Genomic DNA, 115,343 nt, shown 5'->3' with positions numbered 1-115,343 from the left:
CCGATCACCGGCACCAGCCCCAGCCGGAACGAGAAGACCTGGATCAGCAGGATGCCCAGCCAGAACGCGGGCACCGAGACGAACAGCGACGGCACCGACAGCAGCGCCCCGCGCAGCCAGGAGGTCGTGCTGTAACTCGCCGCGAACGCGATCACCACAGCGATCAGCACCGCCAGCAGGAACGCGGCCGACGCCAGCCGGGCGGTCTCGGGCAGCGCCTCCGCCAGCCGTTCGGCCACGGGGGCGCCGGTGTCGATGGAGTAGCCGAGGCTGCCGGTCAGGAAGCCGAGCAGGGTCTGGACGTAGTCGGCGACGGGCGAGCCGCCGGCGTAGTAGGCGCGGATCTCGGCGATCTGCTGGGGTGACAGGCCGAGCTCCGGGTTCTGGAACTTGATCAGGATCGAGTCGCCGGGCAGCAGTTGCAGGAGCACGTAGCTCGCCGTGAAGGCGGCCCAGAGCACGAGCGCCGCCTGCCCGGCCCGCGACAGCAGGTACCTGGTCACGGCTGCGACTTCCACACCGAGTAGAACCACGGCCGGGCGACCGCCTCGAAGGCCACGCCGTGCACGTGCGGCGCGGCGCCGTACACCTGGGGCTCCTCGAACAGCGGGATCGCGTAGCCCTGCTCGATCACGTACCGCTGGATCTCGGCGACCTTGGCGTTGCGCGCGGCCGTGTCGGGCTCGGCGGACTCCTCCTCCAGCAGCCGGTCCAGCTTCTCGTCGTCGGAGAGGATGACGTCGCGGTTCTCGCTGTGGAAGTGGCTCTTGATCACGTCCTGGTCGGCGCGGCCGACCATGCCGTGCTGGATGGCGGTCTTCTCGGCGTCCTTGATGTCCACGGCCTGGGTGCCGGCGTCGGCGGGGCGGATCTCCAGCTTGACGCCGATCTTCGTCCACTGCTGGGCGACGAGTTCGAGGGTCTGCTTCGACAGCGGCTGGGGGCCGGAGACGAACACGCCCAGTTCGAGCCGCCTGCCGTCCTTGGCGCGGATGCCGTCGGCGCCGCGCGTCCAGCCTGCCGCGTCGAGCAGCGCGTCGGCCCTGGCCGGATCGTAGGTGAGCTCCTTGGACAGGTCCACGTACCCCTGGGCGAGGTGGCTGAGCACGGAGGTGGCGACCGGGTAGCTCTCGGTGAACAGGGTGTCGACGACCTCCTTGGCGTTCGTGCCGAGCCGCAGCGCGGTGCGTACGTCGGGGTCCTTGAGCAGGCTGTTGCCCGGCCGCAGGTACAGGCCGTTGTTCACGCCGCGGGTGGGCTCGGCGTGGATCCGGAAGCCGGCGTCCTTGACGGTCTGCTCGTCGTAGGCCTGCACGTAACGCACCATGTCGGCCTGGCCCGAGGTGAGCGCGCCGACGCGCACGTTGTCCTCCGGCGTGACGATGATCTTTATTTCGTCGAGGTACGCACGGCCCTGGTGCTGCGACGACGGCGGCGCCCAGTCGTAGTCCTTGCGGGCGACGAGGTCGACCTCCTTGTCGAGGATCTGCTTCTTGAGCGTGAAGGGGCCGGAGCCGATGATGTTCTTCAGCTGGCACTGCTGCTCGTACGGCAGGGAGATCGTCTTCTTCGACACCAGGCCGGCGCCGATCACCGAGGTGCCCTGCAGGAAGCCGGGCGACGGCCGGTCGAAGTGGAAGCGCACGGTGAGCGGGTCGATCACCTCGCTGCGCTCGTAGTTGTTGACGAACTCGGCGACGGGCAGCTTGAGCTTCTCGTCGCCGAGGCCGTACACGTCGAAGTTGGCCGCGACGGCGTCGGCGTCCAGCGGGCTGCCGTCGCTGAACGTCACGCCGTCGCGCAGGTGGAAGGTGTACTCGGTGGCGTCCTCGTTGATCTCCCACTTGGTGGCGATCCACGGCTCGATCTCGAGCGTCTGCGGGTTCTGCCAGGTCAGCTTGTCGGTGATCTGGTTGAGGATGCCGCCGTTGGGATAGAAGCCGGCGGCGGGCAGGTAGAGGCAGGTCGGCGGCTGATGCTCCAGGTAGGTCAGCGTGCCGCCCAGCACGGGCTTGCCGTCGCCGGGCGCCGGCCCGGCAGCGCCCCCGCCGCCACAGGCGCCGAGGAGGCTCACGAGAGTGAGCGTGACGACGGTGCGCAGCGGTCTGGATGGAGACATGGGGGTACTGCCTTTCATGAACACGTGGAAGCTAAACCAGCATAACCTACCTAAATAGTAGAAAATCAAGTCGCGGGAGCGGAGTGGCGGCTGCAGGCGGGACCTAGGCGCTCAGCACCTTGCGGAGCAGCTCGCCGAACTCGGCGGGGTGCGTGGTGAGGCCCACGTGCCCGCCCGGGAAGTGCACGAGCTCCGTGCCGAACCGCTCGGCCAGGAACGCGGCGGGGCGATAGGGCAGCTCGCCGCGCGACTCCTCGCCCGCCGCGAGCACGAGCCGGTCCGACAGGGCCCGCAGCCGAGCCACGTCGGGGGTGTAGGCCATGAAGCTCGGGACGATCCGCCCGAGGAAGTACGACATGTCCGCCATGGTGCGCTCGGCCCGGGCCGCTGCCTGCGGCGGCAGCTCGGTGGCGGCGGGGGCGCCGACGGTGTCGGTGACACCGCGCGCCTTGCCCGCGTCAGGGGCTTCGGCGCCGTCGCGAAGCTTGGCCGCATCGGGGGCTTCGGCACCGGGCCGCTCGAGGCCCGCCGCGAACACGGCCGCAGCGGGCATCAGCCCCTCCCTGCGGAAGGTGTCCTCGACGCGGGCGAGCAGCGCGCGGTGCTCGGCGGCGTCCGGCAGCACCTCGACCACCGGCGGCTCGTGCGCCACGACGCGCTCGACCCGCCCCGGGTGGGTGACGAGCAGGTGCAGCGCCACGATGGCGCCCGAGCTGCACCCGGCCACGCGGGCGGGCGCGCCCGGCGACAGCAGTTCCAGCAGCCGGAACGCGTCGTCGGCGTGCTGCTCGACCGACTGCCGGGCCTCGGGGTCGTCCAGCGGGCTGCGGGACAGGCCGCGCGGGTCGTAGGAGACGACCGTGTACTCGTCTGCCATGCCGGCCGCGACGCCGTCGAACGCGGCGGCGCCGCCCGTGCCGCCGGGGATCAGCAGCAGGAACGGGCCGCTGCCGCGCACCTCGTAGCGCAGTTTCGCGCCGGCCACGCGCAGGTGGCCGATGGTGGGGGTGGTCATGCCGGATCTCCTTCGTGTTCGTGTTCTGGCCAGTGCTCCAGGAGGGTGTGCAGGGCGTCGAGGCAGCGCAGCCAGGTGGCCTGCGCCGGGCGCGAGTGCGCGAAACCGCCCGCGGCCTCGAGGCTGACGAAGCCGTGCAGCGTGCTGCGCATCAGCCGGACCGCGTCGGTCAGGTCGGGCTCGTCCAGCCGGTAGGCGCGCAGCATGCTGTACGTCAGCTCGATCGCGCGCCGCGGTCCCGCCGCCCGGGCCGCGAGCTCGGGATCGATCTCCATCGGGGTCTGCGTGGCGGTGTAGCGGCCCGGGTGGTCGTGGGCGTAGCCGCGCCACGCGTTCGCGTACGCCACCAGCGCCTCCCTGCCCGACCGGCCGGCGGTGGCCTCCGCGATGCGGATGGTCTTCTCGTCCGCCGCCAGCAGCGCGATCCGTCCTCGCAGGTCGTCGAGGTTGCGGACGTGCGCGTACAGGCTGGCGTCCTTCACCCCGAGCCGGCGGGCCACCGCCGACATGGTCACGTGCTCCAGCCCGACCTCGTCCGCCAGCTCAGCCCCGACGAGCGTCACCCGCTCCGCCGTCAGCCCCATCCGTGCCATGCACACCACCCTCCCTAGGGTTATTAGGCTATACCTAATGCCCCTAGTTTTCACAATGAGCCAGTAAGGCCGTCTGCTGGGACGACAAGTTTCGAAATGTAGCTGAAATTTTCAAACGAATCGGTCAGGAGTTCACGGGCACACTGACCAGGCCAGTTTGTGCATCCCGCCCTTTTCCGGCAGGGGCGCACCCTCACAGTCTGACCGGAGTCATTGACAACTCCGCACAACGCGGCCGATACTTTCGCCACCGTTCCGATAGTTTCGTTGATGCCCGCCTTCACGAGAAGGAAGCATGCAGATGAACGACGCACCCCACCCCCCGCACAGCCGCAGACGCGGCCGCATCCTGCGGTTCGCAGGCCGGGCCTGCGCCGTGGTCGCGGCGCTGGCCGTGGCGATGCTGCCCAGCGTCGCGCACGCCGCCATCACCACCAACCAGACCGGCACCAACAACGGCTACTTCTACTCGTTCTGGACCGACAGCCAGGGCACGGTCTCCATGGAGCTGGGATCCGGCGGCAATTACAGCACCTCGTGGCGCAACACCGGGAACTTCGTGGCCGGCAAGGGCTGGAACCCCGGCGGGCGCAGGACGGTGACCTACTCGGGCAGCTTCAACCCCTCGGGCAACGCCTACCTGACCCTGTACGGGTGGACCAGGAACCCGCTCGTCGAGTACTACATCGTCGACAACTGGGGCACCTACCGGCCGACCGGCACGTACAAGGGCACGGTGACCAGCGACGGCGGCACGTACGACATCTACCAGACGACGCGCTACAACGCCCCGTCCATCGAGGGCACCCGGACCTTCAACCAGTACTGGAGCGTGCGCCAGTCGAAGAAGACCGGCGGCACCATCACGGCCGGCAACCACTTCGACGCCTGGGCCCGCAACGGCATGAGCCTGGGCAGCCATGACTACCAGATCCTCGCCACCGAGGGTTACCAGAGCAGCGGCAGCTCCAACATCACGGTCGGCGGCTCCTCCGGCGGAGGCGGCGGCGGGGGTGGCGGCGGGGGTGGCGGTGGCGGCGGCGGGGGTTGCACCGCCACGCTCTCCGCGGGCCAGCAGTGGAGCGACCGCTACAACCTCAACGTGTCGGTCAGCGGCTCCAGCAACTGGACCGTCACGATGAACGTGCCCTCCCCCGCGCAGATCATCGCCACCTGGAACGTCACCGCCAGCTATCCCAGCGCCCAGGTGCTGACCGCCAGACCCAACGGCAACGGCAACAACTGGGGCGTGACAGTCCAGCACAACGGCAACTACACCTGGCCGACGGTCTCCTGCAGCGCGAGCTGACCTTCGGGCACCCTGGCGCGGCGGCACCTCCCCTGCCGCCGCGCCACACCGCGTGAGCGATCAGAATGGCAGGCGCGGTCCGGCCGTGGCCGAGCGGGTGGTCGAAGGGTGATGAGCATGATCCGGTGGCGACGGTTACGGGCTCTGCCCGTGCTCCTCGGCCTGGCGGTGCAGATCGCCGCGTGCGGCGTGCCGCTGGGCGATCCTGCCCCCAGGCCGGTGGGGATCGGCCGGACAGCCGATGGGCAGGTCCGGTTCGTCGTCCCGCTCTGCGACGGGGAGACCGTCTCCGCCTTCGAGGTTCTCGAGCATCAGACGCTGCGTCCCGTGTGGAGGGTGTCCCAGCCGACGCGGCCGGAGACGCGGCCCCGGCAGCAGGCGACCGGCGAACACTGCTGAACCTTACGAGGCGGGCTTCCGCCAGACCGAGACGTGGCTCCTGCTCTCGCCGGTGAACGGCTCGCGCCCCAGCCCGCCCAGCGCTCGTGCAACGCCATCCCGGCCAGGCGCGCCATGAGGTCCAGCTCGGCCGGCCACACGTAACGGTGGGTCGAGGAGTAGATCTCGACCTGCCCGCCCGCCGTCCAGTAGTGGTGGGAGACGGCGAGCTGCGCGGCGACGTCGTACTCCTCGAACCCCAGGTGCGCCGGTGTCACCGCGAACGGGTGGACGGTCTGGCCGGGCGGCAGCCGCCGCAGCTCCGGGACGTACACCTCGATGACGAAGCAGCCGCCCGGGCCGAGGTGCGCCGCCGCGTTGCGGAAGCACTCGACCTGCTCGTCCTGCGTGGTCAGGTTGGTGATCGTGTTGCGTACCAGGTAGGCGAGGGCGAACGTGCCGTCCACCCGCGTGGTGGCGAAGTCGCCGACGGTCACGCCGACGCGCTCCGCGCCGGGCTTGGCCCGGAGCTGCGCGATCATGGCGGTGGACAGGTCGATGCCGTGCACGCGTACGCCCCGCCGGCTGAGCGGCAGAGCGAGGCGGCCGGTGCCGACGCCGAACTCCAGCGCGGCGCCCGAGCCCGACGACGCTGGCCCCGGGCCCGACGGCGCTGGCCCCGGGCCCGACGACGCTGCGTCCGAGCCCGAAGGCCCGGCGTCCGAGCCCGCCAGCCCGGCGAGGAAGTCGACCGCCGGGTCGACGACCGCGGGCTCGAACAGCTCGGGCCATTTCTCCTCGTAGGTCTCGGCGATTCGCGCGTCGAAGGTGTTCTGCGCCATACCGCCACTGTGGGCACGCGCACGCCGGGACCGCCACCCCTTTATCGGACTCCCGAGCGCACGCCGTCAAGAGATTGCGCACGCTACTCCACTATGCGTACAGTGTTCTCCACATCAGAACGCCGTGCACCTCATGGAGGCCACTCGACATGGTCGAAACCCACCGGCCGCTGGCAGAGCTCCCCCTCACCCGCACCCCCGGCTGCCCCTTCGACCCGCCGCCGGAGCTGGCCGGGGTGCGGGAGCAGGCGCCGATCAGGCGGCTGACCTTCCCCGACGGGCACGCGGGATGGCTGGTCACCGGTCACGCCCTGGCCCGCGCGGTGCTGGGAGACCCCCGCTTCAGCTCCCGGCCCGAGCTCATGCACTACCCACTGCCGGGGGTGATCTTCGGCGAGACGCCTCCGGCCCCGATCGGCGACCTCACCGGGCTCGACGCTCCCGAGCACACCCGCTACCGCAAGCTGCTGATCGGCAAGTTCACCGTGCGCCGCATGAGCCTGCTCACCGAGCGCGTCCAGGAGATCACCGCCACACAGCTCGACGTCATGGCCGAGCACGGCCCGCCCGCGGACCTGGTGCGGCTCTTCGCCCAGCCGGTGCCCGCGCTGATGATCTGCGAGCTGCTCGGGGTCCCGTACGCCGACCGCGAGACGTTCCAGCGGCACGCCGCGGTGCTGGCCGGCGGCGACCACAGCCCGGAGGAGCAGTACGCGGCCTTCGGCGAGCTGGGCGAGTACCTGCACGGGCTGGTGCGGGCCAAGCGCGCGCACCCCACCGACGACCTGCTCAGCGACCTGACCGGCACCGACCTCGACGACGAGGAGCTGGCGGGCATCGGCGCCTTCCTGCTCGGCGCCGGGCTCGACACCACCGCGAACATGATCGCGCTGGGCACGTTCGCCCTGCTGAGCCACCCCGGCCAGCTCGCGGCCCTGCGCGACGAGCCGGAGCTCGCCGACCGGGCCGTCGAGGAGCTGCTGCGTTACCTGAGCATCGCCCACACCGGCCAGCGGGCCGCGCTGGAGGACGTCGAGCTGGGCGGCCGGCTCGTCAGGGCCGGGGAGACGGTCGTCGTCTCGGTCCAGGCGGCCAACCGCGACCCGGCCAGGTTCGCCGACCCGGACAGGCTCGACCTGCGCCGGGAGGCCGTGGGGCACCTGTCCTTCGGACACGGCGCGCACCAGTGCCTGGGCCAGCAGCTCGCCCGGGTCGAGCTGCGCGTCGCGCTGCCCGCGCTGATCGGCCGCTTCCCGGCGCTGCGCCTGGCCGTGCCCGCCGTCGAGGTGCCGCTGCGCGGCGGCCTGGACATCTACGGCGCGCTGCGGCTCCCGGTCACCTGGTGAGCCTGGTCCCGGCTCGACCTGAGATAGGCGATGCCCAGGTCGAGGGCGGACTCCAGGTGGGTGGTCTGCCCGGTGGACATCTGGATCAGCACGCCGCCCTGGATTCCGGCGAGGATGGCGGCGGCCGCCCGTTCCGGGTCGAGGCCGGGGTCGATCTCGCCGGCGGCCTGCATGTGCCGCACGCCGGCGGCGATCTCGGCCTGCCAGCGCCCCATCAGCTCGGTGACCACCGCCTGGGCCCCTGGCGTGCGGTCGCCCAGGTGCGAGGTGACGGCGTTGAGCGGGCACAGGCGGCCCTGCCGCCGGTAGCGGTCGACGACCTTGTCGCGCCAGGCGTCCCAGGCCGGCCAGGAGGTGAGCTCGTCGAGCTGCGGCCGCTGGTCCTCCAGCACCCTGCCGGCCTCGAACCGGGCCACGGCCAGCAGCAGCTCCTCCCGCCCGCCGGGGAAGTAGTGGAAGAGCTGGCTCTTGCTGGCCGAGGTCGCCGACAGCACGTCGTCGAGGGTCGTGGCGGCCACGCCGTGCTCGCGGATGAGCTCGGCCGCGCCTTCGAGGATGCGCTGCCGCGTGGCGGCTCCCTTGCGGGTCAGCGTCCGCATGATCGACCTCCACCCGATCGGACTACGTCATCCACCCTACCAATTCTGGACTTGCGGGTCCATTTTCTCCGGCGCAAGCTGGCCGCATGTCCATGGATCAGTACTTCCTGCTCGGCCGCTCCGGCCTGCGCGTCAGCCGCCTCGCCCTCGGCACGATGAACTTCGGCATCGGCGGCTTCCACGCCGCGTACGGCAAGACCGAGGACGAGGCCCGCCCCATCTTCCGCCGCTACCTCGAAGCCGGCGGCAACTTCATCGACACCGCCGACTTCTACACCGCCGGGGAGAGCGAGACCATCCTCGGCAACCTCGTCGCCGAGGCCGGGGTGCGCGACCGGGTGGTGCTCACCACCAAGTTCACCAACAGCGTGGACCCCGGCGACCCGAACGCCGGCGGCAACGGCCGCAAGCACATGATCAGGGCGCTCGAGGCGTCCCTCCGCCGCCTGCGCACCGACCACGTCGACCTGTTCCTGCTGCACACCTGGGACCGGATCACCCCGGTCGAGGAGGTCATGCGCACGTTCGACGACCTCACCAGGGCCGGCAAGATCCGGTACGCGGGCCTGTCGGACGTGCCGAGCTGGTACGCGGCCCGCGCCCAGACGCTGGCCGAGGCGCACGCGCTCGCCCCGCTGGTCAGCCTGCAACTCCCCTACTCCCTGGTGGACCGGGCGATCGAGCGCGAGCACGTCCCCATGGGGCAGACCCTGGGCCTCGGCATCACCGCGTGGAGCCCGCTCGGCAGCGGCTTCCTCACCGGCAAGTACCGCCAGGCCGACCAGGGCCTGACCGGCGAGGGCCGGCTGAGCGGCGCGGGCGGCGCGGGACGCACGTGGACGGACAGGGAATGGCGGCTCCTGGCGACCCTGGAGAACGTCGCCGCCGAGGTCGGCAGGCCGATGGCCCAGGTCGCGCTCAACTGGGTCGCCACCCGGCCCGGCGTGGCCTCGGCGATCATCGGGGCGAGCAGCGTCGGGCAGCTCGACGCCAACCTGTCCGCCCTCGACTTCGAGCTGCCCGCCGAGCTGCGCGCCCGGCTCGACGAGGCGAGCGACGTGCCCGCGGAGTCGGTGTACCGGATGTTCACCCCGGGCTACCAGGGCTGGCTGGTCAATCCGGGAGCCAAGGTCGCCGACAAGCCCGCCGGGTACGTCCCCGCCGTGCGGAACTGGGCGGCCTGACCCGCGCCCTGCGTCATTACTGGAGTGCTCTTTGTGACGTTCTGAGCTATGGTCGCCCGTATGACGGGACCGTGGAGAACACCACGAGGGTCCATCGCGTTCACCGGCGTGATGGGCCTGGTCCTGCTGTCCCTGCTGCTCGTCGGCGCCTCATGGGGCTCCGGCAGCGGGGGCTCCGGCCTGCGGGCCGGCGTGCCGTACGGGCCGGCGTGGATCCTGGGCGACCCGGGCGCCGAGCTCTCCAGCCTGCCGCCACAGGCCACCAGTGTGCGCGAGCACCACGTGCTGTCGCTGTGGCCGCCGCTGCGGGGCGAGCGGCAGGCCGAAGCCGGCCATCTGGCGCTGCTGCCGTCGCCCGGCCACGACGAGGCCGCGATCCGCGATCCGCAGCAGTTCGCCCACCTCGCCACGGGGTCACGCAGCCCGCCGCTGATCTAGCCGCCGCCTTTCACCACCTCCGGAGCTCTACGGCCGTTCGTGTGCCGTAGGGCCTCGCCGCGCGTGTCCGCCTCCTCGGCGAGGCGGCCGCGCGCGCTCCCGGGCGGCCAGCCATGACGACCGGTCCGGTGTGTGCCGGTCGTCCCGTCAGCGTGCGCATCCCCGAAAAGGACATTTCTCATCATGACCGACACCCACGGAGCCTCACACCTCAGCACCGTCCAGCTCCAGACCCTCCGCCAGGACCTGCAGGAGCAGCTCGAACGGCGCAGCCGCCACCTGCTCGGCCTGCAGGACGAGGCGCGGCAGAGCACCGGCGCGGACGACACGTGGCAGGAGCTGCTCGTCTCCCTGTCCACCGCCGACCGCGCGATCGCCGAGCTCAGCCAGGCCCTCGACCGGCTGGACACCGGCGCCTACGGCCGCTGCGGGCACTGCGAGGCCGGCATCCCGTTCGAACGGCTCAAGATCCGCCCGCTGGCCCGCTACTGCATCGGCTGCCAGCGCCGGTTCGAGGCGGCCTAGCCGTCAGATCACGCATCCGTCCTCGCGCAGGTCCCGCAGGGCGGCGGCGCCCTCGATGATGCGCCGGTAGGACGGGCACTGCGTGAAGTCCTCGGCGGTGCACTCCATGAGGTGCTCGATCAGCCGCTTGGACGCCGCGATCTCCTCGAGCCGCCGCTCGAGGTCCGCGTGATGGTGTTCGAGGAGTGCTCGGCGCTCGGCCCGGCCGGCCGCGCCGAGCACCTCCCTGATCTGCTCGAGGCTCATCCCGCCGCCCTTGGCCCGGATGATCGTCATGACCCGTACGACGTGGTCGCGGGTGTAGCGGCGGCGGCCGTTCACCCGGGCGGCGGGGGTCAGCAGGCCCATGGCCTCCCAGTGGCGCAGCACGTGCGGCGCCAGGTCGAACCGTTCGGCCAGCTCGCCGATGCGCATCGAGTCGGTTGACTTCATGTTGACATTAACTTGCAGCCACATCCCGGCCGTCAAGGCGGCGCGACCGGGCAGCGGCTACGTCGTCACCGCGTACACGCGGGTGGTGCCGAACACGCCGGTGTCCCTGCGCCGCCAGGGCGTCACCGTGCGCAGGTGGCGGAAGCGGCCGGTGCGCAGCAGGTGCGCCTCCTCGACGGGGTTGAAGTAGATCAGGGTGATGGGGCGCGGGTTCCTGTCGGCCGAGCCGAGCAGCCGGTCCATGGCGGCGGCGAACGTCCGGCCCCTGAACGGGTTGTTGAGGAACACCACGCTGACGTCGTCGGGGATGTCGTAGTCGAGCACGTCCGACTGCACGAACTCCACCGCACGCGCGCGCAGCCGCAGCCTCGTGGCGGCCAGGTTGGCCCTGGCCACCTCGGTCAGCTCGGGAGACAGCTCGACGCCGATCGCCTGCTTGAACGGGTACCGGCCCGCCGCCTCCAGCACCATTCTGCCCTTGCCCGCGCCCAGGTCGAGGAAGACGTCCTGGTGTCCGACGTCCCTGACGGGCAGGGCCCGGCGCAGCGTGCCCCAGTGGGCGGGCGAGTAGTAGACGCGTTCGGGGTGGTCGAGGCCGAACTCCGCGAGGTCGGCGAAGTCCGCGGTGCTCACGCCGTACCGCTGGTCGTAGAGCAGCCTGGCCAGCCGGCGGCGCACGGAGCGCAGCCGTACGGGCAGGCCGCCCATCATGAGGACCTCTTCCGCCTGCAGCACCGCCTCGCAGCCCAGGGCGATCGGCGTGCCCGTCAGGAGGGCGCCGAGCAGCAGCGGCATCCTCTCCCGTACGGCCGCGAGCGGGCTGCCGGGCGGCGGGGCGGCCAGGTCGTCGATGACAGTCACAGGCGTCTCCTCGAAGGTGGCCGGCGCTGACGGTGGCCGGCTACGGCCCGAGTGTGACAAGTCACGGCGGGGCAGGACACCCCTTGACAAGCCGCCCTGCTGTCAAAGATGGGCAGTGGGCCGGGCGGGCCGGGCGCTCCTGGAGGAGCAGGGCGTGCAGCTGTGGAGCCGGTGCGCGGCGGGCCCGACCCGTCACGCTGCAGCTTCGAGGTCACCGTCGGCGAGAACGCGATGGACTTCACCCCCGAGGAGGTGGCCGCCCTCATCCGCGACGTGCTGACCCGCGCCGCGGAGCCCCGTGCCGCCGCCCGGGCGCACGGTGCCTAGGATGCCCGGAATGGAGCTGAGTTCTCGCCTGGAGCACGAGTGGGAGCTGCACCGGCCGGCCGTGTTCGGCGCGGCCTACCGGCTGCTCGGCAGCGTGGCCGAGGCCGAGGACGTGGTGCAGGAGGTCTGGCTGCGGGCGGCGGGCGCCGAGGACCTGTCGCAGGTGGTGGACCTGCGGGCGTGGCTGATCACGGTGGCGGCGCGCACGTCGTACAACGTGCTGAAGTCGGCCAGGGTGCGGCGCGAGGACTATGTCGGGCCGTGGCTGCCCGAGCCGCTGCTGACCGGGCCCGACGCGGCCGGGCCCGTCCTGGTGGACGAGTCGGTGGGCACGGCGATGATGGTGGTGATGCGGGAGCTGGCGCCGCCCGAGCGGGTGGCGTTCGTGCTGCACGACGTGTTCGGGCTGCCGTTCGAGCGGATCGCCGAGGTGCTCGGCAGGTCCGTGCCGGCCGCGCGCAAGCTGGCCTCCCGGGCGCGCGGGCGGGTGGCGGCCGCCCGCGACAGGGAGCCGGATGCCGCGCGCGGCGAGCGCGAGCGGGTGGTGGCCGCCTTCCGCGCCGCCTCGCAGGCGGGTGACCTGGCCCGGCTGGTGGAGGTGCTGGATCCGGACGTGGTGTACGTCGCCGACGGCGGCGGCAGGGCCAAGGCCGCCCGCGTGCCGGTCCGCGGCCGCGACCGGCTGGCGCCGATGCTGGCGTGGATCGAGGGGCGGCACCCGGCCGAGCGGATCGAGCACCTCGAGGTGGCCGGCCGGCCGGCGCTGATCACCTACCGGGACGGCGTGCCGGCGTGGGTGGACACGTTCGAGATCCGCGAGGGCCGGATCGTCACCATCTGGCGGGTGGTGAATCCGGAAAAGCTCCGGCATCTCGGTCACCTTTGAGCGGGCTGTGTTGTCTGCCTGGCGTACGGGAGCACGTCACAGACTGAGGAGACGCACATGCCGCACATCGTGATCGTCGGTGGGGGTTTCGCCGGGGTGTGGGCGGCGGCCGCGGCCGCGCGCGTGCGCGACGGCGCCGACCTGGACATCACGCTGATCGCGCCGGACGAGGACCTCGTGCTGCGCCCGCGGATGTACGAGGCCGAGCCGGAACGCGCGACCGTCCCGCTGCCCGGCCTGCTCGGGCCCATCGGCGTCCGCCACCTTCGCGCCTGGGCGGAGCACATCGACGTGGCCGCCCGCCGGGTGCACGCCGGCGGGGACGTGATCGGCTACGACCGGCTGGTGCTGGCGACGGGCAGCCGGCTGGTGCGGCCCGACCTGCCGGGTGCCGGCCTGCTGTTCGACGTGGACACCCTGGCGGGCGCGCGGCGGCTGGCCGACCACCTGCGGGGCAGGGAGGGTTTCACGGCCGTGGTGGTCGGGGCCGGGTTCACCGGCCTGGAGGTGGCCACCGAGCTGGCCGGGCGCGGGCGGGTGGTGCTCGTGGACCAGGCGGACGTCGTGGGGCCGGACCTCGGGCCCGCGCCGCGGCCGTACATCGAGGACGCCCTCGACCGGCTGGGCGTCGAGCTGCGCCTGGGCGCCGGCCTGCGCGCCGTCGAGCCCGGCGGGGCGGTGCTGTCCGGCGGGGAGCGTGTCGCCGCCGACGCGGTCGTCTGGACGGCCGGGGTCCGGGCCGACGCGCTCACCGAGCAGATCCCCGCGCGCCGCGACCGGCTCGGCCGGCTGGCCGTCGACCGGTGGATGCGGGTCGAGGAGCCGTCCGGAGCCGTGTTCGCCGCCGGGGACGTGGCGGCGGCCCGCTTCGACGACGACCACGACGTCATGCAGGCCTGCCAGCACGCGACCCCGATGGGCAAGACGGCCGGGCACAACGCCGCCGCCGACCTGCTCGGGCTGCCGCCGCTCGACTTCACGCCCGCGCCGTACGTGACCTGCCTGGACCTGGGGGCCGCCGGCGGGCTCTACACGAAGGGCTGGGAGCGGGAGGTCGCGCTCAGCGGGGAGCAGGGCAAGGAGGTCAAGCAGTGGATCATGCGACGGATCCAGCCGCCGGTCGACGACGCCGAGCAGCTCCTCACCCTGGCGGGGATGGTGCGCCTGCCGCTCCCCTTCTGACCTGACCGCGGGCAGGCAGTCCAGCCCGGGCTCGGGGTCCTGGTGGCGCCGGGGATCACGTTCGGCGCCCTTCGGCCGTCAGGCGACCGGGGCGACGTGGATGGAGGCGGGGCGGGTGGCGGCGTCGTAGGCGGCACGGGCTCCCGTGGCGCCCATGCCGCTGTCGCCCGCCGGCTCGTAGAGCCGTTCGGGCCCGCCGCCCTGCCACTGGTTCACCCACACGACGCCGACGGGGATGCGGCGCGCCGCGGCGACGTGGTCAGGGTCGGTGGTGTAGACGGTGGCGGCCAGGCCGTACCGGGAGGCGCCCGCCCGCTCCAGGCCCTCCTCGAAGGAGGAGACGACGGCGACGGGCGCGACCGGGCCGAACGTCTCCTCCGTCATGATCAGCATGGACTCGTCCACGCCGGTGAGCACGGTGGCGGGGTAGTAGAAGCCCTTGCCCTCGGGCACCACCCCGCCGGCGCGGACGGTCGCGCCGCGCTCGACGGCGTCGGTGACGTGCCGTACGACGACGTCCCGCTGCCGCCGGTCCACCAGCGGCCCGAGCACGTCACCGGCCGGATAGGCGCCGGCGGCCTCGACGAGCGCGTCGATGAACGGCTCGGCGACGTCCCGGTGCACGTAGATGCGCTCCATGGAGGTGCAGATCTGCCCGGTGTTGGCGAACGCGCCGAACGCGACAGCGGCGGCCGTCGCCACCGGGTCCACGCCCGCGTCCACGACGACGGGGTCCTTGCCGCCGAGTTCGAGGATCGAGCGGTGCAGCAGCCCTCCGCTCTGCGCGCCGACCTCGCGTCCCGCCTCGACGGAGCCGGTGAAGTGCACGAGGCCGATCCGCTCGTCGGCGGTCAGCGGCGCGCCTGCCCGCGAGTCGCCGAGGAGCAGGTTGACCACGCCGGGCGGCAGGTCCATGAGCTCCAGCAGCCGCACCGCCGACAGCGGCGAGCGCTCGGACGGCTTGAGCACGACGGTGTTCCCGGCGGCGAGCAGCGGGCCGAGCGCGCCGAGGGTCATGGGCACGGGGAAGTTCCACGGCACGATGACGGCGGTGGCGCCGAGCGGGTTGCGCACGATCGTGGTGCTGCCGCCGTCCGGGCTCGCGATCGTCTCCTCGAACGCGTAGTCCAGGGCCTCGGCCACCGCGACCTTGAACGCCTGCGCGGCGCCGCCGATGAACGCGGTGCCGAGGGCGACCGGCTTGCCCATCTCGCGGCACTCGGTCTCGGCCAGCTCCCCGGCGTGCGCGGCGACCGTGTCCGCCCAGCGGGTCAGGCGGGCCACGCGGTCGGCGACGGGGAGCGCGGCCCAGGCCGGCTGCGCCGCCACGGCGGCGTCCACGGCCAGGCGCGCGTCCTCGGGCGAACCGCTGGGGCAGCGGGCGACGACCTCCTCGGTCGCCGGGTTCACCACGTCGTGGAAGCCGGCGCCGCGGGCGTCCTGCCACACGCCGCCGATCAGGTTCTGCAGGGTCTTCATGTGAGGGTGCTCCCTAGAGGCGGTCGGCCATGAGCTCGCCGGCCATGATCGCTGTCAGGTTCGTGTTGGCCCGCGGCACGGACGGGAAGATCGAGGCGTCCACCACGCGCAGCCCGTCGAGCCCCAGGACACGGCACGACGGGTCGACCACGGTGGCGGCGTCGCCGGGGTCGCCCATGCGGCAGGTGCTGGTGCCGTGCTGGGCGTCCATGGCGGTGGCCAGGATGTGCTGGTCGAGCGCGGCGTCGTCGTCCAGCACCTCGAACAGCCGCGCGTTCGCGGCCTCGGCGGAGGCGGCCAGGATGGGCGCGACCTCGGGCATGCGGGCGAGCTCGGCCAGGGCGCGGACGCCCTGGCGCATGCGCTCCAGGTCGCGCGCGTCCGACAGCATGCGCTCGCGCACCTCGGGCTGTGCCTCGGGGTCGGCGGAGGTCAGCGTCAGCACGCCGCGCGAGTGGTTCTGGTTGAGCCACACGCCCACGCCGCCGGCGGGGAGCCGCTTGTCGGCGGCCTCCATGGACAGCACGTTCTGGTTCAGCGAGACGACCATCATGTCCAGCGGCAGGCCGCCGGGGCCGCTGGTGTAGCGGACGCAGACGTTGGTGTGGCGGTCGTCCGCGGTGCGGATGGCGGCGTGTTCCGCCAGGAGCAGGCTGATGACGATCATCGGGTGGTCCTGCATGCCGCGGCCGACGGGGAGATCCTGCCGGACCTCGATGCCGAGCCTTTCGAGGTCGGCCGCCGGGCCTACGCCGGAGCGCAGCAGGATGGCCGGGGAGTGGATGACGCCGGCGCTGATCACGATCTCGCCGGCGTACTCGGTCGTGACCGTGCCTTCCTGGACGACCCGTACGCCGACGGCCCGGTTCCCGGCGAACAGCACCCGGTCGACCAGGGCTCCGCCGCGTACGGTGAGGCCGGGCAGGGACCGGGCGGGCTCCAGGTAGCCGTCGTTGACCGACACCCTGCGCCCGGCGCGGGAGTTGATCGGGTACGGCGAGACCCCGATCGCGCCCGGCGCGTTGACGTCGGGCGCCCAGGGGTGCCCGGCGGCCAGCGCGGCGTCGCACAGGGCGGAGTCCACCGAGCCCCATCGCTCGCGCGGCATGCGGAAGATCGGGGCGGGGCCGCCGCGCCCGTGGTACGGCTCGTCGCCGAACTCCTCGTCGTCCTCCAGCTTGGCGAAGTACGGCAGCACGTCCTGCCATGACCAGCCGGCACAGCCCGCCGCGGCCCAGTCCTCGAAGTCCTCGACCGGCGGGCGGATCGCGATCTGCCCGTTGATCGAGGAGCTGCCGCCCACTCCCCGCCCGCGCCAGTACGGGGCCTGCGGCTGCTGGTCGGTGCGCGAGGAGTTGACCCCCGCCCAGACCATGCCCTCGACGGCGGTGGGGTCGAGCAGGGCGCGGACCGGGTTCGGCGACCGCCACGCCTCGTGCATCCGCGCCGATCGGTAGTCGGGCCCCGCCTCCAGGAGGAGGACGCGCCTGCCTCGTCCGGCGGCGCGGGCGGCGAGCGCCGCGCCGGCGGAGCCCGCGCCCACGACGATGATGTCCCAGCCCGTGTCTGTCACGGCGAACCTCCTGCTCAGGGCGGCCGGAAAAGTCCGGACCGCGGCTAGCCGGTAGACTGCCGTGAGCAAAAAGTTCAGTCAAGAGTGAAAGTTCATTTTTTTCTGACCGTTGGGAGACGGGTGGTGTCCAGCCTGGCGGGCGACCTGAGCCCCTTGATCGACGACTTCGGCCTGCGCATCGGCCGCGCCATGGGCTGGCCGCCCATGGCGGGGCGCGCCGCCGGCGTGCTGATGCTCAGCCCCGAGCCCATGACGACGGCGGAGCTGCAGAGCGCGCTCGACGCGAGCAAGGGCTCGGTCTCCGAGATCACCCGCCTCCTGGTCGACAGCGGCACCGTGCGACGATTCAAGCAGCCCGGCTCGCGCCAGTACGGCTACGAGTGGCGCGCCGACGCCTGGATCGGCTGCCTGCAGCACGTGCTGGAGCAGACGAAGGAGCTGCTGGTCCTCGCCGAGCACGCGCGGGCACGCGGCGACGAGCTCCCCGAGCCGCAGCGCGGGCGGCTGCACGAGATGCACGAGTACTACACGTTCATGGTCCGGCACATCGAGGTGATCTTCGAGGAGTACAGGACCCTCAAGTCCTAGCCCGGCGCCCCCCACTGCGCGCCGCTGCCGCGCGCCTCGTCGAACACCAGCCACGTGCGCGTGGACAGCACGCCCGGCACGTCCTGGATGCGCTCCAGCACCACGTGCCGCAGCGTCTCGTTGTCCGGCGTCCTGACCAGGACCAGGATGTCGTAGTCGCCGCCGACCATGGCGAAGTGATCGACGAACGGGATCTCCTTGAGCTGGGCCAGCACCGCGCGCCAGGAGTTCTGCTCGATGGTCACCGACACGTACGCACTGGTGCCCAGGCCGGCCTTGTGCGGCGCGAGCTCGACCGTGAAGCCCGTGATCACGCCGTCGTCCACCAGCCGGGTCAGGCGGGCGTAGGCGTTGGCGCGCGAGATGTGCACCCGCTCGGCGAGCGTGCGTACCGACATCCGGCCGTCACGCAGGAGCTCAGCGATGATCGCCCGGTCCACCGCGTCCAGCCCGGTGGCCGAACGTCCCGGCCAGCCGTTCCCCTGGGTCACTTCAGACGACATTTGGCCCCCCAAGAGCCGGTTCCGAACCATTTGTCGCTCATTATCCGTCCTCTCTTGAACGGATGGCCAGCTGGACGGACGCTTTCTGTGACAAATGTCCGCAGGGAGGATCGCCGATGGTGCACGTCCGTTCGTCGCTGGCCGGGCTCCGGTCGTATGTGCCGGGCAGGAAGGTGCCCGGGGCCGCGATCCTGGCCAGCAACGAGTCCCCGTACGGGCTGCTGCCCGGCGTGGCCGACCGGCTGGCCGAGCTCGCCGGCGGTCTGGCCCGCTACCCGGACATGGGCGCCGGCCGGCTCGTGGACGCGCTCGCCGCCCACCACGGCGTGGCCGCCGAACGGATCGCGGTGGGCGCGGGCTCCTCGGAGGTCTGCGCGCAGCTCCTGCACACGGTGGTCGATCCGGGGTCGGAGGTGGTCTTCGGGTGGCGCTCGTTCGAGGCGTACCCGATCCTCACCGCCGTCGCGGGCGGCGTCGCCGTACGGGTGCCGCTGCGCGACCACGCGCAGGACCTGCCCGCGATGGCGGCGGCGGTCACCGGCAGGACCCGCCTGATCTTCGTCTGCAACCCCAGCAACCCGACCTCGACGGCCGTCGGGGCGGGCGCCCTGCGCGACTTCGTCGACCGGGTGCCCGAGAACGTGCTGATCGTCATCGACGAGGCCTACCGCGAGTACGCCGACCCGGCCGCGGACGCGCTGGACCTGTTCGGCGACCGGCCCAACGTGGCGGTCGTGCGGACGTTCTCCAAGGCGTACGCGCTGGCCGGGCTGCGCGTCGGCTACTGCGTCGGCCCCGCGGACGTCATCGCCCAGGCCCGCAAGACGCAGATCCCGTTCAGCGTCACCGCCCTCGCCCAGGAGGCCGCCGTCGCCGCGCTCCTGGACCAGCCCGAGGTGGCCAGGCGCTGCGCCCTCACCGTCGCCGAGCGCGAGCGGGTGACCCGCGAGCTGCGCGCGCTCGGCTACGGCCTGCCCGACTCGCAGGCCAACTTCGTCTGGCTCCCCCTCGGCCAGGACAGCGCCGCCTTCGCCGCCCACTGCCTCGACAAGGGCGTGGTGGTGCGCGCGTTCCCCGGCGAGGGCGTGCGCGTGACCATCGGCCTGCCGGAGGAGAACTCCGCCTTCCTCGCCCTGGCCGAAGCCTGGGCGAGCGCTCCGACCAGCAGAAAGTGAGTGTCTTCATGTCCACGAAGACGTCGGCGAAAGCCGTGCGGGAGCTGCTGCCCTCGCAGGCGCCCATCCGGTTCGTCGATGAGAGCGGCTCCGCCGTGAAGGCGCCCGCGGGGTACGACGTGCCGCCGGACGACCTGCTGCGCGCGGCGTACCGGTGGATGGTCGTGGGACGGCGCTTCGACACCCAGGCGACGGCGCTGACCAAGCAGGGCCGGCTCGCCGTCTACCCGTCCAGCCGCGGCCAGGAGGCCTGCCAGGTCGCGGGCGTGCTGGCGCTGCGCGAGCGGGACTGGCTGTTCCCCACCTACCGCGACTCGGTGGCGCTCGTGGCGCGCGGCCTCGACCCGGTCGAGGTGCTGACGCTGCTGCGCGGCGACTGGCACTGCGGCTACGACCCGGTCGCGACCCGGGTGGCGCCCCAGTGCACGCCGCTGGCCACTCAGGTGCTGCACGCCACCGGCATGGCGGAGGCGCTGCGCCGCAAGGGCGAGGACGGCGTGGTGATGGCCTTCATCGGGGACGGCGGGACGAGCGAGGGCGACTTCCACGAGGCGCTCAACTTCGCCGCCGTGCTCAAGGCGCCGGTCGTCTTCTTCGTGCAGAACAACAAGTACGCCATCTCCGTGCCGCTGGCCAAGCAGAGCGCGGCGCCGGCGCTGGCGTACAAGGGCGTCGGGTACGGCGTGCCCGCCGAGCAGGTGGACGGCAACGACCTCGTGGCGGTGCTGTCCGTGCTGAGCGCGGCCGTCGAGCACGCGCGCTCCGGGCGGGGCCCCTTCCTCGTCGAGGCGCACACGTACCGGATGGACGCGCACACCAACGCCGACGACGCCACCCGCTACCGGGACGACGACGAGGTGCGGCGCTGGCGCGCGGCCGACCCGCTGCCGCGGCTGGAGACGTACCTGCGTGGGCGCGGCCTGCTCACCGACGAGGACGCCGAGTCCGCCCGTACGCAGGGCGAGTCGTTCGCCGCGGACCTGCGGGCGCGGATGAACGCCGACACCGAGCCCGACCTCCTCGAGATCTTCGACCACGTCTACGCCGAGCCCACCCCCCAGCTCCTCGAACAGCGCGAGCAGCTGCGGGCCGAGCTGAACGCACAGGAGAGCTGACATGCCCACCGTCTCGATGGCGCAGGCCCTGAACACGGCCCTGCGCGACGCGCTGCGCGACGACGAGCGCGTGCTGGTCTTCGGCGAGGACGTCGGGCCGCTCGGCGGCGTCTTCCGCATCACCGACGGGCTGACCAGGGACTTCGGCGAGGAACGGTGCTTCGACACGCCGCTGGCCGAGTCGGGCATCGTCGGCCTCGCGGTCGGCATGGCGATGGGCGGTTTCCGGCCGGTGGTGGAGATGCAGTTCGACGCCTTCGCCTACCCGGCGTTCGAGCAGATCGCCTCGCACGTCGCCAAGCTGCGCAACCGCACCCGGGGACGGCTGTCGCTGCCGATGGTGATCCGGGTCCCGTACGCGGGCGGCATCGGCGGCGTCGAGCACCACTGCGACTCCAGCGAGGCGTACTACGCCCACACGCCCGGGCTGAAGGTCGTCACCCCGGCCACCGTCGAGGACGCCTACTGGCTGCTGCGGGACGCCGTCGCCGATCCCGATCCGGTGGTGTTCCTGGAGCCGAAGAAGCTGTACTGGGCCAAGGCGGAGGCCGCGCTGGAGCGGCGCGCGGCGGCGCCGTTCGGGCGGGCGGCGATCCGGCGGCCCGGGCGTGACGCCACCCTGGTCGCCTACGGGCCCTCGGTGCCCGTCGCGCTGGAGGCAGCCTCCGCCGCCGCCGAGGACGGTCTGGACCTGGAGGTCGTGGACCTGCGGACGATCGTGCCGTTCGACGACGAGACCGTGGTCGAGTCGGTGCGGCGTACCGGGCGGTGCGTGGTCGTGCAGGAGGCGCAGGGGTTCGCGGGGGTGGGGGCCGAGATCGCGGCGCGGGTGCAGGAGCGGTGCTTCCACTCGCTGGCCGCGCCCGTGCTGCGGGTGGCCGGGTTCGACATCCCCTACCCGCCGCCGATGCTGGAGCACGCGCATCTGCCCGGGGTGGACCGGGTGCTGGACGCCGTGGACCGGCTGCAGTTCGACGACCGGCCCGACGTTCGGCATCTGACCAGGGGGGCGGCGTGAACACTCTTGAGGCACAGCTCTTCCGGCTGCCCGACCTCGGCGAGGGGCTGACCGAGGCGGAGGTGGTGGTCTGGAAGGTCGCCGTCGGGGACACCGTGGAGATCGACCAGATCGTGGTGGAGGTGGAGACGGCCAAGGCGGCCGTGGAGGTGCCCGTCCCCTACGCGGGCACCGTGCTGGAGCTGCACGCCGAGGCGGGGACGACCCTCTCGGTGGGCGATCCGCTCATCTCGGTCGGCGCGCCCGCCCCCGCCCCCGGCACGGGTGTCGGCTCGGAAGCGGGGGCCGGCGCGGCGGCGGAGCGCTACCGGGAGGAGGAGCGGGCCGGGTCCGGCAACGTGCTGATCGGCTACGGCACCGGCCACCTTCCGGGGCAGCGACGCCGGCGCAGAGGCCGCACCGGCTCGGCCCCGTCGCCCGCCGCCACCCGCGCAGAGGCGGCCCCAGCCGCGAGCCGGCCCGCCGGGACCGCCCGCCTCGGCGTGGCCGTTCCGCCCGGCGCCGTGCCACCCACCACCGCGCCGCCCACCACCGGGTCGCCCGGCGCCGTTCCGCGCACCGCCACGCCGGCCGCTGCCCCATCTGCCGGGACAGGCCGCGGGGAGGCGCCTCGCGTGATCTCTCCGCTGGTCCGCAGGCTGGCGCAGGAGAACGGCATCGACCTGGCCGGGATCACACCCAGCGGCCCCAACCGGGTCATCCTGCGCCGGGACGTCGAGCGTGCCATCGCGCAGGCCCGCGAGCCGGCCGCGGTGTCGCGCCACGGCCTGCCCGCCGCCGTCGCCCTCTCCGCGCCGCAGCAGGCCGCGCGGCCGGGCACCACCACCGCCCACGCGCCGCAGCACGACGCGCCCGCCACACCGCGGCACGACGCGCCCGCCGCCCTCTCCGCCCCGCGGTCCGACACGCTCGCCGCCGCCTCCTCCTCGGCTCAGGAACCGGAGCGGATCCCGCTGCGCGGCCTGCGCCGGGCGGTGGCCGAGAAGCTGTCCCGGAGCAGGAGCGAGATCCCCGACGCCACGACCTGGGTGGACGTGGACGCCACCGGCCTGCTGGAGACCAAGGACGCGCTGCGCGCCGCCGTCCCCGACCGGCGCATCGGCCTGCTGGCGCTGCTGGCCCGCATCTGCGTCGCCGGCCTGCGCCGCTACCCGGAGCTGAACTCCACGGTCGACCTCGAACGGGCCGAGATCGTCCGCTACCCGCAGATCCACCTGGGCTTCGCCGCCCAGACGGAGCGCGGCCTGGTCGTCCCGGTCATCCGCGACGCCCACCGCATGACGCTGACGGAGCTGGCGGCCGAGCTGGCCCGCCTGACCACCCTGGCCCGCGAGGGCACCCTGCCCCCGCAGGCGCTGACAGGAGGCACGTTCACGCTCAACAACTACGGCGTGTTCGGCGTGGACGGCTCCACCCCGATCATCAACCACCCCGAGGCCGCCCTCCTGGGCATCGGCCGCATCATCGACAGGCCATGGGCGGTGGACGGCACCCTCGCCGTCCGCAAGGTCGCCCAGCTCTCGTTCACGTTCGACCACCGCGTCTGCGACGGCGGCGTCGCCGGAGGCTTCCTCCGTTACGTCGCCGACTGCGTGGAACGCCCGGCGACCCTGCTGGCCGACCTCTGAGAGACGGCCGGTCAGCCGAGTGGCGACCCGACGCGGTGCAGGGTCCCGTCGGGGTCGACGTAGGCGAACTCGCGCAGCCCGTACTCGGTGTCCTGGGGTCGCCCGAGCCGCCCCGGGACGCCGGCGGCCGCCCACTCGGCGTGCACCGCGCCCGCGTCGGAGACGTACAGGTAGACGACCGCGCCGGTGCGGCCGGGATCGTGCTCGGCCCACTCGTTCAGGTGCAGCGACACGCCGCCGCGTGCGACGAAGGCGTAACGCGCGCCGCCTTCGTAGGCGCGGACGTCGAAGCCGAGCCGGCGATACCGCTCCATCGCCGCGTCCAGGTCCAGCACCGGCACCACCGGCGCCACGCTCTCGAACACCACTCCGTCCGCCACCGCGAACCTCCTCATCCGGCCCTGCCCCCATCATGCCCCCGGTAGGCCCGGTTTCCGGATAAACTGGGCCCGTGCATCTGTACTTCCTGTGAGGACGACCGCCTCGCCCGCCCGTCAGGGGCGCGGCCGGGCACGTTCGCCGTCGTCTCTCACCCTCAGGTTCCCCGCCCCCACGCCCGGGGCGCGCGTGAGCCTGTCTTCGACAGGAAGTACATGTCTGCCATCGTCATGCCATCCGCTCGTTCGCGAGCGCATCTCAACGCCACCGACCTGCGCCTGTCGCGCGGTGGCCGGCCGGTCCTGACCGGCGTGGACCTCACCGTCTCCCCCGGCGACCGCCTCGGCGTGGTCGGCGAGAACGGCCGCGGGAAGACCACCCTGCTGCAGGTGCTCGCCGGCACGCTGACCCCCGACTCGGGAACCGTGCACCGGGCCGGCACGCTGGGCGTCGCCGACCAGGAGATGCCGGTCGCCGGTGACGGCACGGTCGGCGATCTCATCGACGTCGAACTGGCGCAGGTGCGCGCGGTGTTGCGCGCGTTCGAGTCGGCCGCTCTCGACCTGGTCGAGGAGCGTCCCGGCGCCGAGGAGGCGTACGCCGAGGCGCTCGCGGCCGCCGACTCCATCGGCGCCTGGGAAGCCGACCACCGGGTCGACGTCTCGCTCGCCGCGCTCAGCGCGGTCAGCGACCGTTCCGTGCCGCTGGCGGAGCTGTCCGTCGGGCAGCGGTACCGGATCCGGCTGGCCTGCCTGCTGGGCGCCGGGCACGACCTGCTGCTGCTCGACGAGCCGACCAACCATCTCGACTCCGGCGGCCTGGACCACCTGACCGCCGCGCTGCGCGCGCATCCCGGCGGCGTGGTGCTGGTCAGCCACGACCGGGCGCTGCTGTCGGACGTGGTCACCGTGGTGCTGGACCTCGACCCGACCAGCGACGGGCGTCCCCGCACGTACGGGGGCGGGTACGCGGGCTACCACGAGGGCCGGCGGGCCGAGCGCGAGCGCTGGGAGACCGCCTACCGGGACCAGCAGCTCGAACACCGGCGCCTCGCCCAGGACCTCTCCGCGGCCCAGAACCGGCTGTCCACCGGCTGGCGGCCGGACAAGGGCACCGGCAAGCACACCCGCGCCACCCGCGCGCCGGCCCTGGTGCGGGCGGTGCACCGGCGGCAGGAGGAGCTGGAGGCGCACCTCGTGGACGTGCCGGAGCCGCCGCTGCGGTTCCAGCCGCCGCACCTGGACGCGCCCGCCGGGGTCACGCTGCTGCGCGCCGACGGCGTGACCGTCCGGGGCCGCTTGGACGCGCCGCAGTCGGTGCTGCTGCGCGCGGGCGACCGCCTGGTGGTGACCGGCCCGAACGGCTCGGGCAAGTCGAGCCTCCTGCACGTGCTCGCGGGCCGGCTCGCCCCGGACTCGGGCGCCGTGCAGGGCAGGCGGGGCGCGCGCGTCGGCCTGCTCGCCCAGGAGTCGCCGCCGCCGTCGCGGCGCCGGGCCTTCGAGGTGTACGAGGCCGCCGTGGGCAGGCTCGTCGGCTCGGGCGAGCTCGACGAGGGGGCCACGATCGGGCTCGGCCGGCTCGGCCTGCTCCCGTCGGAGGCCCTGCACCGGCCGGTCGCCGAGCTGTCGGTGGGGCAGCGGCGCCGGCTAGACCTGGCGCTCCTGCTGGCCTCCCGGCCGCAGGTGGTGCTGCTCGACGAGCCGACCAACCACCTGTCCATGGTGCTGATGGAGGAGCTGACCGAGGCGCTGGCCACGATGGGCGCCGCGGTGGTGCTGGCCAGCCACGACCGCCGGCTCCTGCGCGACACGGAGTCATGGCCCCGGCTTCGGCTCTGAGACCGGACAGCCGCACCGCCCGCACGGTGCGGCCCTGAGGCCGCCCGGACAATCGCAAAGGCTGGGGCGTGCACCGCACGGCACACTAGGGGATTCCCTAAGCCCGTCCCTGAGGCAGTGTGTTGGGCGCGCGGTTACGATCCTGACGATTCGAGGCGCTGCGGCCGTTCGCGCTCACGCGTCCGAGGAGCTCGTGGTCACCACCGCAAAGGGACGAGGCCGCCGTGGCAGACAGCAGCCGGGCGCGTCTGTCTGAGGACGAGTCCCAGCAGATGCGGGCCGGGATCCGCGCGCGGATCGCCAGGGACGCCCGGTGGTTGCGGCGCCTGACGCCGACCGCCTTCGTGGCGGTTCTCTCGGCGTCGGCCTTGGCCCCCGTAGCCGGTGCGGCGGCCGGCGGTATGGCGGCGGAAGGCCTGTCAGTCCTCGGCTCGGTCGGTGCGAACGTCCTGACCGAAGTGGTCATGGGCGCGATCGCCCGCCTGCGCGGCGGCGACGGCGCCCCTCCGGACACGGCGCCGCCCGCGCCGGAGCTGATCGAGCGAGAGCTGGCCGAGCGGCTGATGAACGCACTGACGGACGAGGGCGTGCGGGCTCAGGCCCTGCGCGCCGAGCTCGCCGTCATCCTGGAGGAGATCGGCGCGGTCAGGACCGCCATGGAAGCAGCGGTGGCGACCGGCGACCCGGAGTACCAGGCGCGCGTGGCCGATCTGCTCGCCGATCTCAGCGGCGGCTTCGACGAGTTCGCCTTCGTGCTGTCGGCCCTGCTCGGCAGCGCGGCATCGATCCAGCAGATGTTGCGCCGTCAGGACGCGGAACATCGCGCGGACCGTGACTGGTTGCGCAACCAGTCGATCAGCCTGCGGCTGATCGAGGAGAAGATCTCCCTCGTCGAGCGGCGCACTCGCATCGGTCTCCCCCGCGGCGCAGAGGACGGCGACTGGGCCGGTGCATGCCCCTACCGGGGGCTGTGGCCCTTCGAGCCCGAGCACGCCGACGTCTTCCACGGCCGCGAGCGCATGACTGCGGATCTCGTCGGCAAGGTGGCCGAAACGCTGGAGATCGGCGGCATGGTGGTGGTCACCGGAGCTTCCGGCGCGGGCAAGTCCTCGCTCCTGCGCGCAGGCCTCGTCCCCGCCCTGGCCAGAGGGGCGTTGCTGCCTGGCTCGCAAAACTGGCCGCGGGTGCTGATCACTCCAGGGCGCACGCCTCTGGACGAGCTGGCCGCCCACGTGGCCGCGCTGGGCCGGATGGACACCATATCCGTGCGAGACGGGTTGAGCCGCAGGCCCGAGCTTGCGCACCTGCTCGTCCGGCAGGCGTTGCTCTCCCACGAGGAGGCCGCCTTCCCCAGCTTGTCCAGCCAGCGGCTGATCCTGATGATCGACCAGTTCGAGGAGGTCTTCACGGCTGGTGACGGCACGCAGACGGAGGCGTTCATCGGGTCGCTGGCGGCGATGAGCGGCCTGCCCGAGCCGGCCGCGCTGGTCATCCTGGGCGTGCGAGGTGACTACTGGGCTCGTTGCGCCGCCCATCCTCAGCTCGCCCCTGCGCTGCGGGAGGGGCAGTTCCTGGTCGGCCCGATGTCGCGATCCGAACTGCGCCGCGCCATCTCGGGCCCCGCCGAACACGCCGGTCTCGTACTTGAACCGGGGCTCGCCGACGCCGTGCTCGGTGACCTGCGCCCGGACGGCGACGGCACCCTGGACGAGACAGGCGTTCTGCCCCTGCTGTCCCAGGCCATGCTGATCACCTGGGAGAACCGGGATGGTCACCGCCTGACCAGCCGGGGATACGGACGCTCTGGCGGTGTCGCCCGGGCGGTGCAGCACAGCGCGGAGTCCGCCTTCCGCTCGCTCGCCCCGCAGGCACGCGAGCTCGCCCAGCACGTGATCCTTCATCTGACGGCCGTGACCGCCGGCGGACGGACGGTTCGCCGCCGGGTCAGGCGGGCGGATTTACCGGCCGCTGTGGCGGGCGCCGCCGAGGACGTGGCCGCCGTGCTCGACGTGTTCGCCGCCGCGCGACTGGTCGTCCTGAGTGAGAATGCGGCGGAGCTGGCCCATGACGTGCTGTTCGACACCTGGCCCCGGTTGCGCGGCTGGCTGCGCGAGGAGGAAGGCGAACGCCTCCTGTACAGCCAGCTGCTCGACGACGCCGGTGAGTGGCGCAGGAACGGAGACGATCCTTCGTTCCTCTACCGGGGGACCCAGCTTGCGAGCGTGCTGGCCGCCGCATCGCGGTGGACCGCCGACTCTCGACGGTACCCCGCCATGAGCGGCGGGCTCGTCCAGGAGTTCCTCGGCGCGGCCAGCACGGCGGAGGACGGCCGCAGGCGGGGCCGGCGCCGCTCCCGCGGTGTGCTGGCCACGCTCCTGGCCACCGCCCTGGCCGCGAGCGGGTTCGCCACCGAGCGGGCGATGTCGGCCGGCCGGCAGAGCGAGCTGCGCCTCGCCCGAGAGACCGCGGACCGCGCCGACTCTCTGCGTACGTCGTCGCCGGCCGAGGCCCTGCTGCTGAGTGTGGCCGCCTGGCGGATGGCCCCTGACGACCTGGACGCCGCGGTGGCACTCTACGGTGCGCTGGCGCAGCGCGAGCTGCACGTGCTGCGGCCGTCAGCCGGTGCCGGCGCCACTCGCGCCGCCCTCAGCCACGACGGCGCCACCCTGGCCGAGGTCCGCGACGGCAAGCTGTCGCTCCGGGACGTGGCCGGCGGGCAGGCGCCGGCCCGCGCCGGCCTCGACCTCGGCGGCGAGGTCACCGCCATCGCGCTGAGCCCCGACGATGCCGTCCTCGCGGTCGGCTCGTCCAGCGCCGTCCAGCTCTGGGACCTACGGACGGGGAAACCGGACGGCGCCCCGTTCGGGCTGGCCGGCGCGGACGAGCTTGCCTTCAACGGTGACGGCAGCGTTCTCACCATGCTCAAGATCGGCGGCGGTGGTCAGGCCTGGGCCGTGACCCGTCTGCGCGAGCGCGTGTGGCACAGCGCCGCCTCCGATCTGGAGGGTATCGAGGTGTCCGCCGATGGCAGCACGGTGCTCACGATCTCCGACGGCAAGGGCTACGAGCTGTTCGACCGGCGGCACCGGCCGATCCCGGCGCCCGGTCCGGTCGATCCTAGCAGCGGAGGGGCCGCCGGCTTCGCGCCGGACGGCCGGACACTGGCCGTGACCACCGAGGCCGGTGTCCGGTTCTGGGACCTGGCGGCGCGCCGCTGGGCCGACGGCCTCCTGCGGGACGCCGTCCCCTACGATCTCGCCTTCGATGCCAACGGCACCCATGTGGCCACCTACGACGCCTCCGGCATTGCTCTGTGGCAGCGTGACGGAACCAGAGTGCTGTCCAGATCAGCGGATGAGATCACCGGCAAACCACGGCTGGACGCCACGGCCGCGACCCTCTCCTACCTGCGAACCGACGGGCAGGTCACCCGCTTCGACGTGGCCACGCTCACCTCCCGCACCGAGCTCGTCCCGCACGCCACCTACGCGGCGATCGACCCGCAGGCGCGGGCCGTGGCCGTGCAGGGCGACACGATGGTGCTCGCGGGGCCAGGCAGGACGCCGCTGGCCATCGGTGCGTCCACCGAGCAACCCGTCCGCGCCGCGTTCAGCCCCGATGGCCACATCCTGGCGACGAGCAGCGGCGCCGCCCCCGAGGTGACGCTCTGGGACGCCGCCACGGGGAACGTACGAGGCGTCATCAAGGTGGACGACACCGACTGGGTCAGCGGCCTGGCGTTCACCCCCGACGGGCAGGAGCTGGCCGTCGCCCCGCGCCGCGACAACGCCTGGCAGGACGTGCGGCTGGTGAACACGGAACGCCCGGACGCGCCCGCGCGGACGATCGGCTCGCCGGGTGGCCCCCGGATGGCCTTCAGCGCGGACGGCCGGCTGCTGGCCGTCAACGGCGCCGAGGCCAACGGCGTCGTGGAGCTGGCTACGGGCCGGCCGCATCCGCAGCTGTTCGGCAGCGGAGGCAGCGGCGGGCGTCCGCTGGCCATCGACCCGGCCGGTACGCTCATCGCCGCCGGCGGGACAGGCATGGACGTCGATCTCTGGGATGCCGTCACGCTCCGCAAGACCAGGACCTTGCGCGGGCCGGCGGACGAGCTCCGGCAACTGTCCGTGACCGCGTTCTCCCCGGACGGCCTGCTGCTGGCCGCCGGCGACACCTCGGGCGGGATCTGGTTGTGGAACGTCCGCGACAACAGGTTGCTCGGCAGCCCGGTGGCCCAGCACGCGGGTGGTGTGCTCGCGCTCGCCTTCACCGCGGACGGGGCCGCCCTCACCAGCGTGGGCGCCGACGGAGCGCTGCGCGACCTGCCGATCGCCCCCGCCCGCGCCGCGGCCGAGGTGTGCCGCCGGGCGCACGCCGCCCTGGACGAGGCCGCCTGGAGGCGGCTCACCAGTCAACAGGAGTACCGACAGGTCTGCTGACCTGCGAAGAGGAGACCGCGATGATCGAGCCCACTGACATCACCTTCGAGATCGAGGACATCGACGTCCCCGACACACTGGTCCTGACCGCCACTCCCCAGGTCGTCACCTTCGCCGTGCAGATCAGGCAGAAGGGACCGACCGTGACGGGACATCTCACGGCTCCCGACGGCTCCCCGGCCGGACCGGAGCTCGCCTTCGGAAGCGACGACGGCAGGAAATGGACGGCGAAGCGCACGTTCTCATCCCAGGATCCGCCCGGGGCATGGGCACTTCACCTGCGCATCGAGGAGTTCGAGGACGCCGAGGAATTCGACGTCATCCTGGACGAGTTCGACGGGGCGGTCAGCATCCAGGCGGCCGTGTCGGACAACGACCTCGGTCCCACCGGGAAGACCAAGATGACGGGGGCCGTGCATGTCGAAGGCAGGAGTGTCCACGGTCAGCTCATCTCCGTCGTCTTCGAGACGCCGAACAAGGTGACACGTTACGAGATCGCCCGCACCGTCACGGACGGCGAGGGCAGGTTCCGCACGGATATCGTCCTTGACCAAAGTGGCTCAGTGTGGGCCGAACTACGTATCGCGGCAGAACCTCCGGCGGGGGCCACCAGCGATCTGATCCCCATCACCGTCCAGCCGGGCCCGCCGGCGCCTGCGACCGTCGTGTACAACAATCCCGCCACCAACAGCTACGGCAAACTCGTACACACTGCGAGGATCACCATCGGTGACAGGAATGCCGCCGACGACATCTCGATCAGGCGTCACAAATCCACCAAATCACCCGGCAACACCGTCGAAGGAACGCCGACCGGCCCACAGGGGGGCTCGCCGAGCGGCGGCGACGGCGACGGCATCTACGTCGTGTGGACCAGCCGCAAGAAGGGTTACTGGTGGCGGGTCAAGTACCACGGCACGCCGAAAGGCAAGAGCGCGTGGAGACAAGGGCCCACAAGCTGAGGAAAACGAGATGACTACATCAGGGCCGCATTCTTGCCCTTCGCACGGCGACGACATTCCGGTCGGCACCGTCAACGAGGCCGTTCTCCTGGACGGCAGGCCGCTGCGGCACACCGAGACGGAGCTCCCCGCCTGCGCACGGTCCCATCAGGAGGCCGGGAAGAAGGTCACCGGCGATGACTCCCCGCGCCCGTCCGGCTCGCCGCCCGAGAAGCATCCGGGCCAGAAGACGCATCCCCTCCTGCAGCGCTGGCTCGCCGAACGGGATCCGGAGGACCGGGTCGTCCTGGTCATCACCTTCAGGGACGGCCTGGGGGTCCCCCGCTTCCCCGACCCCGCCCCAGGCGGGCGGGACAGTGAGGAGAACCGCCACCGGCTCGCCGCGGCCGACGAGTTGGCCCGCTTCACGCAGGCTGCCAGGGCCGACGACTATGAGGAACTGGGCGACCGGATGAGCAGACAGCACGGGGCCGAGGTACTGGAGAGGTTCTGGCTGGTCCGCGCGCTGCGAGTGCTGATGCCGCTTAAGGAGGTCCGGCGCCTGATCGAGGACGCCGAGGTGCTGTACGTCCAGCCGGACGAGGGCGGCGAGCAGCCCCCGCAGAGCCCTCCGGAGGCCAGGGTCTCCGACGGCAGGAAACTCATCGGCTCCGGCTCCCTCGCCGGTACCCACCACGCCTCCGGGTTCATCGGCCTGCTCGACACCGGCGTCCGGAGCACGCACGTGCTGTTCAACGAGCCATCACACCTCGGCGACCTGTGCGACTGCGTCAACGGCGGCCAGGATTGCCGATCCGGTCCCGGCATCGACCCGGACGACTGCCAGAACCACGGCACGGCCAGCGCGGCGATCATCACAGGGAACCATCGCCTGGGCGACGACTATCTCGGCGTCACCGGCCTCACGCTGGACAGCTGGAAGGTCTACTCCTCCGAACGGGCTCCCGACGGGAGCTGCATCGGCGGTCTCGTGGCCGGCGCCACGATCCGGGCCTTCGAGAACGCGCTCCGCCGCCTCGACCGTGTCATCGTGGCCGAGACGCAGGGTGACGGCACCGCCTGGAGTGGCATCTCCATGGCGGCCGACAACGCGTTCGACGCCGGGGCCGTCGTCATCGCGGCGAACGGCAACTACGGCCCCTGGGAACGGTCCGTCAAGGAGCCCGCCGTGGCGCACAAGGTGATCGGCGTGGGCTGCTTCGACGCGTTGACGGGCGACGACATCGACGAGCAGAGCCGCGGGCCCACCGAGGACGGCAGGTACAAACCCGACATCCAGGCGCCGACGAACACGGTGACGGCCAGCGCCACCGCAGACAGCGCCACCGCGAGGTTCGATGGCACGAGCGGCGCGACCCCCTACGCCGCCGGGGCCGCCGCGATCCTGCGCGAGTGGCTGTCCCTGAGCCCAGGAACGGTCGACCCCGGCCAGGTGTATGCGTTCCTGATCCTGTCCGGGCAGAACCCGCACGCGCTCGACAACGCCCACGGCGCAGGACGCATCCGCCTCCCGGCGGCCGGCCGTCTCTGGTGGGGCAGGCTGGACATGTCACAAGGCCAGCACGTTGACATCCCCATCTCTGTGTCCCAGGGCATGGCGCTCGACGCCGCACTGTGGTGGCCGGAGGGCGGAGCCAAGGTCTTCGGTTACGTCGACGAATGGCACAACGACTTCGACCTGCACATCGTGGGCCCGGGCGGCGTCAAGGGCGCGTCCAGCGTCTCGACCTTGAGCGTGTTCGAGCGCGCCCAGGCCACCGGCCCGCTCCACCCTGGTGAGTGGAAGGTGGGCGTTCACGCTCACAGCGTCCAGATGACTCCTGCGGTCGTCTACTGGGCGGTCCACCTGCGGGAGTGACGTCCCTGCCGGTGGCGACCGGAGTAACCATGCCGCCGATGGCGCTGACGCCGGTGATCACCTCGCCGCTGCGATCGCCGCCACTCAACCGGGACGGGCGGCTTGTCCGAGTACGCGACAATACCGGGTGTGATTGTGGATCAGGCGATTTACTGCGGCGGCGTGCGTGAGACCATCACGGGAGACATCAGCGACGCGTTCAACGCGGCGCGGGCCAGGGGCGACTGCTTCCTGTGGATCGGCCTGCACGACCCCTCGCAGGAGGAGTTCGACCTGATCACCCGCGAGGTGGAGCTGCATCCGCTGGCGGTCGAGGACGCCATCCACGCCCACCAGCGGGCCAAGCTCGAACGTTACGACGACACCCTGTTCGTGGTGCTCAAGCCGCTGCTGTACGCGGAGGACACCTCCGACATCGAGGTCGGCGAGATCAACCTGTTCCTCAGCCCGGACTTCGTCATCAGCGTCCGGCACGGCCAGGCGGCGCCGCTCGGCGCGGTGCGCCGCCGCCTCGAGTCCGATCCCGGGCTGCTCGCCGCGGGCCCGTCGGGGGTGCTGTACGCGATCTGCGACCAGGTCGTGGACGACTACGGCCGCATCACGCACGAGATCGAGAGCGACCTCATCGCGCTGGAGCGCCGGGTGTTCAGCGGCGAGTACGCCGACGCCACCGAGGACATCTACTCGCTCAAGCGCGAGGTCCTGGAGTTCCGCACCGCCCAGGACCCGCTGATCCCGGTGCTGGAGGAGATCGTGAAGGGCCGGGTCGAGCTGTGCTCGGCCACCCGGGAGCAGTTCCGCGACGTGCTCGACCACCTGCTGCGCGTGGACGCGGCGGTCGACGAGCACAACGAGCTGCTCACCAGCGCCCTGACCGCCCACCTGGCGCTGACGGGGCGGGAGCAGAACAAGGCGGCCATGCAGCAGAACGCCGACATGCGCAAGATCTCGTCGTGGGCGGCGCTCATCGCCGTCCCGACCATGATCGCCGGCATCTACGGCATGAACTTCGACTACATGCCCGAGCTGCACTGGGCGTTCGGCTATCCCCTCACCCTGGGCGTCATGGTCGTCGCCGTGATCATCGTCTTCCGGCTGCTGCGCAGGAGCGGATGGCTCTGACGAGCCGCGCTCACCAGGTCCGCGGCAGCGGGAAACGGGCGCGCACCGCGAAGCCGCCGTCCGGCTCCGGGCCGGTCTGCAGGCTGCCCTGCACCATCGCCAGCCGCTCGCGCATGCCGACCAGCCCGTGGCCGGGCCGCCTGCCAGCCTCGGCCGCGCCTGCCACGGCCACGCCGGTCGTGGCGGGCGGCCTGCCGGCCGTCGCGGGCGCGTTGCGCACCTCCAGCGTGAGCGCCTGCTCGGTGTAGCCGATGGCGACCGCCGTCGGGGCGGCGCCGGCGTGCCGCAGCACGTTCGTCAGGGCCTCCTGCAACACCCGGTACGCGGTGACGTCCAGCACGGGCGGCAGCGGGGGCAGGACGGCGGGGGCGTCCAGCGTCACGGCCAGGCCGGCCGCGCGCACGTCCGCGATCAGCTCGTCCAGCCGCACCAGCGACGACATCGGCGCCACCTGCTCGCCCTCGACGGGCTCGCGCAGGAGGCTGACCAGGCCGCGCATCTCCTCCACGGTCTGGCGCCCCAGCCGCTCCAGCCCGGCCACGACCTCCCGCTCGGCCGGACGGTCACCGAGCATCCGGCGCAGCGCGCCCAGTTGCAGCGTCATCACGCTGACCGAGTGCGCCACCGCGTCGTGCACCTCCCTGGCGATGCGCGTGCGCTCCTGCGCGACCGCCGCCTGGGCGCCGGCCTCACGCTCGGCGTCGAGGGCGGCGGCCAGCTCCGCGTACTGTGTCGCCCGCTCCTCGCTGCGCCGCGCCAGCAGGCCCATGGACCAGCACGGCAGCAGGACCGCCGGGACGAACAGCAGCTCCCACGCGGGCGCCCCGGACGGCGCCGTGGCGGCGAACGACACGGCGGCCAGGCCCAGCGCCAGGGCGGAGCGGCGGGGTGGCTCGCGCCAGCCGGCCCAGCTGACCGCTCCGATCATGCCGATCACCGCCGCGCCGGAGATCCCGGGCGCGCCGGAGAGCAGCATGCCCGCGGGCAGGCAGAGCGCCGCGATCAGGGTGCCGGCGAGCGGGTGCCGGGCCGCCAGCATCAGGCCGGCGCCCATCACGACCCCCGACACCCAGGTGGCCGTGGCGGCGGCGCCGAAGAAGTCGTCGAGCCGCGTCTCGGCCACGGCCAGCACGGCGACCAGAGGTCCGAACACCATGGGTATGAGGCGTACGTCCCTCAGCCGCGTCCACGTCATGGCCACCGATCGTAGGCGTGGCCCACGCTCGCGCGACTCCGCCCGACGGGGGATCCTGACAGCTCACCGTCTCCCCCTGACAGCGGACCCGGTGCGCGCGCGTCCAGGGCGGTGAACCGTTCGGCGGCCAGGACGCGGGCAGGCTCGACCTGCTCCGCGTCAGGGGCGGCCGGACCGCCGCCGTACCGGGCTGACCCCGGGGCGGGTCAGCTCGTGACGGTCACGTCCCGCAGCAGGAAGTAGCTCATGGCGTCGGCCTGCAGGTACAGGTGGAACTTGTCCGCCCTGGGCCTGGCCGTCTTGTCGGCGGTGACGATCGTGGCGATCACGTAGTTCTTGGCGACGTTGGCGCGGATCTGCCCGTACGCGAACGTGTCCAGGGTCATGTCGCTGCGGATGTTCACGGCGTTCGAGCCGAGCTTGGCCAGGCGCGTGGCGGCGGCCTTGGCCGCCTTGTCCGTCGGGAACGCCATCGCCACCTGCACCGCCCTGAGGTGACCCCGGTACGCCGAGTAGGCGACCTGGATGGCGCGTTCGCACTTGTTCGTGGCCAGCACGCCCTCGCCGTCCACCGGGGCGCACGTGTCGTACGACCAGCCGCCGACCTTGTTCGCCGAGAACTTGACCGCCTCGAAGCGGAAGTTCCAGTCGCCGAACTCGCTGTGCGCGATCGGCGAGCCCGGGGCGGCCCGCGACGAGCCGGGGGTGGTGTCCGAGGGCTCGCCGGCCGATCCCGTCGGCTCCTCCGCCGGCTCTTCCGCCGGTTCCTGCGATGGCTCGTCCGACGGGGAGTCGGATTCCAAGGGTGCCGTGGTGGGGCCGGACGTGCCGGTGCCGGACACGCCGGCGGCGGGTTCGGTGCGGGAGGCGTTGAAGTAGGCGACCGTGCCGGCCGTGCCGCCCAGGAGCAGGATGACGCCCAGGCCGGCGGACAGGCCGATGATCAGGGTGTTGTGGCGTTTGGGGGGCAGGCCGCCGTAGTCGTACTGGTTCTGAGGGAGGGCGTAGGGGTCGCCCTGGTTCGCGTAGGTGGTCTGGAGCTCCGGGCGGGACGCGTAGGGGCCTGAGGACAGGCCGTAGTCGGGCCGGCGCCCCTGGTCGGGTGTCGGGTCGTGCTCAGGCCAGCGCCCCTGGGCGGGGGGCGGGCCGTACTCGGGGTGGCGGCCGTGGTCGGGGGGCGGGCCTCCCTGGCGGGGCTGCGGGCCGGGATCCGGGCGGCCGGAGCCCTGGTCGTGGCCGGCGCCGCCCCACGCGCCGTACCCAGGAGGCGGGGTGGCCGGGCCGTAGCCGGGCCGGCCGTTGGCGTGCGGTGCCTGCCGGCCCCATGGATCATCGGGGTGGGGCTGGGAAGGGTAGGTCATTGGCCCATTGTGGGGCGGCTCGTGCCGCTCGCCCGGGGCACACCGCCAAGGGGCATGAGAGTGAACCGGGGCCGCGCGCCCGTACGTACAAGACGAAGGCCGCCGGTTCGATCGGGATCATCAAGGGCGTCGAGCCGCGCGGCACGAGGTGCTCAGGCGAACTCTTCGACGTACTCCTCCGCCGGTCCGAGCTCCGGCCGGTCGCGCAGCTCCAGGACGTCGCCGAGCCGTTCCAGCTCCAGTACGGTCACGGTGTTCCCGCCCGCGCGCAGCAGCGGCGCCGGGCAGTACAGCGTGACCTGGGGGCCGATCTCCCAGTGGCGGCCGAGCAGGAACCCGTTGACCCAGACGAGGCCGCGGCCGGATCCGGGCAGGGCGAGGAAGGTGTCCGCGGGCGTCTCGACATGCAGGGTCGCGACAGCGAAGCCAGCAGGTGAGGGAGCCGACGCGGAGCCGGGAACTGGGGTTGGGGCGAGGGCGGGGGCGGTCGCGAGGGTCAGTTCGGTCGCCGTCCACTCCTGCAGCGCGATCGGCGTGCTCTCCCAGCCCTGCACCATGCGCCGATCGACCAGGACGGGACCGAGCAGGCCCTTGTGCCCGCCCACGCCGGGCCCGTAGTTGACCCGGCCGAGGCTCTCGACCAGGACCTCCAGGCGGACGACCGCGCCGGTCCCGCGCACCGTGAGCTCCGGGTGGCCGGGGCCGGCGACGCCGAGGAACGTGCCGTCGGCGAAGACGAGCGCCCGGTCGCGTACGTCGGTGAGGACGAGCCGGTGCTCGCCCGCCGGGACGCGCGGGTGCGCGGTGTGCAGCACCATGCCCGCGTCGAGCCCGAGCCGCTCGAACGAGGCCGGGCGCGGCCCCGTCGAGGTGGGCGCGGGCACGGCGCGGAGGCCGGCGAGCAGGCCCGCGCGGGGGACGAGCGGCACGCGCGCGGGCGGCAGCACCGGCGGACGTTCCGGCACCCGTACGGGCCCGCGCGCCCCGAGCACCTTGCGCATGGCGTGGAACTTGGCGGTCAGCGTGCCGTCCTCGGCGACGGGCGCGTCGGAGTCGTAGCTGGTCACGGTGGGCTGCAGACGCCCGTCCGCCTCGTTGGCGCCCGCCCAGAGGCCGAAGTTGGTGCCGCCGTGCGCCATGTAGAGGCTGACGCTGCCGCCGTCGGCGATGATCCCCTCCAGGGTGCGCACCGCGCTGTCCACCCCGCGGACGTGGTGCCGCTCGCCCCAGTGGTCGAACCAGCCGTTCCAGAACTCGGCGACCACGAACGGCTCGTCCGGCCGGCGCGAGGCGAGCAGCCGCCGGGCGGCGCCGGGCTTGGAGCCGAGGGTGACGGCCGTCAGGGTGCCGGGCACGGTGCCGCCGTCCAGCATCAGCTCGGTGGGGCCGTCGGCGGTGAACAGCAGCTCGGTGATGCCGCGGGCGGTCAGCGCGTCGCGGTTCCAGCGCAGGTAGGCGTGGTCGTCGCCGAAGCTGCCGAACTCGTTCTCCACCTGCGCCGCGACGATCGGCCCGCCGCGGGCGGCCTGGAGCGCGGCCAGGCGGGGGACGAGCTCGTCGAACCAGCGGCCGACCGGGCCGGTGAAGGCGGGATCGGAGCTGCGGACGGCGACGTCACGGCCGGTGAGCCAGCTCGGCAGGCCGCCGTTCGACCATTCGGCGCAGATGTACGGCCCCGGCCTGACGATGACGTCGAGGCCCTCCTCGCCCACCATGCGGATGAACCGCTCGACGTCACGCCAGCCGTCGAAGCGGGGCGCCTCGTCCTCGCGGGGCTGGTGGAAGTTCCAGGCGATGTAGGTGTCGATCGTGTTGAGCCCGAGGTCGGCGAGCCTGCGGATCCGGTCCCGCCACAGGTCGGGGTGGACGCGGAAGTAGTGCAGCGCGCCGGACAGGATCTGGTGGGGGACGCCGCGCCGGTACAGGCGGCGGCCACCCCACGTGAGCGCGGGGGACTCGCTGGGCTGTGCCGGGGACGCGTCCGGCGCGGGGAGCTCGATCACGGGGCGAGAGCCTATGTTATCGATGCCATGTGTAACAAGCGCGCTATGATCCAGCTCAGAACGAGAGGAGCGCCATGACCAAAGCCACCGAGCGGCCCGCGAGGCAGCCCAGCATGGCTGACGTGGCCAGGACCGCCGGGGTCTCGGCGCAGACCGTCTCGCGCGCGCTGCGCGACTCGCCCAACGTCAACCCTGAGACGAAAAAGCGCGTGCTCGCCGCGGTGGAGCAGCTCGGCTACCGCTTCAACGCCGCCGCCAAGATGCTCTCCTCGGGCCGCAGCCACACCATCGGCCTCGTGCTGCTGCAGTCGGGCGGCTACTACTCGCGCTCGGCGGTGACCGCCGGCGTCGAGGCGGCCGCCGGCGAGGCCGGGTACGCGGTGAGCATCGCGACCATCGCCGGGCTCGACACGGGCCTGATGGAGCGGTCCCTGTCCAAGCTCGCCGACCAGGGCGTGGACGGCATCGTCATCGCGGTGCCGCTGATCTCCGTCACCCAGAAGATGGAGGACATCACCAGGGACATCCCCACCGTCACGCTCGACGGCTCGCGCACCGCCAGCGCCCGCGTGCTGGGGATCGACCAGAAGGAGGCCGGCCGGATCGCCACGCAGCACCTGCTCGACCTCGGTCACCGCCAGGTGTGGCACGTCTCGGGCCCCGACGAGTGGATCGAGGCCCGCCAGCGCCGCCAGGGCTGGCAGGAGTGCCTGGCCGCGGCCGGCGTCCAGGCGCCGCCGCCGCTGGAGGGCGACTGGTCGCCCGACTCCGGGTACCGGCAGGGTCAGGTCCTCGCGATGATCCCCGACGTCACCGCGGTCTTCGCCGCCAGCGACGAGATGGCCTTCGGGGTGATCCGGGCGCTGCGCGAGCGCGGCAGGTCGGTGCCCGACGACGTGTCCATCGTGAGCGTCGACGACATCGCGCTGGCCGCCTACTGCAGCCCGCCGCTGACCACCGTCCGCCAGGACTTCTACCGCTCCGGCGCGGCGGCGGTCGCGCTGCTGCTCGACGGGGCCGGCGACGGGGAGTCCCTGGTCACGGCGTCGCTGTCGGTGCGCGCCTCCACCGCGCCGCCGCGCGCCTCCTGAGCCCTGATGAGACGGCTGTTCGTGAAGTGCCACTTGCGCCGCTCATGTTATCGATGCCATCGTAACAACGCCCGCATCCAGGTGGGCAGTCGTCGGAAGGACCCATAACCATGAGGAGATCGCTCATCCTCGCGAGCGCCGTCACGGCGCTCGGACTGCTCACCGCCTGTGGGGCCGACGGGGGCGGCTCGGACGCCGGCTCCGGCAAGACGACCCTGAGCGTCGCCGCCCTCGAAGGCGGCTACGGCCGGGACATGTACACGCAGGTCATCCAGGCGTACGAGGCCAAGCACCCGGACGTCGACGTGCAGCTGCAGATCTCCAAGAGCATCGAGGACGAGATCACGCCGAACATGAAGGCCGGGCGCTTCCCGGACGTCGTGGTGCTCGGCCAGGGCCGCAAGGCCGCGCTCACCGAGACGCTGATCAAGGACAAGGCCCTCGAGGACCTCACGCCGGTGCTGCAGGCGAAGGTGCCGGGCGAGGACAAGACCGTGGGCGACAAGCTCATCGACGGCATCGTGGGCAACCTCAACACCAACCCGTACGGCGACGGCAAGACGTACACGATGCCGATGTACTACGCGCCGACCGGGCTGTTCTACAACAAGGGCCTGTTCGACCAGAAGGGCTGGAAGGTCCCGGCGACCTGGGACGAGCTGTTCGAGCTGGGCGAGACGGCCAAGAAGGACGGGATCTCGCTGTTCACGTACCCGACGGCCGGGTACCTCGACTCGTACTTCTTCGCGCTGCTGGCCGACGTCGGCGGCGAGCAGTTCTACACCGACGTCATGACGTACAAGCAGGGCGTGTGGCAGACGCCGCAGGCGCGGCAGGCGCTCGACCTCACCACCAAGCTGCTCAAGTACGCCGCGCCGACCACGGTCGGCTACGCCAACGAGCAGGACTTCACCAAGAACCAGCAGTCGATCCTCGACAACAAGACGCTGTTCATGCCGAACGGCACCTGGATCGTCGGCGAGATGAAGGACGCCCCGCGCGCCGACGGCTTCACGTGGGGCCTGACGCCGCTGCCGGCGGTCACGGCGGGCGGCAAGCGTTACATCACGACGTCGGTGGAGTCGGTCTGGGTGCCGAGCGGCGCCAAGAACAAGGACGCCGCCAAGGAGTTCGTCGCCTACCTGTACTCCGACGAGGCGGCGAAGATCTTCGCCAAGGCCAACGCGATCCAGCCGATCCAGGGCATCGCGAGCAGCCTGTCCGAGGAGAACGCCGAGTTCTACCAGGTCTACGAGGACCCGTCGGTGACCGCGCTGGTCGGCGGGTTCGCCAGCACCGCACCGGTCGAGGGCGTGGACATCAAGGCCGCGCTCTTCGACACCGCCAACAGCATCATCAGCGGCGACAAGACCGAGGACCAGTGGCAGGCCGCGCTCAACGACGCCAGCGAGAAGCTGCGCCAGGCGGGGAGCTGAGCCGTGGCAAGACCCGCGGAGCGGGGCAGGCGCGGCAACGGCCTGTTCGTGCTCGCCTGCCTCCTGCCCGCGCTCGTGCTGTTCGTCGTGTTCATGATCGTCCCGACCGTGAACGTGTTCCGGATGTCGTTCTACACCTGGAGCGGGTTCTCCCCGGACATGCGGTTCGTGGGGCTGGACAACTTCACCCGGCTCCTCGACGACGAGCAGTTCGTGCGCGCGTTCCAGAACACGGTGGCGCTCCTCGTCGTCGTGACGGTCGTGACGATGGGCATGGCCCTGTTCCTGGCCGCGATCATGACGCGGCAGAAGCTGCGGGGCCGGCCGCTGTACCGGTTCATCCTGTACGTGCCGAGCGTGCTGTCCGTGGTCGTGATCGCGGCGGTCTTCTCAGCCCTCTACGACCAGGAGAACGGCCTGATCAACGGCACGCTGCAGGCGCTGTCGCTGGACGGCCTGCGGCAGGTCTGGCTGGGCGACCAGCAGCTCGTGCTCTGGTCCGTCGCGATCGCGATGGTCTGGCAGTCGCTCGGCTACTACATGGTCCTCTACATGTCCGGCATGTCGAGCATCCCGGAGTCGCTCTACGAGGCCTCCGCGCTCGACGGCGCCTCCGCCGGGCGGCAGTTCTTCGCCATCACGCTGCCGCTCATCTGGCAGAACCTGCGCACGACGCTGACGTTCTTCGTGATGAGCGCGGTCAACCTCAGTTTCGTCCTCGTCCGCGCGATGACCGGCGGCGGTCCCGACGGCTCCTCCGAGGTGCTGCTGAGCTACATGTACAAGCAGGCGTACACGAACTCGTCGTACGGCTACGGCATGGCCATCGGCGTCGTCATCTTCGCGTTCTCGTTCCTCGTGTCGCTGCTGGTCAGCCGCGCGACGCGGCGCGAGCCACTCCAGTTCTGAAGGCACTGCCATGACCAAGACACTGCGCGCCGGCCGGGCGCTGACCTACGTCCTCGTCACCGCGATCGCGCTGGCCATCGCGGTGCCGGTCGGCTGGGTGCTGCTGGCCTCGCTGAAGCGGAAGGGCGAGTTCTACGGCAGCCCGTGGACGCTGCCCGAGGGCCTGCACCTGCAGAACTACGTGGACGCCTTCGTCACCGCGCGCATGGGGCAGTACTTCTTCACCTCGGTGCTGGTGACCGTGCTCGGGCTGGTGTTCGTCATCGCGGTGTCCGTGCCCGCGGCGTACGTCATCGCCCGGTACGAGTTCCGCGGGCGCGGCCTGGTGGAGGTCGCGCTGCTGGCGGGGCTGTTCGTCAACGTCAACTACATCGTCGTGCCGATCTTCCTCATGCTGGTGGACTGGGACCGCGCGCTCGTGGACGTCTTCCCCGGCGGGTTCTTCATCGACAACCCCGGCGTGCTGTCGCTGGTGTACGCGGCCACGTCGATCCCGTTCACGATCTACCTGCTGGCCGCGTACTTCCGGTCGATCCCCGCCGACTACGAGGAGGCGGCGGCGCTGGACGGCGCGTCCCGCTTCCAGGTGATGACCAGGGTCATGCTGCCGATGGCGCGGCCCGCGCTGACCACCGTGATCCTGTTCAACTTCCTGGCCTACTGGAACGACTTCATCATCGCGCTCACCCTGCTCCCCGGGGAGGGCAAGACGCTGCAGGTGGGCCTGCTCAACCTGATGACCGCGCAGAAGGCTGCGGCCGACTACGGGCGGCTGTACGCAGGCATGGTCATCGTCATCGTTCCCGTCCTCATCTTCTACGCGTTCATCCAGCGCCGGCTCATCGAAGGCATGGCGTCCGGCGGCGTGAAGGGCTGATGCACAGTGAAGGATTCGACACGCGGTGCGCTGGTCGTCACCGCCCGGACGCTGGTCGCGGCCGGCTGCGTGGCCGTCGTCGTGGCCGCCCGCACCCCGGTCGGGTGGGGGAACCTCGCGCTCATGCTCGCCGGCCTGGCCGGGCTGCTGGCCGTGCTGGCCTCCTACAACCGGAGGTGGCGATGAACGGGAAGGCTCTGGCGAGGGTCCGGCCGAGCGGGCGGCAGCTCGCGTGGCAGGCGATGGAGTTCTACGGGTTCATCCACTTCGGCATGAACACGATGACCGACAGGGAGTGGGGCGAGGGGCACGACGACCCCGCCCTGTTCGATCCGGCCGCGCTGGACGCCGACCAGTGGGTGCGGGCGCTGAAGTCGGCCGGGATGACCGGGGTCATCCTCACCTGCAAGCATCACGACGGGTTCTGCCTGTGGCCGAGCGAGGTGACCTCGTACACGGTGGCGGCCTCGCCGTGGCGCGGCGGCCGGGGTGACGTGGTGGCGGAGGTCGCGCAGGCGGCGCGGCGGCACGGGCTGAAGTTCGGCGTCTACCTGTCGCCGTGGGACCGCACCGAGGCGTCGTACGGCGGCGGCGCCACGTACGACGACTTCTACGTCGCGCAGCTCACCGAGCTGCTCACCAGGTACGGGCCGGTGTTCTCCGTCTGGCTGGACGGCGCGAACGGCGAGGGCCCGAACGGCAGGCGGCAGACCTACGACTGGGAGCGGTACTACGCGGTGGTCCGCGAGCTGCAGCCGGACGCGGTCATCAGCGTGTGCGGGCCCGACGTGCGGTGGTGCGGCAACGAGGCCGGCGACACGCGGCCCGACGAGTGGAGCGTGGTGCCGCGGGCGCTGCAGGACGCCGAGCGGATCGCGGACCGGTCGCAGCAGGCGGACGACGGCGCCTTCGCGCGGCAGGCGATCCGCAGCGACGAGCGCGACCTCGGCAGCCGGGCCGCGCTGGCCGGGCACGAGGACGACCTGGTCTGGTATCCGGCCGAGGTGAACACCTCGATCCGGCCCGGCTGGTTCCACCATCCCGCCGAGGACGGGGCGGTGCGGCCGGTGGAGGAGCTGTTCACCATCTACCTGCGTTCCGTCGGCGGCAACTCGTGTTTCCTGCTCAACGTGCCGCCGGCCCGTGACGGGCGGCTGCGGGAGGCGGACGTGGCGGTGCTGGAGGGGCTGGGGCGGCGGATCGCGGACTTCCGGGCGCGGCGGGTGAAGGCGGTCGTGACGGTGTCGTCGGGGTTCGCCGGCGACGTCGCCGCCGCCTGGCCGGGCGAGGCCGGCGAGGGAGCGGTGGCGCCCGCCCTGCCGGATGCGGCCCGGCGGCCGTGGCGGCCGGACGCGGCAGACCCCCTGCCCCGGGCGACGCTCGAGTTCGACCGGCCGCGCCGGATCGAGGCGGTCTGCGTCGGCGAGGACATCACGCAGGGGCAGCGCATCGAGCACGTCGTCGTGCGCGGGCGCCTCGGGGACGGCCGGTGGACGGCGCTCGGCGAGGCGAACGCGGTGGGTTACCGGCGCATCCTGACGTTCGCGCCGGTGGAGGTGGACGCCGTGCGGGTCGAGGTGCCCGGGACCCGGGACACGCCGGTCATCGCCCGCGTGGCGGCGATCGAGGCGGCCTCGTGAAGGGCACCGCGGGCACCGCGCCGAAGAGCCCCGCGCGCAAGCGCGTTGAGCGAAGCGACGCCAGGCGCGGCGACGCTCGACACAACGGCGCTCGACACAACGGCGCTCGGCGAAACGGAACGGGACGGAACGGCTCTCGGCGAAACGGAACGGGACGGAACGGCTCTCGGCGAAACGGAGCGGGACGGAACGGAGCGGGGCGCAGGCCGGTGCGGCGGGCCGTCGTCCTGATCGCCGGCGTCGTGACCGCCCTGGCCGCCGTCCTGGTGGGCACCGGTGTGGTGCTCAGCCGGCACCCCGACCGGGTCGCCGCCATCGACGGCCACCCCGTCACCCGCGACGAGCTGCTCTTCCACCTGCACCGGCTCGCCCCCGCCGTCCAGAACGAGTTACGCAACCGGTACCACCTCCAGGGCGCGATCGACTGGACCGCGAAGGCCGGCGACCGGACCGCGTTCCAGCGGCTCACCCAGCGCGCCCTCGACGAGATCCACCGGGACAAGGCCACCCTCCTCCTCGCCCAGGAGCACGGCCTGATCGGCTCCCCCGACCATGAGGACTTCCTCGCGGACCTGGACGCCGAGAACGCCCGCCGCGCCGACGCCATCGCCAGGGGCGAGGTCGTCTACGGCCTGGCCGAGTTCTCCCCCGAGGAGTACTACTCGCACCGCCTCACCGAGATCACCACGGCGCTGAAGCAACGCCTCGAACCCCAGCTCGACGTCACCGGCGCCGAGGTGCGGCAGGCGTTCGACGCCGACAGGGAGGCGTGGAGCGCGAACGCCACCACGTACACGTACTCGAAGCTCGTCGTGCCGGTCCCCGACGGCGCGCCGGCCGCCTACGCCGAGGGCCTGCAACGGCGGGTGGCCGAGGCGGACGGGCTGGCGGAGGTCGCCGAGCGCGAGCCGGGCGCCACGCTCACGACCGCCACCCACCAGGGCGGCGGCCCGGCCGCCCACGACCGGGACCTGGCGGCGGTGCTCGGCGGGCTCGGCCGGGGCCAGATCTCCGCCCCGGTGCCGGGCACAGGACAGATCACCTACTACGAGCTCGACGGCAAGACCGTCGACGAGGAGGCCGCGTTCGCCGGGTACGCGCGGCGGATCCGGCAGTCGCTCATCGAGGAGAAGTTCACCCAGTTCCTCCAGCGCCGCGTGGACAGCAGCCACATCGAGGTCGACGCGGCGGCGGTGGAGACCATCAACGCAGAGGATGCACGACTTTGACACGTTCCGCACCCCCCGTCGCGCGGGCGCTGCGGCTGGGCCTGACGGCCCTGCTCGCCGCGCTGCTCGCGGGATCGCTCGCGCCGGCCGCCACGGCCGAAGCGCACTCCCCCGCCGTCGTGAAGAAGGACCTGCCGGGCAACTCGCCGAACAGGACGGGCGGCAAGGACTACTACATCGACGCCACGAACGGCCGCGACGACGCGGCGGGCACCTCTCCGAGGACGGCCTGGCGCACCCTGGCCAAGGCGAACGCGACCACGTTCGCGCCGGGCGACCGCATCCTGCTCAAGGCCGGCGAGCAGTGGCACGACGAGCAGCTCTGGCCGAAGGGCTCGGGCAGCGCGGGCCGGCCGATCACGATCTCGGCGTACGGCGACGCGCGCGCCCGCCGCCCGTACATCGCGACGAACGGCAAGGTGCCGAGCCCGTTCAAGGCGGACGGCACGAAGAACCCCGACACGGTGGGCCTGACCGGCGCGATCGTGCTGCGCAACCAGCAGTACTTCGAGATCGACAACGTCGAGCTGTCCAACGACGACGACTTCGCCACGGACATCACCACGGGCTCGTACGTCCGCGACGGCATCGCGGTCTCGATCAACGCCGACCTGCTGGAGCCCGGCGCGGACAGCGTCATGGACCACTTCCGCATCACCGACGTGCACGTGCACGACCTCGACGGCCCGAGCACCTGGCAGAAGATCCACTACGGCGGCGTCAACTTCCAGGTCTTCGGCAGCAAGAGCTACAAGGAGTACGGCACCGGCGGCCACCACTTCCAGGACGTCAGGATCGAGGACAACACGTTCGTGAACGTCGAGCTGCACGCCGTGCAGTTCGCGTTCAACTGGTTCGCCGCCGACGGCCGGGACGCCGGCGAGTACGACGAGAGCGGCAAGTTCCACGAGGGCTGGGAGCAGCTCTGGGTGCGCACCCGCGACCTGTACAGCCGGGACGTCTACATCGGCCACAACTACGCCGAGAGCATCGGCCAGGGCGCGTTCCAGTTCGCCAACAGCAGGCACATGACGGCCGAGTACAACGAGGTCAACGGCTTCCTGGAGCGGTACGACGCGGTGTCGTGCGGGCTCTACCTGTGGGCCGGCGCCGACTCGGTCATGCAGTACAACGAGGTGTACGGCGGCCCTGACAACGAGTACGACGGCACCCCGTGGGACCTGGAGTACACCAACTTCAACGTCACCTACCAGTTCAACTACTCGCACGACAACGCGGCGGGCTGGATGGCCTACATGGGCAACAGCTCCAACTCCGTCGCCCGCTACAACCTGAGCGTCAACGACAACGGCGTGCTGGTGAAGAACATGTTGTCGACGAACTACTCGCCGACGTACTTCGTGAACAACACGTTCGTCTACGACGGCGCGGACCTCGACTACGTGCACGACGAGACGTTCCTGAGCCGGGTCTACTTCCTGAACAACATCTTCTACAACACCTCGAAGACCGAGCCGACGCCGTGGTACCGCCGGACCGGGGCGCTGCGGCAGGCGGTCTTCTCCAACAACGACTACTTCGAGGCGGGCGGCACCCACTCGGGCCAGGAGCCGGCCGACAAGGCGGGGCTGCGCGTGGACCCGCGGTTCGCCGGCGACCCGGCGCAGTACGTCACCGGCGCGGGCGTGGACCGGATCAGGAAGTCGGCGGCGCACTTCGCCCTGCGCGAGGACTCGCCGCTGATCGACGCCGGCCGCTACAACCCGCACCTGGGCACCGAGGACTTCCTCGGCACCCACATCTACCACGGCAAGGCGCCGGACATCGGCATGGCGGAGAGCCGGGCCGGCAAGAAGGTCAGGAACCCGGTGGACACCGATCCCATCGAGGAGGAGGGCGAGGGGCGGGTCAACCTGGCCCTCGGCAAGCCGGCCACGGCGAGCTCGACCCACCCGGGCGCGAACGGCACGCTCGGCGCGGTGAACCTGACCGACGGCGACCCGGCGACCCGCTGGGCGGCGGCGGACGACGCGGCGTACCCGATCACGCTGGACGTCGACTTCGGCGCGGACACCACGTTCGACGAGGTGTACCTGGACGAGTACACGGACTCGGGCACCAACCCGCGGGTGAGGACGTTCGAGCTGCAGCGGTGGGACGCCGGGACCGGGGCGTGGGTGACGTTCGCCGGCGGCGGCGACGGCATCGGGCATGACCTGTCGGTGACCGGCTTCGGCACCGTGACGACCGCCAAGCTCCGGGTGGCTCTCACGAGCCAGCAGCCGGCGGAGGTGTACACGCCGACGCTGACCGAGGTCGCCGTCTACCGCGGCGACGCGTGACGACCGGCTGCGCGTACGACTGACGCTGTGACGAGCGGCGACGCGTACGTCTCGTTGAGGGGCGGGTGGGCGCCTGGGCGCCCGCCCGCCCTTCCGGCTTCCCCGCACGCGGTTCAGCAGGGCGGTGGGCCAGGACGTGCCGGCGGACCGGTTCGCCCCGCAGGCCGAGGTCAGGCGGACAAGCCGGTGTCCTCGCGGTAGAGGGCCACGAGCAGCGGGCGGGTCAGGGCGGCCATCTCGGCGGGCGGGCAGGGGCAGCCGCGCCGGAGCCAGTCGGTGGCGACGCTGAGCAGGGCGCCCGCCGTGAAGGCGGCCGGGACGTCGTGCGGGGTGTCCGCGGCGCGGTCGAGGAGGCCGGCGCCGGTGCGGTTGGCGTACACGGTCACGGTGGCGCGGTGGCGGAGGTGGTCCATGACGCGGGCGCTGCCCTGCGGGCCCAGCACGCTGCGGTAGAGGCCGGCGTGCTCGGCGAGGTGCGCGAAGAAGGTCAGCAGCGTGTCGGGCCGCGCCTCGGCCGAGCCCGTCCCGTCATGGCCGGGGATGGCGTCGATGAGCTCGTCGATCATGGCCGTGCAGGCGGCCGCGGCCAGCTCGTGCACGTCGCGGTAGTGGTCGTAGAACGTGGAGCGGCTCACCCCGGCCCGCTCGGCGACGTCGGCCACGCTGATCCTCGACAGGTCCCGGTGCTGGACGAGCTCGATCAGGGTGGCCCGCAGCGCCGCCTTGGTGCGACGCACCCTCGGATCGGCGTGATCCTCGCCGCGGTCTCTGGTGCTCGTCGTCACGCACGTCAGTGTAGTCTCCCGGACAATTGAAGGTTAGGCTACAGGTGTAGGGAAGTTGTGCTGTAGGACACCATGGTGATGGGAGAGCCTTGACCACCGACTCCACCACGACGCTCCAGACCGCCCGCAGTTGCCCGTTCGCCCCGCCGGAGCAGCACCTGCGGTTCCTGCGCGAGCAGCCCGTCGCCAAGGTCGCGCTGGCCACGGGGCAGGAGGCCTGGGCGGCCACGCGCTACGAGGACATCAGGAAGATCCTGAGCGACCCGCGTTTCAGCGCCGACCGCCGCCACCCCAACGCGCCGCGGCTGAGCAGCGCCGACGGGCAGATGGCAGAATCGCCGCTGCCGAAGATGTTGCTGGAGATGGACCCGCCCGAGCACACCCAGGCCCGCCGCATGGTGATCGGCGAGTTCACCGTCCGCCGCATGGCCGCGCTGCGGCCGCGCATCCAGCAGATCGTGGACGAGCACCTCGACGCCATGCTCGACGGCCCGCGCCCCGCCGACCTGGTGACGGCGCTGGCGCTGCCGGTGCCGTCGCTGGTGATCTGCGAGCTGCTCGGCGTGCCGTACGCCGACCACGACTTTTTCCAGGTCCACTCGGCGCAGCTGCTCAACCGCGCGGCCACCGAGCAGGAGCGGCAGCACGCCGTGCTGGAGCTGGTCGTCTACCTCGACAAGCTGATCACGGCCAAGGAGCAGGAGCCCACCGACGATCTGCTCGGGCGCCAGATCGTCAAGCAGCGCGAGAACGGCGAGGCCGACCACCTGGCACTGCTCAGCCTGGCGTTCCTGCTGCTGATCGCCGGGCACGAGACCACGGCGAACATGATCTCGCTGGGCACGTACATGCTGCTGCAGCACCCCGAGTCGCTCGACGCGCTGCGCGCCGACCCCGGCAAGGTCGGGAACGCGGTGGAGGAGCTGCTGCGGTACTTCACCATCGCCGAGCTGGCGATGGCGCGGGTGGCGCTGGAGGACGTCGAGCTCGGCGGCACCGTGATCCCCGCCGGGTCCGGCGTGCTCATGCTGGCCAACGCCGGCGACCGCGACCCCGAGGCGTTCGAGGACCCCGAGCGGTTCGACATCGACCGTGACGCCCGCAGCCACCTCGCCTTCGGCTTCGGCCCGCACCAGTGCCTGGGGCAGAGCCTGGCCCGGGTGGAGCTGGAGATCGTCTTCACCACGCTGTTCCGGCGCGTGCCCGGGCTGCGGCTGGCGGTGCCCGCCGAGGAGCTCTCGTTCAAGGACGACTCCACCGTGTACGGCATGCACGAGCTGCCCGTCACCTGGTAGCGGCCGTCTCCCCCGAGCCCGCCCGCCGTGCCTGACGGCGGGCGGGCTCCGGCCTTTCCGGGGCCGGTGGGCGAAGCGGCGTGAAGAAGGATGCGGGGGTCGGGCAATCAGTGCCGATGACCCCCATGGAAAGGCTGCCGGTGCATGCCCCTGATCCCTGTCCCTCCGTACGCACGGCGGAGGAGACGACCGACGCGTCGATCATCGAGCGGTCCCGCCACGAGCCCGAGTGGTTCTCGGTGATCTTCGACCGATACTTCACGGCGATCCACCGGTACGTGGCCGCCCGGCTGGGCGCGGGCGCCGCCGACGACGTCGCCTCCGAGACGTTCCTGGCCGCGTTCGACCAGCGGGACCACTACGACCTGGCGTATCCGAGCGCGCGGGCCTGGCTCTACGGCATCGCGACGAACCTGATCGGCCGGCACCGCCGCGCCGAGATCCGCCTCTACCGCGCCCTCGGCCGGGCCGCCGGACCCGGCGACGTGGAGAACCACGCCGACCGGGTGGCCGACCGGGTGAGCGCGCAACAGCTCAACCCGGCGCTGGCCAAGGGCCTGGCCGGGCTGTCCGAGGGAGACCGCGACGCGCTGCTGCTCGTCGCCTGCGCCGAGCTCAGCTACACGGAGGTGGCGCGGGCCCTGGCCATCCCGACCGGCACGGTCGGCTCCCGCGTCACCCGGGCCCGGCGCAGGCTCCGCTCGGCACTCGGCCTGCCGTCACAGGAGGTGGACGACCGTGGATGAACTGCGGCAGCTCAAGGACCGCCATGACGCGCTGCCCGGCGCGGACGATCAGGTCGTCGCGCAGGCGCGGGCCCGCCTGCTCGCCCACATGAGCACGCCCCGGCACCGCCCTCGTTTCGCGTGGGCGCTGGGGCTGGGCGCGGCGGCGGTCGCGGCGGTGCTGGTCGCGGCGATCGTGATCGCGACCCCGGCCCGCGAGGGCTCCGGCCCCGTCCAGGCGCACCCGCCGTCCGGCTCCCGCCCGCCGGCCACCCCGCTGCGGCTGGGCCCGGTGGCCAGCGCCGAGGACCTGGCAGGCAACGCGGCAGCGCTGGCCGCCGCCGCCCCGGACCCCGTGCCCGAGCCCGGCCAGTGGGCGTACGTCAAGAGCCGGAACCTCCTCCGGCAGCCCAAGAACGGGACGAAGAACCGGACGAGGACGCACGAGCTGTGGCGGCGCGCGGACGAGAAGCAGTTCGCCTACCTGGAGGACGGCGAGCTGAAGGTGGTGGACGGCTCCGAGTTCGAGGTGACCTACCCGTACCTGCTCTCGCTGCCGACCGACCCGGCCGCCCTGCTCGCCCGCACGTACGCGGAGGTGGACGCCGAGCACGCCAGGCACCAGGCGGCACGGCGCGGCGGCCGCGCCACGGTGCCGCCGCTGACGCAGGAGCAGCGTCACACGTACGCCTTCCAGCACATCGTGCAGGGCATGCGGGACGCCGTGCTGCCGCGCGCGCTCCGGGCGGCCATGTACGGGGCCCTGGCCGGGATCCCCGGCGTCCGGTACGAGGCCCGGGCCACGGACCTGGCCGGACGGCCGGGGGTGACGCTGTACCGGGTGCACGAGGGCTACCTGCGGGACGAGATCTTCGTGGATCCGGAGACGTACGAGTACCTGGGATACCGCACGATCGCGGTCCGGGACTTCGAGCAGCCCCGCGCGTACCACTCGGTCGAGAAGGGCCAGCTCCTCGGCTGGGGCAGCGTCATCGCGAGCGGCGTCGTGGAACGTCCGGGCCTGCGCCCGTGACAACCTCGCCACCGTGACCACCTCGCCACCGTGGCGGCCGCCACGGTGGCGAGGCCGGCCGGCAGGACGGCGGCGCGCAGGGTCAGCAGGTCAGGGCCGGTGAGGGGCTGGGCGCGGCAGGCCTGCCAGGTGACCGGGTGATCACACGTTGCCCAGGACGCGGGTCACCTGGATCTCGATGACCACGCGGGCGGGGTTCGCGCGGGGCGGCTTGTACCGGGCCGTGTAGCGGCGCTCGGCGTCGGCCACCTCGTCCGGCGAGGCGCGCACGACGGCCCGCCCCTCCAGCGTGGACCAGCGCCGGCCGTCCACCTGGCAGAGCGCGACGAGGGCGCCGCCGGACGCGGCGATGAGCCTGGCCTTCGCCGAGGTCCCGGACGTGATCACCCGGGCGATGCCGGTCTCCAGATCCAGCGTCGCGCCCACCGGCACCACGTGCGGCGGGCCGCCGGGGCGCGCGGTGGACAGCGTGCACAGGTGCCGCTCCTGCCAGAAGGCGGCGAAGGCGCTGCCCTGCTCGACCAGGTTCACGATCCTCCTCGGGTGATTCGCCAGGTAATCGTATATCGCGCCCCTTTCCTGCGGCGGGGCGCGGTGGCGCGGCGGCCGTCCCCCCGGTGGGCAGGTGACCCGCCGCACGCCCCGCCGGGTGGTTGCGCCGCCGGCCGCGAGCTGATCTCCTGGAGTGACGCCATGACCGCCGAACCGATCTTCCGCAGCGCCGCTCGCCCGCCCGACGCGGCTCCGAACGTCCTGGCCATCGTCCTGGACGACACCGGCTTCGCCCAGCTCGGCTGTTTCGGCTCCGACATCGCCACGCCCGGCATCGACCGGCTGGCCGCCGGCGGGCTGCGTTACAACCGCTTCCACGTCACCGCCCTGTGCTCCCCGTCGCGGGCGTCGTTCCTCACCGGCCGCAACCACCACGCCGTCGGCATGGGCTTCCTCGCCGACATCCCCCTCGACCACCACGGGTACACCGCCCGCATCCCGCGCTCGGCCGCCACCCTGCCGCGGATCCTGCGCGACCACGGCTACTCCACCCTGGCCGTGGGCAAGTGGCACCTCACACCGCGCTTCGAACGCTCGGCGGCGGGCCCGTTCAGCCACTGGCCACTCGGCCTCGGCTTCGAGCGCTTCTACGGCTTCCTCCAGGGCGACGCCAACCACTACGCGCCCAACCTCGTCGAGGACAACCACTACGTCGACCCGCCCGCCACCCCGGAGGAGGGCTACCACCTCACCGAGGACCTGACCGACCGCGCCATCCGCTACCTGGACGACCAGCGTCACGCCGCTCCGGGCAAGCCCTTCTTCCTGTACGTCGGCCTCGGCGCCACGCACTCGCCGCACCACGTGACACCCGAGTGGGCCGAGCCCTACCGCGGCCACTTCGACCACGGCTGGGACGCCTGGCGGGAGGAGATCTTCCAGCGCCAGCTCGACGCCGGCGTCGTCCCGCCCGGCACCACCCTCACGCCGCGCCCCGGCTGGGTGCGCGCCTGGGACGGCCTCACCGCCGGCGAGCGCCGCCTGTACGCCCGCCAGCAGGAGGTCTTCGCCGGCTTCCTCACCCACGCCGACGCCCAGATCGGCCGCCTGCTCGACCACCTGGAGGAGACGGGCCGGCTCGACGACACGATCGTCGTGCTGTTCTCCGACAACGGGGCCAGCGCCGAGGGCGGCGTGCACGGCAGCGTCAACGAGCACCGCTTCTCCTCAGCCATCCCCGAGTCCCTGGAGGACAACCTCGCCCGCTACGACGACTGGGGCGGCCCCGCCACCTACAACCACTACGCGTGGGGCTGGGCGTGGGCCGGCAACACGCCGTTCCGCCTGTGGAAGCGCTACACGTGGCTCGGCGGCACGCGTACCCCGCTGATCGTGCACTGGCCCGCCGGGATCCGCGCGCGCGGTGCGGTCCGCGACCCCGTCCTGCACGTCAACGACCTGTTCCCCACGCTGCTGGACACGATCGGCATCGACGCGCCGGACGTCGTGGACGGGATCCAGCAGCAGCGGATCGACGGGGCCAGCTTCCGCGCCACCTTCGACGACGCCGGGGCGCCCGCACCGCGCGAGACCCAGTACTTCGAGATGCTGGGCTCCCGCTCCCTCGTCCACGGGCGCTGGAAGACCACCACCGATCACGTCTCCACCGGCATCCTCGACGAGCAGGAGCTCCTCACCGGGAGCCGCGGCTTCGACGACGACCACTGGGCGCTGTTCGACCTGTCCGCCGACTTCTCCGAGGCCACCGACGTGGCGGCCGAGCATCCGGAGGTCGTCGCGGAGCTGCGGCGGCTGTGGGACGGGGAGGCCGAGCGCAACCACGTCCTGCCGCTCTACGACAACCTGGTGGACCGCATCGGCGCTCTCATCGGGCCGGCCTGGCCGCCGGGCGACGACCGCACCTACCGGCCCGGAGCCTCGCCGATCTGCGACGAGTCCCTGCCCATGCTCTTCGGCGGTTTCCGGATCACGGCCGAGGTGGAGGCCGGCGACGCGCCGGACGGGGTGCTGCTCGCCCTGGGCGACCTGCACGGCGGCCTGGCGCTCCACGTCTCGGCGGGCCGGCTGGTCTTCACCTTCTCGCGTGCCGGGGAGATCCTGGAGGTGGTGGCGGACCGCCCGGTCCCGCCCGGCCGCCAGGCCCTGGGTGTCGCCCACCTCACCGGGCCGGACGGCTCCGCCTTCCAGCTCCTGCACGGCGGCACCGTGGTGGGCTCCCTGACCTTCGACGGCATCCTGCCCGTCGCCCTCCAGCACGGCGGCGCCGGCCTGCGGCTGGGTCACGACGCCGGGCTGCCCGTGTCGGACCGCTACCGCGTCCCTGCCGCCTGGAACGGCCGGCTGATCTGCGTCCGCGTCCGGACGCCGGGCCCGGCCAGGCCCGACCCGCTCGCCGACCTCAGGATCGCCCTGCACGCCGATTGACCGGACGGCCGTCAACGGCCTGGTCACGCAGCCGTCACCGGCCAGACCAGCCAGACCGCCCAGCCGTAAGCGGCCTGGCCGCGCGGCCGTCAGCGGCAGAAGGGGGCCATGCCGAGCACGGACTTGACGCCTCCCAGCAGGTGCTGGACGAAGTACTGGTCGCCTTCCACGGGCTCGTCGGTCCAGGCCCTGACGTCGTGGCCGAGGGTGGTCAGCCAGGCCTTGCCGCCGTCGTAGTACTGGCACCAGCTCACCGGGTGGTGCTCGCCGTGGCCGGGGTGACCGAGGCTGCCGCGCACGCCCTGGGGCAGGGTGCTCTCGTCCACCTCGGCCAGCACGCGGACGCGGGTGGGCGCGGGGATGAGGTTGTACCACTCGTCGGAGAAGGCCCAGGTCCTGGGCAGGCCCTGGGTGGAGGCGTCGCGGCGGTTGACGGTGACGACGGTGCCGGGCTGGTTGGCGCCGTGGTCGTAGAAGTTGGCGTTGCCGAGCAGTCCTTCGTACCAGGGCCAGTTGTACTCGGTGCCGAAGGCGTTGTGCACGCCGATGAAGCCGCCGCCGGCGCGGACGTACTGGCGCAGCGCGGTCTGCGCGGCGTCGTCGAGGGTGTCGCGGGTGGTGCTGAGGAACATCACGGCGTTGTAGTTCAGCAGCCGGCCCGCCGAGGAGAGCTGGGTGACGTCCTCGGTGTAGTCGACCGTGAAGCCGTTCTCCTGGCCCAGCTTGAGCACCGCCTTGACGGCGACGTTGTTGTCGTTGAGCGGCGGGTTGAGCCCGGGGCCGAGCGGGGTGCCGAGGTGGGCGTGGCGGGGGCCGGCGGTGCGGCTGTAGACGAGCAGCTTGTAGCCCTCGGCGGGGTCGAAGTTGCCCCAGTCGTGGTAGCAGCGGGGGTCGGTGCCCCGGCAGACGCCGTAGTCGGGATCGCCGAGGTTCCTGGCCGGTTCCGGGGAGGCGGCCGAGCCGGGTGCGGTGGCGGTGAGCAACAGGATGGCTGCTCCGGTGGCGGCGGCGATGGAGAGTTTGCTGCGCATGGGCACCTCGCAAGCGGATCCACTAGGTGGATCAATCGGTCCACTCAGGGGCTTGAGCGTAACTGCGGATCTTGGCGGCGACAAGCTCCTGCCTTCACTCGCCGTCCGCCGGGAGCGGAGCCCCGCCGTCCGGCGGGGCTCCGCTCACAGCCAGGTCGGCAGGATGGACGGCGGGATCGGGCCCTTGTTGCGCCGGCCCTGCCCGCTCTCCTCCCAGGCGTGGGCCAGGATGCCGACGGACCGGCTGAGCACGAACAGCCCTCGCGCGAGCGGCGCGGGGAAGCCCAGCTCGGCGTAGACCACGGCGGTCGCCCCGTCGATGTTCATGGGCACCGGGGCGATCAGCCGCTCGACCTCGAGCGCGGCCCGCAGGTGCGCGCCCGCCACCACCCCCTCGTCCGCCGCCCGCGCCACGAGGGCGAGCAGCGGGTCGCGGCGCGGATCGCGGGTGTGGAAGCGGTGCCCGAAGCCGGGCAGGTACTTGTCGCGGGCGCGCCAGCGGGCCACCACGGCCGGGGCGTCCCCGTCGCCGGCCACCTCCTCCAGCAGCCTGACGCACTGCTCGCCCGCGCCCCCGTGCACGTCGCCGAGCAGGTTGACCCCGGTGGCCACGGCGTTGTTGAGGCCGACGCCGCAGGTGACGGCCATGCGGGCGACGGCGATGGACGGCGCGTGCGGCCCGTGATCGACGGAGGAGACCAGCGCCGCCTCCAGCAGCGCGGCCCGGCGCGGGTCGGGGCGCTCGCCGCGGAGCATCAGCCAGATCATCTCGGCGAAGCCGATCCGCCCGATGAGCTCCTGGACCGGCTGCCCGCGCAGCTCGATGACGTCGGGCTCGATCCTCGAGACGGCCGTGGCCCACCAGTCGGCCGCGGCCTCGCGCTCGCTCATGACGCCGCCTCGAACTTGGTGTTGTGCTCCCCGAGCAGCGGTGCGGGCCCGCGCGGGCGCAGCGCGACGCCGTCCACCAGCACGCCGTTCCCTGTCACGGCGATCTGCCGCTCTCCCGCTCCCGGGAGCGGCACCTCGGTCAGGAAGCCGCGATGGCGTACCTGGTCGAGGGCGAGCGCCTGCGGGACGGTGAGGATGCGGGCGGCGGGCACGCCTCCGGCGGAGAGGATCTCCTCCCACTCCAGCGCGGTCTTGGCCCGCAGCGCCTGGTTGAGCTCCTGGTTGAGCTGCCGCCGGTGGGCCTTGCGCGACTCGCGCTCGGCGAAGCGTGGGTCGGCGGGCAGGTCGGGCCGCCCGACGAGCCGGCACAGCGTCTCGAACTGGGCCTGCTGGTTGGCGGCGATGTTGAGCGGCCCGTCGGCGGTCTCGAAGGTGCCGGACGGGGCGGCGGTGGCGTTCTGGTCCCCCATCGGCTCCGGCTCGACCCCGCTGACCAGGTAGTTGGAGACGGTCCAGCCCATCGCGGAGATCGACGCCTCCAGCATGGACAGGTCCAGGAAGCAGCCGCGGCCGGTGCGGTGCCGTCCGGCCAGCGCGGCGGCGATCGCCAGGGCGGCCATCAGCCCGCCGACGGTGTCGCAGATGGGGAAGCCGACCCGCAGCGGGGCGGTGTCGGGGGTGCCGGTGACGCTCATCATGCCGGACAGCCCCTGGATGATCTGGTCGTAGGCGGGCGCGCCGCTCATCGGGCCGCTCTGCCCGAAGCCGGAGATGGCGCAGTAGACGAGGCCGGGGTTGAGCTCGCGCAGGCGGTCCCAGCCGTAGCCGAGCCTGGCCAGCACCCCGGCCCTGAAGTTCTCCAGCAGGACGTCGGCGCCGGCGAGCATCGACTCGAACGCGGCCCGCCCTTCCGGGCTCTTCAGGTCGAGCTCGACCGACTTCTTGCCGGCGTTCTGGGCCAGGAAGGAGGCGCCCATCCGGGCCCGGTTGAGCTCGGGGTCGGGGCCGAGCCGCCGGGCGAGATCCCCGGTGCCGGGCAGCTCCACCTTGACCACCTCCGCGCCGAACAACATCAGCTGGTAACTGCAGTACGGCCCGGCCAGCACGTTGGTCAGGTCCACGACCTTGACGCCGTCCAGTGGCAACTGCTGCATGCACGCTCCATTGAGTCAAGTCAGAGGATGGTCGAACCCGCGCTCCGACATCCGCTCGGCCGCCTCGCGCAGATCCGCGGCGAACTTCCGGACCCGGTCCTCGGTGAACCGGACGGTGGGGCCGCTCAGCGTCAGCGCCGCCGCGCTCGCCCGCGTGCCGCCGTTGACGGGGACGGCCACGGCGGACAGGCCGGGCTCGCGCTCGCCGTGGCTGGCCGCGTAACCGTCGCGCGCCGCCTGGCCGATCCAGGCCCGCAGCGTCGCCACGTGGGCCTCGCCGTACGGGGAGGAGCGGGCCACCCTGACGAGCAGCCGCTCCGGCGCCTGGATCAGCAGGACCTTCGAGGAGGCGCCGGCCCACAGGGGCAGCTCGTCACCGACGCGCACCACGTGGCGCAGCGGCTGCGGGCTCTCCTGCTGGGCGATGCAGATGCGGCGCACGTCGCGCGGCACGTAGAGGTTGACGGTCTCCCGGTGCCGCGCCCCCAGCTCGCGCATGAGCTGGACGGTCTCCGGCGGCAGCTCCCACGCCGAGCGGGCCAGGTGCGCCCAGCGCCACAGCGCCGGACCGGCCGTGAACCCCGTGGGCGTGGCCCACAGCAGCCCCATGCGCTCCAGGGTCTGCAGCAGGCGCAGCGCCGTGGTCTTGGCCAGGCCGGTCTCGTCGACGACCTCGCGGATCGTCAGCGTCCGACGGTCCTCGGTGAGCAGCGAGAGGATGCCGAACGCGCGCTGGACGCTGCGTACGCCCCCGCCCTCCCCCGACGCCGCGGGAATGTTCGAAGGCATGGCCGTACGCTAACACCGAGTCCGCTAAGCGGTCCATACGCTCCACCAAGCGGATTGGCTGGCACTCTTGCCATAACCTTCGCCGGGCTCATACCGTGAGGCAATCCACACTGCGGATTATCAGAACCGCTGAGCGGATCCAGTGGGAGTCATCATGAACACCATCCACGAAGCCGGATGCCTGGTCGCCGGGCAGTGGCTGACCGGAGGCCCGCATGCCGACCGCATCGGCCCCTACCTGCGCGAGCCCGTCAGCCGGGCCCGCACCGCCCAGGACGAGGACGTCACCGCCGCGCTGGCCTACGCCCGGCGGTCCGCCAGGCGGATCGCCCGCCTGGCGCCGGCCACCAGGGCCGACGTCCTGGAGCGGGCCGCCGCCGCGGTGACCGCGCAGGGCGAGCGGCTGGCCCGGCTGCTGGCGCTGGAGCTGGGCAAGCCGCTCAAGGACGGGCGCGGTGAGGTGTTACGGGTCGCCGACACCCTGGCCGTCGCCGCCGCCGAGGCGCGGATGATCGGCGGCGAGGTGCTGCCGGTGGCGGGCTGGGGCCGCGGGGTCGGCAACACCGCGATCACGCAGCGGGCCCCGGCCGGTCCGGTGCTGGCGATCACGCCGTTCAACGCCCCGGCGAACCTGCTCGCCCACAAGCTCGCCGCCTCCTTCGCGGCCGGCAACACCACGATCGTCAAGCCGCCGCCGCAGGCGCCCGCGGTCTCCACCGCGCTGGTGGAGCTGCTGCTGGAGGCCGGGATGCCGGTGGAGGCGGTGCAGGTCCTGCACGGGGGCGGCGACGTGGGCGCGCGGCTGTGCGCCGCGCCGGAGATCGCCGTCGTCAGCTTCACCGGCGGCGTCCCGGCCGGACGCGCCGTCGCCCACGCCGCCGGGCCGAAGCGGGTCATGCTGGAGCTCGGCGGCAACGCCGCGACCATCGTCTGCGAGGACGCCGACATCGCGCAGGCGGCACTGGCGTGCGCCCGCACCGGCTACAGCAACTCCGGGCAGAGCTGCATCTCCGTCCAGCGGGTCTACGTGCACCGCAGCCTCTTCGAGGAGTTCGCGCAGGAGCTGACCGCGCAGGTGAAGGGCCTGGTCGTGGGCGACCCCCTGGATCCGGCGACGGACGTGGGCTCCATGGTGGACGACGACGCGGCCGAGCGGGTGGTCCGCTGGACGGCCGAGGCCGCCGGCCAGGGCGCCCGGGTGACGGCGGGCGGCACCCGGCAGGGCGCGGTGATGGCGCCGACCGTGGTCGTCGCGCCGCCGGCCGAGGCCAGGGTCGTGCGCGAGGAGGTGTTCGGCGCGCTGGTGGCCGTGCTGCCCTACGACGGCTTCGACGAGGTGCTGGAGGAGTGCAACCGCAGCTCGTACGGCCTGCAGGCCGGGCTGTTCACCCACGACGTGCGCCGCATCGTCACCGCCTGGCGCGAGCTGGAGGTCGGCGGCCTGATCGTGAACGGCTCGTCCAACTTCCGCCTCGACCACGTGCCGTTCGGCGGCGTGAAGGACTCCGGCATCGGCCGCGAGTCGCCGCGCTGGATGATCGAGGACTTCACCGTGACCAAGACCCTCATGCTCAAGGGCCTGACCATCTGGGGAGACGAGTGACCAGGACAGCCGCCCACGCCCTTGTCGAGCAGCTCGAGCAGCTCGGCGTCGAGTACGTCTTCGGCACCTGCGGCCACACCAACATCGCCGTCCTGGACGCGCTGGCCGACAGCCGCATCCGCTTCGTCATCGCCCGTCACGAGCAGGCCGCCGCGCACGCCGCCGACGGCTACGCCCGCGCCTCCGGCAAGCCGGGCGTGCTGCTCGTGCACGTGGGCCCCGGCCTGACCAACGCCGCGACCGGCGTCATGACGGCCGCGCTGGACTCGGTGCCGCTGGTGGTGATCTCCGGCGACATCCCGTCCTACTACCACGGGCGGCACCCGCACCAGGAGATCAACCTGCACGCCGACGCCGACCAGGCGAGCGTGTTCCGGCCGTTCGTCAAGCGGGCCTGGAACGTGCACCGGGCCCAGGATCTGGGCCGCTTCGTCGAGCGCGCGTTCTGGACCGCGACCTCGGGCCGTCCCGGCGCTGTGCTGGTCAACGTGCCGATGGACGTCTTCTCGCGGCCGGCAGCGCCGTTCCCGCCGGTCAGCCACGCGGCCCCGCCGGGGCTGCCGCGGTCCACCGCCGAGCTGATCGCCGCCCGGCTGGCCGGCGCCGAGCGCCCGCTGATCTACGTGGGCGGCGGCCTGCGCGAGGACGCCGGGCCGCTGATCCGCCTGGCCGAGCACCTCGACATCCCGATCGCGCACTCGCTGATGGCCAAGGGCACCGTTCCCGACGCGCACCCGCTGGTCATCGGGATGCCGGGCTTTTGGGGGCTGGAGCTCACCAACGCCTGCGCCCGCGAGGCGGACGTGGTGCTGGCGCTGGCCACCCGGTTCGCCGAGACCGACGCCAGCTCCTGGGACCCCCGCTTCACCTGGGACTTCTCCGGCGGCACGCTGATCCAGATCGACATCGACCCGGCCGAGCTCGGCCGCAACTACCCGGCGGAGATCGGCGCCGTCGCCGACGTGCGGCTCGCGGTCGAGGCGATCGCCGACGCGGCCGCGGCCCACCCCGCCCGCGACAGGACCGAGCTGCGCAAGCAGATCCTGGAGGCGCGGACGGAGCTGTTCGCGGCCAGCCGGGAGCGCGGCCGGAGCGAGGACTTCCCGCTGCGTCCCGAGCGCATACTGAAGGACCTGCGCGACGCGCTGCCGCCTGACACGATCCTGGTGACCGACGTGGGCTGGAACAAGAACGGCGTCGCCCAGTGCTACGAGCTCCCCGCCGGGGGCCGCTTCGTCACCCCGGGCGGGGCCTCCACCATGGGGTTCGGGCCGGCCGCCGCCGTCGGCGTGCAGCTCGCGCAGCCCGGCAGGACCGTGGTGGCGCTGATCGGCGACGGCGGGATGAGCGCGCAGCTGCCCGCCGTGCCGCTCGCGGTCGAGCAGGGCGCCGCGGTGATCTTCGTGGTGATGAACAACCGCGCCCACGGCACGATCTCCGACCTGCAGTCGGCGCACTTCGGCCGCAGCCACGGCTGCGACTTCACCGACCCCGCGGGGCGGCCCTACAGCCCTGACTTCGCCGCGCTCGCCAGGGCGTGCGGCGCCGACGGCCACACCGTCGCCGCGCCCGCGGAGCTCGGCACGGCGCTGCGCGAGGCCGTCGCGAACCGGCGCCCCGCCGTGATCGACGTGCCGATGGTCAACGAGCCGGTGCCGACCCCCGGTCACTGGAACATCAAGGACATCTACCAGGGTCTGTTCACCGACTGATCCCGGGCGGAAACCGTTGCACGTTCGAGATTCCCTCAGCCTGTCCCGTCGCTTATAACGAACGTACTAGTCCGTGAATTAACCTCACCCACCCCCCTAGAGGTGAACCCGTGCACTTCACGAGATTCTCCATCGCGGCCGCCGCCCTGATAGCGCTCACCGCCTGCGCCCCTCCCGGCCAGCAGGCCGAGTCCGGCGCCACCGCCACCGGCCCCATCAAGATCGCGAACGTCAACGCGCAGAGCGGCCAGCTCAGCTCGCTCGGCCAGTGGGAGCACAAGGGCGTCAAGCTCGCCATCGAGGAGGCCAACAAGGCCGGCGGCGTCAACGGCCGGCAGATCCAGCTCGACCTCTTCGACAGCCAGGGCGACCCGACCGTCGGCACCAACGTGGCCAGGAAGATCGCCGCCGAAGGCTACATCGCGATGCTGGGCACCGCCGAGAGCGCGGTCACCCTCGCCATGGCGCCCATCCTGAAGGACGCCAAGATCCCGAACATCACCTCCGGCCAGTCGCCCAAGCTCGCCGAGCTGAAGAGCCCGTTCCTCTTCCTGAACGCGCCGACCAGCGTCACCTTCGACGAGACGCTCGCCAAGTACCTCGTCGACGACAAGGGCATGAAGAAGATCGCGCTGATCAGCAACAACGGCGCGTACGGGTCCGGCGAGCACGACGCGTTCCTCAACTCCCTCAAGACCAGGAACGTCACCCCGTCCGCCGACGAGATCGTCACCCCCGACCAGAAGGACTTCAACTCCAACCTCGCCAAGATCCGCGAGCAGGACCCGGAGGTGCTGTTCATCGGCGCCGAGGAGGTCCAGTCCGGGCTGATCGCCAAGCAGGCGCGCGAGCTCGGCATCAAGGCCGTCTTCGCCGGCGGCGCCCCCGTGGGCACCGACGTGTACGCCACCACCGCCGGCCTGAAGAACGCCGAGGGCACCATCGTCAGCTCCCCCTACCTGAGCAACGAGGCCACCCCCGAGATCAAGGAGTTCGCCGCCAAGTACAAGGCCGCCTACAACGAGGAGGCCCGCATGCACGTCGCCAAGGCCTACGACGGGGCGTCGATCCTCATCGAGGCGCTCAAGCAGACCAAGGGCGAGGGCGGCCAGAAGCTGGCCGACGCCATCCGCGGGGTCAAGCGCGCCGGCCTGCTCGGCACCTACACCTACGACGCCAACGGCGTCGGCATCCACGAGACCAAGATCGGCCTGGTCAAGGACGGCAAGGTCGTGCCCGAGGCCGCGAGCTGACGTGCAGGTCTTCCTTCAGACCCTGATCGGCGGGGTCACGTTCGGAGCGGTGTACGCGCTGGTGGCGATGGGTTTCTCGATCGTCTACCGCACCATGGGCCTGGTCAACTTCGCCCACGGCAGCGTCGTGATGATCGGCGCGTACGCCGCGTCCACCTTCTACATGGCCAGCAAGCTGCCCTTCGCGGTGGCCGTCGTGGTCGCGATCGCGGTCACCGCGCTGATCGGCCTGGTCATCGAGCGGTTCCTGCGCCCGCTGGAGAACAAGGACTTCACGCTGATGCTGATCGGCACCATCGGCTTCGGCGCGGTGCTGGAGGCGGGCGCGGTCCTGGTCTGGGGCGCGACCGGGCACGCCGTGCCGTCCCCGGTCGCGACGGGGCCGATCGACGTGGCCGGGATCCGCATCCCCACCTACAGCCTGCTGGTGATCGCCGTGGCCGCCGCCGCGACCGGGCTGCTGGCGCTGTTCCTGCAGCGCACGAAGCGGGGCGCGGCCATGCAGGCGGTCGCCATGGACCACCAGGCCGCCACCGCGGTCGGCATCCACGTCGGCCGCAGCAACGCCATGGCCTTCGCCATCGGCGCCGGCCTGGCCGCGCTGGCCGGCAGCCTCATCGGCCCCATGCTGTACGTGAACCCGACCATGGGCGGCACCCTGGGCATCAAGGGCTTCGCCGCGGCCATGCTCGGCGGCTTCGGCAGCATGCCCGGCGCGATCGTCGGCGGCCTGGCCTTCGGCCTGCTCGACTCCTTCGCCGCGGGCAACTTCCAGGAGTACTCCGAGCTGGTCACGTTCCTGGTCTTCGCCGTCATCGTCATGATCCGCCCCACCGGCATCTTCGGAGAGGCAACGGTGAACCGCGCATGAAACGACTGGCGCTCATCGCCATCGCCGCGATCGCGGCCTGGCTGCTGCCCTACGGCCTGGGCGGGTACGCCATCCACGCCGCCGACGTCGCGATCATCTTCGCGATCCTGGCCATCGGGCTCGGCCTGACCATGGGCGTGGCCGGGCAGATCAACCTGGCCCAGGTCGCCTTCTTCGGCGTCGGCGCGTACACGGTGGCCATCCTCACCACGGAGGCGGGCTTCGGCTTCTGGACCGCCTCCGTGCTGGCCGTCCTCACCGCCGTGGTGTTCGGCGTGCTGGTCGGCATCCCGGCGCTGCGCATGCAGTCGCACTACCTCGGCATCGTCACGCTCGGGCTGGCGCTGGCGTTCACGAACTGGGTGACCAACGCGCACATCGCCGGGCGCGCCGAGGGCATCAGCGACATCCCGGTGCCGCCGATGTTCGGCATCGACCTGTCCAGCGGTTACCTGTTCTACTACGTCGAGCTGATCGTCTTCGCGATCGCGCTGGCGTTCGCGCTGCTGGTCACCCGCTCGCCGCTGGGCCGCCGCCTGCGCGCGATGCGGGACGACGACCTGGCGGCGGGGGCGCTGGGCGCGGAGATCCCGCTGCTGCGGATGACCGCGTTCGTGCTGTCCGGCCTGTACGGCGGCCTGGCCGGCGTCCTGTACGCGGGGCTGATCCGCTTCGTCGCCCCGGAGTCCTTCAACATCGCCAACATGTTCCTGCTGCTCGCCATGGTGATCATCGGCGGGCGCAGCAGCATCCTGGGCTGCGTCGTCGGCGCCGTCGGGCTCTCCCTGGTCAGGGAGGCGCTGCTGGACGCGTCCGGCTACGCCCAGCTCGGCTACGGGCTCGTGGTGGTGCTCGTGGTGGTGTTCGCGCCCAAGGGGCTGGCGGGCCTGCCCGGCCAGGTCCGGGCGCTGCTGCGCAAGCGGACCGGCGGCTCGCGGGCCCAGCTGGGCGCCTTCCGGCCCTACGACCCCGTACCCGCCTCCGCCGAGGACGTCGCGCTGGAGGTCCGGGAGGTGACCAAGCGGTTCAAGGGCCTGGTGGCGCTGGACAAGGTGTCGCTCACCGTGCCCACCGGCCAGATCCGCGGCATCGTCGGGCCGAACGGCTCCGGCAAGACGACGCTGTTCAACGTGATCAGCGGCTTCTACGACCCCACCGAGGGATCGGTGGTCCTGGGCGGGCGGGAGGCGACCGGGATGGCGCCGTACCGGCTCTCGCTGCTCGGCGTGGCCCGCACGTTCCAGAACCTGCGCCTGTTCGAGGATCTCAGCGTGCGCGAGAACCTCCTGCTCGCGCTGGACCGCACCCGCACCACCTGGATCTGGCGCTATCCGATCCTGCCGTGGAAGGTGCTGGGCTACGAGCGGAGGCTGCACCGGCGGACCGCGGAGCTGCTCGAACGCTTCGGGCTCACCGAGGTCGCCGACGCCGAGCCGCGCTCGCTGCCCTACGGCATCCAGCGCCGCATCGAGCTGGCGCGCGCCATGGCCATGTCCCCGGCCCTGCTGCTGCTCGACGAGCCCGCCGCCGGGCTCAACGGGGAAGAGGTGCGCCAGCTCGCCGACATCGTCCGCTCGATCAGGGACTCGGGCGTCACCGTGATCATCATCGAGCACAACATGGGCCTGGTCATGTCCCTGTGCGACCGGATCACCGTGCTGTCCAGCGGCAAGGTGATCGCCGACGGCCCGCCGGCCGAGGTCGCGGTGCACCCGGACGTCGTCGCCGCCTACCTCGGCGACTCGATGGCCGCACCCACCGAGGAGACCGCCGAGGCCGCTGTCGAGGAGGCGACCCGATGACCACCCTGACCGTCGAGGGGCTGTCGGTGCACTACGGCGGCGTCCGCGCCGCCCACGACGTGTCCTTCACCGTCGAGCCGGGCCAGTCGCTGGGCATCATCGGCGCGAACGGGGCCGGCAAGTCCTCCACCCTCAAGGCCATCATGGGGCTGGCGCCCCGGCAGGCCAGGACGATCCGGTTCGGCGAGCACGACCTGCTGCGCGCGCCCGCGCACACGCTGGTCCGGCACGGCATCGGCTACGTGCCCGAGGGCAGGCACGTCTTCCCCGGGCTCACGGTGGAGAAGAACCTGCTGCTCGGCGCGTACACCAGCAGCTGGAAGCGCACGCCGATCGACGAGGTGTTCGAGCTGTTCCCGGTGCTGGGCGAGATGCGCGGCCGGCTGGCCGGCGCGCTGTCCGGCGGGCAGCAGCAGATGCTGGCCGTCGGCCGCGCCATGATGTGCCGGCCCAAGGTCATGCTGCTGGACGAGCCGTCGATGGGGCTGTCGCCGAAGCTGGTGAACGACATCGCCGGCGTGCTGAAGGAGCTGAACGCGGGCGGCCTGGCCATCCTGCTCGTCGAGCAGAACGCCAAGCTCACCTTCGACGTCACCACCACCTGCCTGGTCATGGAGAACGGCGAGATCGCCGCCAGCGGCGCCTCGGCGGAGCTGAGCGACGACCCGCAGGTCCGGCGCATCTATCTCGGTCTTTAACGGAAAGGATGGTCCATGGTCCGTCGCAGAGAGTTACTCGCGGGCGCCGTCGCGGCAGTCGCGCTCGCCGGAGCAGGTCAGAGCCCCGCCGCCGCGGTCACCCGGCGTGCCGATCGCGACTTCCCCAAGGTGGGTGGAAACCTGGCGAACCAGAACTACACGGCGCTGCGCGGCCTGCACCGCGGCAACGTCAGGCGGCTGCGGGCGGCGTGGGTGAACCACATCGAGGGCGGGCTGATGGCGGGCAACAGCCAGAGCACCGCCGTGGCCGTGGACGGCGTCCTGTTCATCGAGTCGGCCCTGGGCAACGTGGTCGCGGTGGACGGCCGTACCGGGGCGACGATCTGGAAGTACGAGCAGACGCGCGGCGCGGTCACGCGCCGCGGCGTCGGGGTCGGCGGCGGCCGGGTCTACACCTGCGCCAACGACAACTGGCTGATCGCCCTGGACCAGCGCACTGGGCAGGTGGTCTGGGAGCGGCAGCACAACGGGTACGGCAACCTGGAGAAGGTCGCGGTCACCTACCACGACGGCATGCTCTACTGCGGCACCAACGACGGCCCGCGCGGCGCCGCGCTCGCCTTCGACGCCGCGACGGGCGACCTGGCGTGGCACTTCTGGGGCACGGCCGCCCCCGGCGAGATCGGCGGCGGCACGTGGGAGGGCGACTCCTGGCAGGTCGGCGGGGCCACGCCGTGGATGCACTGCGCGATCGACGCGGAGCTGGGGCTGGTCTACTGGACGTTCGGCAACGCCAGGGGCAGCAAGTCCTCGCAGGACGGTTCCGAGCGCGGCGGCCAGAACCTGTTCGCCAACTCGATCGTGGCCATGGACCTGAAGACCGGCGCCTACCGGTGGCACTTCCAGTCCATCCACCACGACATCTGGGACATGGACAACGTCATGGCGCCCGTGCTGGTGGACGCCCGCGTGCGCGGCCGGCTGCGCAAGCTGGTCGTGTACGGCAGCAAGACCGGCATGTACTACATCCTCGACCGCGCCGACGGCTCGGCCCCGCTGGGCATCGACGAGCTGCCCGTGCCGCAGGAGCCCCGGCAGAAGACGTGGCCGACGCAGCCGTTCCCGCGCCAGGGCGGCTGGACCGAGCAGCGGCCGGTGGCGCAGCCGCTGGGCACCGAGGTGCCCGGCCTGCCGCACCGGGCCGTGCCGAACTACACGATCGGCTCGCTCTACACGCCGCACTGGGACGAGCCGATCCTCACCATCCCCGGCCACGGCGGCGGCGCCGACTGGAACCACCAGTCCTACAGCCACAGCACCCGCCTGGTCTACACGGGCTTCGGCTACGTGGCCGCCGCCCACTCCCTGACCGAGTCGTCGAACGGGCTGCGCCCGCCCGGCGAGTACATGACCGGCGGCGTGGTGGCCGTGGATCCCTCGACGAACCGGGTGCGGTGGAAGCGGAACCTGCCGTACTCGCTGGCCCACGGCAACGGGATCCTGACCACCGCCTCCGACCTGCTGTTCATCGGCCAGCCCGACGGCAACCTGCTCTGCCTGGACGCGCGCGACGGGCGCGAGCTGTGGCGCTGGCAGACGGGGGCCGGCGTCAGCAGCAGCCCCATCGCCTACGAGATCGACGGCGAGCAGTACGTCGCGGTCTACGCGGGCGGCACCGGCATCCCGTACGGCAACTCGGCGCCGCGCGGCGACCACCTGTGGGCCTTCAAGCTCGGCGGCACCGCGTCCCCCGCGCCCACCCCGCCCCCGCCGATGGTCCGCCGCCCGGTCTCCGGCCAGCCGGTGGACGGCGCCACGGTGAACAACACGGTCGTGCTCGCCCGCGTGTACGACAACGGGCAGGTCGGCACGGTGGAGTCCACGGCGGTCAACGCCATGGCCCCCACCCACCTGCGGGTGCCGGTGGGCACCACGGTCACCTTCGTCAACCCGCCCGGCAACGTGCACGTGCACGGCGCCACCCAGTTCTTCGAGGGCCTGTTCGACGTCAGGCTGAAGCCGGGCGAGTCCTTCCAGTACACGTTCACGAAGCCGGGCGAGTACTTCTTCAACGACTCCTACAGCCCGCGGCCCACGGGCAAGATCGAGGTCACGGGCTGATCACCGCGACGTCGGGGGTGCGGAGCGGGAAACGTTCGAGCACCAGCGGGTCATGGCCGGCGACCACGAGCCCAGGGCCGCCGGCCAGCTCCTTGATGCGGTCGAAGGCGCCGTACATGCCGGTCATGCTGTGCAGGATCGGGAAGGGGCGGTCGCTCTCGATGTTCTCGTAGAAGTGGCTGGCGTCGGAGGCGAGCACCACGGGCCCGCGGGCCGTCTCGACGCGCACCACCTGCATGCCGGCCGTGTGCCCGCCGACCAGGTGCACGCTCAGGCCGGGCAGCAGGGACGCGTCGCCGTCCAGCACGAGCGCCCGCCCGTCTTTTCTGGCGGCGGTCAGGTGGGCGAGGTCGCCGTCGTCGAGCAGCCAGCGCTCGCGGGAGATCCGCTCCGCCCAGGGGCCGGTCCAGTAGTCCAGCTCGGCCCGCTGCACCACGTAGCGGGCGCGGGGGAAGTCGCGGGCGGTGCCGGTGTGGTCGTAGTGCAGGTGGGTCAGCACCACGTGGCCGACCGACTCGGCGGCGATGCCCAGCTCGGCCAGGGCCTCGACGGGTGAGCAGCGGTAGTCGAGGCCCTGGACGCGGGCCGCCCGCTCCGGCGCGATGCCGGTGTCGACGACGACCGTGTGCTCGCCGGAGACGGCCGCCCAGACGTAGTAGGAGGTGGGGTGGGAGCTCTCCCCGCCGGGCTCGTAGCCGTGGAAGTGCTCGCCGCGCCGGGCGTCGCGCTGCGCGTAGCGCACGGCGTAGACGGTGTAACGGGGGTACGTGCTCACACCCGCACCCCGCCGGGAAGCGGCTTGAGCCCGAGCTGGTCGGTCGGCACCCGGTACGTCTCCCTGGCGGTCGCGACGGCGGCCACGTTGATCAGGCAGACCACCGCGGTGATGACCGAGACGCCGAGCCAGCTCTCGGGGCCGGTGCCGGCCACGGCGGTGGCCACGGTGGGCGCGAACCCGGCGATGGCGAAGCCGATCTGGGTGCCGATCGCCATGCCGGACAGGCGGACCCGGGTGGTGAACATCTCGCCGTAGAAGGAGGGCCACACGGCGCTGGTGGCGCTGTGCACGACGCCGAACATCAGGATGCCGGCCAGGAAGATGAGGAAGTAGTCGCCGGCGGAGATCGACCACAGGTAGGCGAACATGAGGACCGCGCAGCCGAGCGAGCCGCCGATGAAGACGGGCTTGCGGCCGACCCGGTCCGACAGCTTGCCCCACAGCGGGATCGTGATCACGGCGGCGACGTTGGCCAGCACGCCGACCCACAACATCGGGCTGCGCTCCAGGCCCATCGTGTTGACCGCGTACGACAGGGCGTGCACGGTGAAGATCGTGCTGACCGAGGCGATGATCGCGGCGACGACGACGCGCAGCACGTCCCGCCACTGCTCGCGGAAGAGCACGGCGAGCGGCATCTTCGCCACGGTGTTGGTGGCGACCTCCTGCTCGAACGCGGGGGTCTCCTCCAGCGTGCGGCGGATGACGACGCCGACCACGGCCACGAAGACGCTCAGCCAGAACGGCACCCGCCAGCCCCAGCTCAGCAGCTGCTCCTCGGGCAGGGCCGCGATCGGCAGGAAGATCGCGGTGGCGATGATCTGGCCGGCCTGGGTGCCGTTGAGGGTGAAGCTGGTGTAGTAGGCGCGCCGGCCCTCGGGGGCGTGCTCCAGCGTCATGGAGTTGGCGCCGGCCTGCTCGCCCGAGACGGAGAAGCCCTGCATCAGGCGGAGCACCACGAGCAGGATCGGCGCCAGCAGGCCGACCTGGTCGTAGGTGGGCAGGCAGCCGACCAGGAACGTGGAGCCGCCCATCATCAGCAGCGTGGTGACCAGGACCCGCTTGCGGCCGAACCTGTCACCGATGTGCCCGAGGACGAACGCGCCCACGGGCCTGGCGAGGTAGCCGACGCCGAACGTGGCCAGCGCGAGCAGCGTGCCCGTGGCGGGCGAGGAGGACGGGAAGAAAATCTTGTTGAACACCAGCGCGGCGGCCGTGCCGTAGATGAAGAAGTCGTAATACTCCAAGGCACTGCCGATCCAGGCAGCAACGGCCGCTTTACGCGGTTTGCCCTGCACCGTCACAATTTGCTCCTCACGGTGACGTCGGGGGGTAGTGCGGTGACAGGAAAACTAACTCACCGGTTCGTACATTACAAGGGTGTTGCCGCAGGATCAGGCACCCGCGTGCTGCACGGCGAGCCGGATGGGGGCGTTGCCGGCGCCGTAACCCTGGTACCCGCCGATCCGCTGGACGAGCTCGAAGAACACCCGGCCCGCGGTGACCGTGTAGAGGTGCAGGAACTCGCCGCCGTGCCCGTCGCGGTCGTAGAGCACGCCGAGGTGGCGCAGCTCGGGATCGACCTCGTAGCGGGCCTCCAGGTCGTCGTAGTAGTTGTCCGGGATGGGCAGCAGCAGGTCGGGGTGCTCGGCCCGGAGCCTGCGGGCCACCGCCACGACGTCGTCGCAGGCCAGCGCGAGGTGCTGCCAGGGGTGCTGGCCGGCGCCGACCTGGGCGATGTTCACCACCATGCGGACCGCGCCGTCGGGGGCCGACATGGCCTTGCTGCGCAGCAGGCCGTACGGGTCCGGCAGCTCCAGGCTCTCCTGCGGGCGCAGGCCGAGCACGCTGCGGTAGAACAGGGCGGCCTCGTCGAAGTAGTGCAGCGGCTGGGTGAGCGCCACGTGGTCGATGTGGGTGATGCTGCCTTCGGCGGGCGCGCCGGGGCCGAAGTCGGCGAGCCAGGCGGTGTCGCAGAAGAAGATCTCGGTGCCGTCGGGGGCGGCGATCGCGTCCAGCGGGGCGTCCTCGGGGGCGCGCTCGCGGGGCAGGACGGGGGACAGCAGCGAGCCGGCGTGCTTGACGGCGCCGCCGGGGTCGGGGCTGTCCAGGCCGATCGCGACCAGGGCCGGGTCCGTCACCCGATCGCGGGCGTTGAGCAGGAGCCTGGCCTGTCCCTGCGACCACAGCTCGACCGGCTTGTTCGCGTGCACGCCCGTCCGGGTGAAGCCGAGCGCGGTCAGCAGCCCGCCGAGGGTGCCGGCGTCGGCCAGCTCGGCGAAGGCGAAGCCGGCGGGCACGGCCGGATGGCTCACGCCGCCCAGGCTCTGCTCCAGCGCGATGAGCGAGCGCATGCCGTCCAGCGCGGTGCGCTCCGCGGACGCCTGGCGGAAGACGTCGTTGAACACCTCCAGCGACAGCGGCCCCGCGTACCCCGTGCGCAGCACGCTGGCGGTCAGCCCGGCCAGGTCGAAGTTGCCCTGCCCGGGGAAGCAGCGGTAGTGGCGGCTCCACTGCAGCACGTCCATGGCCAGCAGCGGCGCGTCGGCGAGCTGCAGGAAGAAGATCTTCTCGCCCGGGATGGCCTCGATGCCGATCGGGTCGGAGCCGCGCGACAGGATGTGGAAGCTGTCCAGGCAGGTGCCCAGGTTCGGGTGGTCGGCCATGCGCACGATGCGCCAGGCGTGCAGGTACTCGTTGACGTGCCGGCCCCAGGCCAGCGCCTCGTAGGCGATGCGGACGCCGTGCTCGGCGGCCCGCTCGGCCAGCAGCCGGAGCTGCTCGGCGGCCAGCTCGTCGTCGCCGATCGCGCCCGGCGAGACGTTCGAGCAGACCAGCAGCAGGCCCGCGCCGAGCCGCTCCATCACCCGGAACTTGCGCTCGGCCCGGCGCAGGTTGCCCGCCAGCACGTCGGCCGGCACCGCCTCGAAGTCGCGGAAGGGCTGGTAGAGGTCGATGCCGAGGCCGAGGTCGGCGGCCCTGGCCCGGACCTCCTCGGGCGACAGCGGGCAGGCCAGCAGGTCGTTCTCGAAGATCTCCACCCCGTCGAACCCGGCGGCGGCGATCGCCTCCAGCTTCTCCGTGAGAGTGCCGCTCACCGACACGGTGGCGATGGACTTGCGCACGGTTCCTCCTTCAGACGGCGATGAGATCGGTCAGGTGGGCGAACATCCGCTCGGCGTCCGGCTCGCGGCCGGTGAACAGCCTGAACGCGTGCACGGCCTGGAAGACGACCATGCCGCCGCCGTCCAGCGTCCGGCAGCCGATCGCCCGCGCCTGCTTGAGCAGCTCGGTCTCCAGCGGCCGGTAGACGATGTCGGCCACCCACAGGCCGGGGTGGAGCAGCTCGGCGGGCAGCGGCAGGCCCGGATGGTGGGCCATGCCGGTCGGGGTCGCGTGCACCAGCCCCTCGGCCCCGGCCAGCAGCTCGGGCAGCTCGGCCGCGCTCGCGGGGCGGGCCCGTCCCGCGCCGAAGCGGGCGGCCAGCTCGCCGGCGAGCGCGGCGGCCCGCGCCGGGTCGGCGTCGACCAGGGTGATCCGGTCGGCGCCCATCGTGAGCAGCGCGTGCGCGACCGCGGCTCCCGCGCCTCCGGCGCCGAGCTGCACGATCCTGCGGGTGGGCACGTCCGGCAGGCCCCGCGCGAACGACTCGGCGAAGCCCGTCCAGTCCGTGTTGTGGCCGATGGCCCGCTCGCCGTCGAACACCACGGTGTTGACCGCGCCGAGCATGCGGGCGTCCGGTGACAGTTCGTCCAGGTGCGGGATGACGGCCTGCTTGCAGGGGTGGGTGATGTTGAGCCCGTCGTAGCCGAACCTGCGCGCCGTGCGGACCAGCTCGCCCACCTCGCCGCCCACCCGGTCGGTGTCCAGCAGCCGGTAGACGTAGTGCAGTCCGTGGTGCACGGCCTCCTGCTCGTGCAACGGCGGGCTCCAGGAGGGCCCGATGCCCGAGCCGATCAGCCCGACCAGGAATGAGTCCATCACATCGTCCTTTCAAGCAGGTGCCGCGGTTTTCTTAATGTACGTACTAGTGAGTTAGCTGGCTAGACATGACCCTTGACTTCACGACGCCGCCCGTGGAGCCTTGTGGACTATCTAGTCCGTACTCTAGGACGGAGCACGGTTGTCACTGCTGCGTGAGGGCGGGCCGGCCGTCGGCCGTCCCCTGGCCCTGGGCCCCGTACGGCTGCGCAACCGGTTCGTCGCGGCCCCCATGGAGCGCAACTACTGCGAGCCCGACGGGACCGTCACCGACCGCTACACCGCGTACCTGGCCCGGCGGGCCGTGGGCGGCGCGGCGCTGGTGTTCGCCGAGGCCGCCTACGTCCGCGCGGACGGCAAGGGACGGCTGCGGCAGCTCGGCGTGGACACGGACGCGCGCGTCCCCGGGCTCGCCCGGCTGGCGGCGGCCGTGCACGACGGCGGCGCCCTGCTCGGCGTCGAGCTCAACCACGGCGGCCGCACCGCCCAGAGCGCGGTCAGCGGCTGCCGGCCGGTCGCCCCCTCCCCCGTCCCGTGCCTGCCTGCCGGTGGCGAGGTGCCGCGGGAGGCGTCGACCGCGGAGGTGTACGAGCTGGCCGACGCCTACGGGCACGGCGCACGCCGCTGCCGCGAGGCGGGTGTGGACGTGATCTCGATCCACGGGGCGCACGGGTACCTCGTGCACCAGTTCCTCTCCCCCGTGTTCAACCTGCGTACGGACGAGTTCGCCGACCCGCTCCGCTTCCTCGGCCTGGTCGTCGAGGCGGTCCGCGAGCAGGCCGGTCCCGACGTGGCCGTCGGCCTGCGGCTGTCCGCGCACGAGGGGTTCGAGGGCGGGCTGACCGCGCGGCGCACGTTCGAGCTGATCTCGTGCGCCCGCCTGGACCTGCTGGACTTCCTCGACGTCTCGGCCGGCTCGTACGAGGCGGGGCAGTGGAGCATCCAGCCCGCCGAGTGGGAGCCCGGCCTGCTCGCCCCGTACGCCGCGCGTTACCGGGCACTCGGGCTGCCGGTGGGCGTCGCCGGCCGGATCAACACGCCCGAGAGCGCCGAGGCCGTCGTGGCGGGCGGGCAGGCCGACTTCGTCTCCCTGGCCCGCACCCTCCACGCCGACGCCGACTTCCCCCGCCACGCCCTCACCGGCGGGCCCTACCGGCCGTGCATCGCCTGCAACCACTGCATCGACCGGCTCGGCACCGGGGAGCCGATCCCGTGCACGGTCAACCCGCGGGCGGGCCGCGAGCACCTGAGCCCACCGGCCGCACCCGCGACGCCGGGCACGGTGCCGGTCGCGCCCGTGAGGCCGGGTGCTCCCGCCGCACCCGGGAGGCCGGGCGCGGTGCTGGTGATCGGGGCGGGCCCGGCCGGTCTCGAAGCGGCGCGGCTGCTGGCCGAGCAGGGGCGGCGCGTTCAGGTGCTGGAGCGCGAGGAGCACGTCGGCGGGCGGGTCGCGCTCGCCGGGCGGCTGCGCGCGTACCCGGAACATCACCGCCTGCTGCGGTGGTGGGCCGCCGAGCTGGACCGGCTCGGGGTGGCGGTGCGCACCGGCACCCCGGCCACCCGCGAGGAGCCGGCGCGGCACGAGGCGGACGCCATCGTGCTGGCCACCGGCGGCACCGGCCACCTGCCCGACGTCCCCGGCGTGCGCCTGCCGCACGTCCTCGACGTGCGCGACTGGCTCGCCCTCGGCCAGGACGTCCCGCGCTCCTGCGTCGTGTGGGGCGCCGACCGCGAGGGCGTCGCCGTGGCCGACCACCTGGCCGCCGGAGGGGCGGAGGTGCTGCTCATCGGCTCGCAGCCGAGCCTCGCCCCGGACGTCGGCCGCCGCGCGAAGATCCTCATGGTGCCGCGGCTCACGGAGAACCCGAAGGTCCGCGTCCTGCTGGAGTCCACGGTCTCGGCCATCGAGCCCGATCGCCTGCTCGTACGCTCCGGAGGCCGCTCGGAATGGCTGCCCGTGTCGGGCCCGCTGCTGGTCTCCCACGGCGTCGTCCCGCGTACCGGCCGGTCCGCCGGCCAGTCCGCCGGGCAGTTCGACGGCCTGCTCGCGGCCTGCGAGGACCGGCGGCCCCGCCTCGGGGTGCACGTGATCGGGGACGCGGGAGACAGCGGCGGCTCACTCCATCGGTGCTTCGTCGCGGCGGAGGAGGTGGCCGAGGCCATCGCGCGGGCAGGCGATCAGCACCGGTGACCTCCGTTCGCTGGGTCGCGGCCTCAGGCCGGGCGGGTCGCGGCCCGCGCGCGGCGGCCCACGTCGGCGAGCAGTTCCGTGAACCCCTTCCGCGTGGTCTCCGCGAACCCCACGAACAGCCGGTTGGCCAGCGGCACCGCCCACCGCATCCACTGCGCCACGTTGAACACCCGGTGCACGAGCAGCGCTCCCTGGGGGTGCGGCTCGACGCTCCACTCTCCGCGGTACCACCATCCGCCCTGGATGGAGATGGTGTGACCGGCCACCTCCACGGTGGAGGTGTGCCCGGGGGCGTCCTCGACGGTGAAGCGGCCGGAGCGGCGGCCGCCGGGCAGCAGTTCCTCGGCCAGGGCGTCCCACACCCGGGAGGCGGGCGCCTCGACGATCCCGGCCACCTCGGTGATCAGCTTCCTCATGACGCCACCCGGGTGTTCTGGAAGGAGGCGAAGCGCCAGCCCCCGGGTGTGCGGACGGCGGTGAGGGAGACGGTGGAGGCGCGGTGCCGGCCGTCCGCCGTGGTGCCGCCGGCGGCGATGACCAGGACCGCGCCGTCGGCCAGCGGTTTGACCGTGTGGCCGCCGCCGGTGGACATGGTGGAGCCCTTCAGCGGGCCCTCGAAGAGCCACCGGTGCGTGGACTCGATGGCCTCCCGTCCCCGGGTGTGGGTGCCGTCGAAGGTGATGTAGTCGGCGTCCTCGGTGAAGACGGCGGCGTAGGCGGTGGCGTCGCCGCGGTTCCAGGCCTCGGCGAGGCCGGCCAGCAGCTCGGCGATCTCGGACATGGCGCAACTCCTCGTGGTCGGGGCGCCTATCCTGAGGTGTGCGACTCCAGGCAGGGCAGGCGCCTTGTTCTCGGATGTCCGGCTGCCAGGGTGTTGGCGCACCCTGGCGGCCGCTTTCACGTCACGGCTCGCCGAGCACCTCGTCCAGGAGCTCCCGTCTGACGGTGCTCGGCCAGTCGAGCTCGCCCGACTCCAGCCGGGCGACGAGTTTCCCGAGCCAGGCCAGCTCGCTCTCGCTCAGGGCCCGCTCGTAGTCGAGCTCGATCATCAGGACGTCGGGCAGGCCGCTGTCCTTCAGCGCCTTCAGGTGGGCGTTCATCGAAACCAGTGATCCTTCGATGGACGCCGCCCTGCTGCGCAGCGCCCGCAGCACGTCAGGCACCGGCAGGACGCCCATCAGCGAGACGGCGGCGGTGAACGTGCGGCGCTCGGCCCCGGGGTTCTCCAGCAGCGCGCGGAGCCTGGTCGCCAGCTCCCGGCGGCCCTCGTCGGTGATCTCGTAGACCGTGCGCTCCGGGCGGCGGCCCTCCCTGCTGGTCTCGACCGGCACGATCAGCTCCTCGCCCGCCAGCCTCTCCACCGCGTGGTAGAGGCTTCTGGGCAGCCCCGTCACGTAGTCCTTGTGCGTGTCGACGATGAAGCGGTGCAGCTCGTACGGGTGGCTGGCACGTACCGACAGCATGGCCAGCACGGTCAGGCCGACCAGGTCTGGACGCCGCGCCATGATTCTCCCTCCCATAGTGCAATTCGCACTATAGCCGAGAACAGTGCGCCGAAGCATCCCGCTATAGTGCAGACTGCAATAGCACCAGGGCGACGCCTGCGACCCGGCCGCCGTCCGCGCGGCGGTGCGCGGCCAGGACGCCGTCATCGCCGCGGTCGGCGGCAGCCGGATCGCCCGCACCCTCATCGACGCGATGCGCGAGAGCGGCGTGCGGCGGCTGGTGATGACGAGCAGCCGCTCGGTCCCCGCCACCCGCCCGCGCCTGCCGGTCACCCTGGCCTGGCTGTTCTTCCGCGCGGCCTACGCCGACCTGGCCAGGGCCGAGGGCATGCTGCAGGTCAGCGGTCTCGACTGGAGCATCGCCCGCGGCACGATGCTGACCGGCAAGCCGGGGACGGGGCGGGTGCACATCGACTTCGAGGCCAACGCGACGGGCGGGGCCATGCAGCTGTCACGCGCCGACTACGCGATGGCCCTGCTCGACACCGCCGAGGACCCGTCGCTGATCGGCAAGGCCCTGGGCATCTGCGGCCCGAAGTGACGCTTTGCGCCTTCCGGCCGCGCCGCGCCGGGTGCCCGCCTGCCGAGGGCCGGTGCCGAAGGCGAGGTCCCGCAGCGTCCGGAACGGTGCAGGTTTCACCGTTCGGCGCGCGCGAGATCGCGGATGGCCGGGACGGCGAGCAGCAGCCCGGCGACGACCAGGACCATGCCCGAGGCCGCGAACAGCAGCGGCACCGTGCCCAGCACCACGGCGAGGGGGCCCGCCAGCGCCTGGCCGACGGGTTTCATGACGAGCGAGCCGGCGGCGTCGTAGGCGTGCACCCGGCCGAGGAACTCCTGGGGGACGTGGGTCTGCACGCTCGTGTGGAACATGACCACCCAGAAGGTCATGCCCATGCCGCCGATCGCGTAGCAGACGGCCAGCGCGGCGGGGGGCCAGCCGAGCGCCACGCCGAGCGGCATGAGGGTGCCGCACGTCAGGGCGACGGCGCCGGCCCGGAGCGGGTGTCCCGGCGTGATCCGCATCGCGGCGAGCCCGCCGAGCAGGTTCCCCACGCCCAGGGCGGACATGATGAGGCCGAGCGCGGAGGCGCCGTGCTGGGTGATGATCGTGCTGTGGCCCAGGGTCAGCGTCGGGCCCGACGAGGTGACCTGCCAGACGAACCAGATCACGATCACGCCCCACAGCCACGTCCTCGACCTGAACTCCCGCCACCCCACCACCAGGTCCAGCCGGAAGGTCGAGCCCTGCGCCCGCGCCCCGCCCGCCGCCGGGAGGCGGAGGAGGAACAGGCAGGCGCCGCTGGCCGCGAACGTCGCCGCGTCGATCGCGAAGACCGTCCACGGCGCGGAGACGGCCAGGAGCACCCCCGCCAGGGAGGGCGCGACCACACTCATGATCGACTCGGAGACGCGCAGCGTGGCGTTGGCCCGCTGCACGTCCCGGGCGATCTGCGGGGTGATGCTGGCGACCCCGGGCTGGAAGGTGGCGCCACCGGCGCCGACCAGCGCCAGGAGCACGAGCACCTGCCACAGCTCGGGCGTGCCCAGGGCGAAGAGCAGGGCGAGCAGCGACTGGAAGACCAGGCGCACGATGTCGGAGAAGATCATCATGCGTCGTGCGCCGAACCGGTCCGACAGGACGCCGCCGAAGACCATGAGGACGGCGAAGGGCGCCACGTGGGCGGCCAGCGCGTAGCCGACCCCGCTGAGGCCGTACCCGCCGTGGATCATCGCTGCCGAGATGACGACGGGCAGCATGTGGTCACCCAGCAGGGACGTGCTGCGCGCCGCGAAGAACAGGCTGAATCCGCGGGTCCAGAGCCGCTCCTGGCCGTGCGCCTCTAACACGGCGAGCCGCCCGGCGGGCGCTCGCGCGACCGGCGGGCCACCGCCGTCCCCGTCTCCCCCACCCGTCCAAATGATCACAGCGGCCGGACGGTGTCAAACCCCGCCCGCCGGCCCGATGGGGCACACGCCTCGCCCGCAACCCTGGCGGTTGTAACCTTTTCGTGACCAAGAACAGGTGAATACCCGAAATTTACGGGCATTTTTGATCTCGAAGTCCAGCAGAGGGCTTCGTCTCACGCGAACCACCTGAGCGTGCCTCTGCCTGGGCTTTTTGTCATGGGCAGGGCCGCTGGCACCTTTGGAGCAGCAACATGCCTGTCCTGAACCTCGCATTCGAGCAGCGCACCGCCGAGGAACTGCTGGCCGAGCTCGCCGACCCGCAGATCCCGCAGATGCATGCCGTCCGCATTCGCGAGCGCCTGGTGGAGATGCACGAAGGGCTGGTGACCGAGGTCACCCGCCGCTACCGGTACCGAGGCGAACCCATGGAGGACCTGCGCCAGGCCGCGTACGTCGGCTTGATGAAGGCCGTCAACGGCTACGACCCCGAGCTCGGGCACGAGTTCAGGGGATACGCCATGATCACCATGATGGGCGAGGTCAAGCGGCACTTCCGCGACCGCACCTGGGCCATCCGGGTGCCGCGCGTCTACCAGGAGCGGCGCATCGAGCTCAACAAGGCCACCGCCGAGCTCACCCAGAAGCTGGGGCACTCCCCGACCGTGGCCGAGCTGGCCGAGAAGATGGGCATCTCCGAGGAGGACGTCCTGCTCGCCCTGGAAGCCTCCACCGCCTACAGCACGCTGTCGCTGGACGCCCCCGTCAGCAGCGGCGACGACGACGCCGCCGAGCTGAGCGACTTCGTGGCCGACCAGGACGCCTCGCTCGACACGCTGGTCGACAGGCACGCGGTCAAGCCCCTCATCGACGCCCTGCCGCCGCGTGAGAAGAACATCCTGCTGATGCGGTTCTACGGGAACATGACCCAGTCGGAGATCGCCCAGGAGTTCGGCATCTCGCAGATGCACGTCTCCCGCATCCTGCGCGCGGTCCTCACCAAGCTGCGCACCGCCCTGTCGGAGTGACCTCGCCGCCGTCGCCCCGCACCGGCACACGTTCACAAGTGAAACACCTGGCTCCCCGCCGGCACCGGCGCCGATGGCCTTGACCGCCTCCGCGCCGCCGGCGGGCGGGCGCGTCGCTGGTCCTGGGCGCGGAGGGCGGCGAGCCGCGCCTGCCACTTCTCCAGCAGGACCGGGATCTCCTCGCGCATGAGCTGCAGGAACTCCCACGTCTCCCGCAGCCGGGCCGCGGCCCGGCTGTCCTCGCCGACGGCTTCGAGCCCCTCGCGCAGCGTCCGCTCCCACTGCGTGATCAGCGCGTCCTGCTGGAGGATCGCCTGATGCCACTGGTCCTCGGTGACCCGGTAGTGGTCGCGGCGCGCGCCGGGCTCGCGGGTGACCAGCGCCACCTGCGTCAGATACCGTACGGCGCCCGACACGGCGGCCGGGCTCACCTGCACGAACTCCGCCAGCTCGGCCGCGGTCCCGCGACCCCCGTCCGCGACCAGGAGGGCCGCGTTCTACAGCCTCTCGGCGGCCGCCGGCGTGCTGACGGCCGTCTGGCTGTGCCGCTCCGCCCACGACCTCGCCGGCCCGCGCACCCAGCCGGTCGCGTCCGTGCCGCTGCCCACGGGGCCGGGAACGCCGTGACGCGTCACGCGCACCGCCGGTCCGCCCCCAGGAACGTGCCGGTGCGCCGCGCGCTGCCGTAACCGGCGGCGAAGGCGCCCCGCTCGAAGACCGGCTCGCCCGCCACGCACACCGCCCTGACGGCGGCGTCGCTGCGGTTCACCATGCGCCGCACGCCGCCGAAGTCCGGCATGGGCGCCTCGTGGTAGGCGGCCAGCCGGTCGTCGAGCCCCGCCGGGTCCACCACGACCAGGTCCGCCCGGTCACCCGCGCGCAGCGTGCCCGCCCGCAGCCCGAACCAGCCGGCCAGCTCGCCGGTCAGCCGGTGCACCGCCTGCTCCGCCGTCATGAACGGCCGGCCGGCCGCCTGCGCGGCCACCACCCGCTGCAGCAGCCGCAACGGCACGTTGTAGTGGGCCATGTTGCGCAGGTGCGCCCCCGACTCGGCGAACCCCAGGTGCACCGCCGGATCGCAGGCCAGCCGGTCCAGCACGTGCGGCCGGTGGTTGGCGATCGTCGTGCGCCAGCGCAGCCGCGACCCGTGCGCGACCACGAGGTCGAGGAACGTCTCGGCCGGGTGCCGCCCCCGCGCGTGCGCCACCTCGCCGAACGACCGGCCCACCATCCCCTCGTCGGGGCAGGAGACGATCTCGGCGTCGTACAGGTGCCGGAACCGGCTGTCGTAGTCGCGGCGGAACCACCGCCGGTACGCCCGCCGCGACAGCAGCCGCGCCCGCTCGGCCTCCTGCCGCAGGTGCAGCGCGGCCGCCGTGGCGCCGAACTCCTCGAAGATCGCAAGATCGATGCCGTCGGCGTACAGCTCGTACGGCACCGGCAGGTGCTGCCAGCGCACCTCCGCCCCCAGCAGCCGGTTGGCCGGCGCGGTCGCGCGCGCCAGCGCGGCCGGCAGCGCGGGCGCGGTCTTGGGGTCGAGCGCCGCCAGCAGCGACGTCTTCAGCCGCGGGCGCACCCGCAGCCCGGCGCTGGCCAGGAAGAACAGCAGGCTGTCCCACGGCCCGGCGGTGCCGGGGGCGCTCTGCAGGACCCGGCCGCGGGCGCGCAGCACCCGGTGCAGCGCGCGGTACTCGCGCCAGCCCGCGAACGTGGACGGCAGCCGCGCCGACCGGAACCGCTCGCCGCCGAGGCGGCAGTGCGTGCTGGTCACCGTGGACAGGCCGAGGAAGCCGGCGTCCAGGGCGCGGTCGAGCAGCGCCGTCATCCGGTCGAGGTCCTGCCCCGACGCCGGGCCGGCGCCGACCGCGCGGCCCAGCCCCATGACGTACGCCCGCAGGTCGGAATGGCCCAGGAAGGCGGCCACGTTCGGGCCGAGCGGACGGGCCAGCAGCGCCCGCACGTACTCGTCGGCGCCCGACCAGCTCCGATGCCGCTTCAGGGCGTCGAGCACGGCGGCGTGCGGCAGCGCCTCGACCCGGCTGAACAGGTCGGCCGCGTCGTCGGCGGCGCAGTAGACGGCCGACAGCGAGCAGTTGCCGAGCACGACCGTGGTGACGCCGTGCCGTACGGACTCCGGCAGCCCCGGGGACAGCAGCACCTCGATGTCGTAGTGGGTGTGCACGTCCAGGAAGCCCGGCAGCACCCAGCAGCCGCCCGCGTCGAGCACCCGCCGGCACCCCGCCTGCGGCAGCGGCTCGGCCGAGACGGCCGCCACCCGCCCGGCCCGCACCCCCAGGTCGCGCAGCGCGGACGGGCTTCCCGCGCCGTCGAACCAGCGGCCCCCCTTGATGATCAAGTCGAACATCGCGTCCTTCGGCTGTCGCGTACGGTGAGCGATCGCTCGAACACCCTACGGCATGGGAGGCGGCCGGAACGCGTCCCCCGCGCGTGTCCGGCCGCCCCCTCTCAGTCGACCTCCGCGGCCGCCTGGGCGAACTGGGCCGAGTACAGCCGGGCGTAGGCGCCGCCCGCGGCCAGCAGCGACTCGTGCGTGCCCTGCTCGACGATCCGCCCGTCCTCCATCACCAGGATCAGGCCGGCGTCGCGGATCGTGGACAGCCGGTGGGCGATCACGAAGCTCGTCCGCCCCTCGCGCAACGAGCTCATCGCCCGCTGGATGAGCACCTCTGTCCGGGTGTCGACCGAGCTGGTCGCCTCGTCCAGGATCAGGATCGCCGGCTCCGACAGGAACGCCCGCGCGATCGTGATGAGCTGCTTCTCCCCCGCGCTGACCGCCGCGCCCTCCTCGTCGATCACCGTGTCGTAACCGTCGGGCAGCGTGTGCGCGATGCGATCCACGTGGGCGGCCCGCGCGGCCGCCTCGATCCGCTCGCGCGTGGCGCCTTCCGCGCCGTAGCCGATGTTCTCCGCGATCGTGCCGCCGAACAGCCAGGTGTCCTGCAGCACCATGCCGATGTCGGCGCGCAGCTCCTCGCGCGACATCCGCGCGATGTCGACCCCGTCGAGCGTGATACGGCCGCCCGTCACCTCGTAGAACCGCATGATGAGGTTGACCAGCGTCGTCTTGCCGGCTCCCGTGGGGCCCACGATGGCCACCGTCTGGCCGGGCTCCACGGTCAGCGACAGGTTCTCGATCAGCGGCCGGTCCTCGGCGTACCTGAAGGACACGTTCTCGAACGCCACCCGCCCCCTGACCTCCGCCGGCCGTGCGGGGTCGGCCGGCTCGGCCGACTGCTCGGGCGCCTCCAGCAGCTCGAAGACCCGCTCGGCCGAGGCGGCGCCCGACTGCACGAGGCCCGCCATGCCGGCCAGCTGGGTCAGCGGCTGGCTGAACTGCCGCGAGTACTGCACGAACGCCTGCACGTCGCCCAGCGAGATCGAGCCCGAGGCCACCTTGAGCCCGCCCACCACGGCGACCAGCACGTAGTTGAGGTTGCCGATGAACATCATGGCCGGCTGGATGACGCCGGAGATGAACTGGGCGCGGAAGCCGGAGGCGAACAGGGCCTCGTTGTGCTCCTCGAAGGTCCCGGCCGCCTCCTTCTGCCTGCCGAACACCCTGACCAGCGTGTGCCCGCCGTACATCTCCTCGATGTGGCCGTTGAGCTTGCCCGTCGAGGACCACTGCTCGATGAACTGCGGCTGCGCCCGCTTGCCGACGACCGCGGTCACCCACACCGACACCGGCACCGTCACCAGCGCGATCAGCGCCAGCACCGGCGAGATCCAGAACATCACCACCAGCACTCCCACGACCGTCAGCACCGACGAGATGAGCTGGCTCATCGTCTGCTGCAACGTCTGCGCGATGTTGTCGGTGTCGTTCGTGGCGCGGCTGAGGATCTCACCGCGCGGCTGGCCGTCGAAGTAGCTCAGCGGCAGCCGCGCCAGCTTGCCCTCGATCCGCTCGCGCAGCCGCGCCGCCGCCCGCTGCACCACCACGGTCGTCAGCCGGAACTGCACGATCCCCAGCAGCGCCGCCACCAGGTACAGCGCCAGCACCCAGCCCAGCACGTGCGCCAGGGCGGTGAAGTCGATGCCGCGGCCCGGCACGACGCTCATCGACGCCACCATGTCGGCGAACGTGTCCTGCCCGCCGGCCCGCAGCCCCGCCACGGCCTGCTCCTTGCTGACCCCGGCGGGCAGCTGCGCCCCGATGATGCCCGTGAAGATCACGTCCGTCGCCTGGCCGAGGATCTTGGGGCCCGCCACGGTCAGCGCCACGCCGGCCGCGCCGACCACCAGGACGACGACCAGCATCGCCCGCTCGGGACGCAGCAGCCGCATCAGCTTGCGCAGCGTGCCGCCGAAGTCGAGCGCCTTCTCGGCCGGGCCCGCCATCATCCGCCCGGGGCCGAAGCCGGGCTGCGGGCGCCGCGCCGGCGCCTGTGTCGTCACGCTGCCGCCTCCTGTTCCGTGAGCTGCGACAGCACGATCTCCCGGTACGTCGGGCAGCCGTCCATCAGCTCGGCATGGGTGCCGCTGCCGGCCACCCGCCCGTCCTCCAGGACGATGATGCGGTCGGCGTCGCGGATCGTGCTCACCCGCTGGGCCACGATCACGATCGTGGCCTCGGCGATCTCCGCGGCCAGCGCGGCACGCAGCCGCGCGTCGGTGGCGTAGTCGAGCGCCGAGAACGAGTCGTCGAACAGGTAGATCTCCGGCCGGTGCACCAGCGTCCGCGCGATGGCCAGGCGCTGGCGCTGGCCGCCCGACACGTTCGTGCCGCCCTGGGAGATCGGCTCGTCCAGCCCGCCCGGCATCGCCTCCACGAACTCGCGCGCCTGCGCCACCTCCAGCGCCCGCCACAGCTCCTCGTCGGTCGCGTCCGGCCTGCCGTAGCGCAGGTTGGAGGCGACCGTGCCGGTGAACAGGTACGGCGACTGCGGCACCAGGCCGACCGCCCGCGACAGCGCGTCCTGGTCGAGGTCGCGCACGTCCACGCCGTCCACCAGCACCTGGCCCGCGGTCGCGTCGAACAGCCGCGGGATCAGGTTGAGCAGCGTGGTCTTGCCGCTGCCGGTGCTCCCGATGATCGCGGTGGTACGGCCGGGCCGCGCCGCGAAGCTCACGCCGCAGAGCACCGGCTCCTCCGCGCCCGGGTAGCGGAAGTCCACCGACCGCAGCTCCAGCTCGCCGTCGTGGCGCTCCGGCACGACGGGGACCGCCGGCGGGTGCACGGTCGGCTCGGTCGCCAGCACCTCCTCGATGCGCTCGGCGCACACCTCGGCCCGCGGGATCATCATGAACATGAACATCGCCATCATCACCGACATGAGGATCTGCATGAGGTAGGAGATGACAGCGGTGAGCGCGCCCACCTCCATGGCCCCGTCGGCGATGCGGTGGCCGCCGAACCACACCACGGCGACGCTGGAGACGTTCACCACCATCATCACCAGGGGGAACATCAGCGCCATCAGCCGCCCCACCTGCAGCGACACCTCGGTCAGCCGGTCGTTGTCCACGGCGAACCGCTCGCGCTCGTACCGGTCTCGGACGAACGCCCTGATGACCCGGATGCCGGTGATCTGCTCGCGCAGCACCTGGTTGATCCGGTCGATGCGCTCCTGCATCGTGCGGAAGAGCGGGCGCATCCGCACCACGATCAGCGCCACCACGACGATCATCACCGGCAGCGCGACGAGCAGCAGCGACGACAGCGTCACGTCCTGCCGCAGCGCCAGCACGATGCCGCCGACGCACATGATCGGCGCGGCCACCATCATGGTGAACGCCATCAGCACCAGCAACTGGATCTGCTGCACGTCGTTCGTGGTCCGGGTGATCAGCGACGGCGCGCCGAACCTGCCGACCTCCTGCGCGGAGAAGTCCTGCACCCGGTGGAAGATCGCGGCCCGCAGGTCCCTGCCCAGGGCCATCGAGGTGCGGGCGCCGTAGTAGACCGCCACGGTCGCGCAGACGATCTGGATGAGCGTCACACCGAGCATCACCAGCCCGACGCGCATGATGTAACCGGTGTCGCCCTTGACGACGCCGTCGTCGATGATGTCGGCGTTGAGCGTGGGGAGATAGAGCGTGGCCAGCGTCTGCACGAACTGGAAGAGCACGACGAGCGCGATCTCTTTCCGGTACGGCCTGAGCTGGGCCCGCAACAGACGGAACAACATCAGCAGGGGCTCTCTCGGTCGGGGTCGGGTAAGGGCCTGACGAGCAGCCCGTCGAGCAGCACGGAGACGATCTCCGCGTCCTCCATGTCCGCGAAGCCGCCGGCGTGGTCGAAGCCGCGATGCACGGACACCGCGGTCAGCATGAGCAGCAGCTGCGCCGCGGCCTCGGGCGAGCGCCGCAACCGGTCGCGATCGGGCTCCATCAGGGCGGCCAGCGCGGCCTCGATCCGGCGCCGGCCCTCCATCATGCGCTGCCCGAACCCGGCGTCCTCGGCCATCAGCTCCCGGGGCACGGACAGGAGGTTGGCGTTGGCCTTCATCCCCGCCCTGATCGTCGCGACCGCCTCGCGCAGCCGCTCGCGCAGCCCGTCCCGCGTGCCGATGGCCTGCAGCGCGTCCACGGCGTGCCGCGGGTCGAAGGCGCTCATCAGCGCCGCCCGCAGCAGCGTCGCCTTGTCGGGGAAGACGCCGAAGATGGTGCCCTCGGCCACGCCCGCGGCCTCGGCGATCTGGCGGGTGCTCACCGCGGCACCGTACTCCCGCAGCAGCGGGATGGTGGCGGCGATGAGCGCGGCCCGGCGGTCCTCCGGCGCCATCGCCGGCACCCTCCGCCTCTTGTTCATGCCCGGGAGCGTAATGAGCGAGTACTCACTCATTCAAGTGGTTTTATGGCGAGGACAGCGGGCGGGAATGTGGCCCTTTAGGCACGCACAGTAGTCATATGCGTTGCGAACTCGAGGTCGAGCAGCCGCCGACGATCACCTGGGGCCGCGCCGCCCCGTACTCGCCGGGCGGGGACGAGACGTGCGGGCTGCCCATGCCCGGCGTGATCCTCGCCCGGGCCGGCGAGCAGATCGAGCGGATCCGCACGGCCTGGCGCGCCACCCGCTACGAACGCTTCCTCCCCGAGGCGAACCACGCCCTCCTGCACCGCTTCGCCGGCGCCCTCACCGGCGTGCTCCCCACCGCGACCACCACCCCGTTCACCGTGGACGACCTCATCGCCGCCGGCCTCCTCCCCCGCCACCGCCGCCTCGTCACGACCCTCCTCCGCCTGCTGCGCGAACACGACCTGGCACACCCGAGGCCCGAGGACGCGTGCTCGTGGCCGGAGGGCAGGTGGCTTCTCACCAGCCCGGCCGACCCCGACGAGCTCACCCGCGCCCTCCTCCAGCGGCACCCCGCCTTCCTCGCCGAAGTGGCGCTCAGCACCCACGCGGGACGCCACCTCCCCGCCGTGCTCCGCGGCGAGCGCAACCCCCTCGACCTGCTCGATGACGGCCTCCTCCAGCACCTGTACGACGTCGCGCCGGTGTGCCGCTTCACCAACCGGGTGGCACGGGCCCTGCTCGGCCAGATCATCGCCGCCTGGCCGGGCGAGCGCACGTTGCGGGTGCTGGAGGTGGGCGCGGGCACCGGCGGAACCACCGCCGCCCTGCTCCCGCTCCTGCCGCCCCACCTCACCCGCTACACCCTCACCGACCCCAGCCCGCTCGCCTGCGCCGCCGCCCGGCACCGCTTCTCCGGCCACGGCTTCCTCGACCACCACCCGCTCGACCTCAACACCGACCCCACCTCCCAGGGCTTCGCCTCCGGCGGCCACGACGTCGTGATCGCGGCCAACGCCCTGCACACCGCCCGGGACCTGCCCGCCGCGCTGGACCGCGTACGCAGCCTGCTCGCCCCCGGCGGGCACCTGCTGGCCATCGAGACCCACGACCCCGGCCCGCTGCTCGGCGCCTTCGGCACGCTGGAGCACGCCTGGCCCGCCGAGGACGACCTCCTGCGGCCGCGCACCGTGCTGCTGCGCCGCGAGCAGTGGCCGCCGCTGCTGCGCGAATGCGGCTTCACCCACATCGCCCGGGCCGGCGACGACACCCGCTCCGGCCAGGACACCTTCTCCATCCTCCTGGCCGCCCGACCCCGCGCCCGCACCCGCCCCCGCCCGTTCCCGCCCGCCGCCACGAAGACCCGCTGGATCATCGCCGCGGAATCCGAGAACGAGCTCCCCCTGGCCGACGCGGTCGCCCGCCTCCTGACCACACCGGACGGGAACACCACCCCATCCGAACCCGCTCGAAACCCCACAACCAGCACCCCCGAAAGCGGCACCACCGAAGACGGCACCACCAAAGGCAACGCGACCGGACGCGACGCGGGCACGGCAACGGGAGGCGGCGGGGGCGGCGCGGGCACGGCGACGCGAGGCGGCGCGAGCGGCGTGACCGGAGACGGAGCGGGCTACGCGACCGGAGGCGCCGCGGGCAGCGTGGGGCGAGCGGTCGCGGTGCTCGCCGGGCAGGAACCCGAGCGGTGGCGGGACCTGGTGTCCGGCCGACCGGCCGACGAGAGAGTGGCCGTCACGTTCGTGCCCGCCGAACGCGCCCCCCACCCCGACAACGAGCCACCGCACGCGGGCACAGGCTCTGACACAAGCGCAAGCTCAGGCTCTGACGCGAGCGCGAGCGCGGGCGGTCTCGCGGGCGCAGGCGTTGACACAAGCGCGGGGTCGGGCGCTGGCACAAGCGCGAGGGCGGGGGCGGGGGCGGGGGTGCTGCGGGCCATCGCACGGGCCTTCGACGCGCTCCCCGCATCCGTCAGGCGATCACTGTACGTCGTGACCCGCCCCTCCGCCCCCGGACAACCACCCGCCCCCGCCGACGCGGCCATCCGGGAGGCCGCCAGGTCCATCGCCCGCGAGCACCCCGCCCTGCACCTCCCCCGCATCACCCTGCACCCCGGCGAGACCCTGGCCGCCGACGCCCGCAGGCTGGCCCGCGAGCTGCTGTCCACCCCGGGCGAGCACGAGATCGTCCTGACACCGAGAGGCCGCTTCGTCATCCGCGAGCTGCCCCACACCCCTCCCGCCCCCTACGTCCTCGACCTCGGAGACCCCGACGCCCTTGAACCCGCATGGATCCGCACCACCCCACCCCCACCCCCCGGCCCCGGCCTGGTCACCGTCGAGGTACGCGCCGCCACCTTGCCGCCCGGCCCGGGAAAGAGGCCGGGCACCCGGCGGACCGGATGGTGGTCCTGCGCCGGCCTGGTCACCGCCGTGGGCGACGGCGTTTCCGGCATCAGACCGGGCAACCGCGTGGCCGGACTCGCCCCCGGCGCGCCCGCCTCCCACGTCCTCACCTCGGCCCGCCTCCTCACCACCACCGCCGCGGGCACGACCGACGCCGAGGCCGCCACCGCACCGCTGCCGAACCTGCACGCCCACCTCGCCCTGACCGTCCAGGCCAAGCTGTCACCGGACGAAACCCTGCTCCTGCACGACGACGCCACCGGCTTCGGCCTGGCCGCGCTGCGGCACGCCCGCCACTGCGGCGCCCGCGTCGTCGCCGCCGCCCGGACCCCCGCCCAGCGCGACCTCCTGCTCACCTTCGGCGCCTGGCGGGTGCTCGACGCCCTCGCCCCGGACGCGCCCCGCCGGGTGCTGGAGCTGACGGACGGCCGGGGCGCCGAGGTGCTGGCGGGGCCCGCCCCGTCCGGCTGGGACCGGGCGCTGGCCACCGACGGGCGGTACGTGGAGCTCGGCGCCGCGGACCCGTCGGATCCGGACGTGTTCGCCGAGGTCATGGCCGGAGCGGCGCAGGACTGGTGCCTGCCGCTGCCGTACGGCGCCTATCCCGCGGCCCGCGTACGGGATGCCCTGGCGTCGATGCGGGAGGGCGCGACCCTCGGTGAGATCGTGCTCTGCTTCGACCCGGCAGACGGCCCGACCCTTTACAAAGTAGATCATGAAGCGCCACCGCCTGATCAAGGGCCCGGCCTTGTCTAGCATGGGACAGGGTTCGTGTGTGGAGGGAGGCCTGTGGAAGAGAGCGCGGCGCTGGCCCAGCTCGCCCGGCGGCTCGAAGAGGTGGTGAACGATCTGCGGGGACTCCCCGTGGACGTCGAACGGCTGGAGGACAGCCCGCTCGTCCGGCAGCGGATCTCCGAGGCCGCGCTCTCCGCCGACGAGTTACGCGCCATGCAGCCGGTGGGGCTGGCCGACACGGCACGGGACGAGCGCACGACCCGGCGCGAGAACCTCGACGCCCTGGAGCGCGGCATGCGGATGCGGACGATCGTGCACGCCGGCGTGCTGGACAAACCGCTCCACGCGGCGCGGATCAGGCAGTTGCACGCCGCCGGCGATCTGCATCGGGTGGTCGACGAGCCGATCCAGCAGCTGGTCATCTTCGACCGCACGGTGGCCTTCCTCCGGCCCACCCCCGTCGCCTACGCTCCCGGCGCGCTGGTGATCAGGCAGCAGAGCTTGATCACCGCCCTGATCGACCTGTTCGAGCGGACGTGGGCCAGGGCCAGGGACGTCACCGAGCCGACGCACCGGCTGACCGCGAGGGAGCGCGAGGTGCTCGCGCTGATCGCCGAAGGGCGCTCCAACAGCGCCGTCGCCCGGGCGCTGTCCATCACGGAGGCGGCCGTGGGGAAGCACGTGGCCAGCCTGTTCGCCAAGCTGGAGATCCCGGCCACGGCCGACGACAACCGGCGGGTGCTGGCGGTGCTGGCCTACCTGCGGGGCACGGCCAGGTAGGGCCCGGCCGGCCCTCGCCCATCTGCGGGGGACGGCCAGGTAGGGCCAGGCCGACCTCGGACTCGCCCCAGGGCCCGTGCGGGCGCGACCCGGGGTGCCGTTCAATGATCGTCATGCAACGCATGACCGGACTGCTCATCGGCGCGATGTTCGGCGCCGTCTTCGTCTTCGTGAACACGCACGACCCGCTCAGCGGCACCGCCGTGCTCCTCCTCCGGGTGGCCGCCGGCCTGGCCGCGGCGGGCGTGCTCGCCCTGTGGTTCACCGCCGCCCGCGGGCAGCGCGACACCGGCGGCGCCCCTCGGGGAGCCATGTTCGGCCGGGGGTATCTCGCCGTCGTGGCCGCCGAGGCGGTCCTGCTGTTCGGCGGCCTGCGGGTGCTCGCGGCGCTGGGAGCTCCCGAGCAGGCCAACGTGGCGTGGGTCGCGCTGGTGGTCGGGGTGCACTTCGTCGCGCTGGCACCGATCTGGAAGAGCTGGGACATCGCCGTCCCCGGCGCGGTTCTCACGCTGCTCGGCGTCGCGGGGCTCGTCCTCGCGCCGACGTCCGGGGCGGCCTGGGTGCCGTTCCTCAGCGGCGTGCTGTCGGGGATCGTGCTGCTGGCGGGCACCGTGACCGTGAGCTGGCGTACCGTGGCGGCCGGCACGCGCTGAAGCCCTGGCACCCGTCCGGCCGCGGCCCGCAGCCGGACGCCGGTGGCCGGCCGGACGGCCGCTCGGCCCGGGATCCGGACGTCAGCAGGCCGCTGCCGCGTGGCGCATCAGGGGCTCGGCGGCGGTGCGCAGCTCGTCGCTGAACGGTGTGGGCCGCAGCGTGGCCGGGTCGAGGTTGACGTTCACCCGATAGCCGTCGGCGTGCACCACCTCCCGGTCCGGCGACAGCACGCGGAAGCCGTACACGCCGCTGGTGCGGCCCAGCCGTTCGATCCAGAAGTGCACCACGGGCTCGCCCGCCCCCACGATCGGCGCGTGGTAGGTCACCTTGAACTCCCGCACCGCCAGGAACACGTCCTTGAACACCGATCGCGCCGCGTCGGGCGACCAGCCGAGGCGCTGCCAGTACGCCCCGATGGCCCGCTCGACCAGCAACGCGTACCGGGAGTTGTGCAACAGGCCCATGGCGTCGAGATCGTCGAAATGCACCTGGACAGGCTCGTGCACGCCGTCTTCCATCATCATGATCAATCCTCCGGGAGAAGTGCGGGCTCGGGGCAGAGCGCGCGCAGCCGCTGCAGGACGGCGCGGCGGGCGTGGGCGAGGGCGGCGGGCCCGTCGTGCAGGCGGGAGTGGATGATCACCATCTCCCCGAGCGCGTCGATCTCGTACGCGAGCTGCGCCGGGTCCGCGCCCTCCACCAGCTCACCCAGCTCCTTGGCCTGCGCCACCAGCCGCTGGATGAACTCCTGCCACTCGCCCATGGCGCGCGCGATGCGGTCGTGCACGGCTCCTGGCCGGTCGTCGAACTCGGCCTGCACGGTGAAGAAGAAGCATCCGCCCGGCAACACGCCGTCGCCGTAGAACCGTAGCCGCGCCTCGTGCAGCGCGAACAGCCGCCGCACCCCGGCCGGAGCGCTCATGGCGGGCGCCACGACGTGCTCCTTCCACTGGCGGGCGGCCCATTCGACGGCGTCGAGCTGCAGCTGCTCCTTGTCGCGCCAATGAGCGAAAAATCCGGACTTGCTGGTGCCGGTGGCCGCCGCCAACCGGCCCAGCGAGAGCCCGTCCAGCCCTTCGACGGAGGCCAGGCCCACCGCCTGCTCGAGAATCACCTCCCGGCTGCGCAACCCACGCAGCCGCCGGCCGTCCTGCGTCATGCCGCCAAACTATACGAACGATCGGTCGTTTGTATAGTTGGGCTCCCGACCGCGGGCCTGCGGCGCGCGCGTCACCCCCCGCCCTTGATCTGCCTGAGGATGCTCTCGTCCGTGATCTCCGTGTCCCTGGCCAGGAGAAGAGCCTTGCTGAGGATGAGCGCCAGCCGGTCGTCCTCCTCGAACGGGAGGAACAGCCGCTCGTCGCGGCGCTGCTCGGGCACGATGCACAGGTAGACGTCGCCCGGGTCCATGAGGATGTTGCCGCTGCCCACGTGGATCTTGTAGGTGCGCAGGTCGCCGCGGACGACCAGGAACCGGTCCGTGAGGGTGCAGCGCCCGCCGATGGCCGTGCGCGGCAGGATGCGGGCCAGGGCGTCGCGGCGCACCTCGCCCGAGGGCTGCAGCGGGCCGGTGGAGGTGTCGCGCCAGTAGGTCAGGTGGCGGTCGTGCCCGCGATCGGCCCAGCGGGGGTCGGCCGCGATCGAGGTCACCGCCACGAACAGGTCGACGTCGCGCATGGCCTCGCTGAACACCAGCGGCGGCACCTCGGCCAGCGGCGCCTCCCGCCAGGCGCCCTCGTCGCCGCGCCGGTGGAAGCGGACCTGGTCGGTGGTGGCGTACTCGCCCGGCTCGTCGTAGAGGTAGTCGTGGTGGAACGACACCCGCCAGCGGCCCTCCGCCAGCACCCGGGTGGCCGCGTCCGTGTCACCGCCGTCCCACGGGCCGAGCATCCTGGACTCCCAGTTCCTGGCCCGGAACATCGCGTACAGCCGCCGGTAGTCGACGACGTGCGCGGCGAACCGGTTGGAGTAGGCGGCCGTCTCCTCCTCGGCCGGCGTCAGCGGGTAGACCTCGCGGAAGGCCTGCTTGAACGGCTGCCTGACCCGCCCCTCCGTCACGGCCTCCCGCCACCGGGCCACCTCCTCGGCGCCCGCCCGCGCCGGATGCCACAACCGCACCCGCCGCCCGTCCACCTCGCCGTGCACCGTGCCGCCAATCGCGCCGTCCACCGCACCGGCCGCCTCCGGCCCGCCCGCCGCGTCCGGTCCGTCCTCCGCGGCGAGCCCGCCGGGCGCGGCAAGCCCGGGTCCCGGCGCGAACGCGGGCGGCAGGGCCCGCCACTCGCCGGGAGCGGCCTCCACCTCCCAGATCAGCCGGGCCGCCACCGTGCCCGCGATCGGGTGCCCGGCGACCCGCTCGCGCCACGTCCCGTACGGCCACGACATCTCCCCCGCGAACCCGGCCTCCAGCGCCCGGCACAGCGTCGTCACCTGCCGCCGCACCTGCTTGACCAGCTCGCGCAGCCGCTTGACCTCCTCGGGATGTTCCCTGCGCACCGCCGCCGGCACGCTCTTGAGCGCCTTGCCGCCCTGCCACCAGCCCAGCTCGAACTCCCCGCCCGCGCCCGGCGAGACCACCGCGGTGTGCTCCCCCAGCGGCACCTCCAGCCGCCCTCCGGGGCCGAACCCCAGGTCCGGCATGCGGAAGGCCACCTCGACCCGATCGGCCAGCCCCGGCTCGGCCTTCTTGATCATGCGGTCGAGCTGCTTGACCACACCGGCGTGCCGGGTCGCCGCGCGGGCCGCGCGCAGCGCCGTGACGGCCTCGGGCGTCGGGAACCGCCCGACCGCCCTGCCGATCTCGAACAGCAGCGCCTGCGACGGCAGCGTCTTGGCCTTCGTCGGCGCGACGGCCACCCGGGTCAGCAGGCTGCCGAGCAGCTCGGGCAGCCACGGCGCGTCGCAGTGGAGCGCCAGCCTCGCTGCCCGGCCGAGCGCCGGCACCTCGGCCGCGCTGAACGCCTTGTCTGCACGGTACGGCAGCTCGCCCGCGTGGATCGCGGCCACCCGCGCCTCGGCCGCCTCCAGCGCGGAACGGGCGAAGTCCGCGTACGGCGTCAGCGCCGCCAGCCGCTCCCAGACGCCGGGCAGCTCGGGCGGCGACCCGTACGAGCGGGGCCCCACCTCGGCCACCAGCGCCCTGCCCGCGGGATCGAGCCCCAGCACCACATCACGCTCGGCCACCGCCAGCGACCCCTGCGGCTCGTCCATCGGTTTCCCTTCCACGTCCATCCCGGCGACCCCGGCCACGGCCAGCAGCGCGTACGGCTCCTCGAACCGCGAGTGCGCCACCATGAACTCCGTCAGCACCCGCGCGATCCCGGACAGCCCGGCCCGCGGCGCCCCGCCGGGGCACCGCAGCAGCGCGCCCGCCGCCAGGCACACGTCGGCCCACTTGCGCCTGTCCAGCCCGTCGGCCAGCGCCTCGTAGAGCGCGAGGCAGGACTCGGGGGTGAACTCCGGCTGCCGCTGCCTGACCTCGCCCTCGACGACACACCGCATCGAGAAGGCGGGGCCCGTGCCTCGGGTCCGGTAGGCGAGCGGCAGCAGGTGGCCCAGATCGGCCGCCGTCAGCCGGGACGCGTCGGGCCACGGGTCGGGGTAGCCGAGGCCGGGCTCGGTCAGGTGACGGTGGAGGTACTGGGCTTCCGGCGAGAGCAGGTGGATCACGTTCACGGGTCAGCAGATTGCCGCACCCGACCGACAAAAGCACGCCGCCGCAGGCCGAGCACGGTCTCGCGCTCCGCGCGACCCTCGTCCGCCATGACCCTGGCCGCCGTGATCCAGCCCCCCGCCATGACCCGGGCCACCGCCATGACCCGGGCCCCGTCAGGACGCGGGCCGGCAGGCGGTGCCCGGCGGCGGGAGCCTGAGGGTCGTCAGGTACCGGTTGACGTGGGCGGTGACGCAGCCGCTCGGGCCCTGGAGGTAGAGGGTGTGGCCGTGCCCCTCGTACCGGAGGGTCGCCGAGCCGGGCAGGTGACGGACGATGGTCTCGACCTCGGTGTGGTCGATCCAGCTCCCGACCCCCAGGAACGGCGGCAGCCCGGCGGCGGGCAGCGGGGCCGGCGGGTTCGTGACGGGCGCGGGCCAGCCGGCGCAGGCCAGCGGCCACCAGGAGCGCTGCCCCGCGAAGTTCGGCGAGAGCTCGCGCGCCCTCCGCAGTGCCTTCCGGTACGCCTCGTAGCCGCCGTACCCCTTGCCGTCGAGGCAGTGCGTCATGTTCTGGCCGACGAGCGAGGGCACCTTGGGGCTGCCCGACGCCTGCCGCACGTAGTCGGCGAACCCGGCGGCGTCACCGGCCGCGGCCTGCTCGATCGCGTCGGCGAGCTGGACCCAGCGCGGGACGTCCGGCTCGGTGCCCGGTGCGGTGAAGCTGGGGGCGGCGGCCACCTTCAGGTCGAACCCGCTGTACGCGGCCCTGGCCGGATCGTTCTTCACCGGCACCGGCGACCGGTCCGCGGCGGCCACCAGCCGGCGCCACACCTCCCCTGCGTCCCGGCCGTGCAGCGCGCAGGCCGTGGCCGACCGGCACCAGGCGGCGAACCGCTCCACCTGCTGCTCCGCGACCGCGTAACGGCGGGGCTCGCCGGCCGCGGTGTCCTCGGCGTGGGCGACGGTGCCGTCCAGGACCATGGCGCGGACCCGGGAGGGGAACAGGCGGGCGTACGCGGTCGCGGGCGTCCCGCCGTAGGAGTTGGCCAGGAAACTCAGCCGCTCCTCGCCCAGCGCGGCACGGACGGCCTCGATGTCCCGGGCGACGGAGGCCGAGTCCATGTGGTCGAAGAGCTCGGGGTCGGCGGCGCGGCAGCGTTGCGCGTGCTCGCGGTTGACCCGCTCCAGCGCCGCGTACTGGGCGCGATCCTGCGGCAGGGTGATCCAGGGTCCGGTGGCGAGGCACTCGTACGGCAGCGCCCCGCCGGGCTTGACGGTGTTGCGCGGCGCGAAGCTCACCACGTCGAACCGGTCGCGCACCTCCGCGAACCGCCCGTGGAACTGCTTCAGGTCGTCGATCCCCGACGCCCCGGGGCCGCCCGGGATCGAGAAGAGCGTGCCGATGCGGCGTTCCGCGCCTGAGGTCGGGAGCAGGGCGACCGGAATGTTGAGCTTCCGTCCTTCCGGGCGCTTCCAGTCCACCGGCACCTGTACGGTGGCGCAGCGCATGTCCCTGGGCGCGTCCTTGTCCGCGCACGGCCGCCAGGCAGGCGCGTCACCCGCGCCACGCGCCACTGCCCCGCTCCCGGCGGACGGCTCCGATGACCCGCTCTCGGCGGACTGCTCCGACCCCGACGAGCCGCTCTCGACGGACGGCTCCGACCCCGACGAGCCGCTCACGGTGGGCAGAGCCACCAATCCTGGCGAGTCGCCCGGAGCCATCAGCCCGTTCGCGGGCCGCTCGGCGAGTGCCGGCGAGCCGGCGGCGGCGGGCACCGCCACCAGCCCCGTCACCAGCGTCGCGACCACCCCCACGGCCGGCGCCCGCACCTTGCGCCCCCTGGGCGCGATCCCCGCCGCCCCCGCCGCCAGTGCCGCGGCGACGTGGGCGGCCAGCAGCCCGGCCGCCGCCTGCGGGGCGAGCACGCCGCCGCCCACCCCGGCGATCTGCTGCGGCAGGCTCTCGAACAGGTACGACCCGGCCTGCGCCCGCACCTGCGACGGCAGGACCCGGACGGCGAACGGCACCACCAGGAAGATCATGACGAGCGCGACCAGGGCACCTGGGGTGGAGCGGATGGCCGCTCCCACGCCCAGCCCGATCAGCGCCGCCGCCGTCATGGACAGTCCGGAGACGACGACCGAGGTGAGCACGCCCGGCTCGGAGAGCCCGGTGCCCAGGGTCCGTCCGTCGAGCAGGATCTGACCGGCGCGGTCGCCGAGCACGGCCTGCGCGGACAGGTGCATGGCGAACGCCAGGACCTGCCCGCCGGCCAGGGTGACGGCGGCCAGCCCCGGCGCCTTGGCGAACAGGAGGAGCTGCCGCCGCGGCACCGCCACCAGGCTCGTGCGGATCATGCCGGTGGCGTACTCGGAGGTGACGGTGAGCGCGCCCAGCGTGCCGAACACGAAGTACGCGACCGGCAGCCCGGTGCCCAGCCCGTCGCCGTTGGTGGTGAAGCGCAGCCGCTCCGCCGGCGTCTGGGCGTCGTACCCGCGGATCATCAGGTACGCCACCCCCGCGCAGACCAGCACGGCGAGGAGGGAGGCGGCCAGCAGGTAGCCGTTCGAGCGGAGCGAGCGGAGCTTGTGCCATTCGGAGGCGATCACGTCGATCATCGGGCCGCCTCCGTGACCGGACGGCGGGCGCCGTACTCGACGCTGTCCTCGGTGAGCTCCATGAACGCCTCCTCCAGGGAGGCGCTGCGCGGCGTGAGCTCCCGGAGCGCGATCCCCGCCCGCAGCGCGAGGTCACCGATGGCGGCCGCGTCCGCGCCCCGCACGAGCAGAACCCCTCCCGCGCCGGCATCCGCCCGCCCCGGCTCCTCCGTGGTCACCGGCCGGCCCGGGTCCTCCGTGGTCACCGGCCGGGCCGGCTCCTCGGTGGTGGTCACCGTGGCGCCGCGGGCGCGCAGGAGCTGCGCGAGCCGGTCCGGGTCCGCGGCGCGTACCAGCACGTCGCGGCGGAAGCGGCCGGCGAGCGCGTCCGTGGTCGTGTCGGCGATCAGGCGGCCGCGGCCGATGACGACGACGTGGTCGGCGGTCAGCGCCAGCTCGTTCATCAGGTGGCTGGACAGCAGGACGGTACGGCCCTCGGCCGCGAGCGAGCGCAGCAGGTCGCGGATCCAGCGGATGCCCTCCGGGTCCAGCCCGTTCAGCGGCTCGTCGAACATCAGCACCGCCGGATCCCCGAGCAGCGCCGCCGCGATGCCCAGCCGCTGCTTCATCCCCAGGGAGAACCCGCCGATGCGCCTGTCCGCGACCTCCGCCAGCCCGGCCTGGCCGAGCACGGCGGCGACCCGGCGGGGGCCGATGCCGTTGCTGCGCGCCAGGCAGCCGAGGTGGGCGCGGGCGGTCCGGCCGCCGTGCACCGCCCCGGCGTCGAGCAGCGCGCCCATCGTGAGCATGGGGCGGCGCAGCGACGCGTACGGGCGGCCGTCCACCAGCGTCTCGCCGGCGTCGGGGATCTCCAGCCCGAGCACGGCCCGCATGGTCGTGGACTTGCCCGCCCCGTTCGGGCCCAGGAAACCGGTCACCAAGCCCGGTTTCACGGTGAAGGTCAAGTCGTCCACGGCGACCGTGCGGCCGTACCGCATGGTCAGGCCCCTCACTTCGATCACGTCTCTCCCTCGTCGTCCGCGTCGGCCCGCCCGGTGCCGGGAGGGCGGCGTGACCAGAGTGGCGGCCGGGAAGCCCTGTCTCCATGGGCGTCCGCCTACCGGCCCGGGTGGAAAATCGCCACCTCGGGGGTGGGGCCAGCCCCACCGCCTTCCGCTCGCGGGCAGGGCAGACTGCATGGGTGATCCGGACACGACCCGCGACCGGCGGCGACACGACGCCGAGAACCGCCAAGGCGCCGTCGACTCATGGACGCAGGCTGGCGAGGGGCCTGGCCGGGCGGGCGGCCGGAGCCGTCGCCGGCCTGGCGGAGCTGGTGCTGAACGCCGTCACCGGGCTGGTCGCGCTCGCGTTGCTGGTGCTGCTGGGGTTGAGCGCCGCCCTGGCGCCGGTGGCCGGTGCCGTGCCGCTCTCCCGTACGCTCGCCCTGGCCCGCCGCCTGGCCACGTCCCACCGCCGCCGGGCGGACCGGCCCCCGCGCGAGCCGTCACCACCGGCTCCCACCATCCGCCGCACCCTGCTCTGGCTGGCCGTGCACGGCGTGGCGGGCCCCGCTCCCCTGGCGGCGACGTGGGCGATGCTCACCGCCCTGGACTACGTCTTCTTCAGGCTGCACCCGCTGGAGCAGAGCTCGCTGAACACGTTCGCGATGAGCCTGTCCATCGCGGCCATCGCCGTGGTCATCCTCATGTCCGTGTCCCTGTTCCGCACCGGCCAGGCCCGGCTCGCCCGGCTCCTGCTCGACCCGCCGCAGACCCCGGACGCCCGCATCCGGGAGCTGACCGAGTCGCGGGCCGCGGTGGTGGACGCGCGCGCCGCCGAGCTGCGCCGCATCGAGCGCGACCTGCACGACGGCGCCCAGGCCAAGCTGATCGCCATCCGCATGCACCTGGGCCTGGCGCGCGGCTGCCGCGACCCCGACGAGCTGCGGCGGGTGATCGACGAGGCGCGGCAGGTCGCCGGCGAGGCCCTGGCGGACCTGCGCGACCTGGTACGCGGCATCCATCCCCCGGTGCTGGCCGATCGCGGCCTGGCGGGCGCCATCGAGGCGTCCGCGCTGCTCTGCCCCGTGCCGGTCACGCTCGACCTCGACCTGCGCGACCGGCTGCAGCCGCCCGTCGAGTCCGCCGTGTACTTCGCCGCCGCCGAGGCCCTGACGAACGTGACCAAGCACAGCGGCGCCTCCCACGCCTGGGTACGCCTGCGGCACAACGCCGGTGTGCTCAGCCTGACCGTGGGCGACGACGGCCACGGCGGCGCCCGCCGCGACGCCGGCACCGGCCTGCTCGGCATCGAGAACCGCCTGTCCGCCTTCGACGGCTCGCTCACCGTGAGCAGCCCTCCCGGCGGCCCCACCGAACTGATCATGGAGCTTCCGTGCGCGTTGTCATCGCCGAAGACCTCGCACTCCTGAGGGACGGCCTGGTCCGCCTGCTGTCGGCGAACGGCTTGGAGGTGGTGCAGGCCGTCGACAACGCCCCCATGCTGCTGCGGGCCCTGGTCGAGCACCGCCCGGACGTGGCCGTGATCGACGTGCGGCTGCCGCCCGGCTTCACCGACGAGGGGTTGCGCACCGCGCTGGAGGCCCGCCGCCGCGTTCCGGGGCTGCCCGTGCTGATCCTGTCGCAGTACGTGGAGCAGCTCTACGCCAGGGAGCTGCTGTCCGACCGCTCCGGCGGCGTCGGCTACCTGCTGAAGGACCGGATCGGGGACGTCGACCGGTTCGTGGACGCCGTCCGCCAGGTCGCCGCCGGCGGCACCGCGATGGACCCGGAGGTCGTCACCCAGCTCCTGACCCGCCGGGGCCGGGACGAGCCGCTGGCCACGCTCACCCCGCGCGAGCGCGAGGTGCTGGAGCTGATGGCCGAGGGCATGTCCAACCTGGCCATCGCCGCCCGCTTCCAGGTCACCGACAAGGCGATCGCCAAGCACACGAACAACATCTTCACCAAGCTCGGCCTGCCCCCGTCCGACGACCACCACCGGCGTGTCATGGCGGTCCTGGCCTACCTGCAGTCCGCCCCGTCCGCGGGCCGTCGCACGTAGCGGGTGCCGTTCACCCGGCGCCGGCGCGCGGGGCCTGGAAGCGCTCGTGGTTGGCGACGGTCGACAACGAGCGCGGCTCGGCCCGGTCGAGGTACAGGACGCCGTTCAGGTGGTCGGTCTCGTGCTGGGCGATGCGCGCCGGCCAGCCGGACAGCTCCATCTCGTACGGGCGCCCGCTGCCGTCGGCGGCCGACAGCCGGACCAGCGCGTGCCGCGGGACGACGGCGGTCAGCCCCTCGACGCTCAGGCAACCCTCGTAGAAGGCGTGGTAGCGGGACCCGAGAGGGGTCACGACGGGGTTGACGAGCTCCAGCGGCGGCTGCGGCGCGCGTTCCCGCTCGGCGGCGACCCCCGCCGGCACCTCGGCGGGATCCTCGATGACCGCCAGCGCCAGGGGGATGCCGACCTGCGGAGCGGCCAGCCCCACGCCGACGCCCGGCAGGTGCCGGAACATCGCGTCGAGCAACTCGCGCAGCAGGGCGTCGGGGAGCTGGCCGTCGTACGGCTCGGCCCGGCGGCGCAGCACCGGGTCGCCGACCTGCGTGACGGACCAGGGCCTGGGCGCCGCCAGCAGGGCCTGCACCTGCTCGACCAGCTTCGCACCGCCGCTCATCGCGCGCCTCCCGCCGCACCCGGGCGCCGCCCGCCGCCGGAGGTGTACTCGTGTTCCATGCGAGGGGGTCCTTCCGTGCGGTGGCCGTTCGTGGTCGCTGAGCAGACGGTAGAGCATGGTGCGCCGTGGCGCACCACCCCCCGGCCCCTTCGCCCCCGCTGAAGGGGCCGGCTCAGCGGCTTGGCAGCTCCGCCGGAGCCTCGTTCTCCGAAGGCGTCGCCGCGGCCTCGGGCGGCGCGCCCGTCAGCGGCGTGGTGTCGTGGTACCTGACCTCGTACACCCGCTCCGTGAACCTCCACCCGTCGCCGGTCCGCCGGTACCGGTCGTGGTAGATCGCGAAGTTGGACTCCGCCCGCCCATCACGCAACCGCCCGAGCTCCTGCATGTACGCGCGGCCGGTCGCGGTGTCCCCCTCGACCCGGATCACGCCCGGATGCGTCGTCTGCACCAGGAACTCCACGAAGCCCGGCACCCGCCGCCCCCACGTGCGGATCTCCTCGGGGCCGGCGAGCTCGGCCGGGATGTTGGGCATCCGCAGCACGCCGTCCGGCGTGAACAGCGACGCCAGGCGGTCGTAGTCACGCATCATCGCGGCGTCGGTGAACTCGCCGCGCAGCGCCTCGATCTCGACGCGGTCGGCGATGGCCTGAAAATCGTTCATCGGTTTTCCTGCTCGCTGGATGGTGTGTCCTTCTCAGCAGTACGACGCCGCGACGCCGCGGAATGTGAGGTGGCCGCCGGCCGGCGCGCGATCGGCTGACGGCGTGGCGCCGGTTGTGCAAGCCTTTGCCCATGCTGCCGAACGAGGTGGAACGTGCGGTCTCCCGCTACCTGTCCGTGGCCGACCGGCTGGTCCCGGGGCGGATCCGCGGGTTCTACGTCGTCGGCTCGGTCGCGCTGGGCGCCTGGCAGGCCGGCCGCAGCGACATCGACTTCGTCGCCGCGCTGGACGGTGACCTCGGCGAGCGCGACCTGCGCCGGCTGTCCCTGCTGCACAAGGCCGGCAACGTGCCGGCGGCCTGGCAGGCGCTCGTCCGGGCCCGCCCGGCCATCCCGGGCACGCTGAACGGCGTCTTCGTCGCGGCGGGCGACCTGGGCGAGCCGGTCACGCGCATCCGCCCCGTCGCCTCGCACAGCGGGTCGTCCTTCAAGCGGGGGCGAGGGTTCGAGGCGAACCCGGTGGTGTGGAAGGTGCTCCTGGAGAAGGGCGTCACGGTACGCGGCCCCGCCCCGGAGGAGCTGGGCCTCGACCCCGAGCCGGGCAAGCTTCGCGAGTGGAATCTGCGGCAGCTGCACGGCCACTTCACCACCTGGGCCGACAGGGCGCTGTCGAGCAGGCCCCCGCGCAAGCCGCTGCAGCCTGCCCACCGGGTGGCGCTGGCCACGGTGCTGTCGCCTCCCCGGCTGCACCACACGATCGTGACGGGGGAGGTGATCTCGAAGGAGGCCGCGGCGGAGTACGCGCTGGACACCTTCGAGGCGCGCTGGCACCCGCTGATCCGTCTCGCGCTGGCCCGGCGGCTCGGGCGGCCGGCGCCCGCCGGCGGCGACGCGTCCCTGGCCGATCGGCGCGCGCTGCCCCGGCTGGTGGGCGAGTTCATGCGCGAGGTGATCGCGAGCGCGGGATCCGTAGTGTGATCGTCTTCGCCGGGCCCGGCTCACGGCTCCTGGCCGCGTTCGTCAATGTCGCGGGCCAGGGCGAGGAACGGCTGAAGGGCTCCTTTGAAATGGCTTCCCGGCGGCTTCGCGCTTTATCCCGGCGTATGCGGCCCCCTAAAGTCCGCCTGGCGCGGGCATGAGGAAAGGCCCCCTATTGAAGGGGGCCTTTCCCGGGCCAATCTAGTGCGCGGCCTCGTACTTCTGGATCACAGAAGAGGCGATGCGGCCGCGCTCGCTGACCGGCAGGCCGTGCGCCTTGGCCCACTGCCGGATCTCCTGGCTCTTCTCCTTGCTCATGGCCCGCGTCGCGCCGCCGGTGGTGCGGCGGACGCGAGGCCGCGACGTGTGGGTCGTCTCGTCGCGGCGCGCCTTGGCGATGAAGGGCGCCAGGGCCGCGCGTAGCCTGTCCTCGTTCTCGGGCTTCAGATCCATGACGAACCGGTCACCCTTGATGCTGAAGGAGACGGGGTTCTCGTCCTCCATGGGGGAGCCGTCGAAGTCGTCCGTGATCGTTTCAATCAACCTCTTGGCCATGCTGGCACTCCAATTCAGCCCCAGGTTGTGCGGTACTGTAGCGCTCTGCGCGATGCCGTCAAGCCGTATCGAGATTTACCGGAAATTTTCTGTGCACGGATGGGCGGACCAGCATGAGTTCGCCTTGGTCATTCTACCTAAATAAATCTCCGTACCGGAAGATTCAGCCTTCAACCGTGCCGCTTTGAGCAGCCGGTCGTTTCATTGGAACCCGGCTGCCCGCACCCCGGCAGGCCTCCCCGCACCGCTTTTCGGGTATGTCGTTTTGGACTTTTCGACCGCTCGCCCGCTGTGATGAATGCGGCAGGCGAAGTAATTTGCAGCCATGCACAGGTCATGGGGCGCAAGTGCCCTGCCGCGGAAGACCGCTCGCTCATCCGTTGCCGCCGCCGTCCTCACCGCCGTCCTCACCGGCGTCCTGGCTGCCGTGCCTGCCGCCGGCTGGGCCGGCTCGCCTGCCGCGCACGCGTCCGACGGCGCGTCCCCGGCTCCCGACCCGGTCGTCGTCTGGGACAGGAACGCCCAGACGGCCATCTACGAGGTCGCCGGCCAGCCGCCGCAGGTCACCGCGCGCAGCTTCGCGATGGTGCACGGGGCCGTCTACGACGCGGTGAACGCGATCGCGGGCAGCCCGTACCAGCCTTACCTGCTCGCGCCGCGCGCCACCGGGCGCGAGTCGGCGAGCGCGGCCGTCGCCACCGCGAGTCACCTCGTGCTGGACGCCCTCTTCCCCGCCCAGCACGACCGGCTGCGGGCCCAGTACGACGAGGCCCTGGCGGAGATCCCCGACGGCAGCGCCAAGCAGCAGGGCATCGCCATCGGCACCCGCACGGCCACCGCGATGATCGCCGCGCGGAAGGACGACGGGGCGTTCGGCGATCAGACCTGGCCCGTGGGCACCCGGCCGGGCCAGTGGCGGCCCGCGCCTCCCGCCTTCGCCTCGGACGGCGCCTGGTTCGGGCACGTCAAACCGTTCGTCATCCCCAGCGCGTCCATGTTCCGCACCTCGGGGCCGCCCGCGCTCACCAGCCGCCGCTACGCCCGCGACCTGAACGAGGTCAAGTCGATCGGCTCGGCCACCAGCACCGTCCGCACGGCCGACCAGACGCAGGCCGCCGTCTGGTGGCACGACCGGCGGCTGACCGAATGGGAGATCAAGCGGCAGCTCGCGACGTCGCAGCGGCTGGACACGCTGCGGACGGCGCGCATGTTCGCGATGACGAACCTGGCCGAGGCCGACGCCACCATCGCCTGCTTCAACGAGAAGGCGGCGTGGAACTCCTGGCGGCCCGTCACCGCGATCCGGCTGGCCGGCGACGACGGCAACCCGGCGACGTCCCCCGATCCCGGGTGGACGCCGCTGCTCGGCACGCCGCCGCACCCGGACTACACCTCCGGGCACACCTGCTACACGGGGGCGAGCATGTCGGCGCTGACCCACTTCTTCGGGCGCGACGACCTGCCGTTCAGCGGCTACAGCGCCGACTCGGGGACCACGCGGCACTTCCGGAGCTTCTCGCAGGCGCTGGCCGAGGTGATCGAGGCCCGGGTGTGGGGCGGCATCCACACGCGGTCGGCGGACGTGGCGGGGGCCAGGATCGGGAAGAATGTCACGGCCTACGTGGTCGCCCACGAGTTCCGGCCGAGGCCCTGACGCCGCCGCGCCGCGCACCGGCACCGGTGCGCGGCACCGCAGGCCGCCTTCCGGCCGGCGCGCTGACGCCGCCGCGCCCGGTCATCCGGCGAAGTCGACGTCCTTCGTCTCGACCGTCCCGCCCGTGCGCCCCGGCGCCGTCTGGTACCTCCAGTAGAGGTTGGTGTGCGCGATCACCTTGTCGGGCGTGGGCGCGCCCCACTTCGACATGTCCTCGGTCGTGTGGGCGTCGCTGACGAGGATCGCGTCGTATCCCCTGACGAGCGCGCCGTGCAGCGTCGAGCGGATGCAGACGTCGGTCTGCGCGCCGGCGACCACCAGCCGCCCGGCCCCGAGCCCCGCCAGCACGCTCTCCAGCGTGGTGTCCTCGAAGGCGTCGGGATAGCTCTTCTCGACCAGCGGCTCGTCGTCGCCCCTGCTCAGCTCGGGCACGATCCGCCACTCCTCGCTCTGCCTCGGGAGCTCCTCGTCGTTGTGCTGCACCCAGACGACGGGGACCTGCTCGACCCGCGCCCTGTCGACCAGGCTCGCCACGTTGGCCACCACCGCGTCGCGCTCGTGGGCCGCCGCCACGACGCCGTTCTGCACGTCGATGACGAGGAGCGCGGTCTTCGGCCGGTTCTCCAGTGTGGTCATGTTGCCCCCTTGGACGGTGTTTGTCGTGCACGACCGTACAACTGCGGCTCCGCGTACGGAAGTTGACGGCTCCGGCTCGCCCAGGTGGAGGAAGAGCCCGCCCGGCATACCTGCGACATACCGGAAGGTCGTAGCGTGGCGTACCGCACACCCACCGGCTGCGGGCGTGGGTGCACAACGGGGCCCCGGCGTACCGGCTCCTACGATCCGCTCCAGTCGAGCGGCCCGTAGACGGCCGCTGGGGCACCCGTCGTGAGCGCCCAGTACCTGTCGCCGTAAGACCAGTGCCACCACTCGGTCGGGTAGTTGGTGAAACCTGCCGCGCTCATGGCCTGAGCGAGCAGGCGCCTGTTGGCTCGCGGCCGGGAGGGGAGCGCCGGATGGTGCGTGTAGCAGGCGCCACCGCTCTCCTCCGGTCCGGCGTTCACGGGGGTGCCCATGTCGAGCTCGGCGCCGCTGGCGTCGATCAGCGTGAGGTCGACGGCGGCCCCGCACACGTGGGGCGCCACCTCGGGCGGCGCGAGCGAGCGGCTGGCCTGGGTGTGGACCTGCTCCTCGCGCCACGAGGGGTTAGCGTCGCGGAGCTCGGCGGCGTACCGGTCGAAGTAGTGCCGCTGAAGCGCCAGGGGCCGGTAGCCCTCGACGACCAGCAGGCGGTGTTCCCCGGGCAGGAGCTCCTGCGCCGACAGCAGGCGATCGACGAGGCCGATGCGTAGCCGGGCGTACGCGCCGGCGTCGTCGGCCTGGCGGCCGTCGAGCGCCAGCTCCGGCACCTTGCGCAGGTCGAACAGCGGTTCGCCGCACTCGATCACCGGGATGGCCAGCAGCCGGCGATCCGACATCAGCACGATCGATTCATCTGTCATGTCTTACGGTCCTTCGCTCGCTCTTCCGATCGAGCATGAGGGCGCCCGCTGTAAGTTCGCTGCAATTCCACGGATGCGAGGTATCGATGGAATTTCGCCTGCTCGGGCCCGTCGAGGTGTGGGACGGAGGGCAACGGGTGCCGCTGGGCGGGCCCAAACCGCGGGCGCTCCTCGCGTCGCTGCTCCTCAACCCCGGGCGGGTGGTGTCGGTCGATCGCCTGGTGGACTTGATCTGGAGCGATCGTGCTCCCGACACCGCCAGGGAACTCGTCCAGACGTACGTCTCGGCGCTGCGGCGCAGGCTGCGGGCGGAGGTGATCGTGACCCGCCCTCCGGGTTACCTGCTGCACCTGAACGGCGCGCGGTCGGACCTCCAGGTGTTCGAGCGGTTCGTCGCGGACGGGCGGCTGGCCGCGGAGAAGGGCAGGCACGAGGAGGCCGAGCAGGCGCTGCGTGCCGCCGAGGCGTTGTGGCGCGGCCCCGCGCTCGGCGGGATCGGGGAGACGCTTCAGGCGGAGGCGGCCCGCCTGGAGGAGCTCCGCCTGGCCGTCGTCGAGGAGCGCATCGCCGCCGAGTTGCTCCTGGACCGCCACGGCGACCTGGTGGCGGAGCTCACCGCGCTGGTCGCCGCCCATCCGATGCGGGAGCGGATCCGCGCCCAGCTGATGACGACGCTGTACCGGCTGGGCCGCTCGGCCGAGGCGCTGGCGGTCTTCGACGACGGGCGGGCGAAGCTGGCCGAGGAGCTGGGCCTCGATCCCGGCCCGGAGTTACGCGCGGTGCAGGAGGCCGTCCTGCGTGGTGATCCGTCCCTGTCCGGCGCGGCGCCGCCGTATCTCAGGCGGCAGTTCATGCCCGAGCAGCTGCCGCCGGACGTGCCCGACTTCACGGGCCGGGCAGACGTCGTCGGTGAGCTGACGCCGGTGCTGGCCGGCAGCCGTACGGCGCCACCCGTGTTGATCATCTCGGGGAAGGGCGGGGTGGGGAAGAGCGCCGTGGCGGTCCACCTGGCGCACCGGGTCGCCGAGCGTTACCCGGACGGCCAGCTCTTCGCCGATCTCCGCGGCACGAGCGACACCCCGGCCACCGATCAGGAGGTGCTCGGCCGTTTCCTGCGCGCGCTCGGCGTCGAGCACGAGGCCCAGCCCGAGTCCCCGGCGGAGCGGGCCGCCCTGTACCGCAGCCTGCTGGCGCAGCGCCAGGTGCTGGTGGTGCTGGACGACGCCCGCAGCGAGCAGCAGATCCGGCCGCTGCTGCCCGGCGGGGCCGGCTGCGCGGTGCTGGTCACCTCGCGCGGACGGCTCGCCGGCCTGGCGGGCGCGCAGCTGACCGACCTCGACATGCTCGACGGCGAGGCCGCGCTCGCGCTCCTCGGCGCCGTCGCCGGGGCCGAGCGCGTCGCCGCCGAGCCGGAGGCCGCCCGTGAGATCGTCCGGCTGTGCGGCCTGCTGCCCCTCGCGGTGCGGACCGTGGGCGCGCGGCTGGCCACGCGGCGGCACTGGCCGCTGGCCACCATGGCCGCCAGGCTCACCGACGAGCGCCGCAGGCTGGACGAGCTCACCGCCGGGGACGTGGAGGTCCGGGCCAGTGTCAGCCTCAGCTACCGGCTGCTGGACGAGCAGGGCAGGACGGCCTTTCGCCGCCTCGGCCTCCTGAGGGTGCCCGACTTCGCGCCGTGGATCATCGCCCCGCTGCTCGACGTGCCGGTGAAGGACGCCGAGGACATCGCCGAGCGCCTGGTGGACGCCCAGCTCGTGGACTTCGCCGCGATCGACGCCACCGGGCAGCCCCGCTACCGGCTGCACGATCTCCTGCGGGTCTTCGCCGCCGAACGCGCCGAGACGGACGACACCGCGGACGAGCGGGCGGCGGCCGTCACGCGCACCCTCGGCAGCTGGCTCTGGCTGATCGACAGGATCGGCTCCCGCATGCCGTCCGGAGAGGTCGTCCTGCGCGGCGACTACGCCTCGGCCCGCCCGGTCGACGGCCTCGTCACCGACCGGGCGGCGGCGGATCCCGCGGCCTGGCTGGACGCCGAGGCGCCCTGTCTCATCGTGGCCGTGTCCCGCGCCGCGGCGCTGAACCTGGACGCCGCCGCCTGCGACCTGGCCGCGGCGCTGTCCTTCTCGCACGTCTTCAACGCCAACCGGCTGAGCGAGTGGCACGCCAGCCACCAGGCCGCGCTGGCGGCCGCCCGGCGCGCCCGGAACCGCGCCGGCGAAGCGGCCCTGCTCACCGGTCTGGGCCACATCCACTACAGGCTGGACCGCTTCGACCAGGTGCAGGAGTACCTGTCGGCGGCCCTGCCGCTGTTCGCGGAGACCGGGGACGTCAGGGGCGAGGCCGTCGCTCTGGCGGGCATGGGCACCGCCTGCCGCGAGCAGTGCCGGCTGCGTGACGGGCTCGGGTACCTGACCAGCTCAGCGGCGATCTTCCGGCGGCTGGGCGACCACGCCGCGATCGGCGCGACCTCGCGGATGGCCGCCGCCATCCATCTCGAGCTCGGCGCGTACGAGGCCACGTGGCCGCTGCTCGATCAGGCGCTGGACGCCTACCGCAGGGCGGGCAGCCGGCGCGGGGAGGCGCTCACGCTGCGCACCACGAGCCTCGTCCATCGTGCCCTGGGCGACTACGCCGAGGCCGCCGAGCTGAGCACCCGGGCCCTGGAGATGTTCCGCGCCATCGGCGACCCGCTCATGGCGGCCTTCGCGGTGCAGTCCCTCGTCAAGGTGCGGATCCGGCAGGGTGACGGGGGCGGTCTGTCGCTCCTCGTGGACGCTCTGGAGGTGTGCAGAAGCCACTTCGACCGGTTCGGTCAGGCTCTCGTGCAGCGCACCATCGGCGAGCTCCATCTGGCGAACGGCAAGCTGGATCTCGCCGAGGCCCACCTCCTGCAGTCGATCGCCCTGTCGGAGGAGATCCGGACGCCGCTCCCCGTGGCTCGCGCCAAGCGCGATCTGGCGGCCGTGCTGGCCGCGCGCGGCGACACGGCGGCGGCGGAGCTGCTGATCGCCGAGGCGTCGGCCGTCTTCGCCCGCCACGACGCGCGGGAGGCTGACGAGCTCGGGGTCGTCTCGGCCGCCGGGCAGGCCGAAGGGCCGGACCCCGGGGATCCGGCCCTCCGCTCGCGGGGTCAGAAGTAGAGGCTCCAGCCGGGGCCGATGGGGATGGCGGGGCCGAACTCGTTGCCGCCCTCGCCGTTCCAGACATGCAGGGTGCCGTCGCTCATCGCGGCGATGTCGTCATGACCGTCACGGTTGACGTCACCGATCGACGTCAGCGTCCCGTCGAACCGGGCCCACCCGCCCCCGATCTCGACCGCCGGGCCGAACCTGTTACCGCCCTCACCGTTCCAGATGTGCAGCGTGCTGCCACCCTTGATCGCGGCCAGATCACCGATGCCGTCGTTGTTGAAGTCGCCGCCGACCGGCTTGCTGAAAGCCGACCAGCCACCACCGATCTCGACAGCCGGGCCGAACCTGTTGCCGCCCTCACCGTTCCAGACATGCAGCGTGCCGCCATCCTTGATCGCGGCGATGTCATCGTGACCGTCACGGTTGACGTCACCGATCGACGTCAGCGTCCCGTCGAACGGCGCCCACCCGCCCCCGATCTCGACAGCCGGGCCGAACCTGTTACCGCCCTCACCGTTCCAGATGTGCAGCGTGCTGCCACCCTTGATCGCGGCCAGATCACTGACGCCGTCGTCGTTGAAGTCACCCGCGACCGGCTTGCTGAAAGCCGACCAGCCACCACCGATCTCCTGCCGGGCGGCGAAGTTGTTGCTGCCCCTGCCGTTCCAGACATTCAGCGTGCCGGTCGCCGCCGAGAAGATGTCGCCGATACCGTCACCGTTGAAGTCCGCGCCGGCCTTGCCAGCCGGTGTCCAGAGGGCATCGACGATCTTCTGCGCGTCGCCGGCTTCGACCTGGTAGCGATCCGGGTAGGCGGAGACCTGTACGGCCTGGCAGACTTCGCCGACCTGCGCCGTCTTCCACGCGCCGCCCGGGTAGACCCTGATCATCTTGTCGAGGAAGGCGTTGGTGGCCCAGCCGGGGTTGAGCCGCTGTGCGACCGAGCCCCATGACGCGCGCTGCTGGAAGAGGCCGAGGCTGTCGTGGTCGACGGTCTCGGCGACGTTCTGGATGCCGGCCTCCACGATGGTGGTGGCGATCGCGATGACCGCGGCACGCGGGGCCAGGCCGCGATCGCGGACGGCCTTGACGACCATGCGGGCGCACGAGACGCGGTACGCGTTCATGTAGCCCCGCATCTTCGCCGTCAGGACTCCGTTCAGCCAGGTGGCGGTCGCGCTGTCCGCGCCGGTCGGGCCGTTCGGGTCGCAGGCGGCGGTCGCGTAGGAGGCCGTCACCGCGGCGGCGGCCGGCTCGTCGGGGGTGGCGGCGTGGGCCGGGGTCGTGGCGTGGGCCAGGGCGGCGGTTAACGTGAGGGTCGCGCAGGCGGCCAGGACGGCCTTCTTCATGGGAAGCATGTGCTTGCTCCGAATCTGGGGAAGGGGGTGTCCGGGTCAGAAGTAGAGGCTCCAGCCGGGGCCGATGGGGATGGCGGGGCCGAACTCGTTGCCGCCCTCGCCGTTCCAGACATGCAGGGTGCCGTCGCTCATCGCGGCGATGTCGTCATGACCGTCACGGTTGACGTCACCGATCGACGTCAGCGTCCCGTCGAACCGGGCCCACCCGCCCCCGATTTCGACCGCCGGGCCGAACCTGTTACCGCCCTCACCGTTCCAGATGTGCAGCGTGCTGCCACCCTTGATCGCGGCCAGATCACCGATGCCGTCGTTGTTGAAGTCGCCGCCGACCGGCTTGCTGAAAGCCGACCAGCCACCACCGATCTCGACAGCCGGGCCGAACCTGTTACCGCCCTCACCGTTCCAGACATGCAGCGTGCCGCCATCCTTGATCGCGGCGATGTCATCGTGACCGTCACGGTTGACGTCACCGATCGACGTCAGCGTCCCGTCGAACGGCGCCCACCCACCCCCGATCTCGACCGCCGGGCCGAACCTGTTACCGCCCTCACCGTTCCAGATGTGCAGCGTGCTGCCACCCTTGATCGCGGCCAGATCACTGACGCCGTCGTCGTTGAAGTCACCCGCGACCGGCTTGCTGAAAGCCGACCAGCCACCACCGATCTCCTGCCGGGCGGCGAAGTTGTTGCTGCCCCTGCCATTCCAGACATTCAGCGTGCCGGTCGCCGCCGAGAAGATGTCGCCGATACCGTCACCGTTGAAGTCCGCGCCGTGTCCGGGGACGTGGTCGTCGACGATGTTCTTGTACCGGATGGGCGTGTAGCTCTGCATGCTCGCCCACGACTCGTCCCCGCGCTCGCCGTGCGAGTTGACGGCCGGGCCCTTGGCCCAGTCGTCCTCCCAGCCGTCGCCGTCGGAGTCGCTGCCGCCGTTGAGCGAGTAGGTCCACGCGCCCTGCGAGTGGTCCTGCTCGTTCTTCCACCGGGCGAAGAGCTCCATGTGCCCGCTTCGGAGGATCGCGTCGCCGGGCTTGAGGTCGTGGAGGCTGCCCAGGGTGATCTTTCCGGAGTAGCCGGCGAAGTCGACCGTGCTGTTGCCGCCCTTGCCGGAGTTCGCGGTGATGTGCCAGGCCATGGAGACCAGGCCGGAGCAGTCCGGCCCGTACTTGTTGTCCCCCTCCGCGTCCGTGACCAGGGTGTTGGGCCGGCGTGTCAGGTTGTAGCGGACGTTGCGGTCGACCCAGTTCTGGGCGCGTGCCAGCACCTCCGAGCGGGTGATCTTCCCGTCAGGGGAGCTTGCGGCGTGCGCGGCCTGGGGCGTGGCCGCGACATCCAGGGCGGTGAAGGAGAACGTCGCGGCGATGAACGCGAGACCGGCCAGCAGGCGGACGGGGGTTGACGTGCTCGACATGGGATTCCTCCGGGCGATGGGGCCGGTTCTCGGCCCCGGCGACGCCAGAGTGTCGAGCGGTGCTGGAAATCCCCTGCAACGCTTTTTCAGCGCCTTTCATCCGGCGCGGGGGAACGCCGCGCTCGCGAGGTGACGCGGCCCGGCTGCCGCCTCCGGCCTGCTGCGGGGGCCCTGGCGTAGCGCGGGTCAGAGCCTTGAGGCGGTACGAACGCGTGCGGGCCGGGTGGAGGTCCACCCGGCCCGCACAGGGCTGGACATGGTTCGGGCCCGCACCCGGTAGGGGGTGCGGGCCCGAACTGAGGCCGCGTCAGGTCAGGCGGCCACGATGTTCTCGGCCTGCGGGCCCTTCTGGCCCTGGACGATGTCGAAGGACACCTTCTGGCCCTCGTGCAGCTCACGGTAGCCGCCGTTGGCGACGATGTTGGAGTAGTGCGCGAAGACGTCGGCGCCGCCGCCGTCCTGCTCGATGAAGCCGAAGCCCTTTTCCGAGTTGAACCACTTGACGGTTCCGGATGCCATGGCGATCTCCTTAAAGAGATACGGAGTGACGCGATCCGCACCGTGCGGATCGCGGTGTCGCCGTGATGAAAGCCCATCCGGAGATGACCGGAAACACAAAACGCACCTGGAAACACTTCTGCCAGGTGCGTACGAAGTCTTTTATGGGTACAACAACTGCAACACTCATCAGCCTAGCACAGGTTTCCCGAGCAGTGGACCACCCCCTCGCACACAGGCGAGATCCGGCCGCCGGCGGGCGCCCTGGAGGCCGCCCGCCGGGTGTTCCGCACGAGCACGAGCCCCGCTGTTGTCAGGCCTTCTCGTGCGCGAGGGCCCGTGCGGGCGTCAGCCGCGTGGACAGGGCGGTGGACAGGGCCCAGCGGCCGGGGCCGAAGACGGCGATGAGCAGGAAGCCCCAGCAGAAGAGGGCGGCCTTCTCGCCGCCGTTCTCGATCGGGAACAGCGCTTGGGGCTGATGGACGACGAAGTAGGCGTAGGCCATGGTGCCCGAGCAGACGACGGCGGCGGCGCGGGTGGCCACCCCGAGGACGACGAGGGTACCGGCGACCAGCTCGATGACCGCGGCCCACCACCCGGGCCACTGCCCGAAGCTCGGCGCCGGGCCCTGGGGGCCGCCCAATACGTTGAAAAGGGTCGCCGCGCCGTGACAGGCGAACAATAATCCGGTCACGAAACGGTAGCAGGCGAGGAAAAGCCCCTGCTGTTTGAGCAGCGTATCCACGACGACATCCTTTCCATCGAGGCGAATCCGGGAGCAACGTTTTGGGAGCGCTCCCACAAGCTTCGGGAGATGGGGCGTCCGGTGTCAAACATGAGCCATCCGCGAAACACCGCTCATAAACGCGTCGGACGTGCCCTACATGGTCGGACGCCCGCTTTTAAAACTTTCTTGACCATGAAATTTTCACCCCGTGGACGAGATCCGCCCGAGCAGCGGGCGCGGACCGGCGTCAACCGGATCACGGTGGAGAAGTCGGCAAGGCGCCGGCACCTGCCTCGCCGTCGAGGTCGGGAAGTATCCGCGCGCCTTCGTATGATCGTCGTCCAGATAGTTGCGCCCGATCGACGATTCCCGCGCCAGGCGTCTCCTCTTTCTTCGATGACGAGTTCGTCGCTACTGCTGATGCCGGTTCTGCGGTAGAAACTGCATGTCCCTTTCCGGAGTGGGAGGCGTGGGATGCGGCCTTGTGCACCGGTTGTTCGAGAGCTACCGCGACTCGGACCCGGACGGCTCACTGCTCGCCCGCGCCTATCAGGACGGGGTCGATGGGGCTTGAGATCCGAGAGGCGATGACGGAATACGGGGAACTCGGCCTGATCCGGACGGTGATCGGCGACCGTCCCCGGTATCCGCGGTCCGACGCGGCCTTCCCCGACGCGCTGCACGAGGACGTGGCCTACCTCGGCGAGCGGTACGCCGAACACGGGGAGTGGGACCTGCTCTGGCGGCTCACCCTGGACGCGCCGCTCGCCGACGCTGTCGCGCTGGCCCGGAGTTTCGGCGACTGGAGCAGAGCCCGCCGGACGACACGGGACGCGCCGCCGAAAAGGCTCGCCTTCGCGCTGGAGGTGCTGCCGGAGTGGGAGGTCGTCATCGTGGACGGAAAATGGTTCGCGGTGGAGACACTCCATCGGATCGAAGCGCCCTACGGCATGCACCCCGGATCCGGCACGACGGGCCGCGCGCGGTGGACGTCGCCGGACGGCACCTACCTCGCCGTCGGACGCACGAGTACGGTGCGGGATCGCGGAGGATCCCCGGCGGCGGCCTGGAGCTCCACGACCTGCGTTCGGCGGCCGACCTGCGCCTGCTTCGCGCGCCGCTGGGCGAGGCGACCCCCGCCGATCTCGACGCGCTCGACGGCGGCACGTCGGAGGTCATCGACCTCCTGCGCGCCTGCCTGCGGTATCGGTCGCACCGATGGCGGTGCGGCGCGCGCCACCGGGTCAGCCGGCGAGCGACCGCGCTCCTTCCCCGCTCGCTCCACGCCGAGCACGATGAGTTTCGCCGAAGTCTCCGGTCTGTACCGGCAGACCCGATCGACCGAACCCAAGGAGGGCCTCATGGCCGCCACCTACACCTTCGACGTCTTCTCCAGCCTCGACGGCTTCGGCGCCGCCGGCGGCAACTGGACCGGCTACTGGGGCAAGCAGGGCCCCGAGCTGCTCGACCACCGCCTCGCCGTGTACGAGCAGGAGCAGCGCATGGTCTTCGGGGCCAACACCTACCGGGCGTTCGCGCGGATGCTGGCCTCGAGCACCGAGGAGTCCGAGGTGCGCGACCCCTGGGTGACCCGGATGCGGAACCTGCCGGCGACGGTGGTGTCGAACACGCTGGAAGGATCCCTCGACTGGCCGGGCGCGACCATCGCGCGCGGCGACGCCGTCGACGTCGTCGCCCGGCTCAAGGAGGAGTCCGACGTGCCGTTGCGCTCGCACGGCAGCCTGTCGCTGAACCGGGCGCTGATGGCCGCCGGTC

The 115,343-nt window shown here is 72.4% G+C and carries 96 protein-coding genes and 2 pseudogenes (2 of these 98 cut by a window edge); 50 read left to right on the top strand and 48 right to left on the bottom strand.

The genetic code is table 11. The features are described 5' to 3' along the window. The 4 genes from ACBJ32_RS01490 to ACBJ32_RS01475 all read right to left on the bottom strand — a co-directional run. On the bottom strand, positions 1–503 hold the 5' portion of the coding sequence (locus ACBJ32_RS01490) for an ABC transporter permease (RefSeq protein ID WP_375125031.1). The gene continues 430 nt to the left of window position 1, outside the view; the window shows 503 of its 933 coding nt (coding positions 1–503); the start codon lies at positions 501–503; its stop codon lies off the left edge, out of view. After that, complete coding sequence (locus ACBJ32_RS01485; protein ID WP_375125030.1) at positions 500–2,119, bottom strand: TIGR04028 family ABC transporter substrate-binding protein; 1,620 nt, start codon at positions 2,117–2,119, stop codon at positions 500–502. The genes ACBJ32_RS01490 and ACBJ32_RS01485 overlap by 4 nt, the downstream gene beginning before the upstream one ends. A gap of 103 nt (positions 2,120–2,222) precedes the next feature. Next, positions 2,223–3,134, bottom strand: coding sequence for an alpha/beta fold hydrolase (locus ACBJ32_RS01480; RefSeq protein WP_375125029.1), 912 nt, complete (start codon positions 3,132–3,134; stop codon positions 2,223–2,225). Beyond that, positions 3,131–3,727: a WHG domain-containing protein gene (locus ACBJ32_RS01475; RefSeq protein ID WP_357886948.1), complete on the bottom strand. Its 597-nt coding sequence runs from the start codon at positions 3,725–3,727 to the stop codon at positions 3,131–3,133. Before ACBJ32_RS01475 ends, ACBJ32_RS01480 begins: the two co-directional genes overlap by 4 nt. A 301-nt stretch (positions 3,728–4,028) precedes the next feature. Here ACBJ32_RS01475 and ACBJ32_RS01470 point away from each other — a divergent pair, with 301 nt between their 5' ends. Next, complete coding sequence (locus ACBJ32_RS01470; protein ID WP_375125028.1) at positions 4,029–5,036, top strand: glycoside hydrolase family 11 protein; 1,008 nt, start codon at positions 4,029–4,031, stop codon at positions 5,034–5,036. A 311-nt stretch (positions 5,037–5,347) separates the two neighbouring features. On the opposite strand, the gene ACBJ32_RS01465 is transcribed toward ACBJ32_RS01470, so the two are convergent. Continuing rightward, positions 5,348–6,256 (bottom strand): class I SAM-dependent DNA methyltransferase, encoded by a 909-nt coding sequence (locus ACBJ32_RS01465; protein WP_375125027.1) that lies wholly within the window; start codon positions 6,254–6,256, stop codon positions 5,348–5,350. Positions 6,257–6,405: 149 nt separating this feature from the next. On the opposite strand from ACBJ32_RS01465, the gene ACBJ32_RS01460 reads away from it, so the two are divergent. After that, entirely contained in the window at positions 6,406–7,602 is a 1,197-nt protein-coding gene (locus ACBJ32_RS01460; RefSeq protein ID WP_375125026.1) for a cytochrome P450, read from the top strand. On the opposite strand, the gene ACBJ32_RS01455 is transcribed toward ACBJ32_RS01460, so the two are convergent. Then, positions 7,569–8,201, bottom strand: a complete 633-nt coding sequence (locus ACBJ32_RS01455; RefSeq protein WP_375125025.1) for a TetR/AcrR family transcriptional regulator — start codon at positions 8,199–8,201, stop codon at positions 7,569–7,571. The two genes, ACBJ32_RS01460 and ACBJ32_RS01455, sit on opposite strands and share 34 nt — an antisense overlap. Before the next feature lie 86 nt (positions 8,202–8,287). On the opposite strand from ACBJ32_RS01455, the gene ACBJ32_RS01450 reads away from it, so the two are divergent. The 3 genes from ACBJ32_RS01450 (at position 8,288) to ACBJ32_RS01440 (ending at position 10,348) form a co-directional block, all read left to right on the top strand. After that, the gene (locus ACBJ32_RS01450) at positions 8,288–9,385 is read left to right on the top strand and encodes an aldo/keto reductase (RefSeq protein ID WP_375125024.1); all 1,098 of its coding nucleotides are present in this window, start codon (positions 8,288–8,290) and stop codon (positions 9,383–9,385) included. 60 nt (positions 9,386–9,445) lie between these two features. Continuing rightward, on the top strand, positions 9,446–9,823 hold the full coding sequence (locus tag ACBJ32_RS01445) for a hypothetical protein (protein ID WP_375125023.1): 378 nt from the start codon (positions 9,446–9,448) through the stop codon (positions 9,821–9,823). Positions 9,824–10,006: 183 nt separating this feature from the next. After that, entirely contained in the window at positions 10,007–10,348 is a 342-nt protein-coding gene (locus ACBJ32_RS01440) for a TraR/DksA family transcriptional regulator (protein ID WP_375125022.1), read from the top strand. Positions 10,349–10,351: 3 nt separating this feature from the next. On the opposite strand, the gene ACBJ32_RS01435 is transcribed toward ACBJ32_RS01440, so the two are convergent. Next, entirely contained in the window at positions 10,352–10,780 is a 429-nt protein-coding gene (locus ACBJ32_RS01435) for a MerR family transcriptional regulator (RefSeq protein ID WP_375125021.1), read from the bottom strand. A 57-nt stretch (positions 10,781–10,837) separates the two neighbouring features. Beyond that, positions 10,838–11,641, bottom strand: coding sequence for a class I SAM-dependent methyltransferase (locus tag ACBJ32_RS01430; RefSeq protein WP_375125020.1), 804 nt, complete (start codon positions 11,639–11,641; stop codon positions 10,838–10,840). Between the two features lie 162 nt (positions 11,642–11,803). Here ACBJ32_RS01430 and ACBJ32_RS01425 point away from each other — a divergent pair, with 162 nt between their 5' ends. From ACBJ32_RS01425 to ACBJ32_RS01415, 3 genes are read left to right on the top strand one after another with little or no spacing between them, the layout of a single operon-like run. After that, positions 11,804–11,968, top strand: a complete 165-nt coding sequence (locus tag ACBJ32_RS01425; RefSeq protein WP_375125019.1) for a hypothetical protein — start codon at positions 11,804–11,806, stop codon at positions 11,966–11,968. Between the two features lie 10 nt (positions 11,969–11,978). Then, a complete protein-coding gene (sigJ, locus tag ACBJ32_RS01420; protein ID WP_375125018.1) occupies positions 11,979–12,854 on the top strand; it encodes an RNA polymerase sigma factor SigJ in 876 nt (291 codons plus the stop codon). Between the two features lie 57 nt (positions 12,855–12,911). Further along, the gene (locus ACBJ32_RS01415; RefSeq protein ID WP_375125017.1) at positions 12,912–14,036 is read left to right on the top strand and encodes an NAD(P)/FAD-dependent oxidoreductase; all 1,125 of its coding nucleotides are present in this window, start codon (positions 12,912–12,914) and stop codon (positions 14,034–14,036) included. A gap of 78 nt (positions 14,037–14,114) precedes the next feature. Here the strand turns inward: ACBJ32_RS01415 and ACBJ32_RS01410 are convergent, their stop codons facing one another. After that, positions 14,115–15,515, bottom strand: coding sequence for an aldehyde dehydrogenase family protein (locus ACBJ32_RS01410; RefSeq protein ID WP_375125016.1), 1,401 nt, complete (start codon positions 15,513–15,515; stop codon positions 14,115–14,117). 13 nt (positions 15,516–15,528) lie between these two features. Then, a complete protein-coding gene (locus ACBJ32_RS01405; protein WP_375125015.1) occupies positions 15,529–17,088 on the bottom strand; it encodes a GMC family oxidoreductase in 1,560 nt (519 codons plus the stop codon). A gap of 123 nt (positions 17,089–17,211) precedes the next feature. On the opposite strand from ACBJ32_RS01405, the gene ACBJ32_RS01400 reads away from it, so the two are divergent. Then, a complete protein-coding gene (locus ACBJ32_RS01400; protein WP_375125014.1) occupies positions 17,212–17,676 on the top strand; it encodes a GbsR/MarR family transcriptional regulator in 465 nt (154 codons plus the stop codon). On the opposite strand, the gene ACBJ32_RS01395 is transcribed toward ACBJ32_RS01400, so the two are convergent. Further along, positions 17,673–18,179 (bottom strand): Lrp/AsnC family transcriptional regulator, encoded by a 507-nt coding sequence (locus tag ACBJ32_RS01395; protein ID WP_357886986.1) that lies wholly within the window; start codon positions 18,177–18,179, stop codon positions 17,673–17,675. The two genes, ACBJ32_RS01400 and ACBJ32_RS01395, sit on opposite strands and share 4 nt — an antisense overlap. 116 nt (positions 18,180–18,295) lie before the next feature. On the opposite strand from ACBJ32_RS01395, the gene ACBJ32_RS01390 reads away from it, so the two are divergent. From ACBJ32_RS01390 to ACBJ32_RS01375, 4 genes are read left to right on the top strand one after another with little or no spacing between them, the layout of a single operon-like run. Continuing rightward, the gene (locus tag ACBJ32_RS01390) at positions 18,296–19,354 is read left to right on the top strand and encodes a histidinol-phosphate transaminase (RefSeq protein ID WP_375125013.1); all 1,059 of its coding nucleotides are present in this window, start codon (positions 18,296–18,298) and stop codon (positions 19,352–19,354) included. 8 nt (positions 19,355–19,362) lie between these two features. After that, a complete protein-coding gene (pdhA, locus tag ACBJ32_RS01385; protein ID WP_375125012.1) occupies positions 19,363–20,469 on the top strand; it encodes a pyruvate dehydrogenase (acetyl-transferring) E1 component subunit alpha in 1,107 nt (368 codons plus the stop codon). Position 20,470: 1 nt separating this feature from the next. After that, the gene (locus ACBJ32_RS01380) at positions 20,471–21,487 is read left to right on the top strand and encodes an alpha-ketoacid dehydrogenase subunit beta (protein ID WP_375125011.1); all 1,017 of its coding nucleotides are present in this window, start codon (positions 20,471–20,473) and stop codon (positions 21,485–21,487) included. Further along, positions 21,484–23,115, top strand: coding sequence for a dihydrolipoamide acetyltransferase family protein (locus ACBJ32_RS01375; RefSeq protein ID WP_375125010.1), 1,632 nt, complete (start codon positions 21,484–21,486; stop codon positions 23,113–23,115). Before ACBJ32_RS01380 ends, ACBJ32_RS01375 begins: the two co-directional genes overlap by 4 nt. Positions 23,116–23,126: 11 nt before the next feature. Here ACBJ32_RS01375 and ACBJ32_RS01370 read toward each other — a convergent pair whose 3' ends face one another. Then, positions 23,127–23,495: a bleomycin resistance protein gene (locus tag ACBJ32_RS01370; RefSeq protein ID WP_375125009.1), complete on the bottom strand. Its 369-nt coding sequence runs from the start codon at positions 23,493–23,495 to the stop codon at positions 23,127–23,129. A gap of 213 nt (positions 23,496–23,708) precedes the next feature. Between ACBJ32_RS01370 and ACBJ32_RS01365 the strand changes: the two genes are divergently transcribed. The 5 genes and pseudogenes from ACBJ32_RS01365 (at position 23,709) to ACBJ32_RS01345 (ending at position 33,712) form a co-directional block, all read left to right on the top strand. After that, positions 23,709–25,331: an ATP-binding cassette domain-containing protein gene (locus ACBJ32_RS01365; protein ID WP_375125008.1), complete on the top strand. Its 1,623-nt coding sequence runs from the start codon at positions 23,709–23,711 to the stop codon at positions 25,329–25,331. Between the two features lie 224 nt (positions 25,332–25,555). Continuing rightward, positions 25,556–29,770 (top strand): hypothetical protein, encoded by a 4,215-nt coding sequence (locus ACBJ32_RS01360; protein WP_375125007.1) that lies wholly within the window; start codon positions 25,556–25,558, stop codon positions 29,768–29,770. After that, the gene (locus tag ACBJ32_RS01355) at positions 29,689–30,732 is read left to right on the top strand and encodes a hypothetical protein (RefSeq protein ID WP_375125979.1); all 1,044 of its coding nucleotides are present in this window, start codon (positions 29,689–29,691) and stop codon (positions 30,730–30,732) included. The genes ACBJ32_RS01360 and ACBJ32_RS01355 overlap by 82 nt, the downstream gene beginning before the upstream one ends. A gap of 10 nt (positions 30,733–30,742) precedes the next feature. Further along, a pseudogene (locus ACBJ32_RS01350) lies at positions 30,743–32,218 on the top strand (S8 family serine peptidase); the annotation flags it as partial. A gap of 534 nt (positions 32,219–32,752) precedes the next feature. Then, complete coding sequence (locus tag ACBJ32_RS01345; RefSeq protein ID WP_375125006.1) at positions 32,753–33,712, top strand: magnesium and cobalt transport protein CorA; 960 nt, start codon at positions 32,753–32,755, stop codon at positions 33,710–33,712. A 10-nt stretch (positions 33,713–33,722) separates the two neighbouring features. On the opposite strand, the gene ACBJ32_RS01340 is transcribed toward ACBJ32_RS01345, so the two are convergent. The 3 genes from ACBJ32_RS01340 to ACBJ32_RS01330 all read right to left on the bottom strand — a co-directional run bounded on the left by ACBJ32_RS01340 (position 33,723) and on the right by ACBJ32_RS01330 (position 38,271). After that, entirely contained in the window at positions 33,723–34,868 is a 1,146-nt protein-coding gene (locus tag ACBJ32_RS01340) for a sensor histidine kinase (RefSeq protein WP_375125005.1), read from the bottom strand. Between the two features lie 245 nt (positions 34,869–35,113). Continuing rightward, on the bottom strand, positions 35,114–36,268 hold the full coding sequence (locus ACBJ32_RS01335) for a hypothetical protein (RefSeq protein WP_375125004.1): 1,155 nt from the start codon (positions 36,266–36,268) through the stop codon (positions 35,114–35,116). 152 nt (positions 36,269–36,420) lie between these two features. Next, entirely contained in the window at positions 36,421–38,271 is a 1,851-nt protein-coding gene (locus ACBJ32_RS01330; RefSeq protein ID WP_375125003.1) for a glycoside hydrolase family 35 protein, read from the bottom strand. Positions 38,272–38,345: 74 nt separating this feature from the next. On the opposite strand from ACBJ32_RS01330, the gene ACBJ32_RS01325 reads away from it, so the two are divergent. The 8 genes from ACBJ32_RS01325 to ACBJ32_RS01290 all read left to right on the top strand — a co-directional run bounded on the left by ACBJ32_RS01325 (position 38,346) and on the right by ACBJ32_RS01290 (position 47,756). Further along, positions 38,346–39,362 (top strand): LacI family DNA-binding transcriptional regulator, encoded by a 1,017-nt coding sequence (locus tag ACBJ32_RS01325; RefSeq protein WP_357887019.1) that lies wholly within the window; start codon positions 38,346–38,348, stop codon positions 39,360–39,362. A gap of 110 nt (positions 39,363–39,472) precedes the next feature. Beyond that, entirely contained in the window at positions 39,473–40,798 is a 1,326-nt protein-coding gene (locus ACBJ32_RS01320; protein WP_375125002.1) for a carbohydrate ABC transporter substrate-binding protein, read from the top strand. Between the two features lie 3 nt (positions 40,799–40,801). Continuing rightward, positions 40,802–41,707 carry a carbohydrate ABC transporter permease gene (locus tag ACBJ32_RS01315; RefSeq protein WP_375125001.1) on the top strand — a complete coding sequence of 302 codons (906 nt, stop codon included), beginning with the start codon at positions 40,802–40,804 and terminating at the stop codon, positions 41,705–41,707. 10 nt (positions 41,708–41,717) lie between these two features. Beyond that, positions 41,718–42,584: a carbohydrate ABC transporter permease gene (locus ACBJ32_RS01310; RefSeq protein ID WP_375125000.1), complete on the top strand. Its 867-nt coding sequence runs from the start codon at positions 41,718–41,720 to the stop codon at positions 42,582–42,584. A 6-nt stretch (positions 42,585–42,590) separates the two neighbouring features. Further along, the gene (locus ACBJ32_RS01305; RefSeq protein ID WP_375124999.1) at positions 42,591–42,770 is read left to right on the top strand and encodes a hypothetical protein; all 180 of its coding nucleotides are present in this window, start codon (positions 42,591–42,593) and stop codon (positions 42,768–42,770) included. Then, a complete protein-coding gene (locus tag ACBJ32_RS01300) occupies positions 42,767–44,224 on the top strand; it encodes an alpha-L-fucosidase (RefSeq protein WP_375124998.1) in 1,458 nt (485 codons plus the stop codon). Before ACBJ32_RS01305 ends, ACBJ32_RS01300 begins: the two co-directional genes overlap by 4 nt. 209 nt (positions 44,225–44,433) lie before the next feature. Continuing rightward, a complete protein-coding gene (locus tag ACBJ32_RS01295) occupies positions 44,434–45,453 on the top strand; it encodes a hypothetical protein (RefSeq protein ID WP_375124997.1) in 1,020 nt (339 codons plus the stop codon). Further along, a complete protein-coding gene (locus ACBJ32_RS01290) occupies positions 45,450–47,756 on the top strand; it encodes a discoidin domain-containing protein (RefSeq protein WP_375124996.1) in 2,307 nt (768 codons plus the stop codon). Before ACBJ32_RS01295 ends, ACBJ32_RS01290 begins: the two co-directional genes overlap by 4 nt. Positions 47,757–47,926: 170 nt before the next feature. On the opposite strand, the gene ACBJ32_RS01285 is transcribed toward ACBJ32_RS01290, so the two are convergent. Beyond that, entirely contained in the window at positions 47,927–48,541 is a 615-nt protein-coding gene (locus tag ACBJ32_RS01285; RefSeq protein WP_357887042.1) for a TetR/AcrR family transcriptional regulator, read from the bottom strand. An 89-nt stretch (positions 48,542–48,630) separates the two neighbouring features. On the opposite strand from ACBJ32_RS01285, the gene ACBJ32_RS01280 reads away from it, so the two are divergent. The 3 genes from ACBJ32_RS01280 (at position 48,631) to ACBJ32_RS01270 (ending at position 51,594) form a co-directional block, all read left to right on the top strand. Beyond that, positions 48,631–49,836, top strand: coding sequence for a cytochrome P450 (locus ACBJ32_RS01280; RefSeq protein ID WP_375124995.1), 1,206 nt, complete (start codon positions 48,631–48,633; stop codon positions 49,834–49,836). 116 nt (positions 49,837–49,952) lie between these two features. After that, on the top strand, positions 49,953–50,582 hold the full coding sequence (locus ACBJ32_RS01275; RefSeq protein ID WP_375124994.1) for an RNA polymerase sigma factor: 630 nt from the start codon (positions 49,953–49,955) through the stop codon (positions 50,580–50,582). Next, positions 50,575–51,594, top strand: coding sequence for a CU044_5270 family protein (locus ACBJ32_RS01270; protein WP_375124993.1), 1,020 nt, complete (start codon positions 50,575–50,577; stop codon positions 51,592–51,594). The genes ACBJ32_RS01275 and ACBJ32_RS01270 overlap by 8 nt, the downstream gene beginning before the upstream one ends. A gap of 141 nt (positions 51,595–51,735) precedes the next feature. Here ACBJ32_RS01270 and ACBJ32_RS01265 read toward each other — a convergent pair whose 3' ends face one another. Next, positions 51,736–52,125 (bottom strand): TIGR03618 family F420-dependent PPOX class oxidoreductase, encoded by a 390-nt coding sequence (locus ACBJ32_RS01265; RefSeq protein WP_375124992.1) that lies wholly within the window; start codon positions 52,123–52,125, stop codon positions 51,736–51,738. Between the two features lie 162 nt (positions 52,126–52,287). Here ACBJ32_RS01265 and ACBJ32_RS01260 point away from each other — a divergent pair, with 162 nt between their 5' ends. Further along, the gene (locus ACBJ32_RS01260) at positions 52,288–54,531 is read left to right on the top strand and encodes a sulfatase-like hydrolase/transferase (protein ID WP_375124991.1); all 2,244 of its coding nucleotides are present in this window, start codon (positions 52,288–52,290) and stop codon (positions 54,529–54,531) included. A gap of 89 nt (positions 54,532–54,620) precedes the next feature. Here the strand turns inward: ACBJ32_RS01260 and ACBJ32_RS01255 are convergent, their stop codons facing one another. The 4 genes from ACBJ32_RS01255 to ACBJ32_RS01240 form a co-directional block, all read right to left on the bottom strand. After that, positions 54,621–55,562, bottom strand: a complete 942-nt coding sequence (locus ACBJ32_RS01255; protein WP_375124990.1) for a ThuA domain-containing protein — start codon at positions 55,560–55,562, stop codon at positions 54,621–54,623. A 144-nt stretch (positions 55,563–55,706) separates the two neighbouring features. After that, on the bottom strand, positions 55,707–56,453 hold the full coding sequence (locus ACBJ32_RS01250) for a citryl-CoA lyase (RefSeq protein ID WP_375124989.1): 747 nt from the start codon (positions 56,451–56,453) through the stop codon (positions 55,707–55,709). Next, positions 56,450–57,607, bottom strand: a complete 1,158-nt coding sequence (locus ACBJ32_RS01245) for a CaiB/BaiF CoA transferase family protein (RefSeq protein ID WP_375124988.1) — start codon at positions 57,605–57,607, stop codon at positions 56,450–56,452. The genes ACBJ32_RS01250 and ACBJ32_RS01245 overlap by 4 nt, the downstream gene beginning before the upstream one ends. A 15-nt stretch (positions 57,608–57,622) precedes the next feature. Then, positions 57,623–58,396: an IclR family transcriptional regulator gene (locus ACBJ32_RS01240; protein WP_375124987.1), complete on the bottom strand. Its 774-nt coding sequence runs from the start codon at positions 58,394–58,396 to the stop codon at positions 57,623–57,625. Between the two features lie 154 nt (positions 58,397–58,550). Between ACBJ32_RS01240 and ACBJ32_RS01235 the strand changes: the two genes are divergently transcribed. The 7 genes from ACBJ32_RS01235 (at position 58,551) to ACBJ32_RS01205 (ending at position 68,417) form a co-directional block, all read left to right on the top strand. Continuing rightward, positions 58,551–59,999: an aldehyde dehydrogenase family protein gene (locus tag ACBJ32_RS01235; protein ID WP_375124986.1), complete on the top strand. Its 1,449-nt coding sequence runs from the start codon at positions 58,551–58,553 to the stop codon at positions 59,997–59,999. Further along, positions 59,996–61,711 carry a thiamine pyrophosphate-binding protein gene (locus tag ACBJ32_RS01230; protein ID WP_375124985.1) on the top strand — a complete coding sequence of 572 codons (1,716 nt, stop codon included), beginning with the start codon at positions 59,996–59,998 and terminating at the stop codon, positions 61,709–61,711. Before ACBJ32_RS01235 ends, ACBJ32_RS01230 begins: the two co-directional genes overlap by 4 nt. A gap of 110 nt (positions 61,712–61,821) precedes the next feature. Further along, positions 61,822–62,964 (top strand): ABC transporter substrate-binding protein, encoded by a 1,143-nt coding sequence (locus ACBJ32_RS01225; RefSeq protein WP_357887074.1) that lies wholly within the window; start codon positions 61,822–61,824, stop codon positions 62,962–62,964. Position 62,965: 1 nt separating this feature from the next. Continuing rightward, positions 62,966–63,835: a branched-chain amino acid ABC transporter permease gene (locus tag ACBJ32_RS01220; protein WP_253742260.1), complete on the top strand. Its 870-nt coding sequence runs from the start codon at positions 62,966–62,968 to the stop codon at positions 63,833–63,835. Beyond that, on the top strand, positions 63,832–65,637 hold the full coding sequence (locus tag ACBJ32_RS01215) for an ATP-binding cassette domain-containing protein (RefSeq protein ID WP_375124984.1): 1,806 nt from the start codon (positions 63,832–63,834) through the stop codon (positions 65,635–65,637). The genes ACBJ32_RS01220 and ACBJ32_RS01215 overlap by 4 nt, the downstream gene beginning before the upstream one ends. After that, positions 65,634–66,335 (top strand): ABC transporter ATP-binding protein, encoded by a 702-nt coding sequence (locus ACBJ32_RS01210; protein ID WP_357887081.1) that lies wholly within the window; start codon positions 65,634–65,636, stop codon positions 66,333–66,335. Before ACBJ32_RS01215 ends, ACBJ32_RS01210 begins: the two co-directional genes overlap by 4 nt. Before the next feature lie 15 nt (positions 66,336–66,350). Beyond that, positions 66,351–68,417 (top strand): PQQ-binding-like beta-propeller repeat protein, encoded by a 2,067-nt coding sequence (locus ACBJ32_RS01205; protein ID WP_375124983.1) that lies wholly within the window; start codon positions 66,351–66,353, stop codon positions 68,415–68,417. On the opposite strand, the gene ACBJ32_RS01200 is transcribed toward ACBJ32_RS01205, so the two are convergent. The 4 genes from ACBJ32_RS01200 to ACBJ32_RS01185 all read right to left on the bottom strand — a co-directional run bounded on the left by ACBJ32_RS01200 (position 68,407) and on the right by ACBJ32_RS01185 (position 73,176). Continuing rightward, complete coding sequence (locus ACBJ32_RS01200) at positions 68,407–69,192, bottom strand: N-acyl homoserine lactonase family protein (protein ID WP_375124982.1); 786 nt, start codon at positions 69,190–69,192, stop codon at positions 68,407–68,409. The genes ACBJ32_RS01205 and ACBJ32_RS01200 overlap by 11 nt on opposite strands. After that, positions 69,189–70,493 (bottom strand): MFS transporter, encoded by a 1,305-nt coding sequence (locus tag ACBJ32_RS01195; RefSeq protein WP_375125952.1) that lies wholly within the window; start codon positions 70,491–70,493, stop codon positions 69,189–69,191. Before ACBJ32_RS01195 ends, ACBJ32_RS01200 begins: the two co-directional genes overlap by 4 nt. 96 nt (positions 70,494–70,589) lie before the next feature. Continuing rightward, the gene (locus tag ACBJ32_RS01190) at positions 70,590–72,320 is read right to left on the bottom strand and encodes a bifunctional sugar phosphate isomerase/epimerase/4-hydroxyphenylpyruvate dioxygenase family protein (protein WP_375124981.1); all 1,731 of its coding nucleotides are present in this window, start codon (positions 72,318–72,320) and stop codon (positions 70,590–70,592) included. 10 nt (positions 72,321–72,330) lie between these two features. Then, positions 72,331–73,176 (bottom strand): shikimate dehydrogenase, encoded by an 846-nt coding sequence (locus ACBJ32_RS01185; protein WP_357887096.1) that lies wholly within the window; start codon positions 73,174–73,176, stop codon positions 72,331–72,333. A gap of 142 nt (positions 73,177–73,318) precedes the next feature. Here ACBJ32_RS01185 and ACBJ32_RS01180 point away from each other — a divergent pair, with 142 nt between their 5' ends. Then, entirely contained in the window at positions 73,319–75,367 is a 2,049-nt protein-coding gene (locus ACBJ32_RS01180; protein WP_375124980.1) for an FAD-dependent oxidoreductase, read from the top strand. 23 nt (positions 75,368–75,390) lie between these two features. On the opposite strand, the gene ACBJ32_RS01175 is transcribed toward ACBJ32_RS01180, so the two are convergent. The 3 genes from ACBJ32_RS01175 to ACBJ32_RS01165 form a co-directional block, all read right to left on the bottom strand. Continuing rightward, the gene (locus tag ACBJ32_RS01175) at positions 75,391–75,783 is read right to left on the bottom strand and encodes a hypothetical protein (protein ID WP_375124979.1); all 393 of its coding nucleotides are present in this window, start codon (positions 75,781–75,783) and stop codon (positions 75,391–75,393) included. Beyond that, the gene (locus ACBJ32_RS01170) at positions 75,780–76,148 is read right to left on the bottom strand and encodes an SgcJ/EcaC family oxidoreductase (protein ID WP_375124978.1); all 369 of its coding nucleotides are present in this window, start codon (positions 76,146–76,148) and stop codon (positions 75,780–75,782) included. Before ACBJ32_RS01170 ends, ACBJ32_RS01175 begins: the two co-directional genes overlap by 4 nt. A gap of 121 nt (positions 76,149–76,269) precedes the next feature. Next, positions 76,270–76,872 carry a PadR family transcriptional regulator gene (locus tag ACBJ32_RS01165; protein WP_375124977.1) on the bottom strand — a complete coding sequence of 201 codons (603 nt, stop codon included), beginning with the start codon at positions 76,870–76,872 and terminating at the stop codon, positions 76,270–76,272. A gap of 97 nt (positions 76,873–76,969) precedes the next feature. On the opposite strand from ACBJ32_RS01165, the pseudogene ACBJ32_RS01160 reads away from it, so the two are divergent. Continuing rightward, positions 76,970–77,413: pseudogene (locus ACBJ32_RS01160) on the top strand (NAD(P)-dependent oxidoreductase); the annotation flags it as partial. 95 nt (positions 77,414–77,508) lie between these two features. Here ACBJ32_RS01160 and ACBJ32_RS01155 read toward each other — a convergent pair. After that, a complete protein-coding gene (locus ACBJ32_RS01155) occupies positions 77,509–78,723 on the bottom strand; it encodes an MFS transporter (protein WP_375124976.1) in 1,215 nt (404 codons plus the stop codon). Positions 78,724–79,034: 311 nt separating this feature from the next. Between ACBJ32_RS01155 and ACBJ32_RS01150 the strand changes: the two genes are divergently transcribed. After that, positions 79,035–79,808, top strand: a complete 774-nt coding sequence (locus ACBJ32_RS01150) for an RNA polymerase sigma factor SigF (protein WP_375124975.1) — start codon at positions 79,035–79,037, stop codon at positions 79,806–79,808. A gap of 32 nt (positions 79,809–79,840) precedes the next feature. On the opposite strand, the gene ACBJ32_RS01145 is transcribed toward ACBJ32_RS01150, so the two are convergent. After that, positions 79,841–80,194 (bottom strand): hypothetical protein, encoded by a 354-nt coding sequence (locus ACBJ32_RS01145; protein ID WP_375124974.1) that lies wholly within the window; start codon positions 80,192–80,194, stop codon positions 79,841–79,843. On the opposite strand from ACBJ32_RS01145, the gene ACBJ32_RS01140 reads away from it, so the two are divergent. Continuing rightward, the gene (locus ACBJ32_RS01140) at positions 80,181–80,435 is read left to right on the top strand and encodes a hypothetical protein (RefSeq protein WP_375124973.1); all 255 of its coding nucleotides are present in this window, start codon (positions 80,181–80,183) and stop codon (positions 80,433–80,435) included. The genes ACBJ32_RS01145 and ACBJ32_RS01140 overlap by 14 nt on opposite strands. Before the next feature lie 4 nt (positions 80,436–80,439). On the opposite strand, the gene ACBJ32_RS01135 is transcribed toward ACBJ32_RS01140, so the two are convergent. From ACBJ32_RS01135 to ACBJ32_RS01120, 4 genes are all read right to left on the bottom strand, one after another. Next, a complete protein-coding gene (locus ACBJ32_RS01135; protein WP_375124972.1) occupies positions 80,440–82,173 on the bottom strand; it encodes an amidohydrolase family protein in 1,734 nt (577 codons plus the stop codon). Positions 82,174–82,274: 101 nt separating this feature from the next. Then, complete coding sequence (locus ACBJ32_RS01130; protein ID WP_375124971.1) at positions 82,275–84,227, bottom strand: ABC transporter ATP-binding protein; 1,953 nt, start codon at positions 84,225–84,227, stop codon at positions 82,275–82,277. After that, positions 84,224–85,960: an ABC transporter ATP-binding protein gene (locus ACBJ32_RS01125; protein ID WP_375124970.1), complete on the bottom strand. Its 1,737-nt coding sequence runs from the start codon at positions 85,958–85,960 to the stop codon at positions 84,224–84,226. Before ACBJ32_RS01125 ends, ACBJ32_RS01130 begins: the two co-directional genes overlap by 4 nt. Beyond that, positions 85,960–86,583: a TetR/AcrR family transcriptional regulator gene (locus ACBJ32_RS01120; protein WP_375124969.1), complete on the bottom strand. Its 624-nt coding sequence runs from the start codon at positions 86,581–86,583 to the stop codon at positions 85,960–85,962. The genes ACBJ32_RS01125 and ACBJ32_RS01120 overlap by 1 nt, the downstream gene beginning before the upstream one ends. 98 nt (positions 86,584–86,681) lie before the next feature. On the opposite strand from ACBJ32_RS01120, the gene ACBJ32_RS01115 reads away from it, so the two are divergent. From ACBJ32_RS01115 to ACBJ32_RS01105, 3 genes are all read left to right on the top strand, one after another. Then, positions 86,682–89,747: a methyltransferase gene (locus ACBJ32_RS01115; protein WP_375124968.1), complete on the top strand. Its 3,066-nt coding sequence runs from the start codon at positions 86,682–86,684 to the stop codon at positions 89,745–89,747. A 33-nt stretch (positions 89,748–89,780) separates the two neighbouring features. After that, positions 89,781–90,506: a LuxR C-terminal-related transcriptional regulator gene (locus tag ACBJ32_RS01110; protein WP_375124967.1), complete on the top strand. Its 726-nt coding sequence runs from the start codon at positions 89,781–89,783 to the stop codon at positions 90,504–90,506. A gap of 122 nt (positions 90,507–90,628) precedes the next feature. Beyond that, entirely contained in the window at positions 90,629–91,159 is a 531-nt protein-coding gene (locus ACBJ32_RS01105) for a hypothetical protein (protein WP_375124966.1), read from the top strand. A gap of 81 nt (positions 91,160–91,240) precedes the next feature. Here the strand turns inward: ACBJ32_RS01105 and ACBJ32_RS01100 are convergent, their stop codons facing one another. From ACBJ32_RS01100 to ACBJ32_RS01080, 5 genes are all read right to left on the bottom strand, one after another. Further along, a complete protein-coding gene (locus tag ACBJ32_RS01100) occupies positions 91,241–91,684 on the bottom strand; it encodes an acyl-CoA thioesterase (RefSeq protein WP_375124965.1) in 444 nt (147 codons plus the stop codon). Between the two features lie 2 nt (positions 91,685–91,686). Further along, positions 91,687–92,319, bottom strand: coding sequence for a TetR/AcrR family transcriptional regulator (locus ACBJ32_RS01095; protein ID WP_375124964.1), 633 nt, complete (start codon positions 92,317–92,319; stop codon positions 91,687–91,689). 71 nt (positions 92,320–92,390) lie between these two features. Beyond that, positions 92,391–94,835 (bottom strand): DUF4132 domain-containing protein, encoded by a 2,445-nt coding sequence (locus ACBJ32_RS01090; protein ID WP_375124963.1) that lies wholly within the window; start codon positions 94,833–94,835, stop codon positions 92,391–92,393. 153 nt (positions 94,836–94,988) lie between these two features. Further along, positions 94,989–97,433: an alpha/beta fold hydrolase gene (locus tag ACBJ32_RS01085; protein WP_375124962.1), complete on the bottom strand. Its 2,445-nt coding sequence runs from the start codon at positions 97,431–97,433 to the stop codon at positions 94,989–94,991. Then, the gene (locus ACBJ32_RS01080) at positions 97,430–98,434 is read right to left on the bottom strand and encodes an ABC transporter ATP-binding protein (protein ID WP_375124961.1); all 1,005 of its coding nucleotides are present in this window, start codon (positions 98,432–98,434) and stop codon (positions 97,430–97,432) included. Before ACBJ32_RS01080 ends, ACBJ32_RS01085 begins: the two co-directional genes overlap by 4 nt. Positions 98,435–98,613: 179 nt before the next feature. Between ACBJ32_RS01080 and ACBJ32_RS01075 the strand changes: the two genes are divergently transcribed. After that, positions 98,614–99,846, top strand: coding sequence for a sensor histidine kinase (locus tag ACBJ32_RS01075; protein WP_375124960.1), 1,233 nt, complete (start codon positions 98,614–98,616; stop codon positions 99,844–99,846). Continuing rightward, on the top strand, positions 99,810–100,478 hold the full coding sequence (locus tag ACBJ32_RS01070) for a response regulator (protein ID WP_375124959.1): 669 nt from the start codon (positions 99,810–99,812) through the stop codon (positions 100,476–100,478). The genes ACBJ32_RS01075 and ACBJ32_RS01070 overlap by 37 nt, the downstream gene beginning before the upstream one ends. Positions 100,479–100,488: 10 nt before the next feature. Here ACBJ32_RS01070 and ACBJ32_RS01065 read toward each other — a convergent pair whose 3' ends face one another. Together ACBJ32_RS01065 and ACBJ32_RS01060 are read right to left on the bottom strand one after the other, a co-directional pair. Then, the gene (locus ACBJ32_RS01065; protein WP_375124958.1) at positions 100,489–101,091 is read right to left on the bottom strand and encodes a peptide deformylase; all 603 of its coding nucleotides are present in this window, start codon (positions 101,089–101,091) and stop codon (positions 100,489–100,491) included. 172 nt (positions 101,092–101,263) lie between these two features. Then, positions 101,264–101,752: a nuclear transport factor 2 family protein gene (locus tag ACBJ32_RS01060; RefSeq protein ID WP_375124957.1), complete on the bottom strand. Its 489-nt coding sequence runs from the start codon at positions 101,750–101,752 to the stop codon at positions 101,264–101,266. A 131-nt stretch (positions 101,753–101,883) separates the two neighbouring features. Between ACBJ32_RS01060 and ACBJ32_RS01055 the strand changes: the two genes are divergently transcribed. Continuing rightward, complete coding sequence (locus ACBJ32_RS01055; protein ID WP_375124956.1) at positions 101,884–102,729, top strand: aminoglycoside adenylyltransferase domain-containing protein; 846 nt, start codon at positions 101,884–101,886, stop codon at positions 102,727–102,729. 201 nt (positions 102,730–102,930) lie between these two features. Here ACBJ32_RS01055 and ACBJ32_RS01050 read toward each other — a convergent pair whose 3' ends face one another. After that, on the bottom strand, positions 102,931–103,284 hold the full coding sequence (locus tag ACBJ32_RS01050; protein ID WP_357887177.1) for an Lsr2 family protein: 354 nt from the start codon (positions 103,282–103,284) through the stop codon (positions 102,931–102,933). A 325-nt stretch (positions 103,285–103,609) separates the two neighbouring features. On the opposite strand from ACBJ32_RS01050, the gene ACBJ32_RS01045 reads away from it, so the two are divergent. Further along, on the top strand, positions 103,610–104,938 hold the full coding sequence (locus ACBJ32_RS01045) for a vanadium-dependent haloperoxidase (RefSeq protein ID WP_375124955.1): 1,329 nt from the start codon (positions 103,610–103,612) through the stop codon (positions 104,936–104,938). 81 nt (positions 104,939–105,019) lie between these two features. On the opposite strand, the gene ACBJ32_RS01040 is transcribed toward ACBJ32_RS01045, so the two are convergent. Both ACBJ32_RS01040 and ACBJ32_RS01035 read right to left on the bottom strand, forming a co-directional pair. Continuing rightward, on the bottom strand, positions 105,020–105,574 hold the full coding sequence (locus ACBJ32_RS01040) for an isochorismatase family protein (protein WP_375124954.1): 555 nt from the start codon (positions 105,572–105,574) through the stop codon (positions 105,020–105,022). 200 nt (positions 105,575–105,774) lie between these two features. Next, entirely contained in the window at positions 105,775–106,440 is a 666-nt protein-coding gene (locus ACBJ32_RS01035; protein WP_375124953.1) for a M15 family metallopeptidase, read from the bottom strand. Positions 106,441–106,526: 86 nt separating this feature from the next. Between ACBJ32_RS01035 and ACBJ32_RS01030 the strand changes: the two genes are divergently transcribed. Then, positions 106,527–109,583, top strand: a complete 3,057-nt coding sequence (locus ACBJ32_RS01030) for a BTAD domain-containing putative transcriptional regulator (protein WP_375124952.1) — start codon at positions 106,527–106,529, stop codon at positions 109,581–109,583. Here the strand turns inward: ACBJ32_RS01030 and ACBJ32_RS01025 are convergent. The 4 genes from ACBJ32_RS01025 to ACBJ32_RS01010 all read right to left on the bottom strand — a co-directional run bounded on the left by ACBJ32_RS01025 (position 109,574) and on the right by ACBJ32_RS01010 (position 113,585). Then, positions 109,574–110,932 (bottom strand): FG-GAP repeat domain-containing protein, encoded by a 1,359-nt coding sequence (locus ACBJ32_RS01025; RefSeq protein ID WP_375124951.1) that lies wholly within the window; start codon positions 110,930–110,932, stop codon positions 109,574–109,576. The genes ACBJ32_RS01030 and ACBJ32_RS01025 overlap by 10 nt on opposite strands. A gap of 36 nt (positions 110,933–110,968) precedes the next feature. Beyond that, the gene (locus ACBJ32_RS01020; RefSeq protein WP_375124950.1) at positions 110,969–112,342 is read right to left on the bottom strand and encodes an FG-GAP repeat domain-containing protein; all 1,374 of its coding nucleotides are present in this window, start codon (positions 112,340–112,342) and stop codon (positions 110,969–110,971) included. Between the two features lie 312 nt (positions 112,343–112,654). After that, positions 112,655–112,861, bottom strand: coding sequence for a cold-shock protein (locus ACBJ32_RS01015; protein ID WP_357887189.1), 207 nt, complete (start codon positions 112,859–112,861; stop codon positions 112,655–112,657). Between the two features lie 292 nt (positions 112,862–113,153). Further along, positions 113,154–113,585, bottom strand: a complete 432-nt coding sequence (locus tag ACBJ32_RS01010; protein ID WP_375124949.1) for a DoxX family protein — start codon at positions 113,583–113,585, stop codon at positions 113,154–113,156. A 569-nt stretch (positions 113,586–114,154) separates the two neighbouring features. Between ACBJ32_RS01010 and ACBJ32_RS01005 the strand changes: the two genes are divergently transcribed. Further along, a protein-coding gene (locus tag ACBJ32_RS01005; RefSeq protein WP_375124948.1) for a dihydrofolate reductase family protein crosses the window boundary here: on the top strand, positions 114,155–115,343 show its 5' portion. It continues 164 nt past the right edge of the window; 1,189 of the gene's 1,353 nt are visible here — the first part of the coding sequence; the start codon lies at positions 114,155–114,157; its stop codon lies off the right edge, out of view.

The sequence above is a fragment of the Nonomuraea sp. GTA35 genome (assembly GCF_041950525.1).
Classification (GTDB): domain Bacteria; phylum Actinomycetota; class Actinomycetes; order Streptosporangiales; family Streptosporangiaceae; genus Nonomuraea.
The sequence above is the reverse complement of the archived record's forward strand: the minus strand, read 5'-3'. Positions and strand labels throughout refer to the sequence as shown.

Bases quoted from the DNA above. Each gene is read 5' to 3' on its own strand.
- ACBJ32_RS01465 (WP_375125027.1), bottom strand. From the start codon at position 6,256: ATGGCGCAGAACACCTTCGACGCGCGAATCGCCGAGACCTACGAGGAG.
- ACBJ32_RS01045 (WP_375124955.1), top strand. From the start codon at position 103,610: ATGCACAGGTCATGGGGCGCAAGTGCCCTGCCGCGGAAGACCGCTCGC.
- ACBJ32_RS01205 (WP_375124983.1), top strand. From the start codon at position 66,351: ATGGTCCGTCGCAGAGAGTTACTCGCGGGCGCCGTCGCGGCAGTCGCG.
- ACBJ32_RS01170 (WP_375124978.1), bottom strand. From the start codon at position 76,148: ATGTCCGAGATCGCCGAGCTGCTGGCCGGCCTCGCCGAGGCCTGGAAC.
- ACBJ32_RS01460 (WP_375125026.1), top strand. From the start codon at position 6,406: ATGGTCGAAACCCACCGGCCGCTGGCAGAGCTCCCCCTCACCCGCACC.
- ACBJ32_RS01445 (WP_375125023.1), top strand. From the start codon at position 9,446: ATGACGGGACCGTGGAGAACACCACGAGGGTCCATCGCGTTCACCGGC.
- ACBJ32_RS01415 (WP_375125017.1), top strand. From the start codon at position 12,912: ATGCCGCACATCGTGATCGTCGGTGGGGGTTTCGCCGGGGTGTGGGCG.
- ACBJ32_RS01435 (WP_375125021.1), bottom strand. From the start codon at position 10,780: ATGAAGTCAACCGACTCGATGCGCATCGGCGAGCTGGCCGAACGGTTC.
- ACBJ32_RS01455 (WP_375125025.1), bottom strand. From the start codon at position 8,201: ATGCGGACGCTGACCCGCAAGGGAGCCGCCACGCGGCAGCGCATCCTC.
- ACBJ32_RS01060 (WP_375124957.1), bottom strand. From the start codon at position 101,752: ATGAACGATTTTCAGGCCATCGCCGACCGCGTCGAGATCGAGGCGCTG.
- ACBJ32_RS01105 (WP_375124966.1), top strand. From the start codon at position 90,629: ATGACCGGACTGCTCATCGGCGCGATGTTCGGCGCCGTCTTCGTCTTC.
- ACBJ32_RS01240 (WP_375124987.1), bottom strand. From the start codon at position 58,396: ATGCCTTCGAACATTCCCGCGGCGTCGGGGGAGGGCGGGGGCGTACGC.
- ACBJ32_RS01210 (WP_357887081.1), top strand. From the start codon at position 65,634: ATGACCACCCTGACCGTCGAGGGGCTGTCGGTGCACTACGGCGGCGTC.
- ACBJ32_RS01300 (WP_375124998.1), top strand. From the start codon at position 42,767: ATGAACGGGAAGGCTCTGGCGAGGGTCCGGCCGAGCGGGCGGCAGCTC.
- ACBJ32_RS01340 (WP_375125005.1), bottom strand. From the start codon at position 34,868: ATGGTGTTCGGACCTCTGGTCGCCGTGCTGGCCGTGGCCGAGACGCGG.
- ACBJ32_RS01135 (WP_375124972.1), bottom strand. From the start codon at position 82,173: ATGTTCGACTTGATCATCAAGGGGGGCCGCTGGTTCGACGGCGCGGGA.
- ACBJ32_RS01395 (WP_357886986.1), bottom strand. From the start codon at position 18,179: ATGTCGTCTGAAGTGACCCAGGGGAACGGCTGGCCGGGACGTTCGGCC.
- ACBJ32_RS01125 (WP_375124970.1), bottom strand. From the start codon at position 85,960: ATGTTGTTCCGTCTGTTGCGGGCCCAGCTCAGGCCGTACCGGAAAGAG.
- ACBJ32_RS01095 (WP_375124964.1), bottom strand. From the start codon at position 92,319: ATGACGCAGGACGGCCGGCGGCTGCGTGGGTTGCGCAGCCGGGAGGTG.
- ACBJ32_RS01480 (WP_375125029.1), bottom strand. From the start codon at position 3,134: ATGACCACCCCCACCATCGGCCACCTGCGCGTGGCCGGCGCGAAACTG.
- ACBJ32_RS01335 (WP_375125004.1), bottom strand. From the start codon at position 36,268: ATGACCTACCCTTCCCAGCCCCACCCCGATGATCCATGGGGCCGGCAG.
- ACBJ32_RS01260 (WP_375124991.1), top strand. From the start codon at position 52,288: ATGACCGCCGAACCGATCTTCCGCAGCGCCGCTCGCCCGCCCGACGCG.
- ACBJ32_RS01470 (WP_375125028.1), top strand. From the start codon at position 4,029: ATGAACGACGCACCCCACCCCCCGCACAGCCGCAGACGCGGCCGCATC.
- ACBJ32_RS01250 (WP_375124989.1), bottom strand. From the start codon at position 56,453: ATGAGCGAGCGCGAGGCCGCGGCCGACTGGTGGGCCACGGCCGTCTCG.
- ACBJ32_RS01380 (WP_375125011.1), top strand. From the start codon at position 20,471: ATGCCCACCGTCTCGATGGCGCAGGCCCTGAACACGGCCCTGCGCGAC.
- ACBJ32_RS01365 (WP_375125008.1), top strand. From the start codon at position 23,709: ATGTCTGCCATCGTCATGCCATCCGCTCGTTCGCGAGCGCATCTCAAC.
- ACBJ32_RS01065 (WP_375124958.1), bottom strand. From the start codon at position 101,091: ATGAGCGGCGGTGCGAAGCTGGTCGAGCAGGTGCAGGCCCTGCTGGCG.
- ACBJ32_RS01245 (WP_375124988.1), bottom strand. From the start codon at position 57,607: ATGCAGCAGTTGCCACTGGACGGCGTCAAGGTCGTGGACCTGACCAAC.
- ACBJ32_RS01310 (WP_375125000.1), top strand. From the start codon at position 41,718: ATGACCAAGACACTGCGCGCCGGCCGGGCGCTGACCTACGTCCTCGTC.
- ACBJ32_RS01325 (WP_357887019.1), top strand. From the start codon at position 38,346: ATGACCAAAGCCACCGAGCGGCCCGCGAGGCAGCCCAGCATGGCTGAC.
- ACBJ32_RS01025 (WP_375124951.1), bottom strand. From the start codon at position 110,932: ATGCTTCCCATGAAGAAGGCCGTCCTGGCCGCCTGCGCGACCCTCACG.
- ACBJ32_RS01150 (WP_375124975.1), top strand. From the start codon at position 79,035: ATGCCTGTCCTGAACCTCGCATTCGAGCAGCGCACCGCCGAGGAACTG.
- ACBJ32_RS01050 (WP_357887177.1), bottom strand. From the start codon at position 103,284: ATGGCCAAGAGGTTGATTGAAACGATCACGGACGACTTCGACGGCTCC.
- sigJ (WP_375125018.1), top strand. From the start codon at position 11,979: ATGGAGCTGAGTTCTCGCCTGGAGCACGAGTGGGAGCTGCACCGGCCG.
- ACBJ32_RS01485 (WP_375125030.1), bottom strand. From the start codon at position 2,119: ATGTCTCCATCCAGACCGCTGCGCACCGTCGTCACGCTCACTCTCGTG.
- ACBJ32_RS01015 (WP_357887189.1), bottom strand. From the start codon at position 112,861: ATGGCATCCGGAACCGTCAAGTGGTTCAACTCGGAAAAGGGCTTCGGC.
- ACBJ32_RS01235 (WP_375124986.1), top strand. From the start codon at position 58,551: ATGAACACCATCCACGAAGCCGGATGCCTGGTCGCCGGGCAGTGGCTG.
- ACBJ32_RS01100 (WP_375124965.1), bottom strand. From the start codon at position 91,684: ATGATGATGGAAGACGGCGTGCACGAGCCTGTCCAGGTGCATTTCGAC.
- ACBJ32_RS01215 (WP_375124984.1), top strand. From the start codon at position 63,832: ATGAAACGACTGGCGCTCATCGCCATCGCCGCGATCGCGGCCTGGCTG.
- ACBJ32_RS01475 (WP_357886948.1), bottom strand. From the start codon at position 3,727: ATGGCACGGATGGGGCTGACGGCGGAGCGGGTGACGCTCGTCGGGGCT.
- ACBJ32_RS01185 (WP_357887096.1), bottom strand. From the start codon at position 73,176: ATGGACTCATTCCTGGTCGGGCTGATCGGCTCGGGCATCGGGCCCTCC.
- ACBJ32_RS01120 (WP_375124969.1), bottom strand. From the start codon at position 86,583: ATGAACAAGAGGCGGAGGGTGCCGGCGATGGCGCCGGAGGACCGCCGG.
- ACBJ32_RS01320 (WP_375125002.1), top strand. From the start codon at position 39,473: ATGAGGAGATCGCTCATCCTCGCGAGCGCCGTCACGGCGCTCGGACTG.
- ACBJ32_RS01410 (WP_375125016.1), bottom strand. From the start codon at position 15,515: ATGAAGACCCTGCAGAACCTGATCGGCGGCGTGTGGCAGGACGCCCGC.
- ACBJ32_RS01040 (WP_375124954.1), bottom strand. From the start codon at position 105,574: ATGACCACACTGGAGAACCGGCCGAAGACCGCGCTCCTCGTCATCGAC.
- ACBJ32_RS01175 (WP_375124979.1), bottom strand. From the start codon at position 75,783: ATGAGGAAGCTGATCACCGAGGTGGCCGGGATCGTCGAGGCGCCCGCC.
- ACBJ32_RS01085 (WP_375124962.1), bottom strand. From the start codon at position 97,433: ATGATCGACGTGATCGCCTCCGAATGGCACAAGCTCCGCTCGCTCCGC.
- ACBJ32_RS01390 (WP_375125013.1), top strand. From the start codon at position 18,296: ATGGTGCACGTCCGTTCGTCGCTGGCCGGGCTCCGGTCGTATGTGCCG.
- ACBJ32_RS01165 (WP_375124977.1), bottom strand. From the start codon at position 76,872: ATGGCGCGGCGTCCAGACCTGGTCGGCCTGACCGTGCTGGCCATGCTG.
- ACBJ32_RS01020 (WP_375124950.1), bottom strand. From the start codon at position 112,342: ATGTCGAGCACGTCAACCCCCGTCCGCCTGCTGGCCGGTCTCGCGTTC.
- ACBJ32_RS01035 (WP_375124953.1), bottom strand. From the start codon at position 106,440: ATGACAGATGAATCGATCGTGCTGATGTCGGATCGCCGGCTGCTGGCC.
- ACBJ32_RS01275 (WP_375124994.1), top strand. From the start codon at position 49,953: ATGACCCCCATGGAAAGGCTGCCGGTGCATGCCCCTGATCCCTGTCCC.
- pdhA (WP_375125012.1), top strand. From the start codon at position 19,363: ATGTCCACGAAGACGTCGGCGAAAGCCGTGCGGGAGCTGCTGCCCTCG.
- ACBJ32_RS01450 (WP_375125024.1), top strand. From the start codon at position 8,288: ATGTCCATGGATCAGTACTTCCTGCTCGGCCGCTCCGGCCTGCGCGTC.
- ACBJ32_RS01440 (WP_375125022.1), top strand. From the start codon at position 10,007: ATGACCGACACCCACGGAGCCTCACACCTCAGCACCGTCCAGCTCCAG.
- ACBJ32_RS01055 (WP_375124956.1), top strand. From the start codon at position 101,884: ATGCTGCCGAACGAGGTGGAACGTGCGGTCTCCCGCTACCTGTCCGTG.
- ACBJ32_RS01030 (WP_375124952.1), top strand. From the start codon at position 106,527: ATGGAATTTCGCCTGCTCGGGCCCGTCGAGGTGTGGGACGGAGGGCAA.
- ACBJ32_RS01115 (WP_375124968.1), top strand. From the start codon at position 86,682: ATGCGTTGCGAACTCGAGGTCGAGCAGCCGCCGACGATCACCTGGGGC.
- ACBJ32_RS01255 (WP_375124990.1), bottom strand. From the start codon at position 55,562: ATGCGCAGCAAACTCTCCATCGCCGCCGCCACCGGAGCAGCCATCCTG.